The organism is Paenibacillus sp. J22R56, assembly GCF_056269375.1.
This window is the reverse complement of the sequence record NZ_JBWDNV010000003.1, coordinates 461,371-576,713: the sequence shown is the minus strand read 5'-3', so window position 1 is coordinate 576,713 and position 115,343 is coordinate 461,371. Positions and strand designations below refer to the sequence as shown.

Annotated in this window: 97 protein-coding genes and 2 riboswitches (2 of these 99 only partly in view); of the genes, 7 read left to right on the top strand and 90 right to left on the bottom strand. The window is 48.5% G+C overall.

Annotated features, from left to right (window positions below):
* Both AC0YNT_RS10505 and AC0YNT_RS10500 read right to left on the bottom strand, forming a co-directional pair.
* Positions 1-752, bottom strand: partial view of an ATP-dependent helicase ComFA gene (locus AC0YNT_RS10505; protein ID WP_475804504.1) — the beginning only. Its footprint begins 1,252 nt before the window's first position; the window shows 752 of its 2,004 coding nt (coding positions 1-752); it begins with the start codon at positions 750-752; its stop codon lies off the left edge, out of view.
* Between the two features lie 104 nt (positions 753-856).
* Positions 857-1,309, bottom strand: a complete 453-nt coding sequence (locus AC0YNT_RS10500; RefSeq protein WP_475804503.1) for a hypothetical protein — start codon at positions 1,307-1,309, stop codon at positions 857-859.
* Between the two features lie 207 nt (positions 1,310-1,516).
* On the opposite strand from AC0YNT_RS10500, the gene AC0YNT_RS10495 reads away from it, so the two are divergent.
* The gene (locus AC0YNT_RS10495) at positions 1,517-2,173 is read left to right on the top strand and encodes a DNA-binding response regulator (RefSeq protein WP_475804502.1); all 657 of its coding nucleotides are present in this window, start codon (positions 1,517-1,519) and stop codon (positions 2,171-2,173) included.
* 770 nt (positions 2,174-2,943) lie between these two features.
* Here the strand turns inward: AC0YNT_RS10495 and AC0YNT_RS10490 are convergent.
* The 76 genes from AC0YNT_RS10490 to AC0YNT_RS10115 form a co-directional block, all read right to left on the bottom strand.
* On the bottom strand, positions 2,944-3,672 hold the full coding sequence (locus AC0YNT_RS10490) for a response regulator (RefSeq protein ID WP_167280950.1): 729 nt from the start codon (positions 3,670-3,672) through the stop codon (positions 2,944-2,946).
* An 8-nt stretch (positions 3,673-3,680) separates the two neighbouring features.
* Entirely contained in the window at positions 3,681-4,841 is a 1,161-nt protein-coding gene (locus AC0YNT_RS10485) for a sensor histidine kinase (protein ID WP_475804501.1), read from the bottom strand.
* A gap of 172 nt (positions 4,842-5,013) precedes the next feature.
* Complete coding sequence (locus tag AC0YNT_RS10480) at positions 5,014-7,728, bottom strand: stalk domain-containing protein (protein ID WP_475804500.1); 2,715 nt, start codon at positions 7,726-7,728, stop codon at positions 5,014-5,016.
* Positions 7,729-8,682: 954 nt separating this feature from the next.
* The gene (locus AC0YNT_RS10475) at positions 8,683-13,113 is read right to left on the bottom strand and encodes an Ig-like domain-containing protein (protein WP_475804499.1); all 4,431 of its coding nucleotides are present in this window, start codon (positions 13,111-13,113) and stop codon (positions 8,683-8,685) included.
* Between the two features lie 174 nt (positions 13,114-13,287).
* Positions 13,288-14,490: a methionine adenosyltransferase gene (metK, locus tag AC0YNT_RS10470; RefSeq protein ID WP_441895590.1), complete on the bottom strand. Its 1,203-nt coding sequence runs from the start codon at positions 14,488-14,490 to the stop codon at positions 13,288-13,290.
* A gap of 247 nt (positions 14,491-14,737) precedes the next feature.
* Complete coding sequence (locus AC0YNT_RS10465; RefSeq protein ID WP_167280955.1) at positions 14,738-15,007, bottom strand: alpha/beta-type small acid-soluble spore protein; 270 nt, start codon at positions 15,005-15,007, stop codon at positions 14,738-14,740.
* A gap of 123 nt (positions 15,008-15,130) precedes the next feature.
* Positions 15,131-15,628 carry a hypothetical protein gene (locus AC0YNT_RS10460; RefSeq protein WP_167280956.1) on the bottom strand — a complete coding sequence of 166 codons (498 nt, stop codon included), beginning with the start codon at positions 15,626-15,628 and terminating at the stop codon, positions 15,131-15,133.
* A gap of 100 nt (positions 15,629-15,728) precedes the next feature.
* Positions 15,729-17,819, bottom strand: a complete 2,091-nt coding sequence (locus AC0YNT_RS10455) for a hypothetical protein (RefSeq protein WP_475804498.1) — start codon at positions 17,817-17,819, stop codon at positions 15,729-15,731.
* A gap of 205 nt (positions 17,820-18,024) precedes the next feature.
* The gene (locus AC0YNT_RS10450) at positions 18,025-20,559 is read right to left on the bottom strand and encodes an S-layer homology domain-containing protein (RefSeq protein WP_475804497.1); all 2,535 of its coding nucleotides are present in this window, start codon (positions 20,557-20,559) and stop codon (positions 18,025-18,027) included.
* Between the two features lie 585 nt (positions 20,560-21,144).
* Entirely contained in the window at positions 21,145-25,251 is a 4,107-nt protein-coding gene (locus AC0YNT_RS10445) for an S-layer homology domain-containing protein (RefSeq protein WP_475804496.1), read from the bottom strand.
* Between the two features lie 638 nt (positions 25,252-25,889).
* Positions 25,890-27,026: a glycosyltransferase family 4 protein gene (locus tag AC0YNT_RS10440; protein WP_475804495.1), complete on the bottom strand. Its 1,137-nt coding sequence runs from the start codon at positions 27,024-27,026 to the stop codon at positions 25,890-25,892.
* Between the two features lie 105 nt (positions 27,027-27,131).
* Entirely contained in the window at positions 27,132-27,893 is a 762-nt protein-coding gene (locus AC0YNT_RS10435; RefSeq protein WP_475804494.1) for a WecB/TagA/CpsF family glycosyltransferase, read from the bottom strand.
* Between the two features lie 7 nt (positions 27,894-27,900).
* Positions 27,901-29,058, bottom strand: a complete 1,158-nt coding sequence (gene csaB / locus AC0YNT_RS10430) for a polysaccharide pyruvyl transferase CsaB (protein ID WP_475804493.1) — start codon at positions 29,056-29,058, stop codon at positions 27,901-27,903.
* Entirely contained in the window at positions 29,022-31,124 is a 2,103-nt protein-coding gene (locus AC0YNT_RS10425; RefSeq protein WP_475804492.1) for a DUF5693 family protein, read from the bottom strand. Before AC0YNT_RS10425 ends, csaB begins: the two co-directional genes overlap by 37 nt.
* 41 nt (positions 31,125-31,165) lie before the next feature.
* Positions 31,166-32,878: a phospho-sugar mutase gene (locus tag AC0YNT_RS10420; RefSeq protein ID WP_475804491.1), complete on the bottom strand. Its 1,713-nt coding sequence runs from the start codon at positions 32,876-32,878 to the stop codon at positions 31,166-31,168.
* Between the two features lie 60 nt (positions 32,879-32,938).
* Entirely contained in the window at positions 32,939-33,370 is a 432-nt protein-coding gene (gene fabZ / locus AC0YNT_RS10415) for a 3-hydroxyacyl-ACP dehydratase FabZ (RefSeq protein WP_475804490.1), read from the bottom strand.
* A 158-nt stretch (positions 33,371-33,528) separates the two neighbouring features.
* The gene (locus tag AC0YNT_RS10410; protein WP_475804489.1) at positions 33,529-34,068 is read right to left on the bottom strand and encodes a CDP-alcohol phosphatidyltransferase family protein; all 540 of its coding nucleotides are present in this window, start codon (positions 34,066-34,068) and stop codon (positions 33,529-33,531) included.
* A gap of 164 nt (positions 34,069-34,232) precedes the next feature.
* Positions 34,233-34,529 (bottom strand): DNA-directed RNA polymerase subunit beta, encoded by a 297-nt coding sequence (locus AC0YNT_RS10405; protein WP_167280966.1) that lies wholly within the window; start codon positions 34,527-34,529, stop codon positions 34,233-34,235.
* A 13-nt stretch (positions 34,530-34,542) separates the two neighbouring features.
* Positions 34,543-35,370: a flagellar hook-basal body protein gene (locus AC0YNT_RS10400; RefSeq protein WP_475804488.1), complete on the bottom strand. Its 828-nt coding sequence runs from the start codon at positions 35,368-35,370 to the stop codon at positions 34,543-34,545.
* An 18-nt stretch (positions 35,371-35,388) separates the two neighbouring features.
* Positions 35,389-36,255 (bottom strand): flagellar hook-basal body protein, encoded by an 867-nt coding sequence (locus tag AC0YNT_RS10395; protein WP_475804487.1) that lies wholly within the window; start codon positions 36,253-36,255, stop codon positions 35,389-35,391.
* Between the two features lie 214 nt (positions 36,256-36,469).
* Positions 36,470-37,471 carry a rod shape-determining protein MreB gene (mreB, locus tag AC0YNT_RS10390; protein WP_475804486.1) on the bottom strand — a complete coding sequence of 334 codons (1,002 nt, stop codon included), beginning with the start codon at positions 37,469-37,471 and terminating at the stop codon, positions 36,470-36,472.
* Positions 37,472-37,609: 138 nt separating this feature from the next.
* Entirely contained in the window at positions 37,610-37,897 is a 288-nt protein-coding gene (gene spoIIID / locus AC0YNT_RS10385) for a sporulation transcriptional regulator SpoIIID (protein WP_042170162.1), read from the bottom strand.
* A 156-nt stretch (positions 37,898-38,053) separates the two neighbouring features.
* Entirely contained in the window at positions 38,054-38,803 is a 750-nt protein-coding gene (locus AC0YNT_RS10380; protein ID WP_167280970.1) for a M23 family metallopeptidase, read from the bottom strand.
* Between the two features lie 88 nt (positions 38,804-38,891).
* Positions 38,892-40,043, bottom strand: coding sequence for a stage II sporulation protein D (gene spoIID, locus AC0YNT_RS10375; protein ID WP_475804485.1), 1,152 nt, complete (start codon positions 40,041-40,043; stop codon positions 38,892-38,894).
* Between the two features lie 138 nt (positions 40,044-40,181).
* A complete protein-coding gene (locus AC0YNT_RS10370; RefSeq protein ID WP_475804484.1) occupies positions 40,182-41,372 on the bottom strand; it encodes an ABC transporter permease in 1,191 nt (396 codons plus the stop codon).
* The gene (locus AC0YNT_RS10365) at positions 41,314-42,069 is read right to left on the bottom strand and encodes an ABC transporter ATP-binding protein (RefSeq protein ID WP_441895620.1); all 756 of its coding nucleotides are present in this window, start codon (positions 42,067-42,069) and stop codon (positions 41,314-41,316) included. Before AC0YNT_RS10365 ends, AC0YNT_RS10370 begins: the two co-directional genes overlap by 59 nt.
* Positions 42,066-43,715, bottom strand: coding sequence for an efflux RND transporter periplasmic adaptor subunit (locus AC0YNT_RS10360; RefSeq protein ID WP_475804483.1), 1,650 nt, complete (start codon positions 43,713-43,715; stop codon positions 42,066-42,068). Before AC0YNT_RS10360 ends, AC0YNT_RS10365 begins: the two co-directional genes overlap by 4 nt.
* A gap of 432 nt (positions 43,716-44,147) precedes the next feature.
* Positions 44,148-45,518, bottom strand: a complete 1,371-nt coding sequence (gene murA / locus AC0YNT_RS10355) for a UDP-N-acetylglucosamine 1-carboxyvinyltransferase (protein ID WP_475804482.1) — start codon at positions 45,516-45,518, stop codon at positions 44,148-44,150.
* A 316-nt stretch (positions 45,519-45,834) separates the two neighbouring features.
* On the bottom strand, positions 45,835-46,098 hold the full coding sequence (locus tag AC0YNT_RS10350; RefSeq protein WP_167280976.1) for a DUF1146 domain-containing protein: 264 nt from the start codon (positions 46,096-46,098) through the stop codon (positions 45,835-45,837).
* A gap of 45 nt (positions 46,099-46,143) precedes the next feature.
* On the bottom strand, positions 46,144-49,017 hold the full coding sequence (locus tag AC0YNT_RS10345) for a S8 family peptidase (protein ID WP_475804481.1): 2,874 nt from the start codon (positions 49,015-49,017) through the stop codon (positions 46,144-46,146).
* Positions 49,018-50,131: 1,114 nt separating this feature from the next.
* A complete protein-coding gene (locus AC0YNT_RS10340) occupies positions 50,132-51,697 on the bottom strand; it encodes an NADH-quinone oxidoreductase subunit N (protein WP_475804480.1) in 1,566 nt (521 codons plus the stop codon).
* A 3-nt stretch (positions 51,698-51,700) separates the two neighbouring features.
* Positions 51,701-53,332, bottom strand: coding sequence for a complex I subunit 4 family protein (locus AC0YNT_RS10335; RefSeq protein WP_475804479.1), 1,632 nt, complete (start codon positions 53,330-53,332; stop codon positions 51,701-51,703).
* Positions 53,333-55,207 (bottom strand): NADH-quinone oxidoreductase subunit L, encoded by a 1,875-nt coding sequence (gene nuoL / locus AC0YNT_RS10330; RefSeq protein WP_475804478.1) that lies wholly within the window; start codon positions 55,205-55,207, stop codon positions 53,333-53,335.
* 7 nt (positions 55,208-55,214) lie between these two features.
* Positions 55,215-55,517 (bottom strand): NADH-quinone oxidoreductase subunit NuoK, encoded by a 303-nt coding sequence (gene nuoK / locus AC0YNT_RS10325; protein ID WP_475804477.1) that lies wholly within the window; start codon positions 55,515-55,517, stop codon positions 55,215-55,217.
* Positions 55,518-55,519: 2 nt separating this feature from the next.
* Positions 55,520-56,035: an NADH-quinone oxidoreductase subunit J gene (locus tag AC0YNT_RS10320; protein ID WP_475804476.1), complete on the bottom strand. Its 516-nt coding sequence runs from the start codon at positions 56,033-56,035 to the stop codon at positions 55,520-55,522.
* A 1-nt stretch (position 56,036) separates the two neighbouring features.
* Positions 56,037-56,486, bottom strand: coding sequence for an NADH-quinone oxidoreductase subunit NuoI (gene nuoI / locus AC0YNT_RS10315; RefSeq protein WP_167280983.1), 450 nt, complete (start codon positions 56,484-56,486; stop codon positions 56,037-56,039).
* A gap of 77 nt (positions 56,487-56,563) precedes the next feature.
* Positions 56,564-57,577: an NADH-quinone oxidoreductase subunit NuoH gene (gene nuoH, locus AC0YNT_RS10310; RefSeq protein WP_441895638.1), complete on the bottom strand. Its 1,014-nt coding sequence runs from the start codon at positions 57,575-57,577 to the stop codon at positions 56,564-56,566.
* A complete protein-coding gene (locus tag AC0YNT_RS10305) occupies positions 57,577-58,677 on the bottom strand; it encodes an NADH-quinone oxidoreductase subunit D (protein WP_475804475.1) in 1,101 nt (366 codons plus the stop codon). Before AC0YNT_RS10305 ends, nuoH begins: the two co-directional genes overlap by 1 nt.
* A gap of 7 nt (positions 58,678-58,684) precedes the next feature.
* Positions 58,685-59,707 (bottom strand): NADH-quinone oxidoreductase subunit C, encoded by a 1,023-nt coding sequence (locus AC0YNT_RS10300; protein WP_475804474.1) that lies wholly within the window; start codon positions 59,705-59,707, stop codon positions 58,685-58,687.
* Positions 59,704-60,222: a NuoB/complex I 20 kDa subunit family protein gene (locus AC0YNT_RS10295; protein ID WP_091189934.1), complete on the bottom strand. Its 519-nt coding sequence runs from the start codon at positions 60,220-60,222 to the stop codon at positions 59,704-59,706. The genes AC0YNT_RS10300 and AC0YNT_RS10295 overlap by 4 nt, the downstream gene beginning before the upstream one ends.
* Positions 60,207-60,578, bottom strand: coding sequence for an NADH-quinone oxidoreductase subunit A (locus AC0YNT_RS10290; RefSeq protein ID WP_167280987.1), 372 nt, complete (start codon positions 60,576-60,578; stop codon positions 60,207-60,209). Before AC0YNT_RS10290 ends, AC0YNT_RS10295 begins: the two co-directional genes overlap by 16 nt.
* Before the next feature lie 341 nt (positions 60,579-60,919).
* Positions 60,920-63,142 (bottom strand): methyl-accepting chemotaxis protein, encoded by a 2,223-nt coding sequence (locus AC0YNT_RS10285; protein ID WP_475804473.1) that lies wholly within the window; start codon positions 63,140-63,142, stop codon positions 60,920-60,922.
* Positions 63,143-63,350: 208 nt separating this feature from the next.
* Positions 63,351-65,402: a Fe(3+)-hydroxamate ABC transporter permease FhuB gene (gene fhuB / locus AC0YNT_RS10280; protein WP_475804472.1), complete on the bottom strand. Its 2,052-nt coding sequence runs from the start codon at positions 65,400-65,402 to the stop codon at positions 63,351-63,353.
* Positions 65,402-66,445, bottom strand: coding sequence for an ABC transporter substrate-binding protein (locus AC0YNT_RS10275; protein ID WP_475804471.1), 1,044 nt, complete (start codon positions 66,443-66,445; stop codon positions 65,402-65,404). The genes fhuB and AC0YNT_RS10275 overlap by 1 nt, the downstream gene beginning before the upstream one ends.
* Before the next feature lie 184 nt (positions 66,446-66,629).
* The gene (locus AC0YNT_RS10270) at positions 66,630-67,418 is read right to left on the bottom strand and encodes a tyrosine-protein phosphatase (RefSeq protein ID WP_475804470.1); all 789 of its coding nucleotides are present in this window, start codon (positions 67,416-67,418) and stop codon (positions 66,630-66,632) included.
* 154 nt (positions 67,419-67,572) lie between these two features.
* Positions 67,573-67,971 carry a F0F1 ATP synthase subunit epsilon gene (locus tag AC0YNT_RS10265; RefSeq protein ID WP_015847358.1) on the bottom strand — a complete coding sequence of 133 codons (399 nt, stop codon included), beginning with the start codon at positions 67,969-67,971 and terminating at the stop codon, positions 67,573-67,575.
* Positions 67,972-67,995: 24 nt separating this feature from the next.
* Entirely contained in the window at positions 67,996-69,399 is a 1,404-nt protein-coding gene (atpD, locus tag AC0YNT_RS10260; protein WP_167280993.1) for a F0F1 ATP synthase subunit beta, read from the bottom strand.
* 39 nt (positions 69,400-69,438) lie between these two features.
* Positions 69,439-70,299 carry an ATP synthase F1 subunit gamma gene (atpG, locus tag AC0YNT_RS10255; protein WP_475804469.1) on the bottom strand — a complete coding sequence of 287 codons (861 nt, stop codon included), beginning with the start codon at positions 70,297-70,299 and terminating at the stop codon, positions 69,439-69,441.
* A 380-nt stretch (positions 70,300-70,679) separates the two neighbouring features.
* The gene (gene atpA, locus AC0YNT_RS10250; RefSeq protein ID WP_167280995.1) at positions 70,680-72,194 is read right to left on the bottom strand and encodes a F0F1 ATP synthase subunit alpha; all 1,515 of its coding nucleotides are present in this window, start codon (positions 72,192-72,194) and stop codon (positions 70,680-70,682) included.
* Between the two features lie 24 nt (positions 72,195-72,218).
* Positions 72,219-72,758: a F0F1 ATP synthase subunit delta gene (locus tag AC0YNT_RS10245; RefSeq protein WP_167280996.1), complete on the bottom strand. Its 540-nt coding sequence runs from the start codon at positions 72,756-72,758 to the stop codon at positions 72,219-72,221.
* On the bottom strand, positions 72,755-73,237 hold the full coding sequence (atpF, locus tag AC0YNT_RS10240; RefSeq protein WP_475804468.1) for a F0F1 ATP synthase subunit B: 483 nt from the start codon (positions 73,235-73,237) through the stop codon (positions 72,755-72,757). The genes AC0YNT_RS10245 and atpF overlap by 4 nt, the downstream gene beginning before the upstream one ends.
* A gap of 139 nt (positions 73,238-73,376) precedes the next feature.
* Positions 73,377-73,601: a F0F1 ATP synthase subunit C gene (atpE, locus tag AC0YNT_RS10235; RefSeq protein ID WP_015847364.1), complete on the bottom strand. Its 225-nt coding sequence runs from the start codon at positions 73,599-73,601 to the stop codon at positions 73,377-73,379.
* A gap of 75 nt (positions 73,602-73,676) precedes the next feature.
* A complete protein-coding gene (atpB, locus tag AC0YNT_RS10230; protein ID WP_475804467.1) occupies positions 73,677-74,441 on the bottom strand; it encodes a F0F1 ATP synthase subunit A in 765 nt (254 codons plus the stop codon).
* 3 nt (positions 74,442-74,444) lie between these two features.
* Positions 74,445-74,852 (bottom strand): ATP synthase subunit I, encoded by a 408-nt coding sequence (locus AC0YNT_RS10225; protein ID WP_167280999.1) that lies wholly within the window; start codon positions 74,850-74,852, stop codon positions 74,445-74,447.
* Positions 74,852-75,127, bottom strand: coding sequence for an AtpZ/AtpI family protein (locus tag AC0YNT_RS10220; protein WP_336774787.1), 276 nt, complete (start codon positions 75,125-75,127; stop codon positions 74,852-74,854). Before AC0YNT_RS10220 ends, AC0YNT_RS10225 begins: the two co-directional genes overlap by 1 nt.
* A 188-nt stretch (positions 75,128-75,315) precedes the next feature.
* On the bottom strand, positions 75,316-76,464 hold the full coding sequence (wecB, locus tag AC0YNT_RS10215) for a non-hydrolyzing UDP-N-acetylglucosamine 2-epimerase (protein WP_441895657.1): 1,149 nt from the start codon (positions 76,462-76,464) through the stop codon (positions 75,316-75,318).
* Between the two features lie 169 nt (positions 76,465-76,633).
* Positions 76,634-77,263 (bottom strand): uracil phosphoribosyltransferase, encoded by a 630-nt coding sequence (gene upp, locus AC0YNT_RS10210; RefSeq protein ID WP_167281002.1) that lies wholly within the window; start codon positions 77,261-77,263, stop codon positions 76,634-76,636.
* Positions 77,264-77,435: 172 nt separating this feature from the next.
* Positions 77,436-78,398, bottom strand: a complete 963-nt coding sequence (locus tag AC0YNT_RS10205) for an ABC transporter ATP-binding protein (RefSeq protein ID WP_475804466.1) — start codon at positions 78,396-78,398, stop codon at positions 77,436-77,438.
* Positions 78,395-79,402, bottom strand: a complete 1,008-nt coding sequence (locus AC0YNT_RS10200) for an ABC transporter ATP-binding protein (RefSeq protein WP_167281003.1) — start codon at positions 79,400-79,402, stop codon at positions 78,395-78,397. The genes AC0YNT_RS10205 and AC0YNT_RS10200 overlap by 4 nt, the downstream gene beginning before the upstream one ends.
* A gap of 11 nt (positions 79,403-79,413) precedes the next feature.
* Positions 79,414-80,337 (bottom strand): ABC transporter permease, encoded by a 924-nt coding sequence (locus tag AC0YNT_RS10195; protein WP_475804465.1) that lies wholly within the window; start codon positions 80,335-80,337, stop codon positions 79,414-79,416.
* Positions 80,338-80,340: 3 nt separating this feature from the next.
* Positions 80,341-81,273: an ABC transporter permease gene (locus AC0YNT_RS10190; RefSeq protein WP_167281005.1), complete on the bottom strand. Its 933-nt coding sequence runs from the start codon at positions 81,271-81,273 to the stop codon at positions 80,341-80,343.
* A gap of 187 nt (positions 81,274-81,460) precedes the next feature.
* Positions 81,461-83,113, bottom strand: coding sequence for a peptide ABC transporter substrate-binding protein (locus AC0YNT_RS10185; protein ID WP_475804464.1), 1,653 nt, complete (start codon positions 83,111-83,113; stop codon positions 81,461-81,463).
* A gap of 391 nt (positions 83,114-83,504) precedes the next feature.
* Positions 83,505-84,752, bottom strand: a complete 1,248-nt coding sequence (locus AC0YNT_RS10180) for a serine hydroxymethyltransferase (protein ID WP_167281188.1) — start codon at positions 84,750-84,752, stop codon at positions 83,505-83,507.
* 30 nt (positions 84,753-84,782) lie between these two features.
* Positions 84,783-85,385, bottom strand: a complete 603-nt coding sequence (locus AC0YNT_RS10175) for a TIGR01440 family protein (protein WP_475804463.1) — start codon at positions 85,383-85,385, stop codon at positions 84,783-84,785.
* A 31-nt stretch (positions 85,386-85,416) separates the two neighbouring features.
* On the bottom strand, positions 85,417-85,875 hold the full coding sequence (rpiB, locus tag AC0YNT_RS10170) for a ribose 5-phosphate isomerase B (protein ID WP_167281008.1): 459 nt from the start codon (positions 85,873-85,875) through the stop codon (positions 85,417-85,419).
* A gap of 131 nt (positions 85,876-86,006) precedes the next feature.
* Positions 86,007-86,087, bottom strand: a riboswitch (ZMP/ZTP riboswitch).
* Positions 86,088-86,173: 86 nt separating this feature from the next.
* Entirely contained in the window at positions 86,174-86,752 is a 579-nt protein-coding gene (locus AC0YNT_RS10165) for a low molecular weight protein arginine phosphatase (protein WP_475804462.1), read from the bottom strand.
* 39 nt (positions 86,753-86,791) lie between these two features.
* Complete coding sequence (locus AC0YNT_RS10160) at positions 86,792-87,304, bottom strand: manganese efflux pump MntP (RefSeq protein ID WP_475804561.1); 513 nt, start codon at positions 87,302-87,304, stop codon at positions 86,792-86,794.
* Between the two features lie 115 nt (positions 87,305-87,419).
* Entirely contained in the window at positions 87,420-88,490 is a 1,071-nt protein-coding gene (locus AC0YNT_RS10155; RefSeq protein ID WP_475804461.1) for an L-threonylcarbamoyladenylate synthase, read from the bottom strand.
* Between the two features lie 129 nt (positions 88,491-88,619).
* Positions 88,620-89,372, bottom strand: coding sequence for a stage II sporulation protein R (gene spoIIR / locus AC0YNT_RS10150; protein ID WP_475804460.1), 753 nt, complete (start codon positions 89,370-89,372; stop codon positions 88,620-88,622).
* A gap of 1,231 nt (positions 89,373-90,603) precedes the next feature.
* The gene (prmC, locus tag AC0YNT_RS10145; RefSeq protein ID WP_475804459.1) at positions 90,604-91,569 is read right to left on the bottom strand and encodes a peptide chain release factor N(5)-glutamine methyltransferase; all 966 of its coding nucleotides are present in this window, start codon (positions 91,567-91,569) and stop codon (positions 90,604-90,606) included.
* Between the two features lie 75 nt (positions 91,570-91,644).
* Positions 91,645-92,715 (bottom strand): peptide chain release factor 1, encoded by a 1,071-nt coding sequence (gene prfA, locus AC0YNT_RS10140; RefSeq protein ID WP_167281014.1) that lies wholly within the window; start codon positions 92,713-92,715, stop codon positions 91,645-91,647.
* Positions 92,716-92,905: 190 nt separating this feature from the next.
* Positions 92,906-93,544 carry a YcnI family copper-binding membrane protein gene (locus AC0YNT_RS10135; protein WP_475804458.1) on the bottom strand — a complete coding sequence of 213 codons (639 nt, stop codon included), beginning with the start codon at positions 93,542-93,544 and terminating at the stop codon, positions 92,906-92,908.
* A gap of 135 nt (positions 93,545-93,679) precedes the next feature.
* Positions 93,680-95,296, bottom strand: a complete 1,617-nt coding sequence (locus AC0YNT_RS10130; RefSeq protein WP_475804457.1) for a copper resistance CopC/CopD family protein — start codon at positions 95,294-95,296, stop codon at positions 93,680-93,682.
* Positions 95,297-95,466: 170 nt separating this feature from the next.
* The gene (gene ychF / locus AC0YNT_RS10125; RefSeq protein ID WP_475804456.1) at positions 95,467-96,567 is read right to left on the bottom strand and encodes a redox-regulated ATPase YchF; all 1,101 of its coding nucleotides are present in this window, start codon (positions 96,565-96,567) and stop codon (positions 95,467-95,469) included.
* A 131-nt stretch (positions 96,568-96,698) separates the two neighbouring features.
* Entirely contained in the window at positions 96,699-98,987 is a 2,289-nt protein-coding gene (locus AC0YNT_RS10120) for a methyltransferase domain-containing protein (RefSeq protein WP_475804455.1), read from the bottom strand.
* A 107-nt stretch (positions 98,988-99,094) separates the two neighbouring features.
* A complete protein-coding gene (locus AC0YNT_RS10115) occupies positions 99,095-99,511 on the bottom strand; it encodes a hypothetical protein (RefSeq protein ID WP_475804454.1) in 417 nt (138 codons plus the stop codon).
* 91 nt (positions 99,512-99,602) lie between these two features.
* Here AC0YNT_RS10115 and AC0YNT_RS10110 point away from each other — a divergent pair, with 91 nt between their 5' ends.
* A complete protein-coding gene (locus tag AC0YNT_RS10110; protein ID WP_015847389.1) occupies positions 99,603-99,746 on the top strand; it encodes a hypothetical protein in 144 nt (47 codons plus the stop codon).
* 79 nt (positions 99,747-99,825) lie between these two features.
* Here the strand turns inward: AC0YNT_RS10110 and AC0YNT_RS10105 are convergent, their stop codons facing one another.
* The 4 genes from AC0YNT_RS10105 to AC0YNT_RS10090 form a co-directional block, all read right to left on the bottom strand.
* Entirely contained in the window at positions 99,826-102,180 is a 2,355-nt protein-coding gene (locus AC0YNT_RS10105; RefSeq protein ID WP_475804453.1) for an S-layer homology domain-containing protein, read from the bottom strand.
* A 165-nt stretch (positions 102,181-102,345) separates the two neighbouring features.
* On the bottom strand, positions 102,346-102,657 hold the full coding sequence (gene trxA / locus AC0YNT_RS10100) for a thioredoxin (protein ID WP_167281026.1): 312 nt from the start codon (positions 102,655-102,657) through the stop codon (positions 102,346-102,348).
* A 64-nt stretch (positions 102,658-102,721) separates the two neighbouring features.
* Positions 102,722-103,147, bottom strand: a complete 426-nt coding sequence (locus AC0YNT_RS10095; protein ID WP_167281027.1) for an RrF2 family transcriptional regulator — start codon at positions 103,145-103,147, stop codon at positions 102,722-102,724.
* 132 nt (positions 103,148-103,279) lie between these two features.
* Positions 103,280-104,059, bottom strand: coding sequence for an aldo/keto reductase (locus AC0YNT_RS10090; RefSeq protein WP_475804560.1), 780 nt, complete (start codon positions 104,057-104,059; stop codon positions 103,280-103,282).
* Positions 104,060-104,312: 253 nt separating this feature from the next.
* Here AC0YNT_RS10090 and AC0YNT_RS10085 point away from each other — a divergent pair, with 253 nt between their 5' ends.
* From AC0YNT_RS10085 to AC0YNT_RS10075, 3 genes are all read left to right on the top strand, one after another.
* Positions 104,313-104,528 (top strand): hypothetical protein, encoded by a 216-nt coding sequence (locus AC0YNT_RS10085; RefSeq protein WP_475804452.1) that lies wholly within the window; start codon positions 104,313-104,315, stop codon positions 104,526-104,528.
* Between the two features lie 135 nt (positions 104,529-104,663).
* Positions 104,664-104,767: riboswitch (guanidine-I (ykkC/yxkD leader) on the top strand.
* 79 nt (positions 104,768-104,846) lie between these two features.
* Entirely contained in the window at positions 104,847-105,197 is a 351-nt protein-coding gene (locus AC0YNT_RS10080) for a DMT family transporter (protein ID WP_475804451.1), read from the top strand.
* A complete protein-coding gene (locus AC0YNT_RS10075; RefSeq protein ID WP_167281030.1) occupies positions 105,197-105,511 on the top strand; it encodes a DMT family transporter in 315 nt (104 codons plus the stop codon). Before AC0YNT_RS10080 ends, AC0YNT_RS10075 begins: the two co-directional genes overlap by 1 nt.
* A 124-nt stretch (positions 105,512-105,635) precedes the next feature.
* On the opposite strand, the gene AC0YNT_RS10070 is transcribed toward AC0YNT_RS10075, so the two are convergent.
* The 8 genes from AC0YNT_RS10070 to AC0YNT_RS10035 form a co-directional block, all read right to left on the bottom strand.
* The gene (locus AC0YNT_RS10070; protein ID WP_475804450.1) at positions 105,636-107,312 is read right to left on the bottom strand and encodes a ribonuclease J; all 1,677 of its coding nucleotides are present in this window, start codon (positions 107,310-107,312) and stop codon (positions 105,636-105,638) included.
* Between the two features lie 131 nt (positions 107,313-107,443).
* Complete coding sequence (locus tag AC0YNT_RS10065) at positions 107,444-107,872, bottom strand: hypothetical protein (RefSeq protein ID WP_475804449.1); 429 nt, start codon at positions 107,870-107,872, stop codon at positions 107,444-107,446.
* On the bottom strand, positions 107,869-108,930 hold the full coding sequence (hisC, locus tag AC0YNT_RS10060; RefSeq protein ID WP_475804448.1) for a histidinol-phosphate transaminase: 1,062 nt from the start codon (positions 108,928-108,930) through the stop codon (positions 107,869-107,871). Before hisC ends, AC0YNT_RS10065 begins: the two co-directional genes overlap by 4 nt.
* Before the next feature lie 67 nt (positions 108,931-108,997).
* Positions 108,998-109,498 (bottom strand): N-acetyltransferase family protein, encoded by a 501-nt coding sequence (locus AC0YNT_RS10055; protein ID WP_475804447.1) that lies wholly within the window; start codon positions 109,496-109,498, stop codon positions 108,998-109,000.
* A 145-nt stretch (positions 109,499-109,643) separates the two neighbouring features.
* Positions 109,644-110,051, bottom strand: coding sequence for an RDD family protein (locus tag AC0YNT_RS10050; protein ID WP_441895696.1), 408 nt, complete (start codon positions 110,049-110,051; stop codon positions 109,644-109,646).
* A 23-nt stretch (positions 110,052-110,074) separates the two neighbouring features.
* Entirely contained in the window at positions 110,075-110,479 is a 405-nt protein-coding gene (locus tag AC0YNT_RS10045; RefSeq protein ID WP_475804446.1) for an RDD family protein, read from the bottom strand.
* A gap of 224 nt (positions 110,480-110,703) precedes the next feature.
* A complete protein-coding gene (locus AC0YNT_RS10040; RefSeq protein ID WP_475804559.1) occupies positions 110,704-112,365 on the bottom strand; it encodes a glutamine--tRNA ligase/YqeY domain fusion protein in 1,662 nt (553 codons plus the stop codon).
* A gap of 103 nt (positions 112,366-112,468) precedes the next feature.
* Positions 112,469-113,836: a sodium-dependent transporter gene (locus tag AC0YNT_RS10035; protein WP_475804445.1), complete on the bottom strand. Its 1,368-nt coding sequence runs from the start codon at positions 113,834-113,836 to the stop codon at positions 112,469-112,471.
* A 145-nt stretch (positions 113,837-113,981) separates the two neighbouring features.
* Between AC0YNT_RS10035 and AC0YNT_RS10030 the strand changes: the two genes are divergently transcribed.
* On the top strand, positions 113,982-115,181 hold the full coding sequence (locus AC0YNT_RS10030) for a hypothetical protein (RefSeq protein WP_475804444.1): 1,200 nt from the start codon (positions 113,982-113,984) through the stop codon (positions 115,179-115,181).
* Positions 115,182-115,183: 2 nt separating this feature from the next.
* Positions 115,184-115,343: the 5' end (the start) of a glycosyltransferase gene (locus AC0YNT_RS10025; RefSeq protein ID WP_475804443.1), read on the top strand. It continues 593 nt past the right edge of the window; 160 of the gene's 753 nt are visible here — the first part of the coding sequence; the start codon lies at positions 115,184-115,186; the stop codon falls past the right edge of the window.

Below are 115,343 nucleotides of genomic sequence, written 5' to 3'. Positions count from 1 at the left end.
CGCCCGCACGCTGCGCAAGCCGTGCGGTGCATGTGCGCTTCGCTGCTGCCGCATCGCATGCAGCGGCACTCGCGCTGTCGCCGCCGGCCGCTCTCGGCGGCGACAGCGCCTGTGAGGCGCAGCCAGCTTAGCAGCTGCGCTAACTGCAGTGCGCCGCCGATATCTGCGGCGGCGCCATCAAGCAGGGCGTGCGCTTCGCTGCGAAGCAGCGCACGGCCCTGCATGGCCTTGGCGGCCAGCAGCGCAGCTGCCGCCAAGGCCTCCCGCGCGCGAGCAGCTGCGCGCGCGGGGCCAGGGCTAGAGCCGCCCGCGTCAGCGGCGGCTCGCGCCCAGCGCCGGGCAAGCAGGCTGGCATCGCCAGCAGCCTGCGGTCCCGGGCGCCCTAGTGGCGCGCCGGCCGCTTCGCGGCGCGCCTGCTCGATGCAGGCCGCAAGCAAAGCGAGCGGCCCTTCCATCGTACTTCCCCACTCAGCCCTAGCTTCCTCCCACAGCTGCACACTACGTATGGCATCCCCTAGAGGCATAGCTTCACTCCATAGCACACCAGCCTCCGCTTTTTCCGCTCCTAATCTAAACTCTACTGCTTTACTCCTTTCACTCTGCTCCCTCCTTATACCTAGCTCTCTATGAGCGCGTAACGACGCTTCTGCCAGCCCCTCCTCCATCCAAAACTCCCTATCAACTTCGGGATTAATAGTCATTTGAGCGAACCATTGCCCTGCAATATGGATGAGATACACATTAGCCTTCACCAGTCCCCGCCTCTCCCGCACGCAAAAAAAGCACACCTCAATGACGCTTATCGCATCATCGGGGTGTGCTTCACTCCGTGCTTTCAATTGATTTCCATTATAGCTCAAAATGGCATTTTCGACAAATCTGAAGGATTCTGCAAATCTACGAGAATAGCCTGGTCAGGCCTGCTCACAATTCCTTCGCTCCGTAACGTCCACATCAGTTCTGCTGAAGGGTTCTCTGATTGAGAGCGCTTTCGATCATTTAAACCTGCATCCGCATAAACCGTTATATTCCGGTTACCTTCACGGAGCCTTTCGACGATTTCTGCAGTCTGTTCTGCAGAGTGACCATCTACAACGGTTAAATGAACATCCGTCCCCATTCGGCGTGAATACGCTGAAAACTGGCGAATAAACATTTCCATCTTCATATGCTGATCATGAGCAACAAGAACATAATGCTTACTTTCACGAGTCTTGCCTCGCCGAAGCCTATAAGCCACATGCACCGATGCGGCGGCCAAAGCATAACAACCAATCACAAGAAGTAAAATCGCAATCAGGTCGGCCACCTCCTCTTTGTGACAATATATGCCGTTATGCGCCCAGTGGTTCCGGCCATATGGACAAGGAGGACAAAATGTGCGATCGACAGGTCTTTTCACCTGATGTAAAATAAATACAATACAAAAACGCGTGTGAAGCACACCGCTCTTATCCCATTTCTAACGGGAGAGCCGTGTGCTTTTTTTTTATTTTCTATAAGGAGTGAGTTAGCAATGTTCGAAGCTCAATACGAAGAATGGTTAAAAGCACAGTTTGCATCCAGCAGCAGCGAACGCAAACGAAGATTGGAGGAGGAACGTCATGCCGAGGATTTATTCCTCAAAAATGTTTGGTGGCCGGCAATTGGACAATTCGAGCATTTGCACGGTGAGTACGAGGCAAGTGATTACAAAGATGGGCAGCGGTTTCTGGATTATGCCTATATACGTGAGCCCCACAAACTCTGTATCGAGATCGACGGCTACGGCCCTCATTGCCGTGATGCCGATCGGAGGCAATTCGCCGACAGCCTGATGAGGCAGAATCATCTCATCCTAGATGGATGGATCGTGATCCGTTTCTCCTATGACGACGTCAAGAGCAAACCGCGCCAATGCCAACAATTCATCCAACAGCTCTTCGGCAAGCTCTACAGCCTAAAGCCAGACACCGACCTAACTCTTGAGCAGAAGGAGATCCTTCGATACATGAACCTCTTCCGAAAGCCGACTACTCCTAAAGATATCAGCTTACTGTTGAACGTTAGCACAAAGTATGCCCGTAAACTACTGATGGAAATGGTAGAACAACGTCATCTGCAGCCTGCAAAAGTCACTGATCACCGCGTCCGAGCTTATAAACTACCTATCATTACATCCATTTCAAATTAGTCCCCATTCATCATATTCAATAAGACCCTGCCAGGGTCTTATTGACCCAAAACTAGCTACTCTACTTCCACATAAGACCCTCGCAGGATCTTATCTCACCTCGTACTCACCATTTCTCCGCATCCAACCGCCTTTTGCTCATCAATAAGACCCTGCCAGGGTCTTATTGCCCCAAAACTAGCTACTCTACTACCGCATAAGACCCTCGCAGGGTCTTATCTCACCTCGCACTAGCCATTTCACCGCATCCAACCGCCTTTTGCTCACTGATAGGACCCTGCCAGGGTCTTATTACCCCAAAACTAGCTACTCTACTACCGCATAAGACCCTCGCAGGGTCTTATCTCACCTCGTACTCACCATTTCTCCGCATCCAGCCGCCTTTTGCTCACTGATAAGACCCTGCCAGGGTCTTATTGCCCCAAAACTAGCTACTCTACTACCGCATAAGACCCTCGCAGGGTCTTATCTCACCTCGTACTCACCATTCCCCCGCGTTTGACCACCTTTTGCCCACCAATAAGACCCTCGCAGGGCCTTATCCCAACTCACCCCCTCGTCCTTCCCTCCCCACTCCCCCAAACACAAAAAAATCCCGCGTCTACGACACGGGACTCTATTATGTACCTGTAACCAGACCTGCTATGACTTTGGGCCGCCTGATGGCGGGCCGCTCTTCACCCAGTTTCTGCCTCTCGCATGCAGCTTTGGTCTGCCCTCGATCGAGCCCCTCGCCTCCTGCGCGCTAGAGCCGCGCACCTAATGCCCGGCTACAGCGTTACCCAGCCAAACTTGATGGATTGAATAACCGCTTGTGTACGGTCGTCAACCTCCATCTTTTGCAAAATGCTGCTTACATGGTTTTTAACTGTTTTTTCACTAATGAACAAATACTCACCAATCATCTTGTTACTTTTGCCTTCAGCCATGAGACGTAGTACTTCTGCCTCCCGGCGAGTCAGTGGATTGTCTTCACCTGCTACAAATTTCACGCCTGGTTCCATGCCTGCTGCAGCTCCGGAAATAACGCCCATGTCGTCCAAGTACGTCATACGGCGAAGTTGATTAATCAGCTTGCCTGTCACCTTGGGATGGATATATGCATGACCGTTCACTACGGAACGAATCGCGTTGATAAGTGACTCTGCTTCCATATCTTTCAGCAAGTAACCGGTAGCCCCTTTGCGGAGTGTCTCGAATACATAGCTTTCGTCATCATGAATGGATAAGATAATAACCTTCACATCTGGAAAAATCGTCTTCAAACGCTCTGTCGTAACTACACCGTTCTCGATAGGCATGTTGATATCCATGAGTACGATCTCTGGAATAGTGTGATTGCAGAATTCGAGCACTTGAATGCCGTCCCCACATTCCCCAATTACCTCTAGATCGTCTTCCATGTTTAAGATCCGTTTAAGCCCCTCGCGGAAAAGTTGGTGATCGTCGGCTAACAATACTTTAATTTTTTGCTTTGTTCCCGGCGCTGCCTGGTTCATACGTCATCTTACTCCTTTCTACTCTCTACTGAAATTGGGATATGAACTATAATCTTCGTCCCGTGTCCTATTTTTGAGTCGATTTCCATCCTCCCTTCAAGAAGATCTACACGCTCACGCATGCCTATCAAGCCAAAATGGGAGTTATCCTGCGCATGGTTTTCCGTTTGTTCGCTCTGGAATCCAATACCGTTATCCACGATAATAACCGTGACCGTCTCTGTCGAAAAAGCAACCTCCAGCGTGACAAAGGATGCTCTAGCATGCTTGTGCGCATTGGTAAACGCTTCCTGAACGAGCCGGTACACCGCAGCTTCCATGGCCGACGGCATTCTGACTTCTTTGCCGTTAAGCTCGAAGATCGTACGGATCTTCGTCTTATCTTCGAAATCATGAGCGAACTTACGTAGTGCAGGTACAAGACCCAGATCATCCAGGGCCATCGGACGCAGATTGAAAATAATTTTACGAATCTCTTCCAATCCGGAACGAACCTGCCCCTTCAAATCTACTAATTCGTCCTGCACCAACTGAAATTCCTTCTTCAGCAGCATTCTTTCTGCAATTTCCGTGCGAAGAACAATATTGGCAAGGGATTGAGCCGGTCCATCATGAATTTCTCGCGAAATCCGTTTCCGTTCTTCCTCCTGCGCGACGATGATCTTGAGTCCCATCATCTGTCTGTTCTTCGCTGTCTCCAGAATACGTGTTACCTGGTTCAAATCACCAGACAAGTATTGAAGGACAACATTAATCTGAGAGGCAATCGTCTCCGCCCGTTCAATAGACTTCTCCACATTCCGGACCCGCTTCTGCAGATCATCGCGCCGCGTTTTCAAATACGCTTCTTTCTCGCGATAGACCATCAGGTCGAGCTGGATTTGTGTTGCTTTTTCATAGGCGGTTTTGATGTCCTCTTCTTTATATCGAACAAAATCCTTGCTGACTTCAGTCAGCCGGATACGGGCACGCCGATAGTCCTGTTCAAGCTGGTCAACTCTCTCAATCGTCGTTATCGTTTCCGCTAACACGATCTCAAGCTCCTGGCCAAGTGATTCAAGCTCCTGGCGCGCTGATTCGCATATTTCGTAAATTTGAAGTTTACTGTCCTCCATAACGGAGATCGCATTAGTAATTACTTTATTAATATCGACAATGTGCTGGTCCAAAACAATCGGCAACCTTTCTCAAATTCTAAGAATATATAAGTTTCATCTTATAAATAGCGCTTAGAATTCTCCGGATGAAACGCTCCCGCTACCAAAGTACGACAAGCAGTTTCACCTTGTAGAAGGCTATTCCCCCCTATCATAACACACATTTACAACCGCTCGTCCACACTTAATCGATGGCAATCTTTTTCGTCTTGCTGTCATAGGTGACCTTTAGACCCAGCTTTTCAGAGAATAACCGAATCGGAATAAGCGTACGCCCATTCTTGATTATTGGAGCCACTTCCGTCTCGAAAAGCGCGCCATTGATATTCATTTCCTTTTTCCCAATTACCATCTCAAGCATCTTCGATCCATTAATTACCGTTACGCGATTGAGCTTATTGTCCCATTTTAAGGTAGCCCCCATCGCATCGGTTACAAAACGAATAGGTACATAAGTCGTACCACCTGTCTCGAAAGGCGCAACCTCCATAGCGATGGATTCGCCGTTAGACACTGCGGCTTTCTTACCGATTGTCATTTCGATATGACGAGCTGTCGGAGTCGTTGCTGACGCAGCATACTGAAGCTTAATGTTATCAATGCCTACTGTTCCCGTAGCTGCACGCTCGTCCTGCCCATCCGGTGTGGTTACCACATAAATGCGCTTCAGCTTAACAGGATAAGCCATGCCTTTAGCCGACAAGTCGGCTTTGACTGATTTCAAGCCGGACCAATCCAGCTGTTTTGCAAGATCAACCAAATGGACGGCGCCATTCGCATCGATAAACTCGGCACGCAGCCAGTTCAAGCTTTTATCACCATATACATCCACTGTCATGGAAATCGGTGAACCATCGATCGATTTGCCGGAGCTGCCATTGAACTGGGCATATACCGCTTTGGTACCGGTTCCGGCACTAAAGTCATAGGAAATGCTCAATGCCTTCCCGGACGTTTGACCTGGCAGATCCGTCACAAGCTTCACACTTCCCGTTGTTGTAGCAGGAGTCACTTGTGGGTTAATGCCGTAGCCGACACTTTCGAAAGTCTCAAGCGTCTTCTCCGAGCCGCCTTGCGTGAACGGAATCATCGTTGGAAAACCATCATAGCGTCCAATCGCATAACCTGTCTTCGTACCAGAGGTTACAGAACCAACTGTCAGGGTATCTCCGCTAGTCGCTGCTGTAAAGCCGATGAATTCCCATTTCAGCGAATCTCCGGACAATTTATAGGTTTTACCGTTTTTCAGCGTTATTTTGACAGGGATTGATACTGTTGCCCCTTTCGACAATAGGCCAGCTGCCGTGTCGAGCTTCAGCTCAGCAATTTGATCCTGACCGATTACTTCAACCGGGTAATTGGCTGTAACTGCCCCAGATTTAACAGTAATCTTCGTTGAACCTGCCTTAGTAGCGGTAAACGTATTGCCGTTAAACGCGCCTATGCCAGCCGTAGAGCTGCTCCAAGTAGCGTTCGCCCCGTCTACTGTATAAGGGTTGTAGTAGCTGTCATAGCCTTTTACAGAGAAGCTGGTGCTCTGTCCAATAAACAGCACGTTGGAGCCGCTGACCGTAATCCCCTTCAGATTGCCCTGTGGTGCAGTCGTGAACACCCCAATCGAATTGGAAATGCTGCGCTGCGTCGTATTATATTGCGTGGAATGCGCAAGGCGAAGTGATGTTTCCCCAAGCGGACGCTCAATCATCGTTGTTGAACCGCCGCCATCAAGGTTAATCCCTTTATAGACGCCAAGCTTCACCATAACCTGCTGAAGTTCTTTAAGGTTCAGGCCAGTGCTGTCGCCGTAGTCTTCGCTTGTAATCAGGTAGACCTTCGTGCCGTCCTTCGAGTAGCCTACTGCCGAACGGGATACATAGGAAGAGCCGCTTACGCCTGTAATATCACGGGAGAATGTCGCAGCCGCACCGTTATTGACGAGTATCGTATGTCCGCCTACCAGCATTTCAAAGCTTGTAGGATCAACCTTTTGACCAGAGGTCTGAGACACGAGTGAGTAATCTGACGTTACGGCTTGGCCGACTTGTAGATGCTCCATGATGTATTTCGCAGCAGTACCGTGCCCACGAAGGATATATCCGTCAGTCGGAATTGCTGTTGTCAGCGGCTTACCGTCCGAAATCTCCTGAACGACCCCGTTAACTACTAATGCTTCCGTTGGCGTCGCAGAAGAGTTCTTAGGCCGCTCTGCACCGCCCCAAGCGCTATTGTAGATATAGAGAGTATTAGCGTGACTGTAGTTTGATGTACCACCTTCAGGCATATAAGCAGACTGATTGAGACCAGCCAAGACAAAGCTTGAGCCGTCTGCAGACGTAACCTTCCCGTCAAAAGTGTAGCTGTCGATGACTGGCTTACGATCTTTGGTCACCGCAAAAGCGTACATGCCCTTGATTTGCATCGGGCTTGTCATCAACGTTCCGCTAGTTACCTGCGCGCCCATTGGCGAGCCTTCGGTCGTGGTTACGAAAACATCGGCGTTAATGCCTGCGACAGCGCCGTTTTCTTTGGTCATATTCATAACCGTATTCAGTTTACCTACGGTATTATTTTTGCCGCTCATGACGTTCACATTTACATAAGGATTAGATAGATCTACTTCGATGACATGGACATTCGCTTGTGCTGCTTTGCCGCTGCGTGTCGTTTTCCACAAATAGTCCATACGTTGTGCGCCTGCCGTAATATACGACTGCTGAAGAAGCTTAAGGGATGGTTCTGCAGTTGCAGCTTCCACCGTTCCGATCTGCAATGGGTTCCATTCAAAAGAAAGTGCTGACGAGACTGGCTGTGCGAGCAGTGTACCACCGATAACTACAACTGCAATTTTTTTACCCAAGCTTCCCGTCTGCCGGACATTGTTGTTACGTACCTTACTCATTGTATAGCAACTCTCCTAATCTATTAATCTACTCATTATAGACTACTCGAGTGTCGGAAAAGTTCCGTCTATAAAAAATTCTTAATAATTGGTGGTGGGGAGTGCTGGTGGATGAATGGTAGAGGGGGAAAGGCAGGGCTGCGAGGAAAGGTCATTCTTCCGATCGCTGTTGCAGCTGAATTCTTTGAATTTTTTAACGTTGCTATCGTTAGAATTCAGCTGCAAAGGCGAGCACTCCGTTTCTCCAGAATGACCTTCCCTCTCCGCCCCTTCTTGCCCCGCACCCCATCCGCCAGCACCTGGGGGTGGACAGAAAGAAGTAGGTCATCGCGTGGGCCTAGTGCCGCCCACTGATGACCCAGAACCATAGTACTGCAGCATTAAGGTCCCTGAGGGACCTTAAGAGCTAGAAATGAGTAGCTAGTTTAGCGTTAAGGTCCCTCGCGGACCTTAACGTAACTGAATGAGTAAATATGAGCGTCGATTTGGACTAGTGCATGGGCGTTAAGGTCCCTAATGGACCTTAAGTGCGAGAAGAGCCTGGCTAGTTGGCTGGTTAAGATCCCTCGGGGACCTTAACGTAATTGAATAAGCAAAGTTGAGCGTCGATTTGGACTGTTGCGTGGGAGTTAAGGTCCCTAAGGGAACCTAAGTGCGAAAAAAGCATAGCTAGTTCGGTGGTTAAAGTCCCTGAGGGACCTTAACGTAACTAATTGAGCAAAGTTGAGCATCGATTTGGACTAGTGCGTGGGAGTTAAGGTCCCTGAGGGACCCTATGTGCAAGAAGAGCATGGCTAGTTTGGCTGGTCAGGTTCCCTGGGGGACCTTGACCGGACTACTGGATCTCTTTTAACAGGGAGTTCTACTACCGCCCGCTATTGACCTGCAGCGTTCAAACAAAAGCCCCTGCTCAGCGACTTAGTCGCTGAGCAGGGGCTTTCTAGTAAGAGGTAGTTACTCTAACAGATTTACGTACTCTAGCAAACGTTTGATCATTACGATTGCTTCGGCGCGAGTAGCGTTTTTGGTTGGGCCGAAGGTGGTGGCGGTCTGGCCGGTGATGACGCCGATGTATACGGCTTTGGCTAGATCGGTTTTTGCCCAGGATGCCACCTTGGTCCGGTCGCTGAATTTCGACAGATACGATGATTCGGATGACGGCAGAGAAATGGTCACCGCCGCTGCTTTTGCCGCACGGGACATCATGACCGCCATCTCTTGACGGGTAATCGGGCTGTTTGGCTTAAAGGTACCGTCGGTATTACCTGTTACGATTCCCGCCTTGGACGCTGCTCCGATGTAAGCAGCCGTCACGGTCCCTGCTGTTACGTCCTTATACTTCGCCGCGTCGCTCCGGCTGCCGGACAGTCCTAGTCCACGCACGATGTAAGAAGCGAACTCCGCCCGGGTAATCGAGCTTTGTGGATCAAACTTCGTTGTTGATCCCGATCGGCCTTCGATAATGAACTTGTTTGCTAGCATTTTAATCGTGGAACCCGCCCAGTGCGAGCTGATATCCGTAAATTTCGAAGAGCCGCTGACTAGCGCGTAGGCACTGTTGCCTTTTCGCTTGAACGATACAACCGTCGAACCGTTGCTGGTCGAGAAGGTCGTTGGCACATATGACAGCTTGCCGGTTTGCGGATCCAGCCAGACAACAGCGCTGTTCGTTGCATTAATAGAAGTAGTCGATTCGAAGCTGCGTTTTACGTAACCGCCGAATTCAGGAATTGTTACCTGATTATTTCCGTTCACAACGGATGCTTCGAATACAACAGGTGTCGACAACAATGATGCCCCTGCCTTACTAATCGCCGAGGTTAGCGAGCTTGTCATTGATGTATTGCCTCTTTCCATCTCAATCAGCAAGTTCCCTGTTGTGTAGCTTGAACCAACTAAGGAAGCTAAATTTTTGAACACTAAGGCATTCAGCGGTATCTCATAGACAAGCGAACCGTACTGCACGGCAAATGATGCGCTTGAACTTAAGCGATAAGCACTTTCTAGAGCTGTGAGCGGAACAGCAACAATGCCTGCCCTCTCTGAGCTTGGAACTTCAAACACGACACGCAGATTGCTGATGCCGGCTCCCTTACCTGCAGTATAAGCTGTCGTCAGCTTATCTGCCGACACGGTATACCGTGAGGTGCTGTATCCCCCTGGAGAGATATCCGAGGTCGTAGTGGCCATAGAAGCCGTAAGTCCGATGCCGCCCCCATCTGCCTCCTCATAATTACCTGGCAGAGAGTCAATAAGGGTCGTTTGGTTCGCTACAGTAACATTCGTGAAGCTATCAATGATACTGCCGTCTGTGGTACGTAAGCTATTTGATGATGTTGCATAATAAGTAATGGTAACGGCATCGCCAACACTAGGCGCTCTTGATAGGGTCAATACAACCGTATTACCGCTAATCGTTACATTGGTCGCCGGGTCGGACGAATTATCTACTTTAACAGCGAAATAAGCGGATGAAGGAACATAAGATGTGCTGAGTGTTTTCCAGAAAGACAAGGTCAGCTTGGTTCCTTTCGCAACTGCTCCATATAATCCGTTATCTGTAATTGGCGCATTCGCTACTGATGCCAATACATTGCTGAACGCAGCCGCCTCATTACCTGCTAAATCGACTAAAGACGTGTATAACTTCGAGTAGGACACTCTAACCGTCGAACCTGATGTAATTTCAGGACTTACCGTCAGGAATACCTGAGCACCCGATACCGATACTTGTGTTACGTTACGAACTGAATTATTAACAACAACACTGTATTGTCCGGTTGATGGCCTTCTGGAGGAATCCAGCGTTTTATTGTAAGTAATGATGATAGATGATCCATAAGCTTCAATCGATTGATAAGCTGGTACCGATGTATCAACCGAATTTGTAAGAGAATAGCCGCTGAAGTTGTTTACTTTATTACCTGACGCATCCTGCACCGGATAAGAACCAGCCGTATACGATACACTTACATAGGAACTGGATTCAATCGATGCATTAATAGCGATTATCACTTTGTTACCTGAACTGTATACAGAAGTTGGCGTGTAGTAATTGCCCCCAACGTAGACACTGAACTGCGAATAGGCGTAGGTGCTGAGCGTAGCCAGATTTTCTGAAAAGATCAGGGTCACGATACCGCCTGCAGCCGTACCACCGGTCAAATAAGGCTTAGTTACATCCACTGCCGTTGTAACCGTCTGTGAATTTAGACTCGCAGCTTGATTGCCTGAGAGGTCACGAATACCCAATGTTGCTGTGGATGGCTTCGTGTAGGAAAGCTTCACCTGCTGACCATCTACAATGGTGCTGGACACGGATAACGTAACTGTAGATCCAGATACCGAAATCCCATTAACGGAGCGGTAAGCCCCATCTACTGTAATATAGAAGCTGCCTGCGGTTGGAATCGAATTTTCCATAAGGCCTTCATTATAGGTCATCACAATAGTTGACCCATTGGCTTCAAGCTTCGAGACAGTCGGAGCCGCCGTATCGCCGCCAAGTGTCTTGAATGTCCATTGATACTCATTCTGAATCCCGTTAAAAGCATTTCCCGCGAGATCTGTTACGGCGTTCGGATCGATAACCGCATAATACACAACATTTGCCTGCAGCTCTTGATTCGGCGAAATGATCAGCTTCTTGTTATTTTGCGGATCAACGCTTACCGATGTTCCGATCTGCTGAGGGTTGCAAGTACCACTTGTGCTGCTCACACATTGAAGGGTAATCTGCCCGCTGCCAGGCTGAACAGCTTCGCTGAAGGTAGCCGATAACGTCGCTTTCGTATCAACCGAAATAGCATTATTAGCAGGAGAAGTCGCCACCAAGGTCGGCTTCACATTATCTTGCGTAACCGTGTATCTCCAGCTTGATGAGCTTGTTAATCCGTCAAAATACAATCCTACCCCGTCTTTAAAAGCACGGCCGCCAAATGTCACATAATAAGCTGTATTATTAACAAAAGCTTTAGCGGATTCACTGCCATAGCTGCTTGTCGCATCAATCGTAATCGTATCTGTCCCGCCGCCGGACACCCGGCCTGATGTAACCGGGATGGAGCGGAACAAGGTGCCGCTTGTAACCGTGCGAATCTCAATCGTTCCGCTGTCTTGGAATACAGGTTCTGTGAACGTTAAGACGAGCTTGCCCGTTGTTGCCGTCAGAATTCCGCCAGGTGATGGTGACAGAGTCTGAAGTGCAGGTTTTGTCGTATCATTGCCATACCCGGTTGTAAAACTCCATGCCGAAGCATTCGAAATACCTGGGAACAGATAATTATTGCCGGAGTCGGTCTCAATGAACGCTCCCGCATCTACTAGTACATAGTAAGAGGTATTAGCGCTAAATCTCGGGCTGGAAGGCAGCGTAATCGTTGCCGTCGCCCCTGTAAGCACGACTTGTGAAGAGCTTGTTTTGATTTTGGCAAAAGTCGTATTGGTCTTGAACTCTTTAATCTCAATATATTTCTCCGTACCCGCCATCACATTATGGTCGAAGGTCATGGTCAGCTTATCCGTTAACACAGATACAGAAGTGGCGTTATCAGCCGGTGTAATGGAGACGATATTAAGCGGGGCCACATCCGTATGGAAGCTCCAGCTTACGTAGGAAGCTCCTCCCGTCTCTAGCGCATTGCCAGCACCATCCTGAAAAGCTGTTCGAGGAATCGTAACCGTGTAATCCGCATTCGAATCCAAAGAAGCAGCTGGCGTGATCGTAATCTTATTCGTACCGCTGCCTTGCACCATGCTAGAGGTTACGGGAATATTTTTAGTATCCGCAGGACTGCTTAAAGTCACGCTGCCACTAGTCGCGTAGACCGGTTCGCTGAATTGAAGAATAACCTTACTGTCTACGGACACTTGAGTCGCACCTGAATCTGGTGACTTAGTCGTAATCGAAGGAGCTGTCGTATCCACAACCGCCGCAGTCCTGAAATTCCAAGCGGCAGCACTGGATATTCCCGCATAATAAGCACCGTTAGACACATTGGCAAAAGCACCGTAATCAATCAGTACATAATAATCCGTATTCACATTCAGATCGGCATCCGGATTAATAGTAACTACTCTGCTTGTCGCATCGAGTCTGATTTTGCCGGAGTTCATTGGGATACTTTCGACAATATTACTGGTGTTATAGTTATAAATCGTAATGGTGGCCGAATCGGACCCCCTTGTTACAGCTTCATCGAACGTTAGTGTCAAATCGCTCGTAGGCGTTATCCCCGTTGCGTTATCGGCTGGGCTCATGCCCACAGCTACAGGTCCACTTGAGGCAGCATGAACGGTAGTCGTATCCCCCGCCCATCCAGAGAGGCTTATTTGAAGCATCAATAATACAGCTATCAAGAAACTAATTCGACTATGTACTTTCATTCCCCACAATCACTCCCCAGCTAAATACACTTGTACCCTATTTGTCGGCAAATCGACTTGAAAAATTTAGGCTAACTAGGTATTAGTCGAAGTTCGAGTAGAAAAGGTTGCATCAGAAAACGACAAAAAAGCCCCGAATCCAAAAATTCAGGGCTTTCTATATTTCTTTATAAATTAAGCAAGTGCGTCTGCTTTAAGCTTCTCAGCTTTGTCTACGCGCTCCCAAGGAAGATCCACATCTGTACGGCCGAAGTGACCATAAGCAGCTGTTTGAGCGTAGATTGGACGGCGAAGATCCAGCATTTTGATAATGCCAGCAGGACGAAGATCAAAGTTGTTTTTAACGACTTCAACCAGAACTTCTTCCGATACTTTGCCAGTGCCATAAGTGTCAACGTTGATCGATACCGGCTGTGCTACACCAATCGCGTAAGCCAATTGGATTTCACATTTGTCAGCCAGACCTGCAGCAACGATGTTTTTCGCTACATAGCGAGCTGCATAAGCTGCGGAACGGTCAACCTTCGTTGGATCCTTACCGGAGAATGCGCCGCCGCCATGACGAGCATAACCGCCGTAAGTATCAACGATGATTTTGCGGCCAGTCAGACCAGCATCACCTTGAGGACCGCCAATTACGAAACGACCTGTAGGGTTGATGAAGTATTTCGTTTGCTCATCCAGCCACTCAACAGGAACTACTGGTTTGATAACATGCTCAAGAATGTCCGCTTGGATTTGCTCCAGGGAAATTTCTTCTGCGTGTTGAGTCGATACGACAATCGTGTCTACGCGAACTGGTTTGCCATCCACGTACTCGATTGTAACTTGCGTTTTACCGTCCGGACGCAGGTAGCCCAGCGTGTCGTTCTTACGAACTTCGGACAGACGGCGAGCAATACGATGCGACAATGCGATTGGCAAAGGCATCAGCTCAGGAGTTTCGTTCGTTGCAAAACCAAACATCAGACCTTGGTCACCAGCACCAATGTCTTCGTTTTCTTTTTGAACGTCTTTCCCATCGCGGCTCTCAAGCGCAGCGTTAACCCCTTGAGCGATATCCGCGGATTGTTCGTTAAGCGATGTAAGCACAGCACAAGTGCTGGAGTCAAAACCGTATTTTGCACGCGTATAACCAATTTCTTTAATTGTACGGCGAGCAATTGCGGAAATATCGACATAATCAGCACGGGAGCTGATTTCTCCAATAACAAGTACAAGACCAGTGGCAACCGAAACTTCGCAAGCTACGCGAGCGTAAGGGTCCGCTTCCAGAAACGCATCCAGAACAGCATCCGAGATTTGGTCACAAATCTTATCCGGGTGGCCTTCTGTTACTGATTCCGATGTAAACAAGTGACGACCTTTAACAGACATCCGTATCAACCTCCTACAGCTAGTATGAAATAAGTGCAGACATTCTACACAAAAAATGAACCTTTCCCCGAAGGAAAAGGTTGTTAGACAACTCTCTAAAACAGTATAATACCGAAAATGTCGCTTGGTGTCAACGATTACCAATATTTGATAAAATTTTAGAGAGTATATTTTTTCTCTTTACTCCGCCTAAATTTCATCCTCCAAACGTATGCTTCGCCTTCTAATAAAGGCTTAAGCATTAAGCTTACGTATAACCGTTTAGTACTTTTTCCGCTTGAGCAACAAGACGCTGTGTAATGCTGCCGCCGATCGAACCGACATCCCGGCTCGTTACTTCTCTCCATTGAATATGAGTTCCACCGCTTACCCCGCCTAGCTCATCGCCAAATTCCGTATCTGCACCAGTACTCACTCCGTGTGATGCAAACAAGCCAAGCTCAGCAGCAATCTCATACTTCATTTGGTTCAGCGCAGCTTTACAATCTGGAACAACCACTTTATTGGAACGACTCATAATAAGAACACCTCCATATGAAAATTAGGAACGTGGCTTTATTGTGTGTCCTTCCGAGCAGTTTGAAGCGTATAACCTATTGTCAGTCCGGGCAAAATGTTCTATAACATCCATTGCCTTCGTTTATTGAATAACGTAGCTGCCTCGAACAAGCAAGGTTAAGGACTTCGTATAACCTGGAGCTGTTGTAACTCCACGTCCTGCTCGCGGGAATAACATATGATGGTTGGCAATAATCGCTTTGCCATTCGTTAAGTCTTTACCATCAGTCAGATCGGCAATGCCATTCGCATCCGTACTATAGACAACGGCTTTGCCTGCACGTACAACGACCTCTGTGCCTTCATTAGCAATGAGGACTTTACCAGCAGGTACTGCCACAACTTCCAGCTTGGCGCTTGTACCACCTGTCTCAGGCTGTGTTGTTCCTCCACCTGTTCCAGAACCAGCTTTCGCAATTTGTTCATCTACATAGCTCTTCGTTACCACCGGGTCGTCTACAGAGCCGGGTACCGTTGCATTTGATTCCGCCTCAAGGGTTGTCGGCCAGTTCACCCCAGCAATAAGGCCTGCTCCTACTAGAACAACTGCCAACACAATTCGTAGTGCATACTTCTTCAATTTCGACAAACTCCTTTCTTACGCAATTACGCAAACAAATCTAGTATCTCTTAATAAGATACTAGATTTGGATGGGATTAACCAGTTATTTCTGTACTATTTAGTGCTCGCCGTCAAGCCAGTTGATGAGGGATGAGAATTGGATATCTTTAGAGAACAGCTTTTTCTTGCTGCCGTTTACTGTTTCATAGACGTTCAATGTGTAAGTGCTCCAGTACAAATTATTATCCATTTTTTTGCTAAATGAATTATAGTTGTCACCAATTTTCCATGTAAGGCTGTTTTCAGCTTTACCTTCCAGATTAATGCTTTGCGTCCAAAGAACATCTCCGGCAGGCTCATACTCAAGCTCCATGGTCAGCTTCGATTGTGTAAATCCATCGTAGCTATAATCACGTTGTACCTTGCTGCCGATGTCAAACTCTAATGAATCACCGTCTGCAAATACATTGAAGTAATTGAAGTCGATATTATAAGGACCTACTTTAATCTCATGATTATTTGTCAGATCTGTTTTCTCAGCTGGCAAACCGAACAATACACCACGAATATAGCCTGTTGGAGTACCTGTTGTTCCTTTAATGAGACCATTCACGTCAATCGCCTCACCGAGCAGAAGTTGCAAACCATCACGACTCACATTACTAGGAAGCTGGGTGTAAACAATAATTTGTTCTTTATTGCCTGGTGTTACGGAAGTCGCTGTTTTCAAGATTGTTGCGTCATAGTAGTTACCTGCTGCTGATTTGAAATATCCCGTCCATTGCGGCATTACTTTGCTGCGTGTCTGGTTATTTGTCACATCCATAAATACAGCATAGGTATCTGTTGCATCACCTTGGTAAGTACGAGTATCTGTAACCTTAACGCTCATTTCAGAACCTATTGATTTTTGTGTATACACATTGCCTGCATCAACAGAATAGATTCCCGTAATAACCGATTTTGTTACTTCTGCTACTTGTACATCTTCTGTACCAGATTTCTCGTTCAATTGAAGCTCAAACTTCTTCCAGTTATACGCATAAGGCAATTTACCAATATACGTTACCGTTGTTGATGCGCCTGGTGCTAATCCAATATCGCCAGTATTTTTAACGGCCTGACCATTAATCGTAATATTTTTATCTAATACAATTGTTCCTGTCAAATCAGGAAGTGGCAGATAGACAGATTCTTTATTTTTAATCGATAGTTTCGCCAGCACATTATCGTCATTACCCCAAGGCAGACGTTGTACAGATTGCAATTCTACTTCATAAGTACCCTTTTCATCTGTGAAGGTTTGTTTCGCAGTTCCTGGCGTTGTATCCAGTGTGAATGGCACCATAAATGAAGCGACTGGCAATTCTACTTGGCTGCTATCAGCAGAACCTACTTTTTGAGTAATAACGAGTTTCCATCCAGATGTAGATACTGTATTAGGAATTGATCCTGTCAGTCTGATGGAGTTAAGTACAGCAGGCTCAAGAGTTAAGTTTGAATCTGATGTATTCTTCAGCTTCAACTTGTACAAGCCGCTAGATGTTTTTAAGTAGTAGTTATATTCCGGAATTGCTACTCCGAATTGGCTGGTATTACGTGCTACAAAAGATAAGTTCACATTGTAGTAGTCCGTTGTCTTCGATACCGTATTTTGATCAATACGCATGTTTACATTAGAGCTGCTTACTTTAACTGTTTTGTAGCCACCCAGTTTAATATCATTGGAATAACCCGTAGGGAACGTAAATGAGCCGATCGTTTTTTCATATCCAGAAACGGAGAAATCGAACTTCACAAAATTAAGAATAAGCTGATCAAGTGTAACTTTCGAACCTACTGCACTATAGAAAGTGAGTGTCGTACTGGATTTCGGGCTGATCATTTTCTTATTAGCCTTGTCTAGTAAAGTCAGTGTGTATTTCGATCCACTTTTGGACTTCAAGCGTGCCCAATAATCTACTAGATTAATAGCTGTGCTATCACCATTATAGAATTCAAAGGTGAAGCTCGCTGTTGCTCCGTTAGCACTCGGAACCAGACTGGCATCCGTCAGCTGTACATACGAAGCTTTCGTTACATACACCTTCTTGTTGACAGAAGAAGCCGTTGTTGATGCAGCGAAAGACACTGGTATCGCACTGAGCAGCATAACAAAAGCAACGAAGAGGGATACAAGCATAGTCGATCGTTTAAAGCTTTTCCGCATTGTCATATTCACTCCGTATAATTAGATTTACTTAAATAGACGAGAATGGAATCCTATAAGTTTCGGCTTATCTCAAAAATGTTTGCTCCGCCTATATCCGTAACTATATCTAATCTATATGAACTGCATGTGAACATGTCCTATGAAAATAAAAAAAGAAAGCTGAGAGCTTATGCTCTCAGCTTTCTAGTTAAGTCAGCGAATCTTAGTAAGCAACTACTACGATTACGCCAGCTTCTTCAATGTCAGTACCAACAGTAGCGGATGCATAGAAGTCACCAGTGCCTTGTACAATAACTTTGAATTGGCCAGAACCAATACCATAGTTAGTTCCGTCAGCAGCTGCACTTACGTCAGCAAATGCGCCAGTGCTGATAGTAGCATCGGATTTTTTCAACAGCACTACTTGAGTATTACCAGTTACGAGGTAATTAGTAGCGCCAGCTTTGATTGTTTTCGCAGAGTTGTCAACAGTCAAAGTAGCTGCCTCTGTGTTAAATGGAGTTGCAACATCGTAAACGGAGTTAGTAGTAACAGTATCTTTCAGAGTTACTACATCATTTTTAGCAACAGTTGCAATTGCTGCACCGATTGCGAATGTTTTTTCTTCGCCTTTAACGTTCAGTTTAACGGAGAACGAAGTACCATCAGCAGTAGTAACTGCGGATTGGCTTACGAACAGACCTTGAACTTGTGGCAATGTAGTAGATGCAGCACCTTTAGACTTGATGATTACATATTGTGCCGTACCGTTCGAAGCTTTAACAGCTACTACGTCGTTTTTAGCAACGTCTGCCGCTGTAGCATTAACTACAGTGTTCTTAGTAATATCAGCAGGAACTGCAGGAACTGCAGGAACACCAGGAGCAGCAGGAACTGCAGGAGTACCCAAATCGATACCTACTTTGAGGTAGATAGTGTTGCTGTTTGTAACATAGTTAGTTGTACCAACAGTCAGTTTAGTAGCTGTAGGATCAGCGGATACAGTACCTGTATCTGTAACTACGTCAACAGCCGCAGCTACTTGAGCCGGTGTCAAATCGATAACTCCATTAGTGAAGCCCAGTTCTACGATAGTGTTTTCCAAAGCAGCAGCATTGGTTGTAGTGTCAGTATCTTTAGTGTAGGCAGTAACCACTTTTTGGTCTTTCAAAGAGTAGTAAACTACTTTAGTACCAGTTACCACTTCATTGTTTGCATCAATGTACTGCGTGCTAGGTTTAACACTATAAATTACAGCATATGCGCTAGCAGTCACTGCATTTGGAGTCTCGTAAGCTACAACTTCGTTGTCTTTGTTGAGCAAGAACGAGTACTCTGTGCCAATTGTTGGAACAGTGCCGGAAACGTTTTTGTAAGATGTACCACTTACTTTAACAGTAGCCGAACCGGAATCAGTACCAGTAGCTTCAACTTTACCAGTTACAACGTTACGAGTAGCAACGATTTTAAGCGCGCTGTCAGCAGCGTTCTCAATTACGTTGACAACATCGTTAGCTTTCAGATCAGCCAAAGTAGCATCTTTACCATTCAAAGTAATCGACGTGTTAGCATCTACTTTGGAAGAGAAGCCGCTCTTAGCTACGATTCTGCTGTAGTTCGAGTATGCAACGATTTCAGATACAACAAGGTTGGATGCCCAGTTGTTTACGAGTACTGCTTGAACCAGACCAGCGCTGTTTTTGAAGATTTGAACTTCTTTAGCACCAGTAACAGTCAGGTTGAAGTCAGCATCCAGATCAGTGTTGTTGTACACTACGAAATCAGTTGATGTAGTGTAAGTTGTGCCACCGATAGTGAATGTTTTCGCGGAAGCAGTTGTGCTTCTTTCGAAAGTTGTTGTAGCTGGAGCAGCATTAGTAGTTGTAGTAACACTATTGGAAGCTGCTTGTGCGTCTGTAACAGCAATGACTTTACCGTCTTTGTTTTTCAGTACGCTTACCGAGTGACCAACCAGGTCAGACAGTTTTTTGCCGCCAGTGATGAAGTAGTTGTCAGCAACTGCTACATCGCCAGTAACGAAAGCGATTTTTTTGTCGGAAGTCAAAGCCGAAAGCTTAACAACTTCAGTAGCGCTTGTGCCCAATTTGTTGATCAGGAATTGGTCAACTTTTGGAGTACCTGCTTGAACGTTAGAAACGTTGCCGTCAGCATCATATTGAACCAGGTTTTCGCTCAGAGCGTTTTCTGTCAGCTCAGCAACAACACCACGAGTAGCATTAGTACCTTGAGCCAGTTCAACACCGCTGAACAGACCTACTTCGTCAGCTTGCAGCAATACGTTGTAAGGCCACGAACCGGACAGGTATTTATCTTTGTAGCCCAAAGCGCGAACCAAGATCGCAGTTACTTCTTCAAACTTAATTGTATCATTAGGACGGAAGTTACCGTTGTAACCTTGGATAAAGCCTTTAGCTGCAGCTGCATTGATGTAACCAGTGTACCAAACGCCTTTTTTAACGTCTTTGAACGCTGGAGGCGTAGTAGCCATCAGGTTTGCTGCACTAGCGTTGCCAGTAGCAGTGATAACGATTTTAGCCAGCTCAGCACGAGTGATCGTGTTCTCTGGTTTGAAAGTACCGTCAGCATAACCATTGATAATACCCAGAGCTGTCAGAGCCTCAACTGCATTTTGAACTGGTTTACCAACTACGTCAGATGGAGTAGCTGCAAACGCAGGAACTGCCAAAGCGGAAAGCATCGAGCCAGCAAGTGCCAGCGAAATTAAACTTTTTTTCATAACCTTTTTTTCTCCTCCTCTAAATACCTTCGGTTGTTGAGAGTTTTGTGTAGATAATGAATTGCTCGTTTTTCTCATAGCCGATTCACCCCCTTCCCCGAGTTAAGAGCATTAAAATAAGAATTTAATATAAATGATGTCTGCTTCCATGCTTCAACCCTATGTAAGAACATGTCGCAGAAACTCGTAAACCTACGAAAAAACCATATAAATATATTACTAGAGAAGACCTACCACTTTAACATTATACAATGGGCTATCCCTAGCGTAAAGAGGAAGTTGAGAATTCATTCCACTTCGGGAAAGAATAGTAGTCCCAAGGTACTACATGCCTCGCTGTTTGCAATGTCATGTAATTAAACGCAGAGCAGTTCAAAAAGTTGCGCTCAGACCAGAAAAAGATCTGAATTTTTTTTCGATTCGGTTGTTTATGTATTACTACCCTTCTCTAGGAGTATGTAATCAGTATAGCTTGGCCTATTAATCTCGTCGATGCTAAAGATTTTCCATGGATAAACTTACTTTGGATATTAATAGAAAGAAAAAAATAGAGCAGTTCGGCCAAGAGCCGAGCTGCTCTACCCCTTAATTCGCGTATATTGCCGGTAATGTCTTGTTGCTTGCCATTACTTTAGAAATCAGGATAGCAGCATCACTGCGGAGCAGTCTTGCTCTAGGCTCAAATACATAGCCTGATTTCTTGTTATTAGGGTCAATCATCGAGCCTTGGATAAAGCCCTTCTTCTGGATTGCCAGAATGGACGGGATCGCATAATAATCCGCATTACCCGAATCCTTAAAGGCTTTGTCTAAAGCAGCCTTGGCTTTAGTAGAGCTTGTCTCCAGCTTCAGATTGAGCGCTTTTGCTAGAATAACGGATGCATCCTGACGAGTCAACTTCGTATCCGGCTCAAAGGTCACTGGCTGCGTACCCCGCACGATACCAGCTCTTGCAGCTGTCTCAATGTAACGGTAATCATAGATGGCATCTGTATTAATGATGATATCTAGCGGTACATCAATAAAATGCTGTTGTCCTCCCTCGTAATTAAGAGGAATATTCAAAGCTTTCACAATCATCCGTGCAAACTCACCGCGGGATACATATTGATCCGCACCGAAGATACCCGTTGGATCAACTGCATTCATAACACCTTTAGCAAAAATTGCTTCCATCGCATTACGTGCATATGAATGGTCATTAATATCATTGAAGCCATAGGTCAGCTTACCAGCTACATAATAACCAAATTTGGTAAATGGTACTTTAATCGTGTGTTTCTTCTCGTCAACTGTTCCGCCCATGTTCTCCCAGATATTCTCGTAAGGATCATAACGGAATACGGTTACTACGGTGCCTGCCCCTTGCGCAATGCTAGGATCATAGGACAAGGTCAACGTTCCTGCTTGTGACGGAATAATTTCTCTGCCATTGTTAAAGCGTTTAAAGAATTGCTTGTCCGGATCACCCTGAACCATCGCATATGGATACGGATCAATTCCGGTAGTGACTGGATCGTAGGCTGGTGTAACATCATTGTCAGCTTGGCCACCATCAATCCAGAAGAGTGAGCTGACTTTAATAAATCTGTCAGAGAAGAAATCACTCAAGAAGTAGGATCCAGCTTCATTATCTGACCAGTAATCGGCTGGTTGACTTCTATATTCGTAACGATTTAGTACGCCATCCGTTGGGTTAGCAATACCGAAAAGAAGTTGATTGCCACTGTAAATCTGGCTTGCATTATTCGAAGTCGAGTTGTACTTCGGACGAATCAGCTTCGTATTTTTAGGAAAAGTCAGCGCCAGCGTGCTGTCGAAGACTTTATGTGAAGCAGCCATCGTTTCTGTGTACTGCGCTCCCGGGATATTAGCTGGTTCATAGTTGACATTGAGCGTGTCTGTAATCTTATCTTTACCACGCGTAATGATAATTGCAATTGGCGTTACTTTGTTTGCTTTCAGCCCAGTTACCCTTACTTTATAGGCTTCTATAGGGACTGGAGTAACAGCATCCCGGCTATAATCCAAGTAGGTAACTTTTTTAGCAGGCAGTTTATTAATAGTCATCGAATCAGCGCCTGGCGATGCAATAATGACATCTACAAAGTTCTGATTCAAATTACGCTCTTCCGTAACCGGAGCGAGTACGGTATAAGGAATAGCAATTGGGTCTACCTCAAGGCGATAGGTCGCACGTGGACCAGCTTCACCACTGTTAAATACCGTCATAACATACACTTGCGGACTTCCGTCATCCGGAATCTCTTGATTTTCTATAATGAAGTAGAAGTATTGTCCATCTACATCATAAAAGACTTGAATGCCATCAACCGTTGCGCCCGTGTTGATTGTTTTATTGAGATCGGTATTAATCGCTTTCCCCTTTGAAGTAGGAGTATATTCTTTTGATAAATCCCAAGTGATTTTTTTCGTAAAGTTAGGAGAATCAATCTGTAAAATATAATTTGACAACAAATTGTTTGTTTTTAATTCGCCCATTTTCGAACTAATTGAAACAAAATCTTTGCCTAGATCAATAAAGTCAAACGTTCCGTATACATTCATTCGTGCTTCCTTAGTCGTAAAAATACTGGAAACGTTCGTGAAGTTCGGATCGTTCGCCAGAGGCACCGTTAGATTCTGACTATACGGGTAAACGCCGTCTGTATCAACCGCAGGAATCGAAGGCAAGTTAATTGGCACAATGTTGATTTTCGTCGTGCTTTCATAATTGTTTTTCGCAGTCTTGAAAACAATCTTGAATGTATTCTCGCCCGTCTTGTTCAATACACCAAATGCTAGGCTCAGTGCATTAGGGTCCAACCTGAATTGGGATAGTGTATCACCCTGAATCAATGGCACCTCTACATTATTCATATAGAAAAATACCGTTTGTGCTTTTGTTGTACTTCCCGGATAGACAATATCATCTTCGTTCGCGATATTCACAAATTGTCCCGCAAAGTTGCCTAGCTGACCAAAGATGTATGTTATCCCTTTAGCTACTTCCATCGTAGTATCATAGTTAATTTGCATACCGTTATACAGACTATCGTATTTCACATTTGGTCCGTATAGAAGTTTGATTGCTGCTTCTTTAACACTCATCAACGCACTGTTATCTTTGAGTGCAAAGTAAAGCTTTTGCGTACCGGTTGTTGGAAGCTTCGAAACCTCCATAAACACACGCAGGAATGGCTGTGATACGCCATTAATAGTACGGTAAACGATTTGAGTAGGTTTAAGCTGAGTTGCCGAGATGCCATCGGATGTAGTTAACGCACCCCCTGCACTATTTTTCACCAGGCTAACAACATTACTTGTTACGCTTAATTTAGAATAGTTCCCGATCAATACCTCAACGCCCATTGGCAATGCGTAAATATTTGCGCCCTCGATATCGGAACCTTCCAATACTTGCAGTTTTGTTCCAGTTGGGTCGTTTACAGGATCATTCATATCAGAAGAATAACCCGTCAAGTAGTTAACGTCATAGATGTAAGGCTTCGAATTATCATGAAGCACAAACGTCAGCGTATTAGACTGTTGGGATTGCAGATCAACAACGTTATATCCTTGCATCTTGAAACGATAGCTTGTTTCGTAAGCAAAAGCACTGCCGCCTACTTTGCCCAATTTAACGGAGAAGCCCACCGTAATAAACTTCGTAGTTGAAGTAATTGTACTGCTGTCTGGTGTCACACTCGTAATATCCGTATCTACGAGTTGATACGTTGTTCCACCTGTCCATTGTGGAAGAAGTTGAAACCTTGATGCCAGGTCAGCATTGCTTGAAACGTTTGGTGTATATACGCCAGCAGTGTTTTTCACTGGAATGATTGCTGTACCTGACAACACAAGATCATTACCGGAGACAGCTGATAGATCTGGACTTTTCTCTAGATCAGTTGTAGTCGCTCCATCCGTCAAGTTCATATCATAGAAGGTGGAGGAACCATTGTAGAAAGCAATCTCACGCGTGGTTTCTACTACTTGGCTGCTGTTCACCACTCGGATGGTAACAATATTTTTTCCCGCATTAATGTTAAGCGGCGATGCAACGAACTTGTAATCACCTGCATCAGATACTTTATATTCATAACTTTTTCCATTAATAATCACGACGACCTTCGTAGCATTCGGCGCTTTACCACTAATCGCAATATCTTCGTTTGTCTTACCATCAGAAAGAGTAGATTGCAAGACCGTTGTTTGGTCTTCTAAAATGTTGTAGCTTGTACCACGAATCGTAGCTGTCAAATCATACAGCATCGGGCTGTCACGATATTCAATATAGATCGATTCGCTGACCGTCGATGACCCGTAGATCCCTTTAAAAGTCAGCTTGTTAAGTCCAGGATACAGTTCTACATTGTTAACCGAAATGTTATTACCGCTGAGCGATACATTCGCAGTTTGGTTCTCAATAGAGTTAACAACAGTCTCCGTAGATCCATTCAAAGAAATGTTATAGACACTGTAGCTAATTGAGTTACCTACAACGTTATTAATTGTACCTTTCAACGTCACACGTTGATCAGTTGTGATGCGGGCATTTTTTGCTGAGTACTGCTCATTGGCGAATAAAAAATAAGTGCCTGCTGCTGCAGCTTTGTGCGGTGTACTAAACGGTGGCAGCAGCGTAATTAGAAGCGCCAGTGATAGCACGAGTGATATAAGCTTTTTCAAAACGATGATCCTCCTTTATGTAATGGCAATTTGCATGATTGAAATGAGTAACAATCGACTAGTCCAACTAGGTGACATTGCAATTAGAGGTCGATTAATTTGAGTCGCTATTGCTTCCTCCCTTGCTGTTCTCGGATCCAAGGATATGATGGATATTCATAGCCTGACATGAGAATAGTTCTGTATTGTTGTTATCGGTCCTAGAGACCGAAAATGTTAGATTAGCGGGTACATTCCATTTATAAAGAAATTTTAATGAAATAGAGCTCATATGCATTTTGTTACATCGGATTTAGAACTGTTATTTAAACGCGGGAATCCACAAACGCCAGACTGCACTTTGTCCAACATAATGGTATAGAAGAGCCAGGTAAACATAACTGCATTGGATTCTATCCAGCAGAATTCAGCCCAAAGGCCAACACAGCTCATGATACGTAAAAGTTATTGGATGGAATCCAACATAATCAGCAGTCGAGCACACTCGAGATCGATTGCGTTGGATGAAATCCAATCTAGCCCGAGGACAGTCCAAGAGGACGTTGACTAAGAAATCAAACAAGAAAAAGGTTGTCCCAAAAGCAAACTTTCGTTTGCCTATCGGAACAACCTTTTTTAATAGTCTAATATGAGATTTATTATTTCGAGCTTCTCGCGTCTACTTTCGAGCGAAGCACACGGTTTAAGAAATTAATAACCGGGCGGCGCGACTTGTCTACGATACCGATGAGTTCCGCGCCGATCTGCAGGCTGAAGATCACCAGGCAGATAACGATGAACGTAATCCAGTTTGCAGCGGTTGATTGAACGACCGTGGATTGCAGGATTGCAAAGCCGCCGAACACTGCTGCCACTCCCCAGATAATCAGAACCGTACGACGGTGGCTGAAGCCAAGCTCTTGCAGGCAATGATGCAAATGCCCTTTGTCCGGTGCAAAGATCGGACGTTTGTTCACCAAACGACGGATAATTGCGAAGAATGTATCGGACAGCGGTACGCCAATGATAAGCAGCGGTGTTACGAACGATACGATCGTAATCTGCTTAAAGCTAGTCATCGAGAGCATCGCTAGGCAGAAGCCTAGGAACAAGGAGCCGGAGTCTCCCATAAAGATTTTGGCTGGATGGAAGTTAAAGTACAAGAATCCAACAATACCACCAAGCAGCAGAACGCTGAGCAGGATAATCGGTACATTGCCCATGATGATCGCCATCACAAGAATGGTACCAATCGCGATAGCGGATACGCCGCCTGCCAGTCCGTCCAGACCATCGATCAGGTTAATCGCATTCGTAACACCCACGATCCAGAAAATCGTAAGCGGAATGGATACCCAAGCTTCGATCGGCTGCATCGTTGCTCCGAACGGTACGTTCAGAAGGTCAATCTTCACGCCGAAGCCGAATACGACAACGCAAGCTGCAGCGATCTGAGCAATCAGCTTCACTTTTGCCGACAGCTCAAAGCGGTCATCGAAAGCGCCGATCAGAATAATAATAGTACCGCCAACCAGTACAGCACGAATCAGGTTGGTTCCCTCATGGTTCAACAATCCATCTGGAATGAATGGCATGAGGATCAGGAATCCAATTGCAAAAGCAAGATAAATTCCGAGACCGCCCATCCGCGGCATAATCCGTGTATGCACTTTGCGATGGTTCGGTTTATCAATCGCTCCGACCTTGAAAGCGAATTTTTTAACAAGCGGTGTCATAACCAAAGCTATTATTAGAGATATGATAAATCCTAATGTGTAAAGTAAGCCTGCTGGCATATTGTGCAGCTCCCCTTTTTCTATCTACCGAAGTGAATTATACTCCGACAGTAGAAGAAACTCCAAATCCCGTTTTCACGTATTTTCAACGGTTTTGGGAGGTTATTACGTAGTAGAGCGTGGTTTCTTGACGTTTTCTTTATCACGAACCACTTTCACGACGAATTTCGGCAAAACCAACATTCTTGGCAGCCGTTTCGGCTCCTGTAATAACCGGTAAAACCACTCCAAACGCAGCTTCTGGAACAACACTGGCGCTCTCTTCAGCTTGCCTGCAACAATATCGAAGCTTCCTCCAACTCCCATAATAAAGGGTACGCCGAGCTGCTTCTTATATTTGGCAATCCAAGGCTCCTGCGTCTCCGCGCCTCTTGCCACGAACAGTAAATCAGGTGCTGCTTGCCGAATTTCTTCGATTACTTCAGCGTCTTGATCAGCGCCAAAATATCCATTGCGGTAGCCTACGATGCGAACCTGTGGATATTGCAGCTGTAATTTCTCTGCCGCCGCTTCAATCACTTCCTGCGACGTACCAAGCAAATAAGCTGTCCATTTCCGTTTTTCGCCCTCTTGCATAAGACGATTCAACAGGTCAAAGCCCGTTACGCGTTCTGTCACTGGCGTGCCAACGTAATTGGCCGCCCATACGACTCCCGCACCGTCCGGTACGATAAGCTCGGCTTTTCTCATCATCTTGTAATAATCTTGGCTCTCTACCGCCGACATTACCATAATTGGATTAGCCGTAATGACATGCGTCTGGCGCTTATGCTCAATTGCTTCTGTTAGGTAGTTGACCGTTTCGTCCATGCTCATCTTGGAGAATGGAATTCCGTAAATCGGCACCGTTGGAACTTGTTTCGACAAGTGAAAATCACCTCGATATGGTTTGACGCAATAACTGCGCAATTTGTTGCGCTGGCTGCTGCGATTGTTGTCTTAATCGTTCGATCGCTTCACGATGCTTCTCTTTCCAAGCCTCTGGATTATCAAGCAATACTTCCGCGCTGTCCGCGAATGAAGTCGGATCGAGCTGCTCGGTTGTACCAATTGCATCGAGCCCCAGCCGATGAAGAAATTGATCGATCTTCGGATCGTACGATAAGCCAAGCATTGGGACCATTTGGTTCGCCGCATAGATCAGCGCGTGCAGGCGCATGCCGAACAGTGCGTCACAGCGGCTTACCTCCAACAGCATTTGCTGGGGGTCATCGCCTGGAGCAGCCAGCTCGGCTGTGCTTCCGCCGGACAGCCTGCCAGCGAGCCGTTCCATCACCAGTTTCGATGTTTCCGCATCGTCTGGCGTATGGAACGGAAGGAACCGCAGCCGCACAGGGCGGCGGCTGGCAAGCTCGGCCAGCGCGTCTGCCGCGCGGCCAAGATCGGCCCCGTCCTTGCGCCAATGCCGCAAGGACACGCCTACCACGGGCACAGCCGCCGCATCGCCGGCGGCTTCCGCCCGCTCCACTGCTGCCGAGCCAGCCGGCAGCGGCAGCCCCATCACCGGATCGGGTACTACCTCGATCCGGCTGTGCGGTACACCAATCCGCTTAAGAAGCTCAGCGGATTCGGCGTCCCGCACCGACACATACGCGCTCTTCCGCATCACACCGCGGATGAGCGGATCCATCCAGCGCCGGGTTACCGGCCCGATCCCTTGCGAATAAATAAACGTCGGCTTGCCAAGCAGCTGGGCAAGCTTGATGACTCCCGTGTAATACGGGATCGTCTTCGCGCTTGTTGCATCCTGCAGCAGGCTCCCGCCGCCGCTGATCAGCCCATCGCTTGTACGGAGCGCGTTCCACAGATCCTTCGGGTGCATCCTCCGGACTGCTTCTACGCCGTACATCTTGCTTGTCCAAGCCGGGTCAGCCGACAATACAACCGGCTGAATAGTAACACCAGCAGCCTCGCCTTGCTCGGCTAATGCGAGCAAGATCGAACGAAGCACCGCTTCATCGCCGCTGTTGCGAAATCCGTAATAACCGGAGATCACTATTCGGCGAGTTTTTTTATCAGTCCCGGTGACCATTTACGCCATACCCCTTCCAATACCAGCCACACACCAATCAAGATGATGCCGATAATCGCGCCAAGGCCAAGACCAAGGAATACGCGGATAATCGAGATGTAGAGCGGTGTATGAATGTGGGCGAATGTATCGACCATCGACAGCTGCCCAATTGACCCAACTATAATGAGTACCCACGCTGCACGATATCGAAGCGCGAGAAATAATCCAAGTAATAACAGTGGATGCGAAAGCATAAATTCCTTGCTCCGCGGACGAACGCCAAACGTTTGCTCCAGCCAATTACGGAACGTCAGCTCCAGGGAAGAAGCGGATCCTTCATTGCCGGTACGCGACAGATAGTACATGCCTACAACCGCGATAACCACAAACGCTACAACCATAAACACCGTAATCGGCATACCAGCCACTTTACGCAGACGGCGAATCGGCGAGCTGCCAGTGTACAGCAAGACATAAATAGCGGTCAGGCCAATTGGCGCCAAATGCAGCATGCTGACACCGCGGAATTGCTGCAGCACCATGCTGTACGTAATATTGTTGAGCAGACCGAATACAAAAGGTACAGCCATCAGCGAGATAAGCGCTGTAACAATAAACCACGTGATTGCAAGTCCAAAACGGCGTCCGACAGTCATGCCTTCGAATACCCACTTGCCTTCATCTGGAGTTGCAGCTCGTCCATTCCAGTCGGATCCGCCAACCGTCCGGCGGTTGCCATCCGTTCGAGAGTAGACGCGGTTCATCACCCAAACAAGGGCGAGTGTTGGAGCACTAATTGCAGCCCCAAGCGCAAGCGCCTGCTCGGCAAGAGCACCATTAAGCTGGAACAGCCCCGCGCCGCCGATCAGTCCAAGAATAAACAGCAGGATCAGCGTACCTGGGATAAATACATTGATAAGCAAAGCAATCAAAGCAACCGCACCTGCAGCTACAACCATTTTCAGCGGCTTCGCATAAGAAGGATGCTTCACATCAAATGGCTGTGCCAAATTTGGCGCAAATCCGGCATCGGTCAGTCTTTGCACAGCGCCGTCTTTCCCCTTCATCGTCAGGTACAAGTTGTCCAGGCCGCTGACAACAGCCGATTTCTCCTGGCTTGTCTGTACGCTGGCATTCAGGAAGAACATTCGAATATTACGGTCCTTCGCTGCAAGCAGGAAGCGGTCAGTCAGCACCTCAGGCGATTTCGCAATCGCATCATCAGCAGACAAGGAATAGAGACGTACAATATTATAGTTTGTAATAAATGCTAATTTATTTATGCCAAGCTGAGGTTTTTTCAAGTTCTCAATGGTTGCCATGCCCATACCGTATTTGTTCAGGAGCTCCGCGAATGAATTTAAGCTTCTGAGCTCATATTGATCCTTGTACCCCTTCACTTGTCCACCATCGAACAATACGCGGGTAACGCCAACCTCTTTCAGGCGGGCAAGCTGCGCATCTACCGCAGCCTCATCATAAGGCAGTACACGGTCAGAGAAACGCGCTAAAATATGAAATCCTTTGTCATGCAAGGCTTGCAGCGTCATCGGATCAAAATCCATCGGCTGCAGCAGCACTTCCTGCAGAGGCATTTCAACAACCAGACCATTGCGGCCATCGAAAGTCCATGGGCGGTATACCGCCTCTGCATGATCCAATGCCTCACGGACAATTGGTCCGATCTGTTCTTCCTCTTGCGTACCGTTAAAGAGAATGTAGGTAAAGTTCTGACCTACAGGCTCCAGCTTGTTTTGAAGCAGAGCTACATCCTTCGAATTGTAATATTTCAGACGACCGGACGCCGAGAGCTCTTTGAGCGAGCTCTCATACAGCGACATCGTCGTAATGCCAACGTCTTTCATTTTGTCCAGTTGCTCGTCAATAAACTGCGCCGGACGGGCTTGATATTCCGAAATATCAACCAAGTCGCGATAGTCAAAAATATACTCGACCGACTTGGAGGATGCTTCCATGTCCATTCGATTCATGCCAAGCGGCAGTGCGGCAATTACGCCAATAATGGCAATAATCCACACTAAGAGCTTCGCTTTACGGTTCCATTGCTGCCAACGTTGAAGCACAATAATCCTCCGTTCAACTCTTTTGCGAGTTTACTCTCTAATTATGCCTTGCTGTCAACCCGCTCCATCACTGCTCCACGCAGTTTGTTCAGGGCATCAGCGGCATCTTCTGTTGATTGTCCGCGAACGGCAAAATACACTTTTATCTTAGGTTCTGTGCCTGATGGGCGAAGACAGAACCATGATCCGTCAGCGAGCATATATTTCAGTACATTTTCAGGACGAAGACCATCAAGGCCGCCAAGATAGTCAAGAACACGCTCTACCTTCACACCGTTGATTTGTACAGGCGGATTATCGCGCCAGTCATTCATAATGCCAGCAATCTGCTGTACGCCGTCAAGGCCTTTCAGCGTCCGGGACTCAAGCCCTTCCAAATAGAAGCCATGCTTCGCATACAGCTCAAGCAGTACATCGTACAACGTTTTTCCTTGACTGCTATAGTATGCCGCTGCTTCACAAATCAATAACGATGCGACTACCGCATCTTTGTCACGTGCGTAATCACCGGTCAAGTAACCGTAGCTCTCTTCATAGCCAAACAGGAAGGTATGCTCGCCTGTTTGCTCGTAAGACGTCATTTTCTCACCAATATATTTGAAGCCTGTCAATGTATTCTCAACGGCTACACCGTAAGAACGAGAGATATCGGCACCCATCTCGCTGGTAACGATCGTCTTGATCACGATTCCGTTAGCCGGCAGCTGTCCGCGCTCTTTCAATTGACTAAGCACATATTCGATCATCAGGGCACCCGATTGGTTGCCTGTCAGTACGACATATTCGCCATTGTTGTTTTTCACAACCGCACCCATGCGGTCTGCATCAGGGTCTGTACCCATAATAATGTCAGCATCAATCTCTTGCGCAAGCTTAATGGCCAGAGTGAAAGCTTCACGTTCTTCCGGGTTCGGCGATTTGACCGTGCTGAAATAGCCGTCAGGCGCCTCCTGCTCGGCAACAATATGAACATTGCTGAAGCCTGCTTTGCGCAGCACTTCACGAACCGGCAAATTACCGGAGCCATGCAGCGGTGTAAAGACAACTTTAAACTTTTCTCCAAGACCACCTTGCAGCAGTTCTTTATTCAAGCTTTGTGCAACTACCGTATCTGTGTACTGCTCGTCTGCTTCGGCTTCAAGCCATACAAGAAGGCCTTTCGCTTCTGCATCTTCACGGCTCATTCTCTTAATTTGATCAAAACCAGTCACTTCGCCAATCGAAGCAATAACCTGCTCAGCATCCTCAGGAATCAGCTGACAGCCATCCGAGCCATAAGCCTTATAACCGTTGTATTCAGGAGGGTTATGACTTGCTGTAATAACGATACCTGTAGCGCAGCCAAGCGAACGTACTGCATAGGACAGCTGTGGTGTTGGTCTAAGCGACGAGAACAGGTAAGTCTTTACACCATTAGCCGCAAGGACTAGTGCGGAATCAAGAGCAAACTCAGGGGAGTTATTACGCGAGTCATGAGCAATAACAGCCGATGGCTCACCTTCTGTACGAGTGAGCAGCCAGTTCGCGAGCCCTTGTGTTGCTTTACCAACTGTATAGGCGTTAAGACGGTTTGTACCTGCGCCCATAACACCGCGGAGACCGCCTGTCCCAAATTCAAGATCGCGATAGAAGCGGTCCGTAATTTCTTTCTCTTGTCCATCAATGCCGCGAAGTTCTTCCTTCGTAGCCTCATCAATCAGTTGATCATTAAGCCATGCTTGGTAACGTTCAATTGCCTTTTCATTTTGGTTCAAGTAGCTTCACTCCTTTTATTATGATTTCTCTATTCTTACATTAAGATAATTAAGGCTGTATTAAGATCTCTCGGACAACGCAAACATAAGCTCGCCTTCTGCAACCACTTGGCCATCCACTTTAGCTGTTGCTTTGCCTTTGCCGATTGGCCCTTTCAGACGTGTAATTTCCACTTCAAGCGTGAGCGTGTCGCCAGGCTTCACTTGACCGCGGAAACGGAATCCATCAATCCCTGCAAAAAATCCAAGCTTGCCGCGGTTAGCTCCAACCATCAGCATGGCAACGGAGCCAACTTGCGCGAGCGCTTCAACAATAAGCACACCCGGCATAACCGGATACCCTGGAAAATGTCCTACAAAATAGGGTTCGTTCATCGTTACGTTTTTGATGCCCACTGCGCGGACGCCTGGCTCAACCTCCGTAATGCGGTCAACGAGCAGAAATGGCGGGCGATGTGGGATAATTTCTTGAATTTGATTAATATCTAGCATGTTTATTTACTCCTTTCGATGGTAAGCAGGTATAAAAAAGCTTAATTTTACTGAAACTAATAATATCCTTCAGCAAACTGCAGGTTGTGAAGGTTGAGATAAGGGGGCTTGACTGCGGATTACGATAAATCCGCAGGCCAAGCCTCTTTGTGTGCCTACTATTCCGGTCCGATCGTCTTGTTCTGTCCTGGGTCTGACTTGTTCAGCGCCTGGAACAGAATGATGTACACAATTGCTGTCAGGAACGAAAAGGCAATTACAGCCCACAAATAATTCGCAGCAAACGGTGCCTCAAGAAACACAAACATGATACCTACGTAAAACAGCACAGTTGTCAGCTTGCCCATCCAATTCGCCGGCACGGTCTTTTTTCCTTTAAAGTGAAAAATCATGCCTCCGGCTATCATTCCCAAATCGCGCAAAAAGATCGCTGCCGCTGCGACCCATGAGATATGGCCCGCCAGAAGAAGCGATAATATAACGGTAATGAACATCAGCTTATCCGCAAGCGGATCAAGCATCTGCCCAACCGTCGTCACTTGCCCGGTGCGCCGGGCAATATACCCGTCGAGTATATCTGTGAGGCCTGCTGCCACGACTACCAGAAAAGCATAAATCATGTGTCCCTGTGCGAAAATCGCGACGTAGACAGGTATCATCGCAAAACGCAGCGAGGTTAAAAAATTCGGCAGATTCAAACGCGCACGCCCCTCTACCTTTATCCATTTCTTCTACACAAGGTTCCCAATCATTATACAACTACCATATGAAAATGAAAACAGCACCCGTTACATGGCAAAAGGGCTGCCCCAATAGTCACTATACCGTGATGACTTCGGAGGGCAGCCCTTCATTATTTATTCTACGTATCAGAAAATACAAGATCGTACATGTGCTGCCAGGTCGACCACTGGAACACTTCACTGCCCGGCTGCTTGCCTACGACAACATACCCGACATATAAACCGGTGATGAGCATGATGACCATAATGACCGGTACAATACTCTTGCGCAGGATCCACAATGTGATTCGCGCACCCTTGGAACGCTGCTGCTTCTCGGAATTGTCGCTGCTGCTGGTCTTAACTTTTTCCTCCGCAAGCGGTTTTTCCTGATTTTTCGGCGCGCTCCGCGATAGAACCGCCCGTTCATCCGACATACTCTCACCCTATCTATTTGCGCAGGCTGTTGGCTAACCCCATCATTGTATCACTGGACGTTAAAGCTCTAGCTGCCAGCTGGTAAGCACGCTGCACATTAATCAGCTCCGTCATCTCATCGCCTAGGTTTACATTTGACTGCTCCAAGGCGCCTTGACGAAGCGCAATACCATTGTCGCCGCTTGGCGTAACGTTCTGCAGAACATCTGCTACATTAATACCGTCGGCAATCTCATATAAGTTATCCGCTACAAGCGTTAGCGCTGAAGGACGGGTTGCTTGAACCAGCTTAATCGAGCCAAGTTCAATCGTGCTGCCGTCTTTCGCTACGCCTTGAGCGGTACCGTCAGGATTAACCCGAAGCTGGTAACCATTCGGCAATACAAGCGGACCTTCACCCGCTGCGGTGCTCGCCATAACAGGATAGCCTTCGGCTGTTGCCAAAATCGTATCACCGTTTGCATCCACCGTCAACTGCAGCGAACCGCTGCGCGTATAGGCACGGGCGCCGTTACCGTTAACCATGACTTCGAACAGGGCATCTCCTTCAATTGCAAGATCCGTATCCTTATCCGTTGTCTTAATCGTACCTTGCTGCAAATTCGGCTGAATCATCGACAGTCTTGATCCCCAGCCCTGATTAAAGTTAAGTGAGGTCAGTCTTCCCGGCTGATTAAACTCTTCCGGCTGCCTTCTCGTGTTATTAAGCAAATCCTCGAAGGTTGCTTCTTTACGTTTATAGCCTACCGTATTCACATTCGCAATATTATCAGCCAGCATGTCCAATTTTTGCTGAAGAGCGTTCATTGATACACTGGCATTAATCATCGAGCTGTTCATAGTGTGCGCCTCCTGCTTTTATACACGGCCTACTTGGTTAACGGCTTTGTCCAAGCTTTCATCGTAGAACTGAATAACCTTCTGATTCGCTTCATAAGCGCGAAGTGCGGCCATCAAATCTACCGATGATTGTGCGGCGTCAACATTCGAACGCTCGACATAACCTTGACGCACCTCTACACGATCACCTGCTGCAACTTGCTGGGCATCAGCTTCGCCGCCAATCAGGCGGAATTTGCCGTCCCCTTCGCGGGCAAGTTCATTTGGATTATCGATTCGAGTAAGCATCAGCTGCTTGCCTGTATCTGCTCCCGTGTTCGCATCCACAAAACGTTGATCAGCTGTCAGCATCAAGCCATCTAGGCTCACGCCTGCTGGGAATTGAATCGGATTGCCATCTGTGCCAAGCACATTTGACCCATCTCCCGACACCAGGAACCCGTCTGAGGTCAATGTGAATGAACCACCACGTGTATAACGGACTTCACCGTCTGCATCCTGTAAAGTGAAGAACGCCTGCGGCTGGAAGGTTACCTCGCCATCTGGCGATACGGATTTGCCGGAGGCATCAAAGGCCATCCCCGGCACTTCAATATTCGATACAAGAGCAAAGTCCGATGATTTGCCTGTCTGCATCAAGTCGCCTTGCAGATGGATCGCAAGGCTTTCTTCGGCGAATACGCCGGTACTGATCTTCCCGATCTCTTTCTGCTGCTTCTCATCTACGCCTGTCAGGGACAACAGCATTTCCGGAAATGAACGGGTGACCGCATAAGTCTGTTTATACCCCGGTGTATTAATATTGGTAATATTATTCGTTATCGTATCATGTCTGCGCTGCTGTGCTGTTATGCCTGCTGCAGCCGTATAAAGACCTCTTAACATGTGGCGCCTCCTCGGCTGGTACGCTTACGAAGCCGTTTCATTAATTTCTTCTTATTATAATATCGGCAACGTCAGCAACCACCGTTATAGATACCTCCTGCGACCTTCGACCCAATTTATGCCTCGGCGCGCTCCCCACAGCGCCCTACCCGCATGAAAACCCCTATCGAAGCCTTTCGAAGATGAAGGGCCTCGGTTAGAGGTAGGTTTATCGCTAACCTCGGCTGTTTTTGCCGAGCTTGTCCAAGTTATCAAGCAAAATGCCTGTTCCCTTAACTACGCAGTGCATCGGATCCTCTGCAATAAGAACAGGTACTTTCAGCTCGTCCGCAAGAAGAGCATCCAATCCATCAAGCAATGCGCCTCCGCCAGTCAGAATAACGCCCCGGTCGATAATATCAGATGATAATTCAGGCGGTGTGCGCTCAAGCACCATCTTAGCAGCTGCAACAATGGACATCACCTGATCCCAAAGCGCTTCTCGCACTTCTTCGGAACGGATTGTAAGCGTAAGCGGCAGGCCCGACACCATATCACGGCCGCGAATATCAATCTCTTCATGCCGTCCTTCTGCATACACGGTACCGATCTTGATCTTAATCTCTTCGCTTGTCCGCTCGCCAATCAAGAGGCGGTACTTATCTTTGATATATTTCATAATAGCCGCGTCGAACTTGTCCCCCGCGACTTTAATCGAAGAAGATGTCACGACATCGCCCATAGACAGCACGGCAACGTCTGTCGTACCCCCGCCGATATCCACAACCATGTTACCGCTAGGCTGGAATATATCCATTCCAGCCCCAATAGCGGCAGCCTTCGGCTCATCTTCCAGAAACACTTCCTTCGCACCGCTCCGTTCAGCCGCCTCACGAATCGCCTTCTGCTCTACCGATGTAATATTAGTAGGAGCACAGATCAGAATGCGTGGACGACTGAACCATTTGCGGCCTTCAACACGATCAATAAAAGCTTTAAGCATAATTTCCGTAATCTCGAAATCAGCAATAACACCATCGCGAAGCGGACGGATAGCAATGATATTGCCAGGCGTACGCCCGACCATACGATGCGCTTCTTCGCCTACCGCGAGCACTCGTTTCGAATCGCTTTCAATTGCTACTACTGAAGGCTCGTCAAGAACAACGCCCTTGCCTTTTACATGAATGGATACATTGGCTGTACCCAGATCGATACCGATATCCTTGCTTAACATACGGCTTTAGTCCTCCAACGAATAATATAATCATCCCGTCCACAAATAGTTCCCATGACATAGGACATACTGATGTACATTATTCGCCAAAAACCACAAAATTCCTCTTGATTATGTGCAGAAATCCTCGAAAAATGTTTATGATTTGCCTGCTGCGAGTACTTCGCGCTTCTTCGTACTCGTCTTCTTATATTTGATCTTGGTTGCTTCTCCTCCCCTCAGGTGTCTGATCGATTTGTGGTACTCGAGAATGTGCTTCACCTGGTCCGCCAGGTCGGGGTTAATTTCCGGCAATCGTTCGGTCAAATCCTTGTGAACCGTACTCTTGGAAACGCCGAACTCTTTAGCGATCGTACGCACCGTATGCTTTGTTTCCACGATGCAGCGACCTATTTTAATGGTTCGTTCTTTGATGTAATCATGCACGTTCCCGCCTCCCTACTCGAGATAGTTTGGTACAGTATATGAGGGGGCTGGGTATATATTCTTTATGGTCAAGCCTCACTTACGTGTTTGGCCTAAAAATTTCATAAAAAACTGAAACAGGCAGGGGTTTTATCCCCTGCCTGTGCGACTTTCGTCCTATTTTTCTTCAGTAAGCGATTGACCTACGATTGAAGCCGGGTTAACCGACGTTCCATCTTCTTTTACACTAAAGTGGAGGTGGACGCCAAGATCACGCTCGAGGTCGTTACGACCCGCTACTGCGATTTTGGTTCCTTGCTTCACTTCGTCGCCTACAGCTACTTGGATTTCGCTAAGGCTTTGGTATACGGTCACAAGACCGTTGCCATGGCTGATCTCAACAACATTACCGTTAGTTGGATGCTTCTCAACACGTGTTACTTGACCGGAAAGGGCAGCCATTACATCAAATGGCTGATCGCTTGGATCTGCAAAGTCTACACCAAGATGTGGTGCAAGTGTGTTCTCGCCGATTTGAATGACCGCTTGAGCTTTTTGCTCGCTTGTTGCATTCGCATCATAGAAAGGAAGCACTTCATCAAGAAGATCTTTGTTTGCTACAGGCCATTCCAGCTTCTCGCCTTTTCTTACTTCTTCAAGTGCTTGGTCATCCGGTTTAACAGCTTCATTGCCTACAGCGGAATCTGTTTGCTCGGTTGTCGTAGCTGTCGTTTCTTTGGTGTCGTCCGAACCCTGATAGATCCACATTAAGGCTACGATGATTGCTGCCGCTGTCATAAACAGTGCTGGGGTTACCCATTTCCGCGACAACAGTCTTTTAAAGCCGTTGCTAGACTTGGCGGCAGATACTTCTCCTAGTACGTTTTTAGGAGAATCCTGCTTAGGTTTGTTTTGATTTTCATTCATTTGACATCACCTCACTAGCCATTGTTGCCAGAACCTCTAGCTTTATACGTGAGGGATTACTATTTTTTGAGAAAAACTCTATCGCTACCTATTTCAATGCAATCTTTGAAGCTTGTTCCACTTTCGTTCCTGAATAATAGTAGGTTACAATCTGCTCTGCGCTCTTGCCTTCCTCGGCCATCCCGTTCGCTCCCCACTGGCTCATGCCAACCCCATGCCCATAACCAAAGGTTGTAATAGAGATGGAATCACCATCCAGCTTCCATGAGAATTGAGAGGAGGCCAGCCCCAACTTCTCTCTTACTTCGCGTCCGGTATACGTCTTGCCGTCTATCAGAATGTCGGCGATTCGATTGCCATCAGTCTTGTCTAGTATTCGAATGACCGGCTTCTTTTTACTGCTCAGACCCAGCTTTGCATAAAACTCAGAGAGTTTCAGCTTCACCGTCTCCTGATAGCGAGGGGAGATCAACTTGTCCCATGGACTTGCTACGCTGCGCAGATAAGGAAGCTCCTCCTGAAAATATTGCTCTGAGTTCTCGGTATAACCGTTGCTGGTTGAGAAAAATACCGCCTGAATCGGCTCACCGCTATAAGTGATGATCTCACCACTTGTCTCGCTTACTGCTTTATTAAGCTTAGCCAGCTTCTCCTGACGCTCATCCTTTGGCCAGAGCTCTTTAAGTTTATCTATTGGAATGTAGATTTGATGGTCTATCGTATCGGTAACATCGGCCTGAGCCGCTGCTGCCGTTGCCGGCATGCCGCTATGGTCCTCCAGCTCGAGTCTCCTTATTATATAAGTCCGTGCAGCAATCGCTTGCGCTTTTAACGCCTCAAGCTCGAAATCAGCCGGCATCTCTCCTGCGACTACGCCCCTGACATAAGTTTCTATTTTCACCCGCTCCGTACGTTGTTCCTTCGTTAAATAAACATTGATATACGGACTATTAGACTCTTTACTGCCCGTTGCTGCCGGTTTCTCAGCTGGAGACGGCAAAGGCGCCTGCCCGAACCCGTCGGCAGACGCCCCTTTAGAAGACGTAACGCCGCTGCTCTCCTCTTGGAATGGATGGGGTTCGTTCCCCTGGGTTCCGACATTCCGATACGTCGAAGTGACCAGCATCACGGAAACACTCATTACGATTCCAATTCCGAAGGCTGTCCAGCAAGTGATGGCTAACCATCCACCTCTTAGCCTTCCGGCTGTTCGATTCGGTCTGCCTGTTAAGTACCTCATAGTTCTCCTTTCCATCTATAAGCTGCTAGAAGAGAGTGAACTCTCTTAAAGTTCGCCTTGATGGAATTATTCTATGAGGCCGTTTAATAGGATAGAACCGTAGTCTCCCAGTTAAAGCACGGCTTGTATTCTATTGTTTTAGTCATGACGCAGAGCATCAACTGGCCGCAGGCTTGCCGCTTTATTTGCAGGCAGATAGCCAAATACGACACCTACGAATGCAGAGAAACCAAAGGATAACAGCATCGTATTCATAGGCACCTCTGTCGGCGTTTTCATTACCTCGCCTATGATATAGGAGGCTATGTTGCCGATTATGATGCCAAGCATACCGCCGAGACCACTGATTACAACTGCTTCTACGAGGAACTGGAACAGAATATCTCTCTTCTTCGCTCCTAGTGATTTACGTATACCAATCTCACGGGTACGCTCCGTTACTGAGACTAGCATAATGTTCATAATCCCTATGCCGCCGACAACAAGTGAGATAGCCGCTACATAGATTAATTGCCTGTTCATCGTTTCATTCACGGAATTGAGCGTCTTCATCGCTTCTTCCTGATTCAATACCCGATAGGCATTCTCGTTGCCGCGGAACTTCTCATAGAGATTCGCTTCTACTTCGGTAACGACCGAACTCATTTGCTTCGTATCCGTCACCTTCATGTTAATAGTCGTGACTCCGCTCACTTGGAACACTTTTTGCGCTGTTGAGATTGGGATCAGAATCTTCTCATCATTTGACCCTGTCAACGAGTCGCCTTTGGATTCCAGCAAACCTACTATCGTGAAAATATAACCGTTTATCGTAATTTTGCGGCCTACAGCATCCGAAGGATCCACATTCTCATCCTCAAACAAATCCTGTGCGGTCTGCGTTCCGATGAGCGCCACCTTGGTCTTGTTATTAATGTCCGGCGCTGCTATATATCGGCCATCCTGTACGCTGAAGTCCTTAACTTCTTCATACTCCGGGGTAATCCCCTCAACGGTGACAGAAACTTGTGTACGGCCATATTTGGCATAGCCGCTTGTACTCGTAATCGGAGCAACTCCGCTCACATTATTGAGCTCGCCAAGCTTCAACGCCTCATCAACTGACAAAGAGGTAACCGTCCCCCGCCCTGTTATCGTAACGGACAATGAGTCCGGGCTGCCAAGCGTTGATACTTGGCTGGCTACTTCATTCGATGACGCTTTGCCCATTGAGACCAGCGCAATAACGGTCGCAACTCCGATCAGAATACCGAGCATCGAAAGGATGGTTCTAAGCTTGTTCGATAAGACGCTCTTGACCGCCATTATGAGGCCCTGCGTAATCTTCATGGCTGTCCCTCCTTTGCTGCTCCGTTAACACCCCATCTCGAATAATAACCGTACGTCTCGCACGCTGGGCAACTTCCATATCATGCGTAATCAGGACAATCGTCTGCCCCGCACGATTCAGCTCCTCCATCATATTGAGCACTTCCATGCCGGTCTTGGAATCAAGCGCACCTGTTGGTTCATCCGCAAGCAGCAGCGGCGGGTTGGTCGCTAGTGCCCGCGCTATCGCTACACGCTGCTGTTGACCGCCAGACAGCTCATTCTGGCGATGGCCAACTCTCTCACCTAGTCCAACACGTTCTAACGCATCCATCGCACGTGCACGCCGCTCTTTCGCCGACAGGCCGCGATAGATGAGCGGAAGTTCACAATTCTCAAGTGCAGTCAGCCTCGGAAGCAGATGATACCCTTGGAAAATAAATCCGATTTTCTTATTGCGCATCTCGGTTAATCTATTATCGCTTTGCCCACGAATCTCCTTACCGTCCAGCAGATAGCTGCCTTCGTTCGGCACATCGAGACAGCCGATGATATTCATAAGCGTTGATTTGCCTGAACCGGACGGACCAACGATGGCCAGAAAATCACCATGGTTGACCGTCAGTGAAACATTATGCAAGACGGTCATTTTCTCCCCGGCCATCTTATAAAACTTAACGATATCCTTCATTTCAATCAGCGCGGATTGCCCGGTCATCGTGTACCACCGCCGCCGGTTGCACGTGTAGTCGCTCCTGTTCTTACGTTACCGCCGCCGGCGCCTCCGAAGCCACCGCCACCAGCTGGGAATTGACCTCCGAAGCCGCCTCCGAAACCGCCGAATTGCTGCGTTTGCTGCTGTTGAGTTGCAGAACTGCCCATTCCTTGCGCACCTGTTGCCACTGGAAGAAGGACCGAATCTCCTTCTGCAAGACCCGATTTGATCTCTACATAGGTTTCGTTGCTGATACCGACCGTAACTTCCTTAAGCTGGCCGCCAAGCGTGATGCTCTCTCTCATTTGAGCACCTGCTCCACCTCTGCCGCCTTGAGCGCCTGATGCTCCATTATTGCCTTGAGCTGCACCGTTTTGGCCAGTTCCACCTGGCGTTGTTCCACTACCCGGCGCAGCTCCGGTACCTGGTGTAGTTCCGGTTCCAGAGACTTTCCCATCTGGAGTTGTGCCGCCTTGATTAGTACTGTCTGCAGCTGCTACATTGCGTCCGCCGCCTTGACCGCCTGCAGCAGTGGTTGTTCCTCCACCAGCACTGCCTTGGAAACGACCTCCGCCTCCGCCTTGCCAGCCGCCAGCTGCGGCCGTTTCATTGCCTGTTTTCCCTTGAGTTCCTTGAGTTCCTTGAGTTCCTTGTGTTCCTTGACCTTGATTGCGCTGACCCTTTATCCCGCTTGCTGAGCCAGTCGTGCTGCCTGTTCCCGGCACGCGAACATACGACTTACCGCCAAACTCAACTACCGCATTAACGGGTACAAGCACTGCACCTGTACTGGATTCCGTTGTAATATCCGCTTGACCAGACATTCCGACCATTACCCCGTCAATATCAGTAAGCAGCAGGCTTACGCTGTATGACGCCGAGCCATTGGAAGAAGTGCCTTCCTTCGCAATATCGGATACCGTTGCTTCAATGGTTCGATCCGTAATCGCGCTAAGCGTAATTTGTGCGGTTTGCTTCAGCTTCACATTTGGAATATCGAGCTCGTCGATACTCGTAACAAACTCAAGATGCGCGTAGTCTACAATCTCCGCAATCGTTGTATTCGATTGAACCTCGTCACCTACAGCCACATCACTTGTCGTCACTTCGCCATCAATAGTAGCAACCACTTGCTTCACTTCTTTAGCTTGGTCTTCATAGATGTCTTGAAGCTGATCATTGTAGTCATCGATACTCGATTGCAGATCATCAATCTCATCTTTAATCTTATCGGTCGAGTCTACTTCATTTTCCGTACCAATCGCTTCTTTGTATTCCTCTTGCTTGTCCGTGATTTGCTCTTTTACTTTTTCGATATTTTTGTTGATCGACTCGATCTGATCATCATAATTATCGTTATCCTCGAAGGTAGCCAGTACCTGCCCCTTCTTCACCTTATCGCCTTCCTTGAAGGACAAGGTTGCAATTGTACCGCTTTTGCCTGCCGTTACCGTTTCTCTGGAATTGGCTTCAACAGAACCGGTACCGCTTATCGATGTCTTAATATCGCCTTTGATCGCTCTGGCCGTAACGGCAACAGGCGACTCCGCCGTCGCTTTTTCATCGCGCATGAAGTAGTAATAATACGCGCCCGCACCGGCGGCAGCAAGAATAATGATTATTCCAAGCCATAATGTCCACTTCTTCATAAGACTGTACTCCACCCTCCATCGGTCATATCTACCGAGGAATATATCACGCAAAAATGAACACAGCATGAACAAGCCTAAAGGCTTAGGAGATGTGAACGAGGCTGCCATACGTTGTATTTTCTACAGTGTAAAAAGAGTAGATGGTCCCAGAATTAGGCTATGTTGTATTCAATGCAGTTTATTTCGAGCTGTTGGGCAGATATAGGATGGAATTGGGGAATTGTATTGTACAAAATACAATGTAGAACAAGTCACCGATCTGAGAGGCACATTATGTTGTACAGAATACAGGCTGGGGATGGGAGGAGAGTCTATCACCCGCGTAGATACTATGGTTAGTGAAGGACTAAGGTTAGTGAAAGTGAACACATGCACAAAAAAGCTGTTTCCTCTATTGAAGGAAACAGCTTTTTAACGGCTAATTCTAAGTTAAGCCCAAGTAGGTTGAACTTTCAATACAGGAGCCTCACGTTTGAAGCTTCCAACTGGTTCAAGCTCTGCAGCAGGCGCTGCAGCAGCCACTACAGCTGCAACCGGAGCTTCAGGCTCAACACGTCTAATATCCGCACCAAGAGAAGAAAGCTTGCCCGTGATATCTACATAACCACGGTCAACGTGGTAAATACCAGATACTTCTGTCTCGCCATCCGCACGAAGAGCTGCACAGATCAGAGCAGCACCGGCACGAAGATCAGTGGCACATACTTTTGCACCAACTAGCGGTACGCTGCCTGTTACGAATGCTGAACGACCTTCGACTTTAATCTGAGCGTTCATCTTCTGGAATTCTTCAACATGCATGAAACGGTTCTCAAATACCGTCTCAGTCACAACCGAGGTTCCTTCCGATACAAGCAAGAGTGCCATCATCTGGGATTGCATATCAGTTGGGAAGCCTGGATGCGGCAATGTCTTCACATCCACCGATTTGAGCCCTTTAGGGGCACGAACACGAATGCCGTTATCTGACTCCGTTACTTCCACGCCCATCTCTTGCAGCTTCGAAATAACAGGCGTCAAATGATCCCCAATCGCATTTTCCACGAATACGTCTCCGCCCGTGATCGCCGCAGCAATCATAAACGTGCCTGCTTCCACACGGTCAGGAATAACGTTATGCGTTACGCCATGCATACGGTCTACGCCTTCGATACGAATCTCGCCCGTACCTGCACCGCGCACCTTAGCACCCATAGCGTTCAAGTAGTTGGCCAAATCAACAATCTCCGGCTCTTTCGCAGCGTTCTCGATCGTTGTTGTACCTTCCGCCAAAGCGGCGGCCATCATAATATTTTCCGTTGCCCCGACGCTTGCAACATCCAGATATATCTTCGCACCTTTAAGACGCGTCTTTGTACTTGCCTCAATGAAGCCATGTCCAAGCGTAATTTCCGCTCCCATCGCCTCAAAGCCCTTCAAATGCTGATCAATTGGTCTTGTACCAATTGCACACCCGCCTGGCAGTGAAATACGGACCTTGCCAAGTCTTGCAAGAAGTGGTCCCATCACCAGGAAAGATGCACGCATTTTACGGACAAATTCATAAGGAGCCTCAAAGGAGGAAATCATCCCCGCAGAAATCTGCATCGTTTCATTGTTGTAAGTCAATTTTGCGCCTAACGAAGCCAATACTTTCTGAATGGTCATTACATCGTCGAGGAGGGGAACGTCACAGATGACGCTGTCTCCTTCCGCCGCTAATAACGAGGCTGCCAAAATGGGAAGTACTGCATTTTTTGCACCGCTGACACGGACCGTTCCCGATAGACGCTGGCCTCCGCGGACGATAATTTTGGTCATCTTATAGTTCCCTCCGCGAACTGATTTTCTCCGAGCTTTAATTCCAATTTTTGTATAAGAAAATGACAAATTTCATGCTTTATCCAACCTTCATCTTATCATTCATTTACACAAATCGACAAGCGGTAAATTATTACCAGAAAGATCGTTATAAAGCACTACTTTTACCTCTAAACCCGAGCCGAAACACTGTCAAAAGGTATACACCTGGCAATGTTCCCAATCCGAAATTCGGGGCTTTGTATATAGTTATTCGTAGTCTCGTGTCATTTTCATACCGTCCTGTAGTATCCATTGTTGACTTTTTTGGATTATGTTATTCGACAAAATACCGCAAGAGCTTCGTCCAGTTCCAATAATCCAAAATAAAGCCGGCAAAGCCATGTCCTATAACAACGGCGAGTACAACCTGAAACATCCTTGCCTTCGGACTACGCGGAAATTTGAAGAACATATCCAGCTTAATCTCCTGCAAGATAAACCAGACGAACACAATACTGAATAAATTAACTACAATTGAGAATAACGCTAACGTGCCGGTAGCATTCTGAGCGTCACTCACCATTTGATCGATACCCATCTTTCTTACTTTCCCTTCTTCTACATAAATATGGCCGCACCGTAACTATTGTCTATATACCCGATATAAAATCGTTGTAAACTCAGCGCGGCTCGCTTTTTTACCTGGTTCAAAAACATTGTCCCCCGTACCGCTGATTAATCCCTTCTGCTTAAAAGCATTCAGCATCGGAGCCGCCCAATGGGTGCGCCCGACATCTGCAAACGGACTAACTACCGGACGAACCGGCTGCACGCCGTCGGCATTGCCGACGATCAGCGCCATCTCAGCTCTTGTCACTGGCTGTTCCGGACGGAACTTGCCATCTGGGAATCCTTTGATCCACCCCTTCTGCACCGCCTTGGCAACTGCTGCATACGCCCAGTGATCGTAATCCAGATCCTTAAATCGGATGTCGACAGGCATGCCAAAAACAATCGGCTTGTAGGCTTTAATCACCATAGCTACCGCTTCCGCACGTGTAATCGGACGATTAGGTTCGAACTTATAATCTCCGGTTCCACTCACAATCCCGAGCTCACTCATCTCTACAATGGCGTCCTTCGACCAATGGCTGCTAATATCTCGGAAGCCGGCAATAAGCGGGTCAGCTTGGATTTTGATGCGATAATACTGTTTGTCAAAAGCACTGTTCGCCGTCAGCTTTATGTAATATACACCGGGTTGCAAAACTTTGTTCTTCACTAACAGCTTCCCGGTCTGTCCGGTTGACTGAGTAAAGAGCAACTTCTGCTTCTTATCGTATGCTTCCAGCTTCATCATTTTGCCTGTTGGCACATCAAACAAATTCATGTCCACGATACTTGCTGCGTTTAGTCGCAGTTGGAACCAATCCACATCATTCGCACTGCCGATTACTCCTACATATTCTGTGCCTGAGCTTGTCGATAGTGCCTCGTAATATTTATCATTCGGCTCGTTCGGATCTACGTATTTCGGGATGTAGTCCATCTTAAGCGCGTAGGTTCCAATGGTAGGACTGGCCTCTGATGATATCGCATTATGGATACGAATGTAATACTTACCCGGTGATACCGTAAGAACTGGCGACTGTTCTGGCGCCCCTTCCGGCTCCTCGTCATACGACATTAACGTCTGACCGGCCTGTTGAATAGCAAGCTCAGGATCAATCCGCACCGTATTGGTCGACACACGGAGACTAAGCGTGCCGCCTTGTGTGAACGTTACCACATACCAGTCCCGGTCACCCAACTGATGAAAAGAGCCCGTTATCGTCTGGCTGCGAGGCTGAAGGGTATAGGCTTCATAAGATTTGTCATTCGACTCGTAGCTGTCTGGCTTCATACGGAACATGGTCGTCATCAAATACGGGAGCTTTAGATCATTTTCCTTATTCATATATTGAACGAGGATGGTTTGCTTACCCTTTTTCACTGTAAAATCAACCATCCGGCTGCCAAGTCTCATCTCTGTCGATGCCTGCAGCTTGTCGCCGCTATAATGCGATAAACGGATAGGAGGAACAGACGCACCTTCCGGCAATAGCTCCTCAAAATCAATCGTTATCGTCCCGTCGTAGGGAGCATCAAACGTGTACCAGTCATCATCATTACCTCCGGCCAGCATGGCTGAAATCTGCTTGCCTGCCGGGAGCGGTTTGGCGCTTGTGCGGGAGCCGTTTGGCTCGAACCGGTCGGATTTGGCCGTCATAGTGACTGCCTTATCGATCTGCAGGAGGCCATAGCCGGATTTTGTGTCAAAGCCGGCAGGGCCGATGTCTTTGGCACTTTGCCGCAGCAGCTCTCGAACCTGATAAGGGGCTAGCGCTGGATAGCGCGCCCATATTAAAGCAGCCGCTGCCGCAACCTGTGGCGCTGCCATGGACGTTCCATCTTCCTGCTTGTAACGTCCTCCGATGCCGGTAGTATACACATGCCACGGTGCTGCAAGATCAACCTCCGGACCAGGATTGGACCTGGAATCCGGCGTATTATCTTCCTTCACGCCGCCAACTCCAAGTACAGTTGGATAAGCCGCCGGATATTTAACGGCCGCTTTATCCCCTTGTGTGAGTCCATCATTACCCGCGGCGGCAATAAGCAGAACACCTTTGCTTTCGGCGTAATCCACAATGTCCAGCATATAAGGGGAATAACGGTTAAGTCCAACCGACAGGACTACGATCCGGGCACCATTACGGACGGCATACAGTATCGCCTCGCCCAAATCACGCTCTGTCCCATCACCTTGGCTATCAAGTGCTTTGATTGGCATCAGCTTGGCTTCCCAGACGATGCCGCTTACGCCTATCCCATTATTGCCGGAAGCTGCGATAACACCAGCCACACTCGTTCCATGGCCGTTATCATCGTCAGGCGGCTGGTTAGGCTGGACGAGATTCGTTCCAGGAACGAGATTACGCTTCAGGTCAGGGTGGTCGAGATCAATACCTGTATCAACGATGGCAATCGTCAGATCGGTCTGCTTCCGCACGGTCTTCCATGCTTCCAACGCGCCAATCTGCTTCAAGTAGCGCTGCTTGGCAAGCTCCGGATCATCCGCCGCGTAAGGCTCGGCGGATGATAGGATGTGCACCGGCTCATTCGGGTGCACATATTCGACGCCCGGCTCGCTTTGCAGCCGGGCTGCCCATGCGGCAACGTCCGCCCCGCGGTCAGCGGGCTGGACAAGCCAGATCTCCGCCGCCTCGCTCTGGCGGCGGAGTACACGCGTCCCGCGCAGGGCATGTGCCTGCGCGGGCTCGCGCCATTTGAGGAGCCAGCTTTGCGGCTCCTCGTTTGCCCCGGCGGGGGCGGTGGCGGCGGCAGCTATGCTCGCCGCTTTGGCCCCCATCGGGGCAGCGCCTGCAGGGGCGGCGGGTACAATCGCCCCGCAGGCGAGAATCCCCGCGAGGAACAGCGCGGGGAACAACTTGCTGCTGAGCGGAACTTTTCTCATCTGTTTCTGCCTTTATCGATATATTTGTCTCCGCCTCAAATTATACGTATGCTCTTGCCATACGTTTCTATTGGACCGTTTACTAGCCTCTCTTTATCTACTTATACCATTCGATTTCCAGCCCTGTTTCTCCTGTCTCTAGCAAAAGATAATTGCCATATAAACTAGCCATCTCTCATTCGCCAACTACGCTACTCTCAGACTATCGACTGCCCAAAACCTCCATCATTGCTGCTGCCCGACTACCAGCCTCATTCACCCAATTAAATTCTCCCAAACTCCACCGTTCCTGCCCCTTTCCCGCCTCATCCACTCGACTTAAGTCCCCTCAGGGACCTTAACTTCTCTCAAACTAGCTACTCTCTTTCCTTTAAGCTCCCTTAGGGACCTTATCTTCACCAAACTCCACCGTTCCTGCTCTTTCCCGCCTCATCCACTCGACTTAAGCTTCCTCAGGGATCTTAACTTCTCTCAAACTAGCTACTCTCTTTCCTTTAAGCTCCCTTAGGGACCTTAAATCCACCAAACTCTACCGTTCCTGCTCTTTCACGCCTCATCCACCCGACTTAAGATCCCTCAGGGACCTTAACTTCTCTCAAACTAGCTACTCTCTATCCTTTAAGCTCCCTTAGGGACCTTAACTTCACCAAACTCCACCGTTCCTGCCCCTTTCCCGCCTCATCCACTCGACTTAAGCTTCCTCAGGGATCTTAACTTCTCTCAAACTAGCTACTCTCTATCCTTTAAGCTCCCTTAGGGACCTTAAATCAAATGAAACTCTCCCCTAATCCCCCACATTCTGCGCCCGCTCACACCAAATAAGAGCCCACGAGTCCTCTATTCCGCCAAACTACCAGTAACTTTCCCATCCATAAGACCCTCCCAGGGTCTTATGCTCTGCAATACTCCCCAGAATCCTACTCATTCCACGCTTCTCATACCAGTTAAGACCCCACCAGTCCTCTATTACGCCGCATACCCACTAACTTCCCACCTATAAGACCCTCCCAGGGTCTTATGCTCAGCACCACTCCCTCGCTTCCCGTTCCCGCTCCCTCCAGCCAAACAAAAAAAGGCCCAGCGGCCACCAGCCGCTGAACCTCTATCTCAACTCTTATCGTACGAACAAATCGGCTTGGATCGAGAAGACTGTATCGATCCATTTCATCAGTGGTCCCGGCAAGACGCCTAGGGCAACCGTTGCCGCAGCACATATCCAGATAACCACTCCCGTAACGACGGGCACGGTTACGACATCTTCTTCCTCTCCATTTGACCGCATGAACATCTGGCGGATGATTCCGAAGTAGAAGTAGTAAGAGATTACGGTGCTGACAGCCATAATAGCGACCAGCCAGTAAGCCTTCACACTTGCTGCTCCCAGCAAGATGAACAGCTTGCCGAAGAACCCGCCTGTTACAGGCAGTCCCGACAGGGACAGAATGAAGATCAGCATCGCAGCTGCCGTCCATGGCGCCCGGTAATATAAACCGGAGAAGCCTTTCAGCTCTTCATGTCCCGCTGAACGGGCAATTACCGTAACAACCGCAAACGCTCCTACATTCATCAGCAGGTAAGCGACCAGATAGAAGGCAAACTCGGAGAAGTTATTGCTATGTACAATCGTGACTGATATCGCAATCGGTACAAGCAAGTAACCTGCATTTGCTACACCTGATAACGCGAGAAGACGTTTCGCCTGCTTTTGCCTTAAAGCCGAGACCGTACCGATCAGCATAGCTGCGGCCGCAATCACCAGTAAGGCGAAAAAGACATCATCACCCACCTGATCCTTAGAGCCACCTGAGAGGAAAAACGCGCTGCTGTACAAGAAGCGGAATACCGCTGCCAGCGCTGCCCCTTTCGCGATAACCGCGAGGAAAGCAGAGATTGGCGTTGGTGCCCCTTGATACACATCTGGTGCCCAAGCGTGAAACGGTGCAGCGGCGATTTTGATCCCGAAGCCTGCAATCAGGAAGAAGAAGCCGACATATACAAGTGCCTTATAATCGGTAAAAGCTTGCGGAAGTGCCGAAGGGAAGTCGGCCAGGCTGACCGAGCCGGTAACACCATACAGATATGACATTCCGAACAGGACAAAGGCCGAAGCAATACCGCCGGTCACGACATATTTAAATGCTGCCTCTGCCGACAAGGTTGATCCCTTCCGTAAACCAACTAGCACATAGCTTGTAATACTGAGCAGCTCCAGACCAATATACAGCGTGACCAAATTGCCGGAGGAAGCCATAATCATCGCACCTGCCGTTGCCGGCAGCAGCAAATAATAAAACTCGGCTTTATCTGTTACCGCTTCATCCTTCTGCGTCGAGCCAAGCGCCATCAGAACAATCAAGGACGTACCAATAAGGAAAATAATTTTCAATAGATTGCCGTAATCATCCACAAGGTAGCTGGCACCAAGCAAGGAGATCGCTTGACCGGCCTGCGCAGCCTCCTCAGCAGACACTCCCGAAGGATTCATATCCATCATCCGCCAGATTACAAAACCTAAGGATAACAGCAGGCCTCCCAGCGACAACCAGCCAATAATCGATCGGTTCACCCGCTGCGGCAGAAGTAAGTCCGTAACGATCAGAACAAGAAACACGGCGGCAAGGATAAGCTCAGGAGCGAGATACAGCGTATCATGCCAAGTCAGCGGTATAAATTCGTTCATCGCTTATCCCCCCACCCTACTCGAAAATAACGGTTTGAAAATGCCTTCAACGCTATATTGCAGCGTATCCGTCAGTACGGATGGGAAACAGCCAAGAAGCAGGATAAACGCCAGCAGCACAATCATCGGCAAAGCTTCAATTAGCCTTGCGTCTTTTACCGCCAGATATCGCTCATCAATAGGGCCAAAAGTCGTCTTCATGACTGCCCGCAACATATAAATGGCTGTCAGGATGACACCAAGGACAGAGAATCCGGCAATCCATGGATGAGTATCAAATAACCCAAGCAGAGAGAGAAATTCTCCTACGAAGCCTGACATCCCTGGTAATCCTAAGGAAGCAAGACCTCCTGCAAGCAGGATCCCCGAGATAAAAGGCATCGAACGTGCGAGCCCGCCAAGCTCGGATAACGTCGTTGTCTTCGTTCGCTCATACAGACTACCAACAATTAAGAAGAGCAGTGCCGAGATCAAACCATGCGATACTAGCTGGAATATGGCGCCCTGTAAGCCAATCTCATTAAAAGCAGCAAGCCCCAGCAACACAATCCCCATATGGCTGATCGACGAGTATGCGAGTACTAGCTTAAGCTCCGTCTGACGGAAAGCGACCAGCGCCCCGTACAGCAGATTAGCTAAACCTAGTGATGCCAGTACAACGGCCCAATCCTTGGCCTGTTCAGGGAATAAGACGATCCCGAAGCGGATCAAGCCGTATGCCCCCATTTTCAGCAGGATGCCCGAGTGTATCATTACAATCGCCGGATGCGCTTCACTATGGACCTTCAGCATCCAGGTGTGGAACGGCAGAATCGGAAGCTTGATCCCAAACGCCACAACAAGCAGCAGGAAAATGACCGTCTGCATCGTATCCGACATATGGAACGGATTCATTCCTCCAACCTGGTCGGGAGCAAGATTCACCCAAGCTGACGGGTCCGTCAGATTACGGAAGATATCCGCGTAGCTGCCGCTGTATACAAAGGACGAGGTTTCCTGATCAATATGGAAGCCTGCCGTATTCACAAGAAGAACAAAAGCAATTAGCATAATAGCAGAGCCAAGACCGTTATAAATGACGAACTGATTCGCAGCTCGCTCCCGGTTAAAATAGCCCCATATCCCAATCAAGAAGTACATCGCAATAAGTGTGATTTCGAAGAAAATAAAGAATAAGAACAGATCCCGTGCCATAAATACGCCTAGCACACCAGTCTCAAGAAGCAGGAACCAGGCGTAAAACGCCTTCCATCGCTTTTTCACATGAATGGAGGCAAACGCAGCCATCGCGGTGATCAACGTCGTCAATAGAATAAGCGGAAGAGATAGACCATCAATGCCAACATCATATTGGAACGTTAACGTATAACTGGTCACTCCGTTAGAGGCTTGTGTCTCCTTGTTAAGCGGAACCTCCACCCACGCATTTTGTTCCCCGTACGCACTTCCGCCCTGGTGCTTGTCATAATCGGCATAAAGCCATAACGACAGCACAAGCGGTATAAGTGTTGCGATAATGGCAGTCGTCTGCAGCCATCGGTTACGATGCTTTGGCAGCAGAAGCACGACTAGAAGACCGATAAGCGGAGTAACCAGAATAATCGATAAAATCGGAAGATCGGTCAGGTCAGTCATTTACCAAAACCTCCTTCCAACTATAGCGACGATAATGACGACAAGTCCAATCATGGCCGTCAAGCCGTAGGTTTGCGTCTGGCCGTTATTCAATCTGTTCAGCATCCGACTGCCCGCTCCTGCCGCAAGGCCAATAAACCTTACCGCTCCCCCGATGACGTATTCATCAATGGCATTCAACCCTTTGCCAAGACCTCGCACTGGCTTCACAATCGCGACAGCATAAAATTCATTAATGTAATACTGCTTCTCCAGCACATTAGCCAGCCAAGGCATTCGTGCCGAAGCCGCACCGCGTTCGATACTGCTCTTCCCGTACATGAGCCAGCCGATATAAATACCAAGCACACCTACAGCTATAGAAGCTACAATTGCTGCCCCGCTGGTATGAGCTTCTTCTGCTCCTCCGGTCAGCCATCTGCCAAGCCATCCGTTCCACGGCGTCTCAACAAACCCGACACCAACCGATAAGACAGCAAGCACAAGAAGTGGAATCGTCATGACCTTAGAGGATTCCTTCACCTCAACCGAATGTGGTAAGCGGGATTTGCCTGTAAATACGATGAAGAATAACCTCGACATATAAAGCGCCGTGCAGAAGGCCGCCGTCAATCCAACGGCGAATAAGAATGGATTCTCATCCAAAGCGGACGCCAGAATTGCATCCTTCGACCAAAAGCCAGAGAATGGCGGAATACCTGACAAGGATAAGGCACCTATCGCAAACGTCCATGTTGTCACTCGCATTTTGGAGCTAAGGCCGCCCATCTCATGAATGTTCTGTGTATGAACTGCATGAATGACGCTGCCTGCTGCAAGGAAGAGAAGAGCCTTGAAGAAAGCGTGCGTGAACAGGTGGAAAATGCCTCCTGTCATCGAACCAAGTCCCATCGCCATAACCATGTAACCAAGCTGGCTGATTGTGGAGTAGGCTAGAATTCGCTTTATATCCTTCTGCGCGATAGCGACCGTTGCAGCAAATATCGCTGTAAATCCACCGAAGTAAGCTACCGTATGCATCGCTGCCGCCGAAGCTTCGAAAATATCAAACGTTCTAGCAAGCAGGAACACGCCAGCTGCTACCATCGTTGCGGCATGGATCAAGGCGCTGATAGGCGTTGGCCCTTCCATCGCATCCGGCAGCCACACATGAAGTGGAAACTGACCTGATTTGCCGATCACACCCATGAAGAGAAGCAGAGCAATCGAGGTAGTAATGCTCATCGTAATCGCACCAGACTGCCCTTCATTAAACACGTTATGTATGTTGCTGAAATCCAGCGCATGGCCGGGCATATACCAGAACAGCACGATAATGCCCAGCAATAGACCGGCGTCGCCAATTCTGGTTACGATAAAGGCTTTTTTCGCAGCTGCGCGGGCTGCAGGTTTGGCATACCAGAAGCCAACTAGTAAGAAGGAACATACGCCAACAAGCTCCCAGAAAATATAGAAGGTCAGCATATTATCGGACAGCACCAGACCTAGCATTGCAAAGGTAAAGAGCGCCACATAACCATAAAAGACGGTAATCCGCTCATCTTTTTTCATGTAGCCTGCCGAATACACATTCACTAGAAAACTGACTACCGTAACAATGACGAGCATTAGAGCGTTCAGATTGGTCACTTCGAAGCCAATTCGGAACGTCACGTCGCCAAAATCAATCCATTTGAAGCTATTGCTATAATCCACGGCATCCGAGCCCAGCCTCTCGAAAAACACGAGAAGCGACATCACAAGCGCAGCAAGCGAGCCAATCGATCCGATCAGCACGCCTGCTTTCCGATAACTTCGGCCTAGAGCCGTCAATAAGAGGAATGCCGCGAGCGGGAAGAGTGGAATCAGCCAAGCCGTTTGTGTAAAGTGATCCACGGGTGCATTACCTCCTCATCTCGTCGAATTCATCCATATTGACTGTTCCCCTTGCACGGAATAGGGCGATCAGCACAGCTACCCCAACCGCGGCTTCCGCAGCGGCGACCGTAATCGTAAACAAAGCAAACACTTGACCGGTCAGCGAAGGAACAACACCATATTTAGAAAAGGCGACCAAATTCAGATTAACTGCGTTCAGCATAAGTTCAATTGATAACAAGACAATAACGGCATTCCGTTTCACGAGCGCTCCATAAAGCCCGATACAAAACAGGATCGCTGCCATCGTCAGATAGGATGGAAGCATCGTTAATCAGCTCCCTTCTTCGCAAGTGCGATAGCACCGATAAAAGCGACCGTCAGCAGTACAGACAACAGCTCGAACGGTACGACATAACCGGTATATAACAACTCTCCGATACTAAACGTATTATCTTCTACCCCTTTAAGCGGCTGCACATCTGGGAAAGTCGTCGTCCGGATCGCATAAAACAGGATTCCGAACAGACAAAGCGCCGCAACCACTGCAAGCGTCTCATGGAGCGGCTTTACTGGATCCGCCTTCACAGCCTGATGATTCGTCATCATAATGCCGAATATCATCAGAATGGACACCGCCCCCGCGTAGATGAGCACTTGGACAAAAGCGACGAACTCCGCGTCCAGAAGGACGAACAACCCAGCAAGGCCAAGGAACACCCCTGCCATGGAGATGACCATATGCACTACCTTTTGCAGGCTCACCATAAGAACCGCTCCAATGATCATAATTGCCGAGAAGATAAAAAAGGCTGCAAACTCGCCATTAAAATCAATATTGAACAAATTATTTGGCGCCTCCTTTCGCAGGAGCTCCGATGTTATTATTGTCCTGACGTACAAGCGTGTTATTATCGGTCAGCCACTGCACATCCTTGAACAGATCATCCCGGCTGAAGGCTGACAATTCGAAATGATTGGTCATCACAATCGCTTCCGTCGGACATACCTCGGTGCATAAATCACATAAGATGCAAATTTCAAAATTAATATCAAACGTGTCGATCACTTTTACTTTTTTGGTCGGATCGGGATTTGGTTTGCCCGTCAGTGTAATACAGTCCGTTGGACAGATTCTTGCGCACTGGTTGCAGACGATACAGAGGTCCGGAATAAAATGTTGAATGCCCCGGAACCGGTCCGGCATGAGAATTGGCTCGTCGGGATAAGAAGTCGTCACTTTTTTCGATACCATTGATTTGAGCGTCACGCCAAGCCCTTGCACAAGTCCATTCATGGCCGAGTCCTCCTAAAAAGAATTGCGGAACAAAGTGGAGCAATTCTTGCTTCGTAAGCATTAACTTAAAGAATTGTCTACTTAACGAACAGCTCCAGATACCCCGCCGTAAGAAACACGTTTAATAAAGATACAGGCAGCAGCACCTTCCACCCCAGCCCCATCAGCTGATCGACGCGAATACGAGGGAAGGTCGCTCTGATCCAAAATAAGAAAAAGACGATAAAGGCGAATTTGAGCAGGAACCAGATAATGCCCGGTACAAAATCAAGGAACGGCGCCGGCGCATGCCAGCCACCAAGGAACAATACAGTCGTTAACGCAGCGATGGCGTACACGTATACATACTCCGACAGCATAAAGAACGCAAAGCGGAAGCCGCTGTACTCGACATGATAACCGGCAACCAGCTCCGACTCCGCCTCTGGCAGGTCAAACGGTGTACGATTTAGCTCAGATACAGCCGCAATGAGAAAGACAACAAAACCAATAATTTGCGGCAGGAAGTTCCAGTCCCAGAACCAGCCGCCAGCCTGCGCATCTACGATATCCCTTAAGTTAAGGCTTCCACTAAGCAGTATAACGCCAACTACCGAGATCACAAGCGGAACTTCATAACTGATCATCTGCGCCGCTGAACGCATGCCTCCAAGAAGTGCGTACTTATTGTTGGATGCCCAGCCGCCAAGAACGATGGCAAGCGTCGAGATGCCAGATAGTGCCGCATAATATAGCAGGCCGACATTCAGATCTGCAAAATACAGCTTTTCTGTATAAGGAATAACCGCCAATACCGTAAATGCAGGAACATAGCAGAGAATAGGGGCTAGGACGAATAGGAGGCGGTCAGCTTTACGCGGAATCGTGTCTTCCTTAATTAGCAGCTTGAATATATCCGCTACCGTTTGGAGCATGCCCAGAGGACCAACCCGGTTTGGGCCGATCCTAAGCTGCATCCAGCCGATAACCTTCCGTTCGAAATAAATGGCATACGTCACGAAGCCAAGTACAACGAACAGGAATACGACAGCCCATAGAAAAATAATAACCGCATCGCTCCAGGTGAGTGAATCATGCAGCCATGCTCCCATCAGCAATCGACCTCCCCGACCACAATGTCGACGCCGCCGAGTATCGTAATCAGGTTTGTCATCGTTTCACCAACCAGGAGCTTAGGCAGAATCTGCAGATTAACGAATGACGGCCTGCGGAATTTCAGACGGTAAGGCTCTGCTTTTCCTTTCGAGACGATATGGCAGCCAATCTCACCACGTGGTGATTCAATCCGAACATACACCTCTCCTGCCGGAGGACGAATGGCGCGTGGTACTTTCCCCATCGTTTCTCCGCCTGAAGGCATTTGCTCAAGCGCCTGCTCGAGAATGCGCAGGCTTTGCCTGATCTCTTCCAGCCGAATAACATAACGGTCGTAGCAGTCGCCGTTCTTGCCGAGCGGTACATCAAATTCGAAACGGTTATATAAGCTGTACGGCTCCGCCTTACGCAGATCCCAGTCTACACCGGTACAACGAAGGTTCGCGCCGGACAGTCCATAATCAATGGCTGTTGCCGCATCATATCGGCCAATTCCCTTGATCCGTGCGAGGAAAATCTCGTTGCCGCTTACCAGCTTGTCGTATTCCCGCAGTTTGCCTTTCATGTATGGGATGAAATCCCGTACTTTATCGAGCCAGCCCGGAGGTGCATCCCACTTTACCCCGCCGACACGCATGTAGTTGTAAGTTAATCTTGCGCCGCTGAGCTCATTGAAGAGATTAATGATAATTTCACGATCGCGGAAAGCATACAGGAACGGACTCATCGCACCAATGTCGAGCAGGTAAGTTCCCCACCAGACAAGGTGGCTGGCTATTCGTTGCAGCTCCATTACAATGAGGCGCATAAATTCCGCACGCTCAGGAATCTCCAGATTCATCATCGTCTCCACTGCATGAACGAGTACATAATTATTCGTCATGGCAGAGACATAATCCATCCGGTCGGTATAAGGGATAATCTGCGTATAGTTCAGTTGCTCGGCAAGCTTCTCGGTTCCACGATGCAAATAACCCATTACCGGCGTTGCTTCCGTGATGACTTCTCCATCCAGTTTGACTACGATACGGAATACGCCATGCGTGCTGGGATGTTGAGGACCGACATTCAACAGCAGTTCTTCGGTACGAATCACGCTTCAGCTACACCTCCGAATCGAGCGGCTCATAATCTTTGCGCAGCGGGTGTCCGACCCAGTCGTCAGACATCATAATACGGCGCAGATCGGGATGGCCCGGGAAAGTTACTCCGAGCAAATCATAAATTTCGCGTTCATTCCAATTAGCCGTCGCCCAGACCGGCGTCGCGGAAGCAACAACAGGAGCGCTGCGATCCGCCTTTATCTTTACAGCCAGCTCACGCCGGCTTTCCAGATCAACCAGATGATAGACAACCTCCAGATGCGTTTCATAATCAACACCAGAGACATTCCGCAGATAGGTAAAATGCAGCTCTTCATGCTGCTTCAACTGTACAGCCGTAGCGAGCCAATGCTCATTCTTCACAATGAAAGTAGGCATATGCCCATTCATCTCATTGATGTAAGCATCCTCCAGCGCTTCCTCATGCACGAGACTGCGAATCAACTGGGCAGCCGCATCAAGCTGCGGCTGCTTTGGCGACGGTGGCGGCGGCTCAGCCACTTCTCCCGCTGGCGCGCCTCCTGCATTAGCGGCTTCCTTCGCTGCCGCTCTTGCCGCTCGTGCTTCCGCAGCAGCTTTCAGCTTCGCTTCCTTCTCAGGATCTACCGCCGCGTCCCCCGCTGATTCGCCGCCTGCATTAGCGGCTTCCTTCGCTGCCGCTCTAGCTGCCCGCGCTTCCGCTGCGGCCTTCAGCTTCGCTTCCTTCTCAGGATCTACTGCCGCTTCTCCCGCTGGCGTGCCGCCTGCGTTCGTAGCTTCCTTCGCTGCGGCTCTTGCCGCTCGCGCTTCCGCCGCGGCTTTCAGCTTCGCTTCCCGCTCCGGATCTGCGGCTGCTTCCGGCGTGCTCGCCATGGATGGCTCATTATCGCCTGCTGCTGCAGGTTCCTTCTCCAGCGTTGCGCCGCCCGCCGAGACGACGGTATCCTCTTCTGAAGCCGGCGACTCTACTGGCGTTTCCTTTGAACTGGAAGCCTCTTTCGCCGCCTCTTCACCCTGCTTCTCTTCGTCCTTCTCCTCACTCATCGCTCCGTCACCCGCTTCCCGGTTTTCGCCTCGTAACGGATTTTTTCTTGCAGCTTGTTAATGCCGTAGATCAGCGCCGCCGGATTAGGCGGACAGCCTGGTATGTACACATCCACAGGAACGATCTGGTCGACGCCCTTCATGACTGCATAAGACTTGATGTAAGGACCACCTGCGGTTGCACAGGAGCCCATCGCAATAACCCATTTGGGTTCAGGCATCTGGTCGTATAAACGACGCAACAGCGGACCCATTTTTTTCGTAACTGTGCCCGCTACAATCATAACATCGGACTGGCGAGGAGAGGTTCGGAACATGACTCCAAACCGGTCAAGATCGTAATGGGAGGCTCCGGTTCCCATCATTTCAATAGCGCAGCAGGCCAGACCAAAGGTCAGCGGCCAAAGTGAATTGCTTCGTGCCCAAGCCTTTAATTGCTCCAGTGTTCCCATAAATACATTGCGTTCTAATTCTTTGCGTTCTTCCAACGATATCGACTCTAAACTGAATTCCATTTCAGCACCTTCTTTTTCCAGGCATAGAGGAGTCCGATAAACAGCATTGCCGCAAAAATGAACATCTCAACTAGCACAAAAAGGCCGAGCTTATTATACGCAACGGCCCAAGGATATAAGAAAACGGTTTCCACATCAAAGATGACAAACATTAGTGCAAACATGTAATACCGAATGTTAAAACGCACTTGACCTTCGCCAACCGGCTCATTGCCGCTCTCGTAGGTTGTTCGCTTCGGATCATTCGGTTTATGCGGTCTGAGCAGTCTTCCGACGGTCAGTGCCACTGCCGGGAGTAAGATGCCCAGCAAAATAAAAATAGCCACGACGACATACTGGTTGACGTAATTGTCCACACCATAACCTCCGTCAAAGCGGACCAGCCGCTTGGTCAATTTTCCTCACAATTATAACAAATGCTTCCACAGTAGTCTATGACAGAGTTGTTCGATTCCATGACCATAAAAATCGGACAAGCCAGTAATGGCGCGGTTTTTGGCGAATCAGCAGATGATCTCAGTCACTCTGGACGACTCAATTCCGGCCTATAGCCACGTCTGCTCTACGAAATAGCTTAACGATGTCCCACATTGTTAAGTCATTACCTTCATCCCCTTTTCCTGCCCCTCACCCGCATAGCAAAAACCGCCCAAAGGATACTTACGCATCCTTTGGGCGGTTAATTCTCGCTACAGCTCTATCTCAATCTGGAATCAGTCAGCTTGAACTGGCCAACCAGCTGCTGCAGGAACTTCGTGATGGACTCTACACCTTCTGAGGTTTGGCGCACGCTGTCCATTTCTCCGATCAGCTCCTGCACCTTGCCTTCAACGTCAGAGGAGACTTTGCCGTTCTCCAAGCTTACGAGTGCAATACGCTCCATCAGCTTCACGACTTCGTCTACGACCTGCGATTTCCGGCTGTCTTCGCTTTGCGCCGTCTGCAGCGTGCTGGCTGCAGCAGCTACCAGCTGTGTGCCTTCCTCGACAACCTGTGTCCCTTCGTCCATCGAGGTATAAGCCTGCTTCGCTTCTTCGTAGATCTGATGAGTAATTTGATGAACTTCCTCTGTTGAGCGGCGGGTCATATCCGCAAGCTTACGGATTTCCGAAGCGACGACTGCAAAGCCTCGCCCTTGCTCACCTACACGTGCTGCTTCTATCGATGCATTAAGTGCCAGCAAATTTGTCTGCGCGGATATTTCCTCGATCACCTGCAGCACGCCGCGGATCTCATCAACCGTATGCATAAATCTTCTGATCGTATCGTTCGTATCTCCAACTTTGGTGGAGATATGCTGCATTTTATCACCAATCCGGTCAACCTCTGATTGTGCTACTGCTATTTGCTCAGCTGCCTGCAGCTCCAATAAACGAAGGGTATCCCGCATCTCATCCGCTGACTGTTTGGCCATATCAATGTCCTTGAGCTGATGGCGGATACTTCCGATCATATCTCCAATCTTCCGGCTGACACGTTCGGTAGATTTCGCAGTTACGGCTGCCGACTCATTCATCACATGCTGGCTCGAGAGCACATCAGAAGCCGCTAACTTTACCTTCAGCATGATGCCTTCCAGGGAATCGATCATATTGTTAATCCACTTGGCGAGTTCTCTTGTCTCATCGTTATCGAATTTGGCAGGCTCCAAACGCTGCGTCAAATCGCCCTTACCCTCGGCATTAATACGGATGAACCGATTAATACGACGTAAATTGCGGACAACCCGGCGAGATTCCTTACGCTGCAGCGCACCTGCGAATAGCTGCCCAAACAACAGTGTCCATACACCCGTCGCCGCCGCGGTCACCCACACCGGAGCTTGTCCCGCAAGGACCGCTACCAGAACAGTTGTCAGCACAGCTTGTATGAGGGTCTGCCACAACTGCAGCTTGCTAAGACGCCATCTGATGCTTCGAATTCGATATACCTCTTCAAGGTCACCTTCGCACATCATTCCCCATACATCCGGGCAATGCGGAAGCTGTAAGGTAACCCCTTTCCCGATAACCGCGATATGCCGATAATCAGAATAACCAGGAAATTCAACGAACAAATTGCTGCCGTTGTCGATCGTATTCCGTACACCTGGATGAAGCTCATCTGTCGCAGGATCCGTGAACACAATCTCAAGCTCCGTATGCTCCTTGATGGATACGATACCCCAGTCTGTTGTAACCCCGTCCTTTAAGTTCTCACCATGCGTAAACGTCCGATCCTCAAAACGGCTGCGCGATAATGCTGTACCCAGCGCAATCTGCTGATTCAAATGCGGCTTCGCCATAAACAGATAATTATCACCCGAGTCCGAGTAGACATGCCCCGATTCCCGTTGTATCAGATCACCAAGCACATCGTTTGGCACACGTCCGCAGAGAGCACCTGCATACTGTCCATTGATGACTAGTGGGTAGATGAACAGAAGTGTCATTTTATCGTGAAAAGAGGACGATCTTGGGCCAAGCTTTAACGTGACCGGATCGCCAAATGGTCCAAACAAGCAAGGACGCGGCGCACCGTCCGCTCTTACATAGGTAAGCCCCGGAGCCAAAATACTGCCGCCGCTATAACTCGTCCCTCTATGTTTCTCATAAGTAGATACTTCAACCTGCCCGCCCTCATCAAGGAGGAATAATTCCGTCCAATCATTCCCTCGTGCGTATGTACGTTCTAGTAATCTGCCAATCTGTAGTCTATATTCCTCTTTACGACCAAGTTGGCCTGGCGCAGCAACAGCTTCCACCTGCTCTGCAAGGCGCTCCAAATGGCCCCAATATTCATGAGCCCAAGAAGTTAACAACTCCTTGCGCGTCTCTGCAATTCCTTCAAAAATCTGTTCAACGTCTTTCTTCATCCCGCGATTCAAACGCCATGACACCCAAAGCGGCAGTCCTTTTTTCGTACCAAGCCAGTCGAACATGATACATCCCCCATATCCTGGTCATCTAGTAGTTATGTCATATATACTAACATAAGATTTGAGAATATTTGATAGATATGTAAGGTATTTTTCGTCGTTTTGTATAATTTTTTAAAGAATCTTGTTACAAAAGCACTAATTCCCACGAAAAAAGGCTGTCTTTAGGCTTAAAAACCGAACCTTGAGACAGCCTTCCTGCCATATGTTTCTATTTTTTACCAGAACGATACATCAACCACATGAAATAAGGAGCACCAATAACGGCTGCAACAAGTCCCGATGGCAGTTCTTTAGGTGCAAGCAGCGATCGGCCAACCGTATCGGCTAAGACAAGAAGCAGTGCTCCAAGCAATGCCGTCAGAGGTACCAGCTTGCGATACTTCGGGCCAACCAGCATACGAGTCATATGCGGAGCAATTAGACCGATAAAACCAATTGAACCAACCGTTGCAACAGCAGCGGCAGCCATCGCAACCCCTACTCCACCAATAACGAGACGAGTCCGGTCAACCCGTAGCCCCAGATTCGTTACGGTAGCATCGGAAAATTGAAGCACATCTACTTTCCGGGCAAGATACCAGGCGATCGGTAGAAGAACGATTGGCCAGAAAACAAGCTGCCAGAAATCATCCCAGTTACGTGCATAGGTCGTACCCGACAGCCATATAAGTGCGGATGCCAGCGTTAGTTTCATACGGATAACGAGCACCTGTACAACGGCACTGGCCATAGATGAGACGGCTAGACCAATTAAAGCTACAACAGAAGGGTTGAAGGAGCTTTTCCTTCCCAAGAAAAACACAATAACTGCCGCGCCAACCGCACCAATAAACGCACCTGCTGGCAGCCACTGTACCGAAATTTGTGTAAACACCGCAAGCATCAGCATCGCACCAACACTTGCCCCGCCTGTCACCCCGATAATCGATGGATCAGCAAGCGGGTTACGAACAACGCCCTGCAGCAGTAGTCCGCTGACCGCAAGTGTAGCACCTGCTAGAGCAGCGACGAGTGTACGCGGTATTCTCATCTCTACGATCCGCTGCGTACTATATGCCCCATGACCAAACAAAGCGTTAATCACATCTGACACCGGAATGCGAAGACTTCCGAAAGCAAGACTGACAATAAGGCTGGCAACGAGCAGTACTGAGAAAATAACTGCCCACCATCCAAACGACAGCTTAGATGGCGACCTTCCTGGAGAGCTGCCCGTTTGAGGAGCCCCTTCCTTACGCGCCTTTACGGTACGCAAAACAAGATAAGCAAGCCACGGCCCACCAATCAATGCCGTTACGGCACCGGCAGGCAGCGGACCTAGTGAATATTTGAAATGCATCGCGATGGCATCCGAGCCAATAACGATGATCGCTCCCCATAGAAATGATAGAGGCAGCAGTACCACATATCGTTTGGCCCCAAGCATCCGCATCAGATGTGGAGCAATCAAGCCTACGAAGCCAATTGGCCCCACGACACTGACAGCCGCCGCCGCTAGCAGAACGCCAATTGCGAGACCAATAAGGCGTATGCGGCCAACTTTTTGACCAAGGGAAGTGACAGTATCCTCATCAAGCTCCATGAGATCCCACTTGCCTGCCATGAGTACCGCGATAAGAAAACAACCAATAATCCATGGCCAAGCATGCTGAACACCGTTCCAGTCATTTTGCACAAGTGAGCCTGAGCCCCACATGAACAAGCCTTGTGTCTTTTGTTCATTGAATAACTGAAGTACACCGGTAAAGGCTGCTGCTGTCATCGTAACAATCATCCCAGACAAAGCCAGTCTGACAGGTGAAGCCTTGGCTCCCCCCGCCATAACAAACGCTGAGCCGGCAGCAATGATAGCTCCTGCAAAAGTAAGGACCAAAGGATACCCCATTGCTAAGCCCGGGAACAATATCGTCCCCGCTGTCAGTGCCAGGAAAGCCCCCGCATTAATACCAAGCGTGCCTGCAGAAGCCAGCGGATTACGGGTAACATTTTGAAATAGTGCTCCAGCTACAGCGAGTGCACCCCCTGTTAGGATACCAATTACGGTACGCGGGAGTCTTACCGTCCATAAAATTTGATGCTCAAGCACGGGGTTGGCTTCAAAGATCGCGCGCCATACCGTTTTCACCGGCATAGCCGCTTCCCCAAGGGTCAAGTGGTAAGAGGCCAAAGCAAGGAGCAGCAGAAGACCCGCCGCTGATAACAGCAGCGGGCTCCAGTTGCCCTTACTTGTTTGCTTCGTTATTTGAAGGTTTGATTTCATTAGCCAAGAGCTTCAATCGTGCGTTCGACGAGCAGTTTTGCAGACAATGGTCCGCCAAACGGCCAGATGCCTTTCATGTCATACACACGGTTTTCTTTTGCAAAATTCAGGTTCTTATAGACTTCGTTGTTAGGAAGCAGTTCGCTGAAGATAGTGTCCGTTGCGCTAGTTGTATAAAGTACGCTCGCATCAGGCGTTTTGGTCAGTCCTTCAATATCGGTCTCCGAGTAGCCATATTGTTGGAATGTGCTGTCCTTATGAGCATTCTTCAGTCCTACTTTATCCAAGATAGCCATCGCCATTGAGTTGTCAGTGAACAAGCGGAACATGCCAACGCCTTCATTCGTCCAAGCTTGTGTGAAGAGAACCTCTTGGCCTTCTTTCCCTGCACTTGCAAGTTTCGCTTTCGAATCATCATAGAAAGTATGCAGATCAGCCAGTACTTTCTCGCCTTCTGCTTTTTTACCAACAGCATCAGCAATAGCGGAGAAGGTTTGCTCCATTTCACTGTACTGATCAAGTCCACCCTCTTCAGGGTAAGGGTTGAAAATCAATGTTGGTGCAATAGCGGACAGTTGATCATAGATCGCTTCATGACGGAAGCTAACACCAATGATCAAATCTGGATCAAGACTAGTAATCGTCTCAATGCTAGGCTCTTGGCGTGTACCAACGTCTACGACAGTAGCATCCAGCTTTGGATCAATAGCTCCGTACCATTCTCCGTAGCCTTTTACATCAGCAACACCTGTTGGCTGCACGCCAAGTGCGATCAGATCTTCTGCATATGTCCATTCAAGAACAACCACTTTCTTAGGTGTTCCTGTAATTTTTGTTTCACCAAGTGCATGTTTAATTGTACGTTCTGCTGTTTCATCAGTGGCCGTTCCCGTATTTGCATTTGAATTCGTATTAGTACTTGCTTCCGTACCTTGCTTATTGTTACCCGAAGCATTATTGTTCGAGTTGCTTCCGCCTCCACATGCAGCGAGGAATACCATCATTGCTGCAAGAACCAAACCTACCCATTTCATTTGTTTCATTTCTCTAAACCCCCATATAATGATTATCATTCTCAATAACTGTTCTCAATGATACGGATTAACCATAATTATGTCAATACATTTTTGATAACTTTACCCATAAAAAAATAGCCTTATACAGCATGATTGATTGCTCTTTCATGTGTAAAAGGCTATTTTTGATATAAAATAACTTAAAATTTTTCTATTTTCCGAACAATGATTTAATCTTGCTCCACCCTGCCGCCTTAGCTGTTGGCTGGGGTATGGTGGGCTGATCCGTAATACTCCTGCCATTCCATAACGCCTGGGCATTACGCTCAAAGTAACGTCTCCATGCCGGCCCAAGCTCCTGTTCCACTCGTTCATATGCGTCTTTCATTCGAAAACCGCGCCATTCCAGATTATGCGCATCCGATGCGACGATATGTATTAACCCGCGCCGGCATAACGTCCATGCTGATTTCTCAATCCCTCTGCCGAAGCCACCTAGCAAGGAATGGGTCGTCACCTGTGCATATGCCCCAAGCTCGACTAACTCAGCGAGACGGTCCGGGTTCTGAACGACTTCCGCATTACGCTCCGGATGCGCGATAACCACGCGAACGCCCAGCAGATGCAGCTCATATACGAATTGTTCCATCGACTTTGGTATTTGTGAGGATGGCATCTCGATTAACACATAAGACGAATCCCCCATCGGCAACAACTTGCCGTTTTGCCAGTTGGATATCAAATCATTATGTGCCCGGATTTCTTGGCCAGGCAGTATACGAACAGGTATATTCAGCTCAGTCAGCTTCCCATTCAGCTCTTCGGTTAATGCTTTGACCGTCTCTGCATCATTACTGTACTTGCCATCATAATGATGTGGTGTCGCGATAATGCCTGTTATGCCTTCCTCAGCCGCAGCTCGAGCTAGCTTGATGGAATGCTCCCAATCAGCCGCTCCATCGTCGATTCCAGGTAATATGTGTGTATGGACATCGATCATGTCCCTCGTGTCTCCTTCCAATCGACCAGTTATTTATCCCTATTGTGAGAGATAGTCCTATTGAAGTCAATGAGACACAAGTCGGTTTTATGTATATTTCATTAATTAAAAAACGCCGTCCATATCTCTGGTGAGATCTGAACGGCGCTTGTTATTAACGCTCTGTGACGTTGATCCGGTTCGATGCACGTTGCAGAGCAAGCTCTGCACGTTTGAAATCAACTTCGTCGCGTTTAGCTGCCAGGCGCTCTTCAGCACGCTGTTTCGCAGCTTGTGCACGATTGACATCAATTTCTGAAGCCAGCTCCGCGCTTTCAGCAAGGATAACCACTTTGTCCTTACGGACTTCAATGAAACCTCCGCCTACAGCCAGAACGTCTACTTTACCATCACGCTTAATGCTGATCGGTGCAATACGCAGCGGTGTTACGAGTGGGATATGGTTCGGCAAAATACCGAGCTCACCCGCGATACCTTTAACACTGACCATATTAGCCGTTTCTGCATAAACTTTGCGCTCCGGAGTTACGATTTCAACTAGAAAAGTACTCATGTGGAATCCTCCCGCCTTTCGCTATTACAGCGTTTTGGCTTTCTCCACGGCCTCTTCAATCACACCTACATATCGGAAAGCTTCTTCCGGAAGGTCGTCATGTTTGCCCTCGAGAATTTCTTTAAAGCTGCGAACAGATTCTTTAACAGGTACGTATTTACCTTTGATACCTGTGAACGGTTCAGCAACGTGGAACGGTTGGGACAGGAACAATTGAATGCGGCGCGCACGCGATACAGTCAGCTTGTCTTCCTCTGTCAACTCGTCCATACCAAGGATTGCGATGATATCTTGAAGCTCTTTATAGCGTTGAAGAATTTTCTTAACGCCTTGAGCTACGTTGTAATGCTCTTCGCCCAGAATTTCTGGGTTAAGGAGACGGGACGACGAAGCAAGTGGATCTACCGCTGGGAAGATACCCATCTCGGAGATTTTACGCTCAAGGTTAGTTGTAGCGTCCAAGTGAGCAAACGTCGTTGCAGGAGCCGGGTCAGTGTAGTCATCGGCAGGTACGTAGATCGCTTGGATCGAAGTAACCGAGCCTTTTTTCGTCGACGTGATACGCTCTTGCAATTGACCCATTTCAGTTGCCAGTGTTGGCTGGTAACCTACCGCGGATGGCATACGTCCAAGAAGGGCCGAAACCTCGGAACCTGCTTGTGTGAAGCGGAAGATGTTATCGACGAACAGAAGTACGTCTTTGCCTTCTGCATCACGGAAGTATTCAGCCATTGTCAAACCTGTCAAAGCTACACGTTGACGTGCGCCTGGAGGCTCGTTCATTTGTCCGAATACCATCGCTGTTTTGCTCAGTACGCCGGAATCTTTCATCTCGTGGTAAAGGTCATTACCTTCACGAGTACGCTCGCCTACGCCAGCAAATACGGAGATACCGCCATGCTCTTGTGCGATGTTGTTGATAAGCTCTTGAATTGTTACCGTTTTACCTACGCCCGCGCCGCCGAACAGACCGATTTTACCGCCTTTAGCGTAAGGAGCGAGCAAGTCGATAACTTTGATACCTGTTTCAAGAATTTCCGATTGTGTCGACAATTCATCGAATGCAGGAGCTTGACGGTGAATCGGAAGGTTAGTTTCCGAAGTTGCGTCGCCTGCTTGGTCGATAGGCTCGCCCAGTACGTTAAATACACGGCCGAGTGTTGGTGCACCAACTGGAATTGTGATTGGCGCGCCTGTGTCTACAGCTTCCATGCCGCGGACCAGACCGTCAGTTGTGCTCATCGCAACAGCACGAACCAGGTTATCACCCAGATGAACTGCTACTTCAAGCGTCAAATTAATATTGATGCCGCCTGCTGGGGCATCTTGAACGATTTTAACGGCGTTCAAGATTTCCGGCAGGTTACCGCGTTCGAACTCCAAGTCAACGACTGGACCCATGACGGATACTACGCGTCCTTTTTTCATGGTTTTCCCTCCTGGTACTTTCTTTTACTTCTATATGCCTTATGCCTGTGCGTTCGCACCTGCAACGATCTCCGAGATCTCTTGCGTAATCGCCGCTTGACGTGCCCGGTTATAGGTCAGCGTCAATTGACTGATCATTTTGTTAGCATTCTTCGTCGCACTGCCCATGGCTGTCATGCGAGCGCCCTGCTCACTGGCTTTCCCGTCAAGCACCGCGCTGTAAATAAGCGTCTCCGCATATTTAGGCAGCAGCACCTCCAGAACACCTTCCGGGGACGGCTCGTACTCGTACGAAGTTACCGGACCGTTGCCGCTTACTTCCTGCAGTGGAAGCAAACGTGTTTCTGTAGGGATCTGAGTAATTGCATTTACGAATTGGTTGTAGCAGATGTACAGCTCATCGTATTTGCCCTCAGAGAACATTTTGACTGCGTTATAAGCGACCGATTTGATGTCAGCGAATGTCGGGGAATCGGACAGGCCAATTACCTCATCGATGATCGGCATATTACGGCGGCGGAAGTAATCCCGGCCTTTACGCCCAATCACGAACAATACGTACTCATCACTCGATTTGTGCTTCTCGCGAATCGTTTGTGTTACTTTACGAAGGACGTTCGCATTGTAGCCGCCTGCCAGACCACGATCGGATGTGATAACGAGGTAACCCGTTTTTTGCACCGGACGCGTTTCCAACATCGGGTGTTTCACGCCTTTCGAGCCTGCTGCGATACTTGCTACTACTTCCTTCAGCTTATCCGAATAAGGACGGGCTTTCGTTGATGCTTCTTGTGCTCTTCTGAGCTTGGAAGCTGCAACCATCTCCATCGCTTTCGTGATTTGCTTCATGTTTTGTTTACTTTTGATCTCGCGCTTAATGTCGCGCATGCCTTTTGCCATTGCATTGTCACCCGCCTTTGTTGCTTTGCTGTTCAGTGGTGTGATGGCAAGCTGTAGTTTGTATTACAGGAGTCTGCATTTCACCTTGGTCGCCATTGAATCTGTATCCTTTGAATAACACCTCGCGGTGTGGATACAGTTCCAAAAGTGACACGTAAACTCTGCGGCTCACGCAGCCCCTTCCATACAAACGGCTTGCCTTACAACGCTGCACCCACAAAGCCTGGTGTTAAGCGCCTGCGCCCGTACAAAGGACGGGCGCGGGACATTATTGGAGGCCCAAGCGTAAACGGCTGCACCGCCCAAAGGAGGAGCAGCATACGTTTCGCGTTGAAATATAAGCAAAGTATAGAGAAAACCTATACGTTCTTATATTTAGATTAAGCCGTTACAGAAAAGCTTTTCTTGAATTTATTGATCGCATCAACAAGAGCTTTCTCGTTGTCAGCAACGAGGTCTTTTGTTGTACGAATGGATTCGCCGATTTCTGGGTGGCTGGAAGCCAGGAACGCAAGGAATTCTTTCTCGAAACGTTGAATATCAGCAACTGGAATTTCATCCAGGTGGCCTTTAACAGCGGAGTAGATCGAGATAACTTGCAACTCAACCGGCATCGGCTGGTTAACGCCTTGCTTCAGAATTTCCATCGTACGAGCACCACGGTTCAGACGAGCGAGTGTCCCTTTATCAAGATCGGAGCCGAACTGCGAGAACGCTTGAAGCTCACGGTAAGCTGCAAGGTCCAGACGGAGTGTACCGGCTACCTTCTTCATTGCTTTAATTTGAGCGGAACCACCTACACGAGATACCGAGATACCTACGTTTACTGCCGGACGTTGGCCGGAGTAGAACAGGTCCGCTTCAAGGAAGATCTGACCGTCTGTGATCGAGATTACGTTCGTAGGAATGTAAGCCGATACGTCAGACGCTTGAGTCTCGATGAACGGCAGAGCCGTCAGTGAGCCGCCGCCAAGTGCGTCGCTAAGTTTAGCAGCGCGCTCGAGCAAACGGGAGTGCAGGTAGAATACGTCACCTGGGTATGCTTCCCGACCCGGTGGGCGGCGGAGCAACAGGGACAATTCGCGGTATGCAGCCGCTTGTTTCGACAAGTCATCATAGATAACGAGAACGTGCTCGCCTTTGTACATGAAGTACTCACCCATCGAGCAGCCTGCATAAGGAGCCAGGAAGAGCAATGGAGCTGGTTCGGATGCGCCAGCTGTTACGATGATTGTGTAATCAAGTGCACCGTGTTTACGAAGTGTTTCCACAACGCCAGCAACAGTGGATTGTTTTTGACCAACAGCAACATAGATACATTTTACGCCGTTGCCTTTTTGGTTGATGATTGCATCGATTGCAATCGCTGTTTTACCTGTTTGACGGTCACCGATGATCAGCTCACGTTGACCACGGCCAACTGGTACCATCGCGTCGATCGCTTTAATACCTGTTTGCATTGGCTCATGAACCGATTTACGATCGATAACGCCCGGAGCCGGGGATTCAATCGCACGGAATTGAGTTGTATTGATTGGGCCTTTGCCGTCAAGCGGCTGACCCAGCGGGTTTACAACGCGGCCCAGAAGCTCTTCGCCTACTGGCACTTCCATGATGCGGCCCGTACGTTTTACTTGGTCGCCTTCGCGAATGTCCGTGTAAGGACCCAAGATAACGACACCAACGTTGCTTTCTTCCAAGTTGAGCGCCATGCCTACAACGCCGTTGGAGAATTCGAGCAGTTCGCCCTGCATCGCATTTTCCAAGCCGTGTACGCGGGCAATACCGTCACCGACATTGATTACGGTGCCGACGTCAACGACTTGAATTTCGGATTTATATTGTTCGATCTGTTGTTTAATCAGCGTGCTGATTTCATCAGGTCTGATACTCAATTCGTTCACCCCTATCTACATGCATTAGATTTTAAACGATTTTTGTAAACGTTCCAGCTTGCCGGACAGGCTGCCGTCATACAGACGGTCGCCGATGCGTACTTGTACGCCGCCAAGCAAATCTGGTTTAACGATTTGTTCTGCAACAATTTTCTTGCCGCTGAGCTTGCCAAAGCTTACTTCTACCTCAGCCAGTTCTGCATCCGACAAGTTATGAGCTGTATACACAACTGCATGTGCTTGACCGAGCGATTCGCCGGCGATTTTTGTATACGCAGTGTACACATCAGAGATCAGCTCTTGGCGACCGCGTACAAGAATAAGTTCAAGCGTATGAAGGACGAGCGCCGATACATGATCGCCAAATGCGCTTTTCAGCACAGCGATTTTTTTGCTCGGTTCGATGCTTGGAAGTTCAAGGAACTTACGTGCTTCGGGTTCATTCTTCAGACCTTGAACGATCAGCTTCAGCTGATCTTCCGTTTCCGTTACGATGCCCTGCTCTTGAGCGAGTTCGAACAGTGCTTTAGCGTAGCGCTTCGCTACGACAGTATCCCGGCTCATTTGCTTCCAACCTCTTTAAGGTATTGGTTAACCAATTGCTCTTGGGATTTCTCGTCCACTTGCTTTTCGATAATTTTCGACGCGATTTTGACAGAAATGCCGCCAACCTCTTCGCGAAGTGCAGCAACCGCTTTGTTTTTCTCGCTCTCGATATCTTTAACCGCTTCGTCTTTCAGACGAGTGGATTCGGATTTCGCAACTTGAATAATGTCATCGGCTTGTTTCGAGCTTGTAGCTCTAGCTTGCTCAATAATGTCATAAGCTTCTTTACGAGCTTCCTGAAGTGCTTGTTTCTGTTGCTCCAGTTGCTGCTCAGCTTCTTTCTTGCTAGTTTCCGCATTAGCAATTTGCTCTGCGACATACTGCCTACGCTGTTCCATGATGCCCAGCAAAGGACCAAACGCGTAGCGTTTCAGCAAGTACAGAAGGATCAGGAACGCAACCAGTTGGATGATAAGACTCGACCATACGATATGCAAAAAACGTCACTCCCTTCTATAGCTTAAAACAAATTCGTTCGAAAAGTCGGTTCATTACATGAACGGCTCAAAGGGCCGAACAAACAAAAAGGAAGGCGAGAAGGCAAAGCCACTCCCCGCCATGTGTCTAAACTTGTTATTAGGATTTGCCCAAGAAGATGAACGCAAGTACCAGTGTGATAACTGGAAGTGCTTCGACCAGAGCGACACCGATAAACATAGTTGTTTGAAGAGTACCACGAAGTTCTGGTTGACGGGAAATACCCTCAACTGTACGACCTACGATCAGACCGTTACCAATACCTGCGCCCAGTGCGCCCAAACCAAATACAATTGCTGCTGCAACTAATGCCAATGCTCCCATTAGAAAAATCCTCCTCAATTTTCGTGAAAATAGTTTTTTTATATTGACCGCCGGTATTCCGCCGGTTTGAAGCCATTAATGCTGTTCGCCATGCTCTTCATGCACAATTGCTTGTGACATGTATACCATCGTCAGCATACAGAATACGAATGCTTGTATTGCACCTACGAATACGCTGAAACCTTGCCACACGACAAGCGCTGGAATACCCCAAACACCCATCCCGAGGATTACGGCAATCATGACCTCGCCTGCGAAGATGTTACCGTAAAGACGCAAAGCAAGCGACAACGGTTTCGATACTTCTTTGATCAATGCGAGTGGCAGGAAGAGCCAATGCGGTTCAACATAGTGTTTAAAGTAGTGCTTCGTGTTAAGTCGAAGTCCCTCGATATGTGTCAGCAAGACAACGATCAGCGTAAGAGCGCCTGTTACAGCCACGTCCGCAGTCGGTGATTTCCACCAAGCAATATGAGCTTCTTCTTCTCCGTCCAGGAAGAGATCCATTCCAAGGAATGTTGCACCGTGATGCACTTCAGTAACAATACCTAGCGGCAAGCCAAGCATATCACCTACAAAAATATACATAATCAGGGTAAGACCGAGGATAAGGTATGGACGGCCTTTCTTGAGGTCCATAGACGTACCGATAATGTTCTGAACGAATTCGATAACCCACTCCAAGAAATTCTGAAGCTTCGTCGGATTCGTAACCGAGATGTTTCTCACTGACAGCATCGCAAGAACAAAGACAATGATGCTAGTGATCAAAATCATAGCGATTACGGCCAAATCAAACTCGATTCCAGCTACATGAACGATAGGAGAAATATGATCCATTAGTTATTTTTCACCCCTTTCATCGGTAGGATTTGACGCCATCAACTTTCGTCTGGACAAAAATCCCAGTATGAGTGTTGCCAATTGTGCGACAAATAATCCGGCAACAGTCGCTGAAAGCTGAAACGTGTATGTTTGTGTCGCAATCACAACTGCCAATAACGCGATGCATGCTCGGGTGAAAAAGCCAATATTCATCCTTTTCGTACCTTGCACAGCAGCATTCGCCCCGATCTTCGTAACCTTCCAGCCAAGAAGTCTTGCATTCACCAGACTGGCCGCTCCTCCGATCATAAGCCCGCCCCACCAGCTTTCATAGTCGGGCAGTAACGCCCAAGCGATACAGCATAGGGACATGAATAAGAAAGTAACTCTTGTAACGGCTTTCAAGTGGGCCGACAAATCGTCCATTATTTCGCTTTGCCTCCCGCAAACGTCCGAATCAGGAATATGACCGTAATGATGCCTACTGCAAGTCCCGCGACTAAACCGATAATGGAATAGTATTCGGTACCGTTTGCAAGATCGGCTTTATGACCGAGCCAGTAGCCAAGCCCCAGACATGCGGCTAGATCGGCCCCAATAGTGCCGACCAATCCCATCGCTCTCCAAGGGTCGTCTCCGAAACTGCCATGATCCGACTTATTCTGATTCTCTTTAGACGGTTGTTCTTTGGATGGATCCATGCAGAATCACTCCAAAACTCTCATTTATTTTATCGAAGCTGTTAAACTTTTGTCAATTCATTTAAATTCAAACATTTAGTGAACAGCGGCCCGAAAATCCTTATAAATAAAGGATTTTCCGAACGCTAAACCGTACAGTACCACTGTATGCTGTACATTGCTTATCTAGCAGCTGTCCGCTTGTGAAACTATGAACGTTGTGTGAACGTCTCAGGCCGCTCACTAGTTCTGCCAAAATGATGCAAAATCGCTTGTACAATGCGGACGGAAGCTTGTCCGTCACCGTAAGGATTGGCAGATTTACTCATTTTTTCGTACAAGGCAGCATCATTAAGAAGCGCACGTGCACGACTGTATACTTGCTCTTCATCCGTACCTACCAGCTCAAGTGTGCCCGCCTCGATACCTTCTGGACGTTCTGTTGTATCACGAAGCACAAGTGTTGGCACGCCAAAGGATGGTGCTTCTTCCTGTAAACCGCCAGAATCCGTCAAAATCATATACGCATGAGGATAGAAATTATGGAATTCAAATACATCAAGCGGCTCAATTAATTGAATGCGCGGATGATTGCCTAGAATTTCGTTAGCCGGTTCTCTAACAGCCGGGTTCGGATGAACCGCGTACACGATCGCTACATCTTCATGCTCGTCAGCAATCCGTTTCACGGCGCGGAAAATATTACGATGCGGCTCGCCAAGCGCTTCACGGCGATGTGCTGTCATCAGAATCATACGTTTGCCCTTCGCCCATTCAATAACGGGATGGGAGAACGATGGATCCACAGTGTATTGGAATACGTCAGTTGCCGTATTGCCCGTTACATAGATCGAAGCTTCTGACTTGTTCTCTTTGCGCAGATTGCCTGCCGACCATTCCGTAGGGGCAAAATGGACATCCGACAGCACGCCTGCGAGCTGGCGGTTCATCTCTTCCGGATATGGCGAGAGCTTATTCCATGTGCGGAGACCAGCTTCGACATGACCAACTTGAATCTGCTTCAGGAAGGAAGCATAGCTGGCGAGAAATGTCGTCTGCGTGTCGCCATGCACAAGCACGATATCCGGCTTTGCTTCTGTAAGCACAGGATCTAGACCTTCCAGAACACGGACGGTCGTCTCAGTCAGTGTCTGGCGGTCTTTCATGACATTCAGATCATAGTTGGGCTGGATCTCAAAGAAATCAAGCACTTGGTCCAGCATTTGGCGGTGCTGTGCCGTTACACATACGATCGATTCGATCTGATCAGAATGCTTGTTTAATTCCAGCACGAGCGGAGCCATCTTTACTGCTTCCGGACGGGTACCAAAAATCGTCATTACTTTCAGTTTGGACAAAACAACTCACTCCTAAAATGAATAGTTGCCTAAATCGCTCGATTAGAGAGCCATTTGTGACAATTCATACTTCGTAAGCTAAAATGAATTGTTTCCTAAATAGCTCATTTAGTGAGCCATTTGTGACAATTCATACTTCGTAAGCAACGCTTATTTTTGTTTGCTTATGTTAATTCGTGCCGAACAATCGGTCACCTGCATCGCCGAGACCTGGCACGATGTAGCCTTTTTCATTCAAGGCATCATCCAATGCGGCCAGATAAATATCAATGTCAGGATGAGCATCCTGTACCGCTTTCACGCCTTCCGGCGCAGCAATAAGGCACATCAGCCTTATCTGATCACAGCCGCGTTTCTTCAGCGAGTTGATGGCTGCAATAGCAGAGCCGCCTGTAGCAAGCATCGGATCGATAACAATTAGTTGGCGGTTAGCTGCGTCTGTCGGCAGATTAATGTAATATTCCAAAGGCTGAAGTGTTTCGTGGTCACGGACAAGGCCGATATGTCCAACCTTTGCAGCCGGAATCAGCTTCAGCATCCCTTCTACCATACCAAGGCCCGCACGCAGGATCGGAATAAGTCCAAGCATCCGACCGGACACGACTTTTGCTTCCGTCGTTGCGACTGGCGTCTCAACCGTAATGGTATCAAGGGGGATATCTCTTGTAATTTCATAAGCCATCAAGGTGGCTACTTCGTCAACCAGTTCACGAAAATCCTTCGTATTGGTATCTTTGTTTCTAATGAATGTCAGCTTATGCTGAATCAATGGATGGTCGCATATAACCACTTTGCTCATGGAGCGTAATTCCTCCTGTGTGAAAATGTTATCCCTATAGTCTTGGACACAATCCCGTTAATTATATCACTCTGCCCCCTCTGATGCATCCAGAGTTTTATGGCTATATAAAGACAGATTAACTACAAAAAAAAGGACGAAACAGAAGTAACTTCTGCTTCGCCCTGTAAAATTATACCGATGCGTAGTGACAGGAAGCATAATGCCCCTTTTTCACCTCTACCAGCTTAGGTTCTACTGTCTTACATTTATCCGTTGCCATCGGGCAGCGGGTATGGAATTGACAGCCTGCTGGGGGATTAATAGGGCTCGGCAAATCGCCGGCCAGCACAATACGCTCGCGGGTTGCTTCAATTTCCGGATCCGGAATCGGGTTCGCAGACAGCAAGGCACGCGTATACGGATGTGCAGGGCTGCCGTACAGCTCGCTGCTTTCCGCAAGCTCAACGATTTTGCCGAGATACATTACCGCAACACGGTCACTGATATGCTTAACCATAGATAAGTCATGGGCAATGAACAAGTAAGTCAGGCCCATTTTGCGCTGCAAATCCTGCATCAGGTTAACGACCTGTGCTTGGATCGATACGTCAAGCGCCGAGATTGGCTCGTCCGCGATAATAAACTTCGGATCGACTGCAAGTGCACGGGCAATACCAATACGCTGACGCTGGCCGCCTGAGAACTCATGCGGGTAACGGGTAGCGTGGTCAGGATTTAGACCTACCAGATCAAGAAGATCCTCAACTCTCCGTTTACGCTCTGCACGGCTTGCTGCCAAACCATGAATATCAAGCGCCTCACCGATTACATCGGTAATCGTCATCCGTGGGTTAAGTGATGCGTACGGATCCTGGAAAATCATCTGCATATCGCGGCGCATCTGCTTGAGCTTAGCGCCTTTCAGTTTGTAGATATCTTCACCGTTAAACGTGACACTGCCGCTGGTTGGCTCGTACAAACGCAAGATCGTACGTCCTGCTGTCGACTTACCGCAACCGGATTCGCCAACGACACCAACCGTCTCGCCTTTTGCGATGGAGAAGTCGATCTCGTTGACCGCCTTCAGAATATTGCCTCCGCCCAAGTTAAAGAACTTGCGCAAATTATTAACCTTTACTAACGGCTCACTCATACGGATACCTCCTGTTTCGCAGGCTTCGCGTACGGATGTGCCATCCAGCAGGCCGAAGTATGTGACTCATTACCGTCTACCGGCAGAAGCTCCGGATCATTGTCAATGCAGACACGCATCGCTTCATCGCAACGCGCGCAGAAGCTGCAGCCAGCCGGCGGCTTGATCAGATCCGGCGGTGTACCAAAGATCGGAATAAGCGGCTCATCTTTTCTCTGGTCAAGACGAGGCACAGAACGAAGCAGACCTTTTGTATAAGGATGCTTCGGATTTTTGAAGATCTCCCATTTCGTGCCGCTCTCAACAACTTTACCTGCATACATAACAATAACGCGGTCGCAAATATCCGCTACAACGCCAAGGTCATGCGTAATCAGGATGATCGATGTACCCATACGTTCCTGCAGATCTTTCATCACGCGCAGGATTTGCGCCTGAATCGTAACATCAAGCGCTGTTGTTGGCTCATCCGCAATAAGAAGCGAAGGGTTACATGCAAGCGCGATGGCAATCATGCCACGCTGACGCATACCACCAGAGAACTCATGCGGGTATTGATTAAAGCGTGCTGCAGGGTTTGGAATACCAACGAGACTTAGCATTTCAATTGCACGGGCACGAGCAGCCGAAGCGCTCATGTTCTGATGCTTGATAAGACCTTCTGTAATCTGACGGCCAATTGTAAGCGTTGGGTTAAGCGAGGTCATCGGATCCTGGAAGATCATACCCATCTCTTTACCGCGGATGTTCTCCATCTCTTTGGCCGTCTTGGACAAAATTTCTTGCCCTTTGAACATAATCGAACCGCTTGTCATCGCAGGCGGGCTTGGGATAAGGCGCATCAGCGTTTGAGCAGTTACGGATTTACCACAGCCGGACTCACCAACGATTGCTACTGCTTCGCCTTTATTTATATGAAAGTTAACACCGCGTACCGCTTGTACAGTACCGCCGCGAACCTTGAAATTAACACGAAGATCATTCACTTCGAGCAAACGTTCCATTGTTGCACCTCCTACTTTTTCATCTTCGGATCAAGTGCGTCACGCAGGCCGTCACCGAAAATATTAAAGCAAAGCATGGTCAAGCTGATCAGCGTTGCCGGGAACAGCATCCGCCAAGGATATACAGTCATCGCCTTAATGGCGTCATTAATCAAAGTACCAAGAGACGCGGCCGGCGATTGAACGCCAAGGCCAAGGAAGCTCAAGAATGCTTCCGCGAAAATTGCGTTTGGCACCGTCATCGTAATCGTAACGATAATCGGGCCCATCGCATTAGGGATCAGATGCTTAAGTAAAATACGTGACGGACCTGCACCAAGGGAACGTGCCGCCAGGACATACTCTTGATTTTTCAGCTGCATAATTTGACCGCGGACGATCCACGCCATATTAATCCAGCCGGTAATACTTAAAGCTACGATAATGGTAAACATGCTCGGTTCCATAACAACGATAAGCAGGATAACGACGAGCAAGCTTGGAATCGAGTATAAAATTTCACAGAAACGGTTCAGAATTTCATCGACTTTACCGCCGAAATAACCCATAATCCCGCCCATAATAACACCAACAACAAGGTCAACAAGAGCGGCGTAAATACCAACTTGAAGGGAAATACCTGAACCCATCCAAGTTCTTGAAAACATATCACGTCCAAGACTATCCGTTCCGAACCAATGGTCCGAGGAAGGAGCCATGTTAGTTGATTGAAGATCCTGCGTCCTATAATCATGTGTCGCAATCAATTGGCCAAAGATCGTCACGAGGATGATAAAGGCTAATATCCAAAGGCTGATCATCGCCATACGGTTTGTTTTCAGGCGCAGCCAAGCGTCCTTCCAAGCAGAAATACTCTCTCGGACAACGATCTCGCCTTGCTTCTCGTCTTGGCTCAGCTTCTCGAAATCACTAGGTGTAAGTGTTTGTTCCTTCATCTATTAGCCCCCCTTCCCGCGACTTAGTTTAATACGTGGATCTACAAAGCCATAAGCGATATCCGTAAGGAAACGCGCCAGCATAAGGATGACAGCATAGAACAGCGTCAGGCCCATAATGAGCGTGTAGTCGCGGTTCGTAATACTGTTGACGAAAAATTTACCCAAGCCGCCGATACCGAAAATTTGCTCGATTACGACAGAGCCTGTAATAATGTTCGCCGTCATCGGACCAATATAAGTAACTACCGGCAGGATCGCATTACGAAGGGCATGGCGAACCAGGATAACACGGCCGGACAAGCCTTTCGCACGGGCTGTCTTCATATAATCGGCACTAAGTACCTCGAGCATGCTTGAACGTACAAGACGCGCGATAAATGCAGCCGGAAGGAACGACAATGCAAGTACAGGCATAATAAAGTCAGTCGGGTCATTCAAGCCTGCTACGTCTAGCACACGCAATTTGACGCCAAATATCCACTGTAAGCCTGTAGCAACAACGAAGTTCGGAATCGATACGCCAATTACGGCAATCAAAATCGTAAAGCCATCAAGAAACTTGCGGTGGTTAAGCGCAGCAATCAAACCGAACAGCACACCTGCTGCAACCGCCACGATAATGGCGAATATACCGATTTGAAGCGAGTAAATAAATCCGGTCTTAATAATGTCAATAACGGTAACATACTGTTGCTTCATGGACGTTCCAAGGTCAAAGTGAATCAGGTTGTTCATGTAATGCAAATATTGAACGCCCAGCGGATCATTAAGTCCATATTCCTCATTCAAGCGCTCTTGGATGGCAGCAGGAATATTTTTCTCACTTTGAAAAGGGTTGCCCGGAATGGCCTTCATCAGAAAAAAAGTGGCCGAAGCCAGCACGAAGATCGAAACGAGCATGAACAACAGTTTCTGAAGAACGTAACGAACCAAACGCTATGGCACCTCCTAAAAAAAATTATCACCCAAACAGCTATTAGAGCTATTGCGATGATTCATTACTACGTAAGCAAAAGCTTTCAAAAATTAAAATCCTTTAACTTACGAAAGTAAAAAGTGAAAGGGGATATATGCAGTCTCAATGGCCGCATATATCCCGCATTCCGTAACGAGCAGTTAATTATTTCGCTTCGTAATCTCCGCGATTGTAATCAATGTCGCCTTTGTAATCGATAAAGATGCCTTTGAATCCAGGCTTGATCATGTAAACAGTGCTGTAGTAGTAGATCGGCATAATCGCACGGTCTGTACCAACTACCATTTCTTCCGCTTTGGACATAGCAGCCATACGTTTAGCTTGATCGTCTGTGCTGTATGCTTCTTTGATCAGAGCGTCATACTCAGGTTTTGCAAAGCCTGTGTTGTTGTTACCGCTCTTCGACGAGAACAGATCGATGAACGTCATAGGGTCATTGTAGTCAGCGCCCCAACCGCCGCGTGCCACATCATAGTTCAGGTGGTTACGGTTGTCGAGGAATACGCCCCATTCTTGCTTGCTAACTTCGGTTTTGATACCGAGGTTTTTGCTCCACATTTCAGCAATTGCTTCAGCAACCGCTTGGTGCAGTTCGTTTGTGTTGTAAGTCAGCTTAACAGTAGGCATTGCAGTCAGGCCTTCTTCTGCCAGACCTTCAGCAAGCAATTTCTTCGCTTCTGCAATGTCTTCTTTGAAGTATGCAGAATCCGGGTGTTCCGTACGGAAGTCGTCTTTCTCACCTTTAATACCAGGAGGAACGATACCGTATGCTGGCGTTTGACCGCCTTTTGTTACGTTGTCAACGATATCTTGACGGTTGATCGCCATCGAAAGCGCTTCACGTACTTTTACATTGCTGTATGGTTTAAGCGTTGTATTGAACAGGTAGTAGTAGATGCTTGCGCTGCCTTGAACTTTGAACTCATCCGCGTTGTTTTTCTTCAGCGTTGGGAATTGTTCATTCGGGATCAGACCCGTAGGCATACCAGCGAAGTCAAGCTCGCCAGTTTGGTACATGCTCAGCTCAGTATTCGAATCGTTAACTTCAGAGAAGACAACTTTCGTAAGCTTCACATCGTCTTTTGCATAGTAGTTGTCGTCTTTCACGAGTGTAATGGAGTTGTTCTTTTTCCACTCGCTCATTTTGAACGAACCGTTAGTGATCATAGTCGAAACATCAGTTGCCCATGCTTCGTTATCTTTCGCCGATTGGTGAACCGGGAAGAAGACTGTGAAGGACATCAGGCCCAGGAAGTAAGGAGTTGGCGAGTTCAGCTCAACTTGCAGCGTGTGCTCGTCAATTGCTTTTACTGCTACATCGTCAGCCGTTACACCGTCAGCGCCAGTGTTGTAAGCTTCAGCGTTTTTGATGTAGTACAACTGGTATGCATATGCAGATGCTGCTGGTTTCAGGTTTGGATCAAGGGCGCGTTTCCACGCGTACTCGAAGTCGCCTGCTGTTACAGCGTCACCGTTGCTCCATTTCGCATCATCGCGAATGGTAAAGGTATACGTTTTGCCGTCATCGGAAATTTTCCATTCCTTAGCCACGCCAGGAACAACGTCACCCTTCTCGTCTTTACGAGTAAGTCCTTCGTACAAACCGTTTACAACAGTTGCAGATACTTGGTCTTGAACTTGTGCCGGGTCAAGAGATGGCGGTTCAGTTGCAAGGTTCATGCGGAATACAGGTGCTTCGCTGCTTCCGGACTCTTCCTTAGGTGTACAGCCGACAGCTACGAGAGCCAGTGCCAGCAACACGGAGATCAATGTAAAGCCATGCTTCTTCTTCAACATAAATTTTCCTCCCCTGATGTAAACCCTGTCTTTTTATATTGTAATAATTTGACATTACATAATTAAACAATTTGAAAATTCATGCGTTTAACTGAAAAAATATCAGTGAACGTTTGTTCATTCCGTCCTGTTTACATATGTTCACGCCGAATTAGCACAATATTAATGTTAATTTAATATACCGTAGATAAATATACAATATTTATTTATGTTTTGTCACTCCCCAGAAATTACATTTCGTAAATTGTCGAATATTGACGATTCATGTAGAAGCTTAATACCTGCCTCCTATAGGATGCTGCAATCGCAAAGGGTTAATTCACCATAAAAAAAAGACTGCCCTTCAGGTCAAGGATGACCTGAAGGGCAGTCTTTGAAGAAACAAATAAAATTAGTATTTCATGTTCGGGTAAAGCGGGTATTGAGCTGTCAAATCACGAACCATGCCAGTCGCTTTCGCCAGTACGGCTTCGTCATTAGGATTTTTCAGCGTCATCGCGATCACTTCGCCAATGACTTTCATTGCTTTCTCATCCATGCCGCGGGAAGTTGCAGCTGGAGTACCAAGACGGATACCGCTTGTAATGAACGGGCTTGTTGGATCAAATGGAATTGCGTTCTTGTTCGCTGTAATACCGATCGAATCAAGCACATGCTCAGCAGCTTTACCTGTGATGTTAAGGCTGCGAGTATCAACCAGCATCAAGTGGTTGTCAGTACCGCCGGATACGATGTTGATGCCTTCGGAGATCAGCGTCTCGGACAATACTTTTGCGTTATTAATAACTTGTTGTGCATATTCTTTCCATGACGGTTGAAGAACTTCGCCGAATGCAACAGCTTTAGCTGCAATAACATGCATCAATGGGCCGCCTTGCGAACCAGGGAATACCGCTTTATCGATTGCTGCTGCCCAAGGTTGACGACACAGAATCATACCGCCGCGAGGACCACGAAGCGTTTTGTGTGTTGTTGTTGTTACAAAGTGTGCGTGAGGCACTGGGCTTGGGTGCAGACCAGCTGCCACAAGACCTGCGATATGTGCCATATCAACCATGAACAATGCGCCTACGTCTTCAGCGATTTTGCCCATTTTTTCGAAGTCGATTGTACGAGGGTATGCACTCGCGCCAGCTACGATCAGGCGAGGACGGTGTTTGAATGCCGCTTTACGCACTTCCTCATAGTTGATTGTGAAAGTTTCTTCGTCTACGCCATAAGCTACAAAGTTGTACAAAAGACCAGATGCATTAACCGGGCTGCCGTGCGTCAAGTGACCGCCGTGTGCCAGGTTCATACCAAGTACCGTATCGCCAGGCTTCAGAACAGCAAGGTATACCGCCATGTTTGCTTGTGCACCGGAGTGTGGTTGTACGTTCGCATGCTCAGCACCGAAAATTTCTTTTGCACGATCACGTGCGATATCTTCCACAATGTCAACATGCTCGCAGCCGCCGTAGAAGCGTTTGCCTGGGTAGCCTTCTGCATATTTATTCGTCAATACCGAACCCAATGCTTCGATAACCGCTTCGCTAACGATGTTCTCGGATGCGATCAGCTCGATGTTATCGCGTTGGCGTTGCAGTTCAAGGCCCATTGCCTTTAATACTTCAGGATCTTGGTTACGTAAGTTTTCCATTGTCATTGTGAAAAGCCTCCCAAATTAAAATTAATCACATGATCCCGACGTCTGCTCTGACGCCAGGCCGCTCTCTTCCAAAGTGTACACTGCACGGGTTCCGCCAATGAGCTTAGGCCTTGTAAAAGCCATCGTCACATGAGCTGCACCAATCGACCTGATCGAAGGTCTAACTGGCACGGCAACCCGGCGGAGATGCATGCCGATGAAGGTATCACCGATATCGATACCGGCATGTGCTTCCACCGTTTCAACCAGACAAGCTTCCGGCAAGTGCCGGTAAGCATACGCCGCCATCGAACCGCCTGCTTTCGGAACAGGTACCGCTGCAACCTCGTCCAGACCAAATTTGTCTGCAGCCTCACGAGGGAGAACAAGTGCCCGATTCAAATGCTCACAGCATTGAAAAACAGGATAAAATCCAATCTCGCTCCGTACCGCTTCAACTCCCGCATAAATCTGTGCGGCCGTCTCCAGCGTTCCGGATGTGCCGATACGGTGGCCCAGCACTTCACTTGTACTGGTGCCGATAACAAGCAGTTGTCCGGCTTTCAGCCCTCCGGCTGAAACAAGTTCTCGAACAATCGTCTCCACATCACTTGCAATTGAAGCTAATTCCTCGTGATTGCTCATGCTGCACCGCTCCTTCTATATCGTATCGATCTTAAGGATGCACAGTATATTGCTGTTCGATTTGCTTCACTTTCTGAACACGTCCTGCATGACGCTCACCATTCGAAAATGGCGTTTCCAGCCAGATGCGGACAATTTCCTGTGCTAAGCCCGGGCCGATAATGCGTTCGCCCATAGCAAGTACATTCGTATCATTATGCTCGCGAGTTGCCTGCGCCGAGAACATGTCATGCACCAAAGCGCATCGAATACCCGGCACTTTATTAGCCGCAATCGACATGCCAATGCCTGTACCGCAAATAAGAATGCCGCGGTCAGCCTGACCACTTGCTACTTTATCTGCTACCGGCAGTGCATAATCGGGATAATCAACAGATTGATTGCAGTCACAGCCCAAATCTTCAATCTCATGTCCTTGCGATAAAAGGAACGGAACGATTTCATCTTTCAACCGGTAACCCGCATGATCTGCACCAATTGCAATTTTCAACGTAAACCCTCCTGTTATTTTGCAGCGTCGTTAGCAAAATAAGTATCTGTTTGTCGAATCATACGGACTTATTATACCTAAATTCCGTAGAAAAGACGAAAAAAAGAGCATGACATGCTCAATAGCATGCTGCTCTTTGCCCAGGCGACCGGCCGTATGTTCCGATGCTCCACCGTGGTTACCCACTTCCGTCGCCAGTTACATCGGAAACCGTCTTTGTTACCTCCATGATAGCCGATTCATCGTTAGAAATCAATCGCTTAAATGGCTAAATTCAGCCTAATTTCAGCATGGAATTTCATCCCTTTTTGAGCATCCTCAGCAAGGTTTTCAAACTCACTTCAATCTCTGAAGCACAGCTTTCATACATGCTAAGTGTACCGCCAAAAGGATCGGCAATATCAAAGCTTGGAATGCGGCGTTCAAGCTCAAGGAGTCGTGTCCGCTCTGCAGTCGACAGCTGCTGGCCCAGCACCTGCTTCATATGCATCTCAGTAAATAGACGCTCTAACTCCTCAATATCCGCCTGTACATCCGTATCTTGATTGACGTATTCCTTAAGCGTATAGGCTTTATCCACCGCCTCAGGAAACCAATTAATTAGATTTCGTTTATGCCCCGATGTCATGGTCAGAATCAAGTCTGCCCAAGCAACAAGTTCACCGCTAAGCGCCCGTGAAGAACCTTGAGGTTCAACGGCTTTGCCTCGCAGCGTTGTAGCCGCATGAGCCGAGATCGGCAGCCCGTCTATTGTTGACACCCCCGCTGAACGAACCTCAAGCGGAACGCCCTGCTGCTTTGCCATCGCTCTCAGCATAGCTTCTGCCATCGGGGATCGGCATGTATTGCCGGTACAAACAAACAAGATGCGTGTCATGCTGCATTCCCCTTTCTGCGTCGCTAATCTGTCTTATTTTTAAAGTATAAATAACAGTCCAAATATTAATAAAATCGCCCCGCCAAGCGCTTCACCATACCCACCGAGGTTTTGGCTCACCCTGCGCCCAAGCAGGAGGCCACCCACGGACATTAATCCGCCGAAAAAACCAAATAGCAGTACAGTCAGCACGATATCTGCTGCAAACATACCAAGTGTTACGCCAACAGAAAAGGAATCGATACTAACGCTAAACGCGAATAAAAACGTTCCAATCGAGGAACGGTAGTCGATCGAATGAACAGCCTCTCCCCTAAGCGCACTGTAAATCATATGCCCGCCCAAAAGCAGCAGCAACACTCCTGCCGCCATTGTAGCCACGTCGCCAAGCAGACCACTGACGAAATGCCCGGCGTACATCCCTGCCAGCGGCATAATGACATGGAACAGTGCAATGATCGCACTTAGCCGCAGCACATCACGAAGACGAATCCCTTTAAGTCCAATTCCAATCCCTAACGAAAATGCATCCATGCCTAGCGCAACCGCCATTATGAGCAGTGTCGCGAATTGTCCAGCATGTAAAGTTGCATCTGTCACGCTATCGCCCCCATGTCCACATCCATTCTTAACCAAGATATGCGGACAAGGGGACAAACATACTACTCTAAACCTGAACGATTTGATGCCCGGCAGCTTTCGCCAGACGGTTCATAAGAGCAAGTCCAATCCCTTCCTCTGAGCAGCCTTCCGCCCAAATACGCTGCACACCTTCGGCATCAAATCGGCGAAGTGCTGCATAAAGCCGGTGCGCTGCCTGTTCCAAATGATGCTCACTTCCGTAGGTTAACACGAGATCGGCATCAAAGGCGGCTATTCTTTCATCGAAAGTAAGGACACCTGTCTTGAGTTTTGTTGCTCTTGTTCCATTCACTTGCTCCTGAATGTAACGTACTGCTTCGGCTCGATCACCCTGAACGATCACGAGATCACCCTGCGGAGCATAATGCGTATATTTCATACCTGGCGACCGCGGCGCTTCGGTCACTTCGGAAGTGGTGGGAGCCAGCGCATCGATGCGGGCCTCTGGTGCCGCATTCTGCAATTGTTCTGCGGTGATGCCTCCTGGACGAAGGATACGAATCGTATTCGAATCCGGCAGCTCAATTACCGTTGATTCCAGTCCAACGCCAGTTGCTCCGCCGTCTACAACTCCGCTTATTTTACCGCCAAGATCCTCCAGTACATGCTCTGCAAGTGTAGGACTTGGGCGGCCTGAACGGTTGGCACTTGGTGCGGCCACCGGACAGCCAGACTGCTGTATGAGCGCAAGAGCTGCCGGATGATCCGGCATTCGTACACCAACAGTGGAAAGCCCTGCTGTTACTAGAGGTGACACCGCTTCAGGATGCACCGGCAGCACGAGCGTCAGAGGCCCGGGCCACAGCTGCTTCATCAGTCTTCCGGCAAGTTCTGGATAAGGGAGTACCAGTTCATCTAGCTGCCGTTCGTCGGCAATATGCACGATAAGCGGGTTATCCGAAGGGCGCCCCTTTGCTTTGAAGATGGCCTCTACCGCCTTCGTATTACGCGCATCGGCCCCAAGGCCGTATACCGTTTCCGTCGGAAAAGCAACCAATTCACCTGCGCGCAGAAGGGCCGCTGCTTCCTCTAATTGCTCGGCCAGCATCTCCGGATTACTCCCGTCCATTACCTGCCAAACTTTTGTAGTCGTCATCTCTATCCTTCAATCCCTGCTATTAAAGTTCATCTACTGCCCCCATTATAGCATATGCCTTCTAAATTGCAGAGCAGCAGCCCTCCATCAGCGCTTGCATGCATGAGTGGAGGGCCGCCATTTTGCGAATTATGAGAACAGGCTTTTCAGCCAATGAATGAACTGTTGAATCATTTCCCACAGGAAGAACTTTGCTTCAGGTGCTTCGCCTTGGCCTTGGTCATCCTTTGCTTGCTGCGCGGAAACTTCGGCTTTGCTGTCAGCTGCTTTTTCAACTTTCCCATTGTTGTCTTGCTTTTGATCGGCTGAAGCGGTTTTAACAGTCTCTGCTTTCGCAGCGTCAGCATCCGGATCAGCGGCTGCAGCTTCACCTGTTGCTGCGTCGATGAAGCAAAGCGGCGGGAACAATACACACCACCAGTTTTGGCCTTGGCCTTCGCCAAGTGTAATCAGAAGAGCTTCATAGTCGCCTGCAGGGTATACTTCATTGCTGTACATTTTGGTAGGGAACGGAACCATGCCGAGCTCTGCATGATACGAGTAATCAAACCCGCGGCTTGTCAGCACTTCAGCAACAATCTCCTCAATTTCCCCCATATGATCATGCACCGTTTGGCGCGCTTGTTCAATTGTTTGTGGACCTGTCACCCAGCTGTCCATCGCTTTAACAACAGCATCACGAACAACACGTTTCACCGCTTGATCAGCAGGTGCGTCCGAATTAGCGAGAATACGAAGACGAATGGATTCTTGCGGAATAAGGGTATCTACCACTGCAGCATCTGTACGTTGCTGCTCCCAGCTCATTACCAGAACAAATAATACAATAATCAACAAACCATAAGATTTACGGAAATAAAATAGGGAATTAGTGCGGTTCATATGACACAAGCTCCTCTCGATGGCACCCGTCAGTGCCTCAGCTTGCGTTCCGGAACGTATCTATCCGTCATTATGTCCGGGATCTCCACTCTATAAACCTAGCAGCGAAAATGAAAATGATAGAGTTTGTTTTCATGAATGGGAGGGGCGGGAATGCACGGGGGATGCGGGCCAGTTAAGGTCCCTGAGGGGCCTTAACTCTCTGAAATGAGTAGCTAGTTTGGCTTTTTAGGTCCCTGGGGGACCTTAACTTTGCGGTGATGGCATGGTGGGGTGACGGATTTGGGCGGGGCGGACGAGTTAGGGTCCCTGAGGGATCCTAACAGCGTGAAAAGAGTAGCTAGGTTGGCTTTTAAGGTCCCTGGGGGACCTTAACTTTGCGGTGATGGCACGGTGGGGTGACGGATTTGGGCGGGGCGGACGAGTTAAGGTCCCTGAAGGATCCTAACAGCGTGAAAAGAGTGGCTAGGTTAGCTTTTAAGGTCCCTGGGGGACCTTAACTTTGCGGCGATGGCACGGTGGGGTGGCGATTCGGGCGGGGGCGAGCGAGTTAGGGTCCCTGGGGGGACCTTAACTTTACGGCGATGGCATGGTGGGGTGGCGATCGGGCGGGGGCGAGCGAGTTAGGGTCTCTGAGGGGCCTTAACTCTCTGAAATGAGTAGCTAGGTTGGCTTTTTAGGCCCCTGGGGACCTTAACTTTGCGGTGATGGCATGGTGGGGTGACGGATTTGGGCGGGGCGGACGAGTTAAGGTACCTGAAGGGCCTTAACTATGTGAAAAGAGTAGCTAGGTTGGCTTTTTAGGTCCCTGGGGGACCTTAACTTTGCGGCGATGGCATGGTGGGTGGCGATTCGGGCGGGGGCGGACGAGTTAAGGTCCCTGAGGGGTCCCTGGGGGACCTTACTTTGCGACGATGGCATGGTGGGGTGGCGATTCGGACTGGGACGAGGTTCGTTTCGAGTAGATAAGACCCTCGCAGGGTCTTATTGGAGCTATTTCAAGAGCAAACCGGTGCAATAAAGCCCTCTGGGGGTCTTATTTGTAACAAAGGCCAGGGAATCAGGCGGATATTTAGGATGTAGAGGCAGAATTAGACCCTCTCAGGGTCTTATTGGATGTCATATAAGACCGAGCGGGCGCAATAAGACCTTCGGAGGGTCTTATTACATCATTGACCAAACAAAAAAACACGCTGCCCCTCGTCAATGAGACGATGAGCAGCGTGTTTGATTAATAAGCGGGCTGACTATCCCCGCTTGTACGAATGGCAATGACATGGCGCTCGATGCCGCCATAGTCGGTAATGATGCGAATGTCGTCCCATTCGCCGACATCCCGCAGCAGCGCGGCTACGTCGTGAGCTTGGCCCATGCCAAGCTCAAAGGCGACAATACGCGGCAGCTGCGCGAGAGCCGGCAGCTGCTCCACCATGCGGCGGTACGGATCCAGCCCGTCCGCTCCGCCATCCAGCGCGAGGCGCGGCTCAAAGTCGCGCACCTCGGGCTGGAGGCCCGCGAGATCATCCGCCGGGATATACGGCGGATTGGACACAAGCACATCGATGCGGACGTCATCCGCATCGGGTGCTCCTGCGGCGCCGTGCTGCGCAAACGGCGCCAGCAGGTCGCCCTGCACGAATGCCATGCGGCCCGCCGCCTCATGGCGGGCCGCATTCGTGCGGGCGACAGCAAGCGCGTCCGGCGACAGATCGGAAGCGCAGACGCGCCAGCGCGGACGCTGCGAAGCAAGCGTCACGCCGATGGCGCCAGTGCCTGTGCCGACGTCGACGACCGTCGGCGCAGCTTCACCATCAGGCGGCCACAGACGATCGGCCGCCTCAAGCACGGCCTCGACGAGCAGCTCCGTCTCGGGCCGTGGAATAAGCGTAGCCGGCGTTACCCTAAACGGCCGACCATAGAACCATTCCTCGCCAATGATATACTGCACCGGCTCCCCAGCCGCCTTACGGCGGATCAGCTTCACCCATTCCTCGGCATGCTCAGCCGGGAACGGTTCGCTCCATACAAGCAGCAGCTTGGACCGCTCCAGGCCAAGCAGATGCATAAGCAGCCGCTCCACATTCGAGCGCGGCTCCATAACGCCAAGCCCCTGCAAAAACGAAGAAGCCTGCATGCAGGCTTCCCTAATTGAAAACGACGGCTCAAAAAACGCCTGTTCGTTCTTATGATCACTCATCTCTATAGCGTCCCTTCATTAGGCACTCCAACGAAATAAGTATCTCTAGGATACTCATTTCCTCGCAGGCTGTTATTAGTTCAGCTCTCTCTCCATCAATTCTGCTTGTTCAGCAATCGTAAGGGAAGACACGATCTCTTCCATATCGCCGTTCATAACAGAATCCAGCTTATGCAGAGTAAGACCAATACGATGGTCTGTCACACGGCTTTGCGGGAAGTTATACGTACGGATACGCTCGCTTCGGTCACCTGTACCAACTTTAAGTTTCCGCTCACCAGCATATTTCGCCTCTTCTTCTTGACGGCGAACATCTGAGATACGGGCACGAAGAACTTGAAGCGCCTTCGCTTTGTTCTCATTTTGCGATTTGCCGTCTTGGCAAGTCGCCATGATACCAGTAGGCACGTGAAGAACACGAACCGCTGATTTCGTTGTATTTACGGACTGACCACCTGCACCACTGGAGCAGAAGGTATCAACCCGAATATCTTTATCGAGAATTTCAACTTCGACTTCTTCAACCTCCGGCATAACCGATACGGTTGAAGTCGACGTATGAATACGGCCGCCGGATTCCGTTACTGGAATACGTTGTACACGGTGTGCGCCGCTCTCATATTTCATTTTGCTGTATGCGCCTTTACCGGTAATCATGAAGATTACCTCTTTAAAGCCGCCCAGATCATTTTCGTTCAAATCCATCAGTTCGCAGCGCCAGCCTTGCGCATCTGCAAACTTCGTATACATCCGATACAACTCGTAAGCGAACAATGCCGCTTCGTCACCGCCTGCAGCGCCGCGGATCTCAACGATAACGTTCTTGTCATCGTTAGGGTCCTTAGGCAGAAGAACGATGCGAATCTTCTCATCCAATTCTGCCTTGCGCGTGGAAAGCTCATCAATCTCCATCTTAACCATTTCGCGCATTTCGTCGTCGAGCTTCTCGCCTTGCATCACTTTCGCATCCTCGAGCTGCTCCGACACTTGCTTATATTCTGTGAAGGCTTCATAAGCCACTTGTAAATCCGATTGCTCCTTGGAATACTCCCGCAGGCGCTTCGGATCACTTGCTACATCCGGATCGCACAACAGTTCACTTAACTTCTCGTAACGGTCTGCGAGCGCTTGTAAACGGTCCAACACAATGATTCACCTCTATAGTTCCCATTTTAAAATGAATGAAACGCGCACCTGCCATAAGACAGCGAAGCCGTTTCACCTTGTAACAGTCATTATAGCACATTAGACCTGTATTTTCGACTGGTGTATTTGCCTAAGTCGTGAGAAAAGGACTCCGCGCTATCCCTAAGGAAAACGGAGCCCCTCTACTTTTTTATTTCTTATTTTTTCTTGCTGCCAGAACAACTGCCGCAGCTCCAAGTACCACTGCGATAATCGACAAGGTAAGCGGAAGTGCTGAATCAGAATCGGAACCCGAGTCCTTCGTGTCATCCGCAGCTGCAGCAGCGCCGTGGCCGTGGCCGTCGCCTTCAGCTGTTGCTGCCGTTACAGTCGTTACAGAAGCCGGCTTATCAGAGCCATCTGCGCCAACCCATTCTACAACCTTATTATCGCTGTACGTTTGGTAAGCTTTCCATACCAATTGCGTAGCATTCTCGTTAACCTTGCCGCTCATGCGGAATTCCGTGAAATCCGTTTCGCTGAGCCCTTTGTCTTCTGCCGTCCAAGTAATGCTGGTTACAACACCATCAGCATTTTTCTCCAATTCACTCGTCCAGCCTGGCTTTGGCTCAACCCGTGATACAACCGCACCGTCTGCTATGTTCACTTTCACTTTTACGGTATTAACACCTTTAGTTTCACTTGGTACACGCACTGCGAACACCTGATACGAATTCGCCGGCACAGTAGGCGGTTGAACGGTTACATGGGCACTGGCAATACCAGCAAACATCATCAAGCTAACCGCCATCGCAGCTGCAATCACCCATTTTTTCATCTTATTCATCATCACACATCCCTCTCTATTTCCCTCGTCTTGTCTGTCTGTCTCGTTCTCTGCTTGCTTCTCAGTATAAGATCATGCATGCAGAATGACATGACTCGAAAGGGCTACCCGGATATGACGAATATGTGACTGCATGGACTAATAATTGCGGAACTGTGTTTCTCTAACGATTTCATTGTCCTCTTGATCCATGACGCGAATTTCAGCCGTCCATTTCCCCGCATAAGGCAGAAACGTTCCCTCAGCACGATAAGCAGCTCTCTTATAACCTGGGAACGAATCATACGCATCCTCGTCCACACGCTCCAGCGGCACATCGATTGGTGCATCTTCACGGCTGTCCGAGCGCAGTCTTAACACAACTGACTTCGGCTCTCCGATTTTCTCCGGCAGCCACACTTGCAGGGTTATCGTATTGTCACTGCCCGGCACGTTAGGCGATACGTTGAACGTTACATGCATATCGTCGCCCATTTGATGATAGTTATACGGCTCATTGGCAGGCAGCGGGCTCATATACGTAAACACCGCAGCAATCGCCACGATACACGCCATCAGAACCAGATCAGCCTTAAGCAGCGTACCTGCTGGAAACCCGCTGCGCTTCATCCGAATGCGAAGCATGGTGCCTGTCACAAGCACGGCGATAACGAGGACCGTTTTAACTGTCAGCAGTCCTCCCCAAGTAGTGAGCCACAAATAAGACAGCTTAGGCAGGAAGAGCAGCGTCATCGTAACTCCGCTGACCACAAGCACAGCAAGGGATATTAATGCCCCCTGCGAAAAGCTTGCGCCAAACCTACCCGCTTCCTTCCGATCGGTGTACCAGACGTACAAGAGAACAGCCAGGCCGCCTGCCCACACCGCGGATGCCAGCAAATGAATGAAGTCGAACGCGATCGTAAGAGCCTTCGGATCATTTGCCGCCGGATGGCCGATCAGACTTTCTACGCCAAACAGCAGAACTACCCAGAGCAGACGAACAAACCGTTCATTAAAGCGCTGTGCAACAAATCCGAGAAGTGCCAGAACAATAAGCTCCAGCCATGCCCGGCCAGTTGTTGTGTTCGTAAACATCTTACCCCACGCTGAGATAGGCTGCCCTTTCATCAGCTCATTGACCTGCAGGAAAATATGCAATAGTACAGTCACAAGAAGTGCCCGCAGTCCGATCACTGACAACAGCTTAAAGGCCGACTGTAATGACTCGCTTGGCTTACGGATAAAAGCCTGCCATAACGTCGTGCCAGCTGCCATCAGCAGCGCTGCATAATAAAGAACACGTACCACATACAGCAAGTTTTGCTGCATGCCTTTTGACGTATTCGTGTTAGCAGCAAAAGTCTCTGCATCCTTCCAGTTCGGCGGATTGCCCACAACAAATACATAAGAACCGCTGACCGGATGCCCGTCTTCTGAGATGATATGGTAGGAGACGGAATAGACACCTTCCGCAAGGGATGGCAACGGGAGCTTAAGTGTTGTCCCGCCATTCTCAAGCGCTGGTTGATCCGTTTTTATTTTATTCGACTGGGAGTCGACCACCTCAACAGATCCTGCTCCTGGCTCCACCGCCTCGTTAAAAGAAAGCTCAACAAAAGGCGGAGACTGCGCAAGCTTGGCATTTGCAGCCGGAACCGTCTTCTCCAGCGTAGCATGTGCGAAGGCTTGCGGCGCCCCCGCAAGGACAAATAAGAGAAGCAGCAAAAAGGCTGCTCCTATACGTTTGTGTAAGGTATGTAGATTCGTATTCATAATTCCGATCATACTCCTATTCTTCAGCTTCCCTCCATTGTATGCCTAAAATAAACTCCATGCATGACTCGTTAGAGCTAGGCAGGAACGAAGTGGGGCTGAATTCATATGAACAGAGCAAAACGGTATTGCTCTCCTAAAGAGAACAATACCGTTCATTTCTGTTGCTATTAGACGTTGAAGCGGAAATGCATAACGTCGCCGTCCTGCACGACATACTCTTTGCCTTCGAGGCGCAGTTGGCCTCTTTCTTTTGCAACGTTCATTGTACCGGCAGCAGCCAGATCGTCGAACGATACAACTTCAGCACGAATGAAGCCGCGCTCAAAGTCAGTATGAATAACGCCCGCAGCTTGCGGAGCTTTCATACCTTTGCGGATCGTCCAGGCACGAACTTCTTGCACGCCTGCTGTGAAGTAAGTGTACAGACCAAGCAGTTTGTAAGCTGCATTAATCAGACGGTTAAGGCCAGATTCCTGAAGGCCAAGCTCTTCGAGGAACATCGCTTTGTCTTCGCCTTCCAGCTCAGCGATCTCTTCTTCTACCTTCGCGCTGATTGGCACGACTTGTGCACCTTCAGCAGCAGCGAATTCACGAACGATCTGTACAAACTTGTTGTTATCTGTATCAGCCACTTCCGACTCAGCTACGTTTGCTGCATACAGCACCGGCTTCATCGTGAGCAGATGAAGATCACGGATAATCTGCTTTTCGTCATCGGACAGTTCAACACTACGTGCTGGCTGATCGTTGTATAGCGCATCTTTGACACGTTCCAGTACGTCTACCTCAAGCGCGATTTTTTTGTCGCCGCCCTTCAGGTTTTTACGGGAACGATCGATTTTCTTCTCAACAGAGTCGATATCCGCCAGAATGAGCTCCAGGTTAATCGTCTGGATATCGCCCAGTGGATCGATTTTACCGTTCACATGCGTAATGTTCTCGTCTTCGAAGCAGCGAACAACGTGAACGATCGCGTCAACCTCACGGATATGAGCAAGGAACTTGTTGCCAAGGCCTTCGCCCTTGCTCGCGCCTGCTACAAGGCCGGCAATATCAACAAATTCGAATGCTGTTGGAACTGTTTTGTTCGGCTGTACCAATTCTGTCAATTTGTCCAGACGGTAGTCTGGCACTTCTACGACACCTACGTTAGGGTCGATTGTACAGAATGGATAGTTAGCAGACTCCGCGCCCGCTTGCGTAATTGCATTAAATAAAGTGGACTTACCTACGTTCGGCAGACCCACGACACCAGCTTTCAAAGCCATGCGTTAAGACACCCCATTTTCCGAAGTAACAATCTCACGTCATTATACCCGATGCCCGCCTACAATAAAAGCCCTGTACAATGATGTTCGATCTTCCAAAAATGGGTCTTTGCTGTTATTCCCACTTTCCGTCAGCTAGACTTTTTGCGGCATACCGCGATGACGTACATCGGGTCGCAGCTTTTGAACAGATGAAGCGAAAGTGGTTCATGGCCGCTGGCCGTAATCAAATGCTGGCTTGCTCTGCCAAGGGGCAGCCCTACCTTTTCCCGCAGCCAGTTCATGGACAAGAGCCTCGAATCATCAATCGGGTTTTGCCCAAACATCGCTTCAATATCATAATCAAGCAGCAAATCACCAACGAGCTCAGACGTGCGGTATTCGAAACGGTGATATTCGTTAAACGGCTGCTCTTCGAAGTAAAGCGGGGGATTCGTCACCGAACGATTTGGCGTTGATACAATAAACAACCCGCCTGGTTTAAGCACACGGGCTGATTCACGCATCCATGCTGCTCCCTTCTCCACATGCTCAATCGTTTCAAAGGATATAACAGCATCAAACGTTTCATCGGCAAAAGGCAGCTTCAGGACATCTCCTGTCTCAAAATGAATGCCCTCCCCGCCATAATCCCGCTTTGCAAGCTCGATGGAATGATGGTCTACATCAACACCAACCACTTCAGAAGCACCAGCACGCTTCAAGAGCGCCGATCCATAGCCAGCTCCACAAGCTGCATCAAGGACTCGCAATCCTGCCACATACTTGCATGCCAGCTCGTAGCGGTATAAATGCTCCTCATAGACGTCCGTATACTGTTCCTTCACCTGACTATTAATCACTAATCGTTCACCGCTGAAAACAACATCATTCTGCTCTTTCAGCAGTTGATCAGGCACCGCAGCAACCGGAAGCGCATGCTCCTCGCTTATAGCCGCCACAACCGTGAGTTCTTGGAACCCTGCTTTTTTTACGGTGGCTACAGCTTCGTCGACAAACTCCTCCAGCCTTACGGCTCCGTTTTGCCCAAGCGTAATAATACTGCTCGACGTCAGGCGGCCCTTCACTGGGTTCTGCCCATTCGTTAATCGTTCCAGGAAACTGAAATCCTCGCTGCTAATATCAGAGCCCGGCCGACCTTCCTTCCCGTCATCGATCAGCAGCGTCGATACGTTAGCAAAGCCTGCAGCCGTATAAAGCTCCTTTATCTGTTCGATGGAATAGAGATAGGATGACTGATGCTGAGCATGCCCATTATCCGGCTGCAGGTAGCGAAGCATAAACGGATAATAATGACGGTTCAGGAAAGTGCCCATCAGCCAGCCGTTTGGCTTCAGCAGACGCTTCAACTGCAGCATCACCTCCGGTTTGCCGCATACATGTGCATCTCCAACAAGGATACCGTCGAGGCTCCCATCGGGAAAACCCCACTTCGCCGGCTCCTCAGCGGCAAACACCGTGATACCAACCGCCTTAGCCACCTTGGCAGCATGTTCATTTTTCTCCACTCCGTACAATGCCGCATCAGGGAAACGATGCTTTAAACTGATTAAGGTGGCCCCGCAGCCACAGCCGATCTCAAGAAGCTTCACCTCGTCGCCATTCCCACCACCGACCAGAACGGACGGTACTTCCCGATCCAGCAAAGCCAGCATATCCACATGGATCGTAAGGGCATCGGCGGAAGCAAATCCCCATTTCTCTTTGAACACTTGATTATTCCGGGCAAACAGCTGTAAATACGAAGTCGTATCGGACTTAAAGCTAACGCTTCCATAATGGTGGATAAACGTATCCTTGCAGAGCAGCAGCTTATATCCGAGAAGCCGCAGGCGCAGCGACAAATCATCATCCTCATAATTGCCGATCCCAAATCGCTCATCCATCCCGCCAACTGCTTCAAAAGCTTCCCTCCGCAGCAGCATACAAAAACCAATCAGCTTCAGCCGCTCTTCCAGGGGAGTTCCGCCGCCAGACTGTCGAACCGATTCCGAGAACTGATCCAATTCCTCAAGTGTAGTATAATCGCTTGGAATCTGCGTCCAGTAATAAGCCGAATTCGTCACGGGCCCTACTGCTCCAACGGAAGAATCACTAAACAACCCTCGCTTCAAACCGTCCAGCCAGCCCGGTGTAACGAGGGTATCATTGTTTAACAGCAGGATCAGCTCACCTGAAGCAGCAGCCGCCCCTTGATTACAGCCTTTTGGAAAACCTGCATTATAACTATTCTCGATGACATGGATATTCTGCTCTTCTTTCGCCCAAGCAGCTGTCCCATCATCTGATCCATTATCGACAAGAATCAATTCGTAGCTTCCTGCCGCTGTATGCCTTCTGATGCTTTCTACGCATGATCGTGTATAATCAAGCCCGCCCCGAGTAACAAGAATGATGCTCGTCACTATCTGCTCGCCCATTTCTCCACCGCCTGGCATAGTTTCATGCCATCAGCATATGTAGAAGGAGTCTGGACCGTATAGCATGTTAGCCTACTGCGTCACGACGTTATTTCACCAAAAACATTCTATTGCGATTTCTTCACAAAGGACAACCCAAACAAATAACCTGCAAGAACATTAATAATGGCTTCATTCTTATCATCCAAAATAATGCGGATAGCCGTTTCGATCGTGCCATCTGCACTCGTATACAGCTTGCCGTAATTGACTGCCGCTACATAATTCAAAACAACAATGACAATCGACAGAAGCAGCGTAAACTGCGTATCCTTCACACGAATTCCAAATTCACCGTTGCGGAGCATGTGGAGACTTGCGCCAAAAGCAAATGTTATTGCAAATAAAACAAACAGGAATTTGGTCGTTGTATCCGGATCACCATTACGGAACAACACTTCATTACTTGCATAAACGACAAGCATGGTGAACAAAAGGAACAAGATGAACACCACATACTTGTATACTGCCGCCTTCTTAACCATATTCTGCACCCCTTATGTTGTCTAACCCGATTGCATGTCTATCGCTCCTCACGCCCATACTAACAAGGAACAAGGAGGTGGAACTAAAGCGATGGAAAATCAAAGCCACAAAGGCAATTATAAAGGGACAACGGCCATGAAGGCAAAGAACCAAGATATGGCATTTGTCAATGATACAATCGAGGATGCGAAGTCCGTCACAAACTTCTCCTCCAAGAATAAAAAAACGGACTAATTTCGGCTGCATCACACAACATAAAACCCCCGCTTGGCCGCTGGGCCAAACGGGGGCTTCTTAGCGTTTAGTGACTTACTTAATTACGCAATGGCGCTTCTTGCAGCTCCGCTCTCGTTTGAAGGAAGCGGAAGAAGGCAACAGATGCTTCTGCTCGCGATACTTGCTTATCGGGCAGGAAGCTGCCGTTTGACAGCGTCATGATCTTCAAGCCTACAACAATAGCCGCCTGACCTTTGTTCTCAAACTTAGCCGCATCCTTGAAGTTAATGTTGAACAATTCATCATAGTTCGCCAGCGAGTTGTAGCCAAGGGCACGTACGATCAGTTCCGCCATTTCTTCACGGTCAACCTTGCCATCTGGATTAAAGGAGCCGTCTCCGATATCAATTAGGTTCTGCTGAAGCGCACTTTCGATGTAGACGTAGTACTGACTTTGCTTGCCTACATCATTAAAAGAAGCACTAGTTGCAGAATCAGCACTCTCGTACATAATTGGCGATCTTCCACTGTTCATCGCAAGCACGAGCATCTTAATGAGCTCTCCGCGAGTGACGATCTCATTCGGACGAACCTTTCCGTCCTTCACATCAAGCGCCTTATAGGCAACCATCAGTTCCAACTGACGTTGTGCCCAGTGACCGTCAATATCCGTTGCTTTAGGCTTCTCCAGCTGTGTCTTGTCGCCTGTCTCGCGGTTCCGCCAATCTCCAGATACAGCATCTAGGAAGATGGATTCATCAAGCTGACGCGGCACAAGGCGGTAGATCAGCTGCGCAGCGTTATTAGATTCAACATCCGTTGGCTGGATTTCACCGGAAGCCACCATAAGATTATATTTTTGAACGGGGATCGGCTGTCCCTGATAGACATAATTTTGCGTCAAATAATACGTCAATTCCGTCCGGTAGTATGTCATCCACTTCTCAATCGCTTGAGCTGGCGTTATGACTTTTGGTGCGGTCTCCGGATACTTGTAAGGATTGATACTTGCATCATAGCTGCGTACAACACCTGTGTTCGCATCAATTGTAATGTTCACATTGTCATAATCGGTTATTGCACCGTTTACCTTGTGTACAAAGTTAAAGTAATAAGAGTCGATATTCTGTACCTTGTCCGGATTATATTGCGACTTATCCCGTTTCACAATATAAAGCTCATCCGCTACCCAAGGAAGCTGTTTTTTCACCGCTTCAATTGCCTTAGCCTCTGTTTGATCATAGGACAGCGCAGGCTTTGTATTGGTGGACTTATTATTATACTCATAGAAGTAGAAGCTGCTGACTACACCAGTCCGACTGTCTACTGTTGCGGAAGCAGAACCTATACTTTCCTTGCCGTTCTTCAGCTCCCAATCCAGACGCCAGTTTGCAGAAGCGACACCGGAAGACTCATCCGTATTCTCGGAATAGCTGGAGCTGCTGAATTCTGCATTTGCTGGAAGCGTGAAAGCCGCCAATACCGCTTTCTTCGCTTGGTCCTCTGTAATATTAGAAGCAGCAGGAGCATCGCCAAGTGGTTTATCAGATAACGGGGTTTCCGACACCTGATCTGAATTCACATAACCGCTTTGCACTTCCTTACCCGTTGCAGCATCAATCGCAAAGGCACCCATATCATAGCTTAGTACTGGATTACGTGGTCCTTGTACATTGTAAGGGATGATATATCTAAGTTCTGGCTTTGCCTGCTCGATGAGCTTTGTTTTCGCTTCATCCGCCGTCAGCTTTACATCAACCTTAGGGAATTTAATCGTATCATCCCACTGCAGGGAATAACGAAGAACATGCCCCTCACTATCTACATCTAGTTCAATGTAGTTATCGACGTACGGAATATCGCCTACCATCCGGTCAAACCGCAGTGTATGCCGCACTTCTCCAGTTAGCGGTGGCAGCGATTGAGCACCGTATTCCGGATTATATTTCACTTGATCCTTATACGTTGCCGCAACAGTAGACAAGAAGGAATAAGCAATTTGCTGCGCTTTGTCCCGCTCTACTTTCAAGGGATACGTAGGTTTAGCACTTGGGTTATCGAGATAGGCGCTGTAATCAAGAAGCTGGCCGCTATCGGCATTAAGCCGGACGTAGATGCTGCCCTTGCTTTTGCCATTCACCTTGTAGACGAAATCCATTCCCCATACACTACGTTTACCGCTTGCCAGCGTATCGGTCGATAACGAGGCACCTTGCAGGGTATAGTCTTTAGGTATACTTACCAATTGCCGAGCCAATGACTCTGCTTTTTCTTTGGACACTTTCACATCTACAGGGGCAACTGCGCTTACATTGGGTGCAGCAGCATCTCCTGACACAGCAGACACAGCCGGTTTGTCAACGCTTTCAGCAAAAGCCGCCGCAGGCATAGTGCTCGTCAGCATAACCGCTGCAGCAAGAGTAACGAGCTTCTTACGATGATTCATCACCATAAATAACCTCCCATGCTTTTCCATTCTTGTTAATCAGCTAAATAGACGCTGCTGCTGCTCAGGAAGTTGCGCCCTAGTCCCATAAATTTGACTGAACAAAAAAAAGACTGCTCTTCATGGTCAGCTGACCATAGAGAGCAGTCTTTCATTACTTCAAGTCAAAACTTACAGTTGACCTGCAATTTTTGCTTTCAAAGCGTCTTTTTGTTGTACGCCAACCATTTTGTCAACAGGTTGACCATCTTTGAACAGAATCAGCGTAGGGATACTCATTACGCCAAATTGCGAAGCCAATTCTGGCTCTTCGTCAACGTTGATTTTTGCGATTACTGCTTGGCCTTCCAGTTCAGTTGCAAGCTCCTCCACGATAGGAAGCTGCATTTTGCAAGGTCCGCACCAAGGTGCCCAGAAGTCTACCAAAGAAACGCCGTTTTGTACGCTAGTTGCAAAGTTTTCTTTCGTCAATGCTACTGCCATTGTCAATCATCCTCTCCATTTGGTTTATGATTAAGGGAATTCCGCCACGTACCGTTACTGTCGCCTAGTCACAGCCACAAGCATGAATTTGCTTCAGTACATCTTGAATCGTGATCCCACTAAAGTAGCCTTCCAGCTGCTTCTCGGCTGTACAGAAGATTCCAAACATAACCTGATTCATATTCGAGCCAACGACGCAATCCATACCCGGGTCACCCGAGCACCAGCTCGGAATAAACGAGCCTTGCGCCATGACGCGATATACATCACCAAGTGTAACGACATTGGGATCAATTGTAAGCCTGTAGCCGCCCCCTGCGCCTTCCCTCGTATCGACAAAGCCGCTTTTGCGTAAACCGCTCATGACTTTACGAACTCGTGCGGAGTGGGTGCCTACGTTGTCGGCGATCATCTCACTGCTTGCCATCCGCTCGGGCAGATAGGCTAAATAAACGAGACTGTGTACGGCAATCGTAAATTCGCTGTTCAATGTGAACGGCCTCCCTGTTTAGTACTGTAATAATATCAATTACAGTTAACATTGTCAATAGCAGGCCGCCCGATTTCCGCCACAGTCTATAGGGTGCGACGGCGGCACCCCCCTTATTCGCCAAGCCTTATGCTAGAAATTGAAATTCATGGGGTCCGAACCAAGACGACGGTTCTCATTCAAACCATCGATGGCCTCCATCTCTTCAGTTGTTAACTCAAAATTGAAAATATCTGCATTTTCGATAATCCGGCTTTTCGTTACGGACTTCGGTATGGTAACAATTCCGTTCTGCAAATCCCAGCGCAAAATAACCTGAGCAGCTGATTTGCCATGCTTATGTCCGATCTCTAGTAAGAGTGGGACGTCCAAATGACCCTGTAATAAAGGGCTCCATGCTTCAAGCTGAATGTTACGGTCCTTGCAGTAGCTTTGCAGCTCCGGCTGAGTCAGGAACGGCTGGAACTCCACCTGATTAACAGCTGGCACTATTTCGCAGCTGCCAAGCAGATCTTCCAGATGAGGAATTAGAAAATTGCTGACGCCAATAGCGCGCACATGACCATCCTTGTACAACTTCTCTAAGGCACGGTATGTATCTTTGTATTTGCCGGCAACCGGCCAGTGAACCAGATACAAATCAATCACATCAAGCTGAAGCTTTTGACGGCTATCCTCGAAAGCCTTAAGCGTGCTCTCGTAGCCTTGATTGCTGTTCCATACCTTAGTCGTAATGAACAGCTCTTCGCGCTTCAATCCGCTTGCTGCGATCGCTCTGCCTACACCCTCTTCATTACCGTAGGCTGCCGCCGTATCAATACTGCGGTATCCTGCTTCAAGAGCATCTGCTATTGCCTGCTCCACTTGCGCACCTTCTTGCGTTTTGTACACTCCAAGACCGAGCCAAGGCATCTTGACCCCGTTGTTTAATTCCGTACATTGCGTAATAGATGTAAAGTTACTCACAGCAAAGCTCCTCCTTTATTATAAGGTTCTGCTTCTTAAGGACACAGCTACACTATTTTACCATTGATCGCTGCTGGTGAACAATTAAGCCCTATAGAATTATTAGCAAAAGTTCATAACAAAGCTGTCATGATCGCGGGAGATACGCGAATACATATGTACGGAATGGCTAATCAGCAGGCGAGGGAGGTGTGTAGGAATGGCGCTGTGGTGGAATCGGTGGGTCGCCTTTCGAACCGAGGGCGGTTCCAGGGCAGAGGAAATTGACAGGCTTCAAGCACATTTCAAATCAAATGGGTTGAAATCAAAAATCACCCTGGAGGGAAGCTCGTTGAAACGGATTCATGTACGCAGCAAGGACGAGGACCGCGCCAAGGAGCTCGCGGCTTCATTCGACGCCGATCACTCTCAATAAGCTTTGATTCAGCCGCAATCCGCAGTTTCTTTTTAGGGCAGCAACTAGGCGGAGGGCAAACCTTCGCCCAGTTGCCGCCATTTTTTATCCATATCCAAAGCCTTGATCTTCGGGGGGATATGTGTATAATACAGGTTAGTGGTTTTCTAGGGTTCCGTTAAGCCGTGTTGCTTAGGTCTGGTCCGAGGGAAAACGCACAGCAATAGCTGTGATCACGGAAGGATAAAAACCTGGGAGTCGCCTGCGCCAGCAGTGTACTCCCAGGTTTTATTTTGCCATTTTTTAATCTAACATCACGTGTAAGGGGGAATATTTTTCATGAAAAAGCAATGGCTTCAAGTTTATGTAGCCGCTGTATTTGAAGTGCTGTGGGTGACCGGGCTGAAGCACGCAGACAATGGCTGGAGCTGGACCGGTACCTTTATCGCTATCCTTCTTAGCTTTATATTGCTTATCAGAGCAAGCAGTGAGCTTCCCGTCGGCACTGTCTATGCCGTCTTCGTAGGACTTGGCACGACCGGTACTGTCATCTCGGAATCTGTACTCTTTGGCCATCCGCTGCACGCAACTAAATTATTGTTTATTGCACTTCTTCTAATTGGCATCATTGGCCTGAAACTGGTTACACCAGAGCACGCAAATGCGGGCGATAAGAAAGGAGCTTCCTGATGAACTGGATATCTCTGATCTGCGCAGGTTTATTTGAAATGCTGGGCGTTGTGATGATGAACAAAGTAAATGAGAAGCGCAGCTTTAAAAACATCGCTCTCCTGCTTGTTGGCTTCGGCATGAGCTTTGTCTGCCTCTCCTATGCGATGCAAAGCCTTGATATGAGTATCGCTTATGCGATCTGGACGGGCATTGGCGCTACCGGCGGAGCCATCCTTGGTATGGTTCTATACGGCGAGCCTAGAAATGCACTGCGAATTTTCTTTATTACACTCATCATCGGAGCCGTTGTTGGCCTCAAGTTAGTTGCTTAAACAGAAACGTCTGCGCTATAAAACGCAATAAGGGGCTGTCCCTTAGCCATTTGGCTTTGGGACAGCCCCTTTGTGTATTTCATCGGCTCACTAAACAAAAAGAAGTGGACTGGTTAGGTGCCGATTACACTTCCATGATGATAGGAAGGATCATCGGCTTTCTTTTCGTTTGTTCATATAAGAATCGACCAAGCGCGTCTTTCACGTTTGATTTCAGCGTTGTCCATTGGTTCACGTTATCGCTGATGGATTTCGTTATCGTTCTTGTCACAATTCTGCCTGCTTCCTCAAGCAGTCCTTCCGACTCACGTACATAGACGAAACCACGGGAGATAATATCTGGTCCCGATTTGATGGTTTTGTCTTGCTTGCTGATCGTTACAACAACGACAAGAATGCCGTCTTGGGACAAATGCTTGCGGTCGCGAAGCACGATATTGCCGACATCGCCGATACCAAGTCCGTCGATATACGTATTGCCAGCCGGCACCTTGCCGGATTTGCGTGCATCACCATTTACAATTTCTACGATTTCACCGTTATCGACGATAAACGTATGGCCTTGCTGTACACCAACTGCTTCAGCCAGCTTCTTATGATGGAGTTGCATCCGGTACTCACCGTGAATCGGAATGAAATACTTCGGATTCATCAATTGAAGCATTAGCTTGAGCTCTTCTTGACTGCCGTGGCCGGATACGTGCATGCCCGTTGTAGAGCCGGAACCGTAGATCACGTTCGCTCCAAGACGGAACAGCTCGTCCACCGTACGTCCGATGCTGCGTTCATTACCTGGAATAGGCGTTGCCGAAATAATAACCGTATCGCCTTCCAGAATTTCCACCTGGCGATGGTTAGAGCGAGCCATACGAGTAAGTGCCGACATTGGCTCCCCTTGGCTGCCTGTGCAAAGAATAACGACTTGATTATCCGCATAACGGTTCACTTCGTTTGTCTCAATCAGCATGCCATCCGGAATATCCAAATATCCAAGCTCCGAAGCAATCGTAATCATGTTGACCATACTGCGTCCGATAATCGCCAGCTTCCGTCCAGTTGCTGCCGCTGCATCAACGACCTGCTGCAGACGATACACGTTCGAGGCGAAAGTGGAGACGATAACCCGGCGCTCTGCTTTGCGGAAAGCATCAATAAAGTTAGCTCCTACGATACGTTCCGAAGGCGTGAAGCCCGGACGCTCAGCATTGGTACTCTCCGACAGCAGGGCAAGTACACCTCTGCGGCCAATCTCAGCCATCCGGTGAATATCTGCATGATCGCCAACAGGCGTTTGGTCAAACTTGAAGTCGCCTGTATGAACGACTACGCCTTCCGGTGTATCAAGCACGACACCGAGGGAATCCGGAATACTGTGGTTTGTCTTGAAGAACGTCGCCTTCATAGAGCCCAGCTTAAGCTCGGAATCGGCATGAATCAAGTGCCGCTCTGTCGTTCCGAGAAGCCCTGCTTCCTTCAGTTTTCCTTCGATTAATCCCATCGTCAATCGGCTTGCGTAGACCGGCATGCTCAATTGCTTCAAGATATACGGCAGGCCGCCAATGTGGTCCTCGTGGCCGTGAGTAATGAGCAATGCCCGAACTTTATCCTTATTCTCGATGAGGTACGTAATATCCGGCACGATAATGTCGATGCCAAGAAGCTCCTCATCGGGGAATTTGGAACCGCAATCAATTACAATAATGTCGTTCGCGTATTGTACTGCGTACATATTCTTGCCAATTTCGCCTACGCCGCCCAAGGCAAAAATGGTTAGTTTCTTATCCGTTTTATGGTTATTCAAAAATAATCCTCCTATTTATAAGACTGCGACGATTGTTATACTTCAAACTAAAATCCGAACCAGTCACTTGCCACCATTATAGCACGAAAAAATAACAAAATGGAAATAGGCTGTTCAGCCTTTTTATAAACCTAGTCCCTGCTGAATTTCCTCCAAGCCGCAATCGCCGCGTTCACGGTCAATCCAAGTGCCACGCCTATGATTACCGCTGCCAAATTAAGCCCATGTACGAATAGCAGCAGTACGCCGCCCCCCGAATCATCCTCTGGAAGTGGAAAAATAACACCCATCAGATAACCGGTAACGACCAGCATCGGCACCCAAATAACAGGGATAAACAATGCAAAATACCAATATTTACGGCGGAACCACACTATAACAGGCAACGCATATACTGCCGATGTTACTGCAAAAACGATATATGCCTCATCTATAGCGGCACTATAGCGATAGGCCAGTTGAAAAAAAGTATTCCCGATTACCGCGTAAATAACGCTTGCGAGTACAACGAAAAGTGTTGCCTGGCCAAACCCAGGTCTCGCAGACGGCTTCATTATCACTTAATGATCCCTTTAAGAGCATCCATAAAGGCTGTCATCTCTTCATCCGTTCCAACCGTTACACGCAAATATTGATCAATACGCGGCTGTTTGAAATAGCGGACAAGTACACCCTTCTCACGCAGCTGTTGGAACAACTGCTCTGCAGCATGATCGGGATGGGAAATGAATACAAAGTTTGCTGCGGAATCCGTTACCTTAAAGCCAATCTCCTTCAGCTCCGCCGTTACCTTATCGCGTGTATTAATGACCTTCGCTGTAATCTCACGGAAATACGCCTCATCTTCAAAAGCAGCAACCGAGCCTGCAAGTGCAAGGCGGTCGAGCGTATAAGAGTTGAACGAGTTCTTGACGCGGTTAAGCCCATCAATCAATTCCTCACTGCCAATTGCCCAGCCTACACGAAGACCTGCAAGCGAGCGGGACTTCGAAAGTGTCTGGACGACGAGCAGATTCGGGTATTCGCTCACGAGCTTCGCCGCAGATTCCCCGCCAAAATCAATATAAGCCTCATCAATAAGAACAATCTGATCTGGATTTTGGGTGAGCAGGCTCCGGATATCATCAAGCGAGATTAGCATCGCAGTAGGTGCATTCGGATTCGGGATAACAATACCCCCGGATTCGCGGCGGCTGAATTCGTCAAGCGGCAGCTTGAACTGCTCATCCAGCGGAATAATGTCAGCCTTAAGCTGATAAAACTCTGCATACACCTTATAGAAGCTGTATGTAATATCGGCGAAGGCTACCGGCTTCGCAGGGTTAAAGAACGCAGCAAAAGCGAAAGCGAGCACTTCATCAGAACCGTTGCCTACAAAAACTTGCGATGGAGCAACCTCGAAATAATCGGCGATTGTCCGGACAAGCGTATCGCAGGTTGGATCTGGGTACAGACGTAAATCATCGTTAGTCACTGCCCGGATTGCTTCCAATACTTTTGGTGAAGGCGGATACGGGTTTTCGTTGGTGTTCAGCTTAATATATTTTTTGTCCTTCGGCTGCTCCCCTGGTACATAAGGAACTAAAGAGGCCGTGAGTGGACTCCAAAACTTACTCAATGTTCATTCTCCCCTCAGGTTTTATATCATGCTATGACTTACATTCATTGTAATCTTAAGGCTTGTCTTATAACTTGCGGCCAACAATGATCAAATCACGCTCTACCCCGTCGAGTTCTGCAACCTTCGGCAGGTTAGCCCATTCCTCAAAGCCGAACTTCCGAAGCAATGCGAGACTTGGCTCATTATGGCCAAATACAAATCCAAGCAGCGTACGAAGCCCAAGTCCGGGACCTGCTTCCAGTGCCTTCTGAATAAGGAACGATCCAATGCCGCGTGCCCGGTGCTCCTGATCGATATAAATACTGACCTCAGCCGTTGCATTGTAAGCCGGGCGTCCATAGAAAGACTGAAAGCTCAGCCAGGCGATCATATTCCCCTCATCTTCAAGCACCCATAACGGACGAAAATCCGGGGAATGCTCGTCATACCATCTCATTCTGCTTTCCACAGTCACCGGCTCAAGATCAGCCGTCACTTGGCGGGATGCAATAGTAGAATTGTATATTTCAACGATGCGGGGCAGATCGGCCAGTCCGGCATCTCGGATCGTATAATTGCTGTTCATTATTAATTCTCTCCTTACACCTTGTATCCTTTTTTATGATTGTACAGCGAGCGCAATTTTTCCGCACGTATAAATAATTTAACCAGTTGGAAACAAAAACAAGCCAACCCCCGTGAAGAGAGCTGGCTTGTACTGTCCCGTGCACCTATTCACTGCCATCATGAACAACGACAGTACCTGCAATAAAGTCATGGATTGCGCGTTTATCTTCCCGCAGACCTACCATAAAAGCACTAACCACGGCCCCGATGCCAAAGGTAACCGCATAGATTAAACCGCCCACCAATTGGCGCAGCAGCATCGTACCGATGCCGATTGGCATACCATCCAGTCGTTTAATTTGAATGCTGCAGATCTTTTTCCCGATGGTGTACCCGTTCCATACAATTGGGATCAGCAAGGAATAAAGAAAGGATACAATATTCGAAAAAGCACTGTCTGCCTTGCCAAATAGGATCGAGGAAATAATGGCAAGCGGAATACCGATAATCAGTCCATCCAAGATTGCTGCACCAAGCCGTCTCCAAAAGCCGGCTCGCATATGGTTATCCATGTTGTTCCTCCCTAGTTCATTGATTAGTTACGATTATTATGAACGACAACCGTTCCTGCGATAAAGTCATGAAGGGCTCGTTTATCTTCCCGAGCAGCCACCATAATAGCGCTGATAATTAATGCAACACCTAAAGTAAACCCATATACAAGGCCTCCTATGAGAAGGCGCATCAGCATAGTGCCAATACTCAGAGGCTCGTCGTCCAGACGCTTGATCTGAATGCCGCATATCTTCTTGCCAACCGTATAACCGCTGTAATACACCGGTACCAATAAGCCGTACAGGAACATGCCTAGTCTGCCTATGATGTCTCTATACTCCCCAAATACAAGTGCAATAAGGGAGATAGGAAAACCAATAATGATTCCATCCAAAATGGCAGCTCCTAGACGCACCCAAAAACCGGCATGTCTTTGTAAAACCATTCATAATCCTCCCTATTTTCTCTATTTAGATTCTCTTTACTTAACCTATTACGTGCGAATTTTACTTATGAGTCACAAATTTGCAAACTATCATCCATGGCTTAAAATTCGCCATCCTCCTACAATCCCCTCCCTTATTTTCCAATTTATATGATGCTATACAAAAAAGCCGGGTTGCCCATTATGGACAACCCGGCATTACAGGCGCTATTCGGCGCTACTATTTAAGCTTTCGAAGGATCAAACGAGCTCTTCAGCGACACAATTCGGTTGAACACCAGGTTCTCTTCTGTCGAATCCTTCGGATCAACATTGAAATAGCCATGGCGGAAGAATTGGAACTTGTCGTGGCCCTTCGCATCCTTCATGTTTGGCTCTACGAAGCCTTTCAGCACTTGCTCATTATTCGGATTGATGCATTCAAGGAATGGCTTGCCTTCCTCTTCTGCTTCACTTGTAATAAGCGGCTCATAGAGACGGAAGTCTGCAGGAACGGCTTGCGATGCTTCAACCCAGTGAATAGTGCCTTTCACTTTACGGGCATTAAAGCCGGAACCACTCTTCGTTGCCGGATCATAGGTGCAGCGAAGCTCGATAACATTGCCAGCCTCATCCTTGATCACTTCTTGGCAAGTAATGAAGTAAGCATGCTTCAAGCGCACTTCATTGCCAGGGAACAGACGGAAGTATTTCGCAACAGGGTTTTCCATGAAATCGTCTTGTTCAATGTAGATCTCACGGGAGAACGGAATTTGGCGTGTGCCCATTTCCTCGTTCTCGGCGTTATTTTCCGCTTCGAGCATCTCAACTTGGCCTTCCGGATAGTTCGTAATAACAACCTTAAGCGGCTGCAGAACGGCCATCGTACGAAGGGCCTTCATCTTCAGATCTTCGCGGATAAAATGCTCCAGCATCCGTTCATCAACGGTGCTGTTCGCTTTGGCAACACCAATCTCGCGGCAGAATGCACGGATTGCTTCAGCGGTATAGCCTTTGCGGCGAAGACCGCTGATCGTTGGCATACGCGGGTCATCCCAAGCGGTAACGACACGTTCGTCAACAAGCTGCTTCAGCTTTCTTTTGCTCATAACCGTATTAGTGATGTTCAGACGAGCAAATTCATATTGCTTCGGTACGTCTGCCATCTCGCATTCCGCAATCGTCCAGTCATAGAGCGGACGGTGGTCAGCAAATTCAAGCGTACAGATCGAATGCGTGATACCTTCGATGGCATCGCTGATCGGATGTGCGTAATCGTACATCGGATAGATGCACCATGCATCACCAGTCCGGTGATGATGAGCATGAGCGATACGGTACAGTACCGGGTCACGGAAGTTGATATTAGGCGAAGCCATATCAATCTTCGCACGCAGTACTTTCTCGCCGTCCTTGAACTCGCCTGCACGCATTCTCGCGAACAGGTCAAGATTCTCTTCTACGCTGCGGCTGCGGTAAGGGCTGTCTTGTCCAGGCTGTGTCAGCGTACCGCGCATCTCGCGCATTTGCTCGGCAGTCAGATCACACACATACGCTTTCCCTTTGCGGATCAGCAGGACTGCACGATTATATAACTCTTCGAAATAGTCGGATGCAAAACGCAAATCATCCCAATCAAAGCCGAGCCAGCGCACGTCCTCTTTGATTGACTCGACATATTCCGTATCTTCTTTAACCGGATTCGTATCATCGAAACGAAGGTTCGTCTTTCCTTTAAACTCATCGGCAAGCTCGAAGTTCAGGCAGATCGATTTCGCATGTCCAATATGCAAATATCCATTTGGTTCCGGCGGAAAGCGGGTCACGATTTCCTGCACGTGGCCTTCCTTCAAATCTTCGACGACGATGTTCTTAATAAAGTTAGAGGATGATACCTTGTTCTCCACTGTGTTTTCCACGGCGACCAACCTTTCCCGTAAATAATTATCTTCTTATCATACACAAATTTACGAGAAAATACACTGTGAAACTGCCAGTAGAGACAGTCTTCTAGAATAAGAAGTCCAGTGCACCCGTCGAGTGGAGCAGAACAAGTACAACAAGAATCGGAGCAACATACTTCACCATAAAGATCCAAATTCGATACCATCGCGACGACAAGCCTGCTTCATCCTCAGCATTCTTCCATACATGCCCAGCAAAGATTGTGATAAGCAGGCCGCCAAGCGGCAGCAAAATGTTAGAGCAGATGAAATCCATCCAATCGAAGAAGGACTTATCTCCGAACTGTAATCCCCCAACAGCCCCGCCTACTGAAATAGCGGAAGGTATACCGATTAGGAACAGAAGCAGCGTAATAACAATAACGGAGAGTCCACGACCCCAGCCGAACCTTTCACGGACGAAAGCTACTGGTACTTCGAGCAATCCAACCGTCGATGTTAACGCTGCAAATGCAAGGAGAACAAAGAATAAGCCGCCGAATAGGCTGCCAAACGGCATTGCTGCGAAAGCAGCAGGCAAGGCAACGAATACAAGCCCCGGTCCTTGACCTGGCGCAATATCAAATGCAAAGGATGTTGGGAAAATAATAAGCCCAGCAAGGAAGGCATATAGCAAGTCACCAAGACCAATTGCAAGCGTCCCTGCACCAAGTGACTGTCTTTTGTCTACATAAGCACCGTACGTGACCATCGTCCCCATACCAAGCGATAAGGAGAAGAAGGCATGTCCAAGCGCGACAAGCGCTGATTCCGGTGTCAGCTTGCTGAAGTCAGGATTAAGGAAGAACGACACGCCTTCTCCCGCACCATCAAGCGTTAAAGCACGAATAACTAAAGTTATAAGCAGAATAACGAGACCAGGAATTAAAATTTTATTGAATTTCTCGATCCCAGCGGAAACCCCTTTTAGGATAACCACGGCTGTCAGCACCAAAGCGAGGAGCTGCCACCATACCGGCTGCCAGCTGCCAATGAAGGCACCAAATTTACCAGAATAATCGGAATCAGAGAATAGATTTCCAGTAAAGGATTGTACGGCATAATACATCGTCCAACCGGCAACAACCGAATAGAACGATAAAATAAGGAACGGAGCAAGAATCATAAGGAATCCGAGCCAGCCCCAGCCCTTCTGCTTACTTAAGCGGCTGAAGGAAGCCACTACACTTCCGCGTCCGCCGCGGCCTATTGTAAGCTCCGCCATTAAGACGGGCAAACCTACGGCAAGCAAACAAATGATGAACATGAGGAAAAAGGCCGCTCCGCCATATTTCCCCGTAATATATGGAAACTTCCACATATTGCCGAGCCCTACTGCACTTCCGATTGCAGCGAAAATAAAGCCCGACTTCGAGAACCGCTCTCCCCCGTCTGCTAAAGATGGGGCGGCAGTATCCTTGTTTTGATCAACCATTTTACAAACCAACCTCTCTTGTGTCTTCACCTGATGTTGTTAAGGCCTATTATTTACTTCCAGTTCGAGAAAAAACCGGAATGCTTATCGTACTATTTTTCATACGCTCATACAAGAACGAAGTGAACGGATGGTGAACACGTCCATGGCGGCACAACCGATCGTTATCCTCCCCTGCGGCGGCTGGCAGGGCATCCCTGTCTATCAGCGAAGCTGGCTGGAGGGGCTTGTACAGAAACGGAAACTCTTCGCTGCTGCGGATGATGCTCCAAGCTCTGTTGAGCCACTTCCCTTCGATCAACTAGACTCGGTTGAATGGAACAACGCCGCAGCTATTGTCATGCATCCGGCTTGGGTTCATATCATCGTACCGTTCAAACCCCGCTGTCTGATTGTCATGCTGCATGAGTCGGAACAGGAGGAGGAAGAGCTGTGGCGCCAATGCCGCTCTTGGCTGTCTGCCAGCGCATCACTTGTCGTCGCCAGCTCAGAAGCGCAATATTTGGAGCAGTCGTTTCGCCGCAGCGGTGTCTTCCTGATGGACGGTTTAGATGAAACGTCAGATCTGTTCGCTAAGCAGGCCATCGAATGGCATATCGACGGATTCGAATCCGACACACTCATTCGGCTGCAGCAGCGGCATCGGGCTAATTGGAGAGACGGATTGCTGCAAAAGCAAGAGCATGCCACTGATGCTGAGGCTCAGGGATACGCGGACGGACTCTTTTTCCATTCGGTCTATCGGTACCTGACTGGAGAAGCTGATCGTTCGCGCGAGCTATTATTGGCTTCGTTCGAACGTATGCTGCTGGAGGGGCGTGAGCAGACCCTTCCTAATGTATACCGCTTCCTGTCAGCGATTGAGCTGGAGAAAGGACGTATCCAGGATGCCGTCCGAACTTACGGTTACACCGCACAAAACGAGGTGGAATGGCGCTATTTTGATCAAATGACGGAGTGGCTTGCAGGCAGAAAGTGTGACTTAGCCAAAGCTCTGCTCTATCGCTTAAATGATGATTACCGTAAAGCAGCCGCTCTGCTAGAACCCTTAACGGAGGATCCAGATGCTCGGAAACTGCTGATCGAGACCTATATGCTCATGGGAGAATTGAGACGCGCCTGCGCTCTTATTCGGCTAGAGCAGCGGCAAGCTGATGCTGATCGCAGGCAATGGCTGCATTTGCAAGGGATGGTGCTGCTGCTCGAGGGCAAACGCCATGAGGCCATCCACTGCTTTCTTCAGGCTGGTGAGAACAGACAAGAGGATTTAAACGGGATAATCGAGCTCGCCGTTATGGACGGTGTTGCACGAGAGATGACTCTAGGAAATAAGGAGGCCAATTGAGGATGGTTAACGGTCTCGGAAAGGGCGGCAGGAAAAAGACAGGCAATAAACTGACTGCCATCATGCAGGTCCGCAATGAAGCGGGTCGTTATTTGGAAGCCGCACTTGCGGATTTATCTGGTTTTGTAGACGAGATTGTAATCGTGGATGACGCGAGCACGG

Coding starts and splice junctions, on each gene's coding strand:
- nuoH (WP_441895638.1), bottom strand. CDS start 57,577: ATGGGAGCATGGCTGCATGATTCACTCACCTGGAGCGATGCGGTTATT.
- AC0YNT_RS10400 (WP_475804488.1), bottom strand. CDS start 35,370: ATGAACAGCTCGATGATTAATGCCAGTGTATCAATGAACGCTCTTCAG.
- AC0YNT_RS10205 (WP_475804466.1), bottom strand. CDS start 78,398: ATGAGTGAGCCGTTAGTAAAGGTTAATAATTTGCGCAAGTTCTTTAAC.
- AC0YNT_RS10045 (WP_475804446.1), bottom strand. CDS start 110,479: ATGGTTTTACAAAGACATGCCGGTTTTTGGGTGCGTCTAGGAGCTGCC.
- fabZ (WP_475804490.1), bottom strand. CDS start 33,370: ATGCTAGATATTAATCAAATTCAAGAAATTATCCCACATCGCCCGCCA.
- nuoI (WP_167280983.1), bottom strand. CDS start 56,486: ATGAATGGACTTGTGCAAGGGCTTGGCGTGACGCTCAAATCAATGGTA.
- mreB (WP_475804486.1), bottom strand. CDS start 37,471: ATGTTAAGCAAGGATATCGGTATCGATCTGGGTACAGCCAATGTATCC.
- AC0YNT_RS10295 (WP_091189934.1), bottom strand. CDS start 60,222: ATGGAATTCAGTTTAGAGTCGATATCGTTGGAAGAACGCAAAGAATTA.
- AC0YNT_RS10335 (WP_475804479.1), bottom strand. CDS start 53,332: ATGACTGACCTGACCGATCTTCCGATTTTATCGATTATTCTGGTTACT.
- AC0YNT_RS10085 (WP_475804452.1), top strand. CDS start 104,313: ATGGCGCTGTGGTGGAATCGGTGGGTCGCCTTTCGAACCGAGGGCGGT.
- AC0YNT_RS10200 (WP_167281003.1), bottom strand. CDS start 79,402: ATGGAACGTTTGCTCGAAGTGAATGATCTTCGTGTTAATTTCAAGGTT.
- AC0YNT_RS10080 (WP_475804451.1), top strand. CDS start 104,847: ATGAAAAAGCAATGGCTTCAAGTTTATGTAGCCGCTGTATTTGAAGTG.
- AC0YNT_RS10475 (WP_475804499.1), bottom strand. CDS start 13,113: ATGAAAGTACATAGTCGAATTAGTTTCTTGATAGCTGTATTATTGATG.
- atpB (WP_475804467.1), bottom strand. CDS start 74,441: ATGGATCATATTTCTCCTATCGTTCATGTAGCTGGAATCGAGTTTGAT.
- AC0YNT_RS10450 (WP_475804497.1), bottom strand. CDS start 20,559: ATGAAAAAAAGTTTAATTTCGCTGGCACTTGCTGGCTCGATGCTTTCC.
- murA (WP_475804482.1), bottom strand. CDS start 45,518: ATGACCAAAATTATCGTCCGCGGAGGCCAGCGTCTATCGGGAACGGTC.
- metK (WP_441895590.1), bottom strand. CDS start 14,490: ATGTCTGTTAAAGGTCGTCACTTGTTTACATCGGAATCAGTAACAGAA.
- AC0YNT_RS10090 (WP_475804560.1), bottom strand. CDS start 104,059: ATGCCTTGGCTCGGTCTTGGAGTGTACAAAACGCAAGAAGGTGCGCAA.
- csaB (WP_475804493.1), bottom strand. CDS start 29,058: ATGGTCACCGGGACTGATAAAAAAACTCGCCGAATAGTGATCTCCGGT.
- ychF (WP_475804456.1), bottom strand. CDS start 96,567: ATGGCTTTGAAAGCTGGTGTCGTGGGTCTGCCGAACGTAGGTAAGTCC.
- AC0YNT_RS10345 (WP_475804481.1), bottom strand. CDS start 49,017: ATGAGAAAAGTTCCGCTCAGCAGCAAGTTGTTCCCCGCGCTGTTCCTC.
- AC0YNT_RS10340 (WP_475804480.1), bottom strand. CDS start 51,697: ATGAACGAATTTATACCGCTGACTTGGCATGATACGCTGTATCTCGCT.
- upp (WP_167281002.1), bottom strand. CDS start 77,263: ATGAGCAAAGTGGTTATATGCGACCATCCATTGATTCAGCATAAGCTG.
- AC0YNT_RS10490 (WP_167280950.1), bottom strand. CDS start 3,672: ATGAACCAGGCAGCGCCGGGAACAAAGCAAAAAATTAAAGTATTGTTA.
- AC0YNT_RS10285 (WP_475804473.1), bottom strand. CDS start 63,142: ATGTTCGACTGGCTTGGTACGAAAAAAGGACTGCCGCTTTGGGTGTCA.
- AC0YNT_RS10370 (WP_475804484.1), bottom strand. CDS start 41,372: ATGAAGATTACGCAGGGCCTCATAATGGCGGTCAAGAGCGTCTTATCG.
- AC0YNT_RS10035 (WP_475804445.1), bottom strand. CDS start 113,836: ATGGTTGATCAAAACAAGGATACTGCCGCCCCATCTTTAGCAGACGGG.
- AC0YNT_RS10350 (WP_167280976.1), bottom strand. CDS start 46,098: ATGGGTATCGATCAAATGGTGAGTGACGCTCAGAATGCTACCGGCACG.
- AC0YNT_RS10185 (WP_475804464.1), bottom strand. CDS start 83,113: ATGTTGAAGAAGAAGCATGGCTTTACATTGATCTCCGTGTTGCTGGCA.
- AC0YNT_RS10075 (WP_167281030.1), top strand. CDS start 105,197: ATGAACTGGATATCTCTGATCTGCGCAGGTTTATTTGAAATGCTGGGC.
- spoIIR (WP_475804460.1), bottom strand. CDS start 89,372: ATGAACCGCACTAATTCCCTATTTTATTTCCGTAAATCTTATGGTTTG.
- nuoK (WP_475804477.1), bottom strand. CDS start 55,517: ATGCTTCCATCCTATCTGACGATGGCAGCGATCCTGTTTTGTATCGGG.
- spoIID (WP_475804485.1), bottom strand. CDS start 40,043: ATGAGGTACTTAACAGGCAGACCGAATCGAACAGCCGGAAGGCTAAGA.
- AC0YNT_RS10395 (WP_475804487.1), bottom strand. CDS start 36,255: ATGTTAAGAGGTCTTTATACGGCTGCAGCAGGCATAACAGCACAGCAG.
- AC0YNT_RS10265 (WP_015847358.1), bottom strand. CDS start 67,971: ATGAGTACTTTTCTAGTTGAAATCGTAACTCCGGAGCGCAAAGTTTAT.
- AC0YNT_RS10165 (WP_475804462.1), bottom strand. CDS start 86,752: ATGACACGCATCTTGTTTGTTTGTACCGGCAATACATGCCGATCCCCG.
- AC0YNT_RS10105 (WP_475804453.1), bottom strand. CDS start 102,180: ATGGTGATGAATCATCGTAAGAAGCTCGTTACTCTTGCTGCAGCGGTT.
- AC0YNT_RS10115 (WP_475804454.1), bottom strand. CDS start 99,511: ATGGTTAAGAAGGCGGCAGTATACAAGTATGTGGTGTTCATCTTGTTC.
- AC0YNT_RS10155 (WP_475804461.1), bottom strand. CDS start 88,490: ATGACGACTACAAAAGTTTGGCAGGTAATGGACGGGAGTAATCCGGAG.
- prmC (WP_475804459.1), bottom strand. CDS start 91,569: ATGAGTGATCATAAGAACGAACAGGCGTTTTTTGAGCCGTCGTTTTCA.
- AC0YNT_RS10245 (WP_167280996.1), bottom strand. CDS start 72,758: ATGAGCCGGGATACTGTCGTAGCGAAGCGCTACGCTAAAGCACTGTTC.
- AC0YNT_RS10030 (WP_475804444.1), top strand. CDS start 113,982: ATGGCGGCACAACCGATCGTTATCCTCCCCTGCGGCGGCTGGCAGGGC.
- AC0YNT_RS10270 (WP_475804470.1), bottom strand. CDS start 67,418: ATGATCGATGTCCATACACACATATTACCTGGAATCGACGATGGAGCG.
- AC0YNT_RS10175 (WP_475804463.1), bottom strand. CDS start 85,385: ATGAGCAATCACGAGGAATTAGCTTCAATTGCAAGTGATGTGGAGACG.
- AC0YNT_RS10225 (WP_167280999.1), bottom strand. CDS start 74,852: ATGGACGATTTGTCGGCCCACTTGAAAGCCGTTACAAGAGTTACTTTC.
- AC0YNT_RS10455 (WP_475804498.1), bottom strand. CDS start 17,819: ATGCGGAAAAGCTTTAAACGATCGACTATGCTTGTATCCCTCTTCGTT.
- AC0YNT_RS10180 (WP_167281188.1), bottom strand. CDS start 84,752: ATGGAAAACTTACGTAACCAAGATCCTGAAGTATTAAAGGCAATGGGC.
- AC0YNT_RS10220 (WP_336774787.1), bottom strand. CDS start 75,127: ATGGATCCATCCAAAGAACAACCGTCTAAAGAGAATCAGAATAAGTCG.
- AC0YNT_RS10120 (WP_475804455.1), bottom strand. CDS start 98,987: ATGGGCGAGCAGATAGTGACGAGCATCATTCTTGTTACTCGGGGCGGG.
- AC0YNT_RS10365 (WP_441895620.1), bottom strand. CDS start 42,069: ATGACCGGGCAATCCGCGCTGATTGAAATGAAGGATATCGTTAAGTTT.
- AC0YNT_RS10275 (WP_475804471.1), bottom strand. CDS start 66,445: ATGAAACAAATGAAATGGGTAGGTTTGGTTCTTGCAGCAATGATGGTA.
- AC0YNT_RS10055 (WP_475804447.1), bottom strand. CDS start 109,498: ATGAACAGCAATTATACGATCCGAGATGCCGGACTGGCCGATCTGCCC.
- AC0YNT_RS10480 (WP_475804500.1), bottom strand. CDS start 7,728: ATGAGTAAGGTACGTAACAACAATGTCCGGCAGACGGGAAGCTTGGGT.
- AC0YNT_RS10160 (WP_475804561.1), bottom strand. CDS start 87,304: ATGGCGGTTGCGCTAGGCATGGATGCATTTTCGTTAGGGATTGGAATT.
- AC0YNT_RS10195 (WP_475804465.1), bottom strand. CDS start 80,337: ATGAAGGAACAAACACTTACACCTAGTGATTTCGAGAAGCTGAGCCAA.
- atpG (WP_475804469.1), bottom strand. CDS start 70,299: ATGGCAAAAGGCATGCGCGACATTAAGCGCGAGATCAAAAGTAAACAA.
- AC0YNT_RS10495 (WP_475804502.1), top strand. CDS start 1,517: ATGTTCGAAGCTCAATACGAAGAATGGTTAAAAGCACAGTTTGCATCC.
- AC0YNT_RS10050 (WP_441895696.1), bottom strand. CDS start 110,051: ATGGATAACCATATGCGAGCCGGCTTTTGGAGACGGCTTGGTGCAGCA.
- AC0YNT_RS10465 (WP_167280955.1), bottom strand. CDS start 15,007: ATGAGTCGTTCCAATAAAGTGGTTGTTCCAGATTGTAAAGCTGCGCTG.
- trxA (WP_167281026.1), bottom strand. CDS start 102,657: ATGGCAGTAGCATTGACGAAAGAAAACTTTGCAACTAGCGTACAAAAC.
- atpE (WP_015847364.1), bottom strand. CDS start 73,601: ATGGGAGCATTGGCATTAGTTGCAGCAGCAATTGTATTTGGTTTGGGC.
- AC0YNT_RS10130 (WP_475804457.1), bottom strand. CDS start 95,296: ATGAATACGAATCTACATACCTTACACAAACGTATAGGAGCAGCCTTT.
- atpD (WP_167280993.1), bottom strand. CDS start 69,399: ATGAAAAAAGGACGCGTAGTATCCGTCATGGGTCCAGTCGTTGACTTG.
- AC0YNT_RS10440 (WP_475804495.1), bottom strand. CDS start 27,026: ATGCCAGCAGGCTTACTTTACACATTAGGATTTATCATATCTCTAATA.
- AC0YNT_RS10405 (WP_167280966.1), bottom strand. CDS start 34,529: ATGTCGGATGAACGGGCGGTTCTATCGCGGAGCGCGCCGAAAAATCAG.
- fhuB (WP_475804472.1), bottom strand. CDS start 65,402: ATGAAATCAAACCTTCAAATAACGAAGCAAACAAGTAAGGGCAACTGG.
- AC0YNT_RS10380 (WP_167280970.1), bottom strand. CDS start 38,803: ATGAATGAAAATCAAAACAAACCTAAGCAGGATTCTCCTAAAAACGTA.
- AC0YNT_RS10300 (WP_475804474.1), bottom strand. CDS start 59,707: ATGAGTGAGGAGAAGGACGAAGAGAAGCAGGGTGAAGAGGCGGCGAAA.
- AC0YNT_RS10360 (WP_475804483.1), bottom strand. CDS start 43,715: ATGAAGAAGTGGACATTATGGCTTGGAATAATCATTATTCTTGCTGCC.
- AC0YNT_RS10135 (WP_475804458.1), bottom strand. CDS start 93,544: ATGATGAATAAGATGAAAAAATGGGTGATTGCAGCTGCGATGGCGGTT.
- AC0YNT_RS10110 (WP_015847389.1), top strand. CDS start 99,603: ATGGAAAATCAAAGCCACAAAGGCAATTATAAAGGGACAACGGCCATG.